Consider the following 115,343-nt stretch of genomic DNA (forward strand, 5'->3'; position numbering starts at 1 on the left):
GGGCAGGCGGGAAGACGTAGGTGCCGCACTGGGGGCACTTGCTGCCGATCAGATAGGGGTTGCCGGAGCTGTCGGTGGCGAACCATCCATCGATCGCCGGTTCTTGGCGGATGACCTCTGACACCGTGCCAGCGTACCCAGCGCCGGCAGGAAACTGAAACGTGTTGCAGTTCTGTGGCGGCGCGGGGCCGTGCCACGCGGGGTGCCTAGAGTGTGAGCCGTGAGTACCGCCGGCGAGGACAAAACCAGGCCGACGCTGATGTTGCTCGACGGCAATTCGCTGGCGTTCCGGGCGTTCTACGCGCTGCCGGCCGAGAACTTCAAGACCCGCGGCGGCCTGACCACCAACGCGGTCTACGGCTTCACCGCCATGCTGATCAACCTGCTGCGCGACGAGGCGCCGACGCACATCGCCGCGGCGTTCGACGTGTCCCGGGAGACGTTCCGCTCCGAGCGCTACCCCGAATACAAGGCCAACCGGTCGGCGACGCCCGACGAGTTCCGGGGCCAGATCGACATCACCAAGGAGGTGCTCGGCGCGCTGGGCATCACGGTGCTCGCCGAGCCCGGGTTCGAGGCCGACGACATCATCGCGACGCTGGCCACCCAGGCCGCCAACGAGGGCTACCGGGTGCTGGTGGTCACCGGGGACCGCGACTCGCTGCAGCTGGTCACCGACGACGTGACCGTGCTGTACCCGCGCAAGGGCGTCAGCGAGCTCACGCGCTTCACCCCGGAGGCCGTCGTCGAGAAGTACGGGCTGACCCCCACCCAGTACCCCGACTTCGCCGCGCTGCGCGGCGACCCCAGCGACAACCTGCCCGGCATCCCGGGCGTGGGGGAGAAGACCGCCACCAAGTGGATCGCCGAATACGGCTCGCTGCAGGGCCTGGTCGACAACGTCGACGCGGTGCGCGGCAAGGTGGGCGACGCGCTGCGGGCCAACCTGGCCGGCGTGGTGCGCAACCGCGAGCTCACCGAGCTGGTCCGCGACGTGTCGCTGGCCCACACCCCGGACACGCTGCGGCTGCAGCCGTGGGACCGCGACCACATCCACCGGCTCTTCGACGACCTCGAGTTCCGGGTGCTGCGCGACCGGCTGTTCGACACCCTGGCCGCGGTCGAGCCCGAGGTCGACGAGGGTTTCGACGTCAGCGGCGGCGCGCTGGAGCCCGGCACGGTCGGGCGCTGGCTGGCCGAGCACGCCGGCGACGGGCGCCGGGCCGGGCTGGCCGTCGCGGGCACCCACCTACCGCACGGCGGGGACGCCACGGCGCTGGCCGTCGCGGCCGCCGACGGGCAGGGCGGCTACATCGACACCGCGACGGTGACGCCTGAGGACGACGCCGCGCTGGCGGCCTGGCTGGCCGACCCGGCCAAGCCCAAGGCGCTGCACGAGGCGAAACTGGCCATCCACGACCTCGCGGGCCGCGGGTGGACGCTGGGTGGGGTCACCTCCGACACCGCGCTGGCGGCCTACCTGGTGCGCCCCGGGCAGCGCAGCTTCACCCTCGACGACCTCTCGCTGCGCTACCTGCGGCGCGAGCTGCGCGCGGAAACACAAGAACAGCAACAACTTTCGCTGCTCGATGACACCGAAGGCACCGACGACCAGGCCGTCCAGACGCTGATCCTGCGGGCCCGGGCGGTGGTGGACCTGGCCGACGCGCTGGACGCCGAGCTGGACCGCATCGACTCCACCGCGCTGCTGGCCGAGATGGAGCTGCCGGTGCAGCAGGTGCTGGCGGAGATGGAACGCGCCGGCATCGCCGTGGACCTGGACATGCTCGGCGCGTTGCAGAGCCAGTTCGCCGACCAGATCCGCGACGCCGCCGAGGCCGCCTACGCCGTGATCGGCAAGCAGATCAACCTGGGCTCGCCCAAGCAGCTACAGGTCGTGCTGTTCGACGAACTCGGCATGCCGAAGACCAAGCGGACCAAGACCGGCTACACCACGGATGCCGACGCCCTGCAGTCGCTGTTCGACAAGACCGGCCACCCGTTCCTGCAGCACCTGCTCGCCCACCGCGACGTCACCCGGCTGAAGGTCACCGTCGACGGGCTGCTCAACGCGGTCGCCGCGGACGGCCGGATTCACACCACGTTCAACCAGACCATCGCGGCCACCGGCCGGCTGTCGTCGACCGAACCCAACCTGCAGAACATCCCGATCCGCACCGACGCCGGGCGTCAGATCCGCGACGCGTTCGTCGTCGGCAGCGGCCCCGCGGGGCCGTTCGCCGAGCTGATGACGGCGGACTACAGCCAGATCGAGATGCGGATCATGGCCCATCTGTCGAAAGATGAAGGCGTACTCGAAGCTTTCAATACCGGCGAGGACCTGCACTCGTTCGTGGCCTCCCGCGCGTTCGGGGTGCCGATCGAGGAGGTCACCGCCGAGTTGCGCCGCCGGGTCAAGGCCATGTCCTACGGGCTGGCCTACGGGCTGAGCGCCTACGGGCTGTCCGCCCAGCTCAAGATCTCCACCGAGGAGGCGAAGGTGCAGATGGACCAGTACTTCGCCCGGTTCGGCGGAGTGCGCGACTACCTGCACGCCGTCGTCGAGCAGGCCCGCAAGGACGGCTACACCTCCACGGTGTTCGGCCGCCGCCGCTACCTGCCCGAGCTGGACAGCAGCAATCGCCAGGTCCGCGAGGCCGCCGAGCGGGCCGCGCTCAACGCGCCGATCCAGGGCAGCGCGGCCGACATCATCAAGGTGGCGATGGTCCGCGTCGACCACGCGATCAAGGAGGCCGGGCTGGCCTCGCGGATGCTGCTGCAGGTGCACGACGAGCTGCTGTTCGAGATCGCCCCCGGCGAGCACGAGCGGGTCGAGAAGCTGGCCCGCGAGCAGATGGGCGGGGCCTACCCGCTCGACGTCCCGCTGGAGGTGTCGGTGGGCTACGGCCGCAGCTGGGATGCCGCCGCGCATTAGGAGCGCCATGAACCCGATCTGGATGATTCCGTTCATAGTCCTGGGCGGTGCGCTGCAGACCTGCGGCGCGGCCATGAACGGTCAGCTCTTCAAGCACCTGATCAACCCGTGGCTGGCGTCGGCGGTGTCGTTCGCGGTGATCACGGTCTTCTTCGTCGCGGCATTCCTGGTCATGCACAAGCCGTTGCCCAGCGCGAAGGACGTCGCGTCGATGCCCTGGTGGGCCGTCATCGGCGGTCTCGTCGGGGCCGTCCAGGTCTATGCGGGCCTCACCCTGGTCAACAGGGTCGGGGCCGGGACGTTCATGGGCATCACGGTCACCTCGGCGCTCGTCATGTCCTTGGTCGTCGACCATTTCGGCTGGCTGCGCCTCGATCCCCACCCGATCACGGCGTGGCGCGCCGTCGGGGGTGCGCTGATGGTCTGCGGTGTCGTGTTGATCGCCAAGTTCTGACCCGCCGAAAGGGCCCGTGCTCGCCGCCCGGGTTTGTCCAGCGTGTGCAGTGTCGAGTAGCCTCGATGGGTAAATCCCACATTGTCCCTACGACCCAACCTGTCCGGAGCAACCCACCACATGCCGAGTCCCGCCGTCACCTCGCCGCAAGTAGCCGTCAACGACATTGGCTCCAGCGAGGATTTTCTTGCCGCAATAGACAAAACGATCAAGTACTTCAACGATGGCGACATCGTCGAGGGCACGATCGTCAAAGTGGACCGGGACGAGGTGCTCCTCGACATCGGCTACAAGACCGAGGGCGTCATTCCCGCCCGTGAGCTGTCCATCAAGCACGACGTCGACCCCAACGAGGTCGTTTCCGTCGGCGACGAGGTCGAGGCCCTGGTTCTCACCAAGGAGGACAAAGAGGGCCGGCTGATCCTGTCCAAGAAGCGCGCGCAGTACGAGCGCGCCTGGGGCACCATCGAGGCGCTCAAGGAGAAGGACGAGGCCGTCAAGGGCACCGTCATCGAGGTGGTCAAGGGTGGCCTGATCCTCGACATCGGGCTGCGCGGCTTCCTGCCCGCCTCGCTGGTCGAGATGCGCCGCGTCCGCGATCTGCAGCCCTACATCGGCAAGGAGATCGAGGCCAAGATCATCGAGCTGGACAAGAACCGCAACAACGTGGTGCTGAGCCGCCGCGCCTGGCTGGAGCAGACCCAGTCCGAGGTGCGCAGCGAGTTCCTCAACCAGCTGCAGAAGGGCACCATCCGCAAGGGTGTGGTCTCCTCCATCGTCAACTTCGGCGCGTTCGTCGACCTCGGCGGTGTCGACGGTCTGGTGCACGTCTCCGAGCTCTCCTGGAAGCACATCGACCACCCGTCCGAGGTGGTGCAGGTCGGTGACGAGGTCACCGTCGAGGTGCTCGACGTCGACATGGACCGCGAGCGGGTTTCGTTGTCGCTCAAGGCGACCCAGGAAGACCCCTGGCGGCACTTCGCCCGCACCCACGCCATCGGCCAGATCGTGCCGGGCAAGGTCACCAAGCTGGTGCCGTTCGGTGCGTTCGTGCGCGTAGAGGAGGGCATCGAAGGTCTGGTGCACATCTCCGAGCTGGCCGAACGCCACGTCGAGGTGCCCGACCAGGTGGTCGCCGTCGGCGACGACGCGATGGTCAAGGTCATCGACATCGACCTGGAGCGTCGCCGGATCTCGTTGTCGCTCAAGCAGGCCAACGAGGACTACACCGAGGAGTTCGACCCCGCCAAGTACGGCATGGCCGACAGCTACGACGAGCAGGGCAACTACATCTTCCCCGAGGGCTTCGACTCCGAGACCAACGAATGGCTCGAGGGATTCGACAAGCAGCGCGCCGAGTGGGAGGCCCGCTACGCCGAGGCCGAGCGCCAGCACAAGATGCACACCGCGCAGATCGAGAAGTTCGCCGCGGCCGAGGAGGCCGGGCATCACGCCGGTGGCGACCAGTCGCCGGGCAACGGCGCGTCCGCGGAGAAGTCCGCGGGCGGGTCGCTGGCCAGCGATGCCCAACTGGCGGCCCTGCGGGAAAAGCTCGCCGGCAACGCATAACACCGCTCACTGATGCTGCGCATCGGGTTGACCGGCGGCATCGGCGCCGGCAAGTCGGCGCTGTCCGCCACGTTCGCCGAGTGCGGCGCCGTCATCGTCGACGGGGACGTGATCGCGCGCGAGGTGGTCGAGCCGGGCACCGAGGGCCTGGCCGCCCTCGTCGACGCGTTCGGTGCGGACATCCTCCTGCCCGACGGGGCATTGGACCGTCCGGCCCTGGCCGCCAAGGCTTTTCGCGACGACGACGCCCGCAAGACGCTCAACGGGATCGTGCACCCGCTCGTCGGCCGGCGGCGCGCGGAGATCATCGCGGGGGTGGCCGAGGACGCCGTCGTCGTCGAGGACATCCCGTTGCTGGTGGAATCCGGGATGGCGCCGCTGTTTCCGCTCGTCGTCGTCGTGCACGCCGACGTCGAGGTGCGGGTGCGACGGCTGGTCGACCAGCGCGGCATGGCCGAAAAGGACGCCCGCGCCCGGATCGCCGCCCAGGCCGACGACGAGCAGCGCCGCGCGGTCGCCGACGTGTGGCTGGACAACTCCGGCAGCCCCGCGGAGCTGAAGCGTCGCGCCCGCGACGTGTGGAACGAGCGGATACTGCCGTTCGCCCACAACCTGACGGCGCGCCGGGCCGCGCGCGCGCCGGCGCGGCTGGTGCCGGCCGACCCGACGTGGCCGGAGCAGGCGCGCCGCATCCGGGCCCGGCTGCAGACCACCTGCGGCCACAAGGCGCTGCGGGTCGACCACGTCGGGTCGACCGTCGTATCGGGGCTCGACGCCGAGGACGTCATCGACATGCAGATCACCGTCGAGTCGCTGGCGGTGGCCGACGAACTGGCCGAACCGCTGTTGGCTGCCGGTTACCCGCGCATCGCGGACGTCACCGGCGACGTCCCCCGGGCCGAGGCCCGCAGCACCGTGGACGGCTTCGACCACAGCGACGACCCGGCGTTGTGGGACAAGCGGATTCACGCCTCGGCCGATCCCGGCCGGCCGACCAATGTGCACATCCGGGTGGACGGCTGGCCGGGACAGCAGTTCGCCCTGCTCTTCGTCGACTGGCTGCGGGCCGAACCCGGGGTGCGCGCGGAGTATCTGGCGATCAAGCGTGCGGCCGAAAGCGGCGCCCACGGCGACGCCGCGCGCTACGCCGACGCCAAGGAGCCCTGGCTGCACGACGCCTACCCGCGGGCCTGGCAATGGGCCGACGGCTGCGGCTGGCGCCCGCACGAATAGCACGAATAGCACGAATAGCACGAATAGCACGAATAGTGGGGGGCTGTCCCGGGTACGCGCCCCGCGATGAGTTCGGCAGGGCACCCCACCAACCGCCCGACGGTCGTCTTCCTGGCCTCCGACCACGCCCGGATGGTCAGCGGCACCTCGTTCGCGGTGACCGGTGGCGACAGCGCACATGTCACCGCGTGAGCCGGTCGCCGATCCGCCGGCCGGCTCGACCAGATGACGACGTCCGAGGAACGCGCACGATTCCTGCGCGACGCGGCCTACGTCGTTCTCGCGCTGACCGGCGGCGCCTCGGACGCCATCAGCTTCCTGGTGCTGGGTGGGGCGTTCACCAGCGTGATGACGGGCCGGCTTCGCGATCGGCGCGTGGGTCGTCGGCAGTGGGCTCGGGCCGAAACCCGGCTAGTGCCGGCTACCCGGGCAGCGGTGCGCCGCGACCCAGCAGACCGTTGCCCGGCCCGCTGTCGCCCTGCTTCGGCGAGACCACCTGGTCGAGCTGGGCCACCACGTTGTCGTCCACGTCGATCTCGCAGTGCACCTTGGCCGAGTAGGGCCAGTGCAGCGCCACCTGCATGCCGGCCTGCTTCGGGTCGGGCAGCACCTCGTTGGCCTCGAACACCTGGCCGGGCATCGCGCTGAGCGGGGCGCTGTTGGTCTGGCCGCTGTGGATCACGAACGTGGCCTGGCTGCCGGGGGCCACCCCGTCGATGCGGGCGCGGTAGGTGATGTTGTGCATGTCCGCCCGGGCGATCGCCGGCCCCCACTGCGAGCCGGCCGCGATCACCATCACGGCAATGATCGGAGTGCGCTTGCGTGGCTTCATAATTGCCGAGATTACGCCCGGGACCACCGGCTGACCAGCGCGTTCGTTCCGTGGCCGGCTTCAGGACTGGCAGCGCGGACACCACAGCGACGTCCGGCCGCCCACCCGTCCGCGCGCCAGTCCGGCGCCACACCGCGGGCAGTGCGGTTCCGGCTCGTCGCGCACGTCGCCGCCGGCCAGGCCGTCGACCGGCCGCTTGGGGAGAACCCTTGCGCGCCAACAGAGCTCGTCGACCAGCAGGTTGCCCAGCCCCGCGATCACCGACTGGTCCAGCAGCGTCGTCTTGAGCCGGCCGCGCCGCCCGGCCAGCGCACCGCGAAACGCCCGCAACCCGAGGCCCAGCGCGTCGGGGCCTTGCGGACCCGTCACGCGGGCCAGGTCGTCCCCGCCGGCGGCCAGCCACACGCCGCGCAGCTTGCGCAGGTCGGCGTAGCGCAACTCGCCTTCGTCCAGGACGATCGCCAGCCGTTCGTGGCGTTCGCGGCCGGCGCCGTCGGCGCCGTGGTAGGGGTGGCCGGTCATCCCGCTGTGGATCAACAACGTCGGGCCGTCCGTCGGCAGGATCAGCCATTTGCCGTGGCGGCGCGGATCACCGAAGCGGTGGCCGTCGACGCGGCGGCCCAGGGCCTGCGGGGTGGTGTTGCGCAGGACGCCGGGATCGTGCACCCGCACGCGCCGGATCCGCCGGCCGGGCAGGGTGCCGGCCAGTTCGCGCCGGTACCCCTCGACGTCGGGCAGTTCAGGGTCGAAGTTTCGCCAGGCGCTCGCACGGGCCGCTCAGCGAACGCGCATGCCGGGACATGCCCGACCACGGATTACGGTGCCCGGCAAGCCGTTTGGGAAGATCCCGGACGGTGAACCGATCCGCTCGCAGGCCGGGGGTGTTCAGCTCGTCCCACTCCAGCGGCGTGGCCACCGGTGCGCCCGCCAGCGGCCGCACCGAATACGGTGCCACCGCCGTCTGGGCGTACGCGTTGCGCATGACGTCGAGGTACACCCGTTCGCCGCGCTTGTCCTTGCGGACCTCCACGGTGCGGTGCGCGGGGTCGTCGGCGGCGACGACGTCGGCCACGTCGCGGGTGAACCGGCGAGCGGTGTCGAAATCGGTGTCGGCGCGCACGGGCACCACCACGTGCAGGCCGCGTGACCCCGTCGTCTGGACGTAGCTGACCAACCCGAGGTCTGCCAGCACCCCGGCCACCGCGCGGGCCGTCGCCCGCACCACCGCGAAGTCGCCGTCGGAGGGGTCGAGGTCGAAGACCAGCCGGTCGGGGTCGTTCAGCCGGCCCCGCCGCGACTGCCACGCGTGCAACGTGATGCAGCTCTGGTTGGCCAACCAGCGCAGCGCCTCCGGGCGTTCGGCCAGCGGATGCACCACGGTGCCGCCGCCCTCCTTGGCGACCTCGACCCGTCCCATCCAGTCCGGCAGCGAATCGGCGAAATCCTGTTGGACGAAGCCCGGTTCGCCGATGCCGCGGGGATACCGCTGCACGGTGAGCGCCCGGCCCCGCAGGTGCGGCAGCATCGCGTCGGCCACCTCGCCGTAGTAGTCGGCGAGGTCGCCCTTGGTGATCCCGTCCGCGGGGAACAACACCCGGTCCGGGTGGGTGATCTCGACCTGCGCGCGGGGCATCAGCGGGTCTCCCGGACGACCTCGGCGGGGTCCTTGTCGGTGCGCAGGCCGAGGTAGCGCGGATGGCGCAGCTTCCCGTCGCGCGTCCACTCGGTGAACCCGATCTGGGCCACCAGCTCCGGGTGCACCCAGTGGATGCCGGGCTCGCGCACCGCCGCACCGAACGGCGAGGACTCCCGCTCGATCGCCGACAGCCGCTCGTGCAGGCGGCGCAGCGTGGCCTCGTCGAAGCCGGTTCCCACCTTGCCGGCGTAGCGCAACTCCCGGCCCTCGTAGTAGCCGAGCAGCAGGGCCCCCAACTCGACCCTGGTGCCCTTGGGGCCGGTGTAACCCCCGACCACGAATTCCTGGTCGCGCACGCATTTGAACTTCAGCCAATGCGGTGAGCGCCGGCCGTCATACGTCGAATCGGCCAGCTTGGCGATCACCCCCTCGTCGCCGCGCTCGCACGCCGCCCGGTAGGCGGCGATCCCGTCCGCGACGCGGTGCGGGGTGTAGCGCAGCGGACCACCGAAGTCGATGGCGCCGCGCAGCAGCCGTTTGCGCCAGAGCAGCGGCACGTCGGTGGTGGATTCGCCGTCCAGGTGCAGCAGGTCGAACAGGTAGTAGAAGACCCGGACGCGCGACGCGCGCGCCGTGCCGGGGTCGGTGATCCCCAGGCGTCCCTGCAGCCGGGCGAAGCTGGTCCGCCGCCCCTCGAAGGCCACCACCTCGCCGTCCACGACGAAGCGGGTGGTGCGCTGGGCGCACAGCGCGTCGACCAGTTCGGGGTAGGTTCCGTTGAGCGGCTGGCGGTTTCGCGACAGCAGCCGGACGCGGTCCCCGTCCCGGAAGGCCAGAGCGCGCATCCCGTCGAACTTGCGCTCGAAGATCCAGTCGGGGTCGGAGAACCGCTTCTCGGTCAGGGTGGCCAGGGTGGGCGCGCGCCAGTCGGGCACCGCCTCATGGTGCAGCGTGCGGCGCACCGCTTCGGGGAGACCGGCGGGATCGGTCATGGCTGTTCGACATCGGTCATGAATTTTCATTGTGCGCGTCCGGGTGCTCGGCCGCCGGCCGCTCGGCCGGCACCGACTCGGGGTCCTTGCGCCGCAGCAGCAGCCACGTCTCGTGTTCGCCCTCCCGGACCCGGGTCAGGGCGTAGCAGCCGCGCACCCGCTCGCCGCGCAGGTGGAACGACACGTGGCCCCGTCTGAGGCATTCGCCCATCGCGTGCCTGGTCACGTTGGTGTAGGTGCCGCTGTCCACGACCATGACGCCGTCTTCGCCGTCCGGGCGTTGCAGCGGGTGGTCCCCGCCGCGGCGCACTATCCGCTTGAGCTCGGGGGTGGCGGAGGGCCCTTTGGGTATCGCCCATGACACCAGGACGCCGTCGATCTCCAGCCGAAGGTCGTAATGGTCGCCGCCCGCCGCGCGGTGCGCGATGACGAAACCGGGCTCACCGCGGCGTCGGCGGCGCCCCGCCCGCGGCCCGCCGGGCGGCTCGGGACTGCGGCCGGACCGGTGCACGCTCAGGGACATGCCCGGACAGGTACCCGCTCCGCGGATCGGGAAACCGTTTCGGCCCGGCCCGTGGCGGCCGAACCCCGGCTGCGTGCCCGGAAAGCCCTCCGCGGCAGAGTTTCTGGCATACACAGGGCCCGCGGGCGGGCACGGCTGCGCCCGCGGATGGCGCCGGCCCCGGCGCTTCGGGCCTTTCGGCCCTGCACGCGTCACCGCCGGCGGCGCAGAATGGGGGCATAACCGTGGTGGGTGTAGGAGCTGTCGTGCAGACGTTCACCGTGGATCCGCGCCGCTGGTGGATCGGCCGGTTGTTCGCCGGCAATCCGCTGCTGCGGCGCAGCGACCGCATCGAGGTGCTGGCCGTGCTGGCCGTGCTGGTGGTCGCCCTCGCGGGGATCGCCGTCGCCGGTGCCGTGGGCACCGAGATACACGACAGCGAGCGTCGCGCCGACGCCATGCTGGCCCGGACGCGCCAGACGGTGAGCGCGACGGTCCTCGAAGTCGGCACCGTCGCGAATTTCGACGGTTCCGAAATGCCCGTGGTGCGGGCGCAGTGGACCGCCGGCGGTGCGCCGCACACCGACACGTTCCAGTGGACCGGGACGGTGCGACCGGGTGACCGCATCCAGATCTGGGTCGACGACCACGGCGACCACGCCCGGTCGCCCGCGCCGTTGCGTCCCGTCCTGGACGCGCTCACGGTCGCCGTGTCGGTGGGTCTGCTGGTGGTGTTGCTGTCGGCCGCGGTCCTGGCGGTGCTCCGCTGGAGCTTCGGGCGCGCCCACGACGCGCAGTGGGACCGCGAAATCCGCGTCCTGGTCAACGACCGCGCCAGGTGAGGTGCATGCCTTTGCCGGCCACCCAGCGGGACAAGTCGTAGCCGTTGCGGGCCAGCCCGTCGACGGCGTCGACCGCGTGCCGCACCGCCCGCTCGGCAACCTCCGGGGTCAGCAGGCCGTGGCGGACCGCGTCCAGCAGCTCGTCGACGTCGAGCAGCGCCGCGCGCGCCCCGGTGCGGACCTCGATGTCGAGGTAGTGGTCCTCGGCATGCCACGCCTGCGGGCCCGGGACGTATTCGCCCACGTCCAGGTAGTAGTCCTGGTCGCGTTCGTGTCCGGGATTGAACTGGAACACCGTGGCGCGCAGCCCCAGCGACGGCAGCAGCCACGACTCGAGGTAGTGGAACTGGGCCCGGCCCGGGGTGGGCCGGGCGACATAGAGGCCCCACGGGTGCACCGCGTATTCGTCGACGGCCCGCACGATGCCCTTGGGGTCGGTGTTGGTGCGGGCGATCAGGTCGAACGTCTCGTGTTTGGGCGCGTGAATGGTGTCACCCTACCGGTCAGCGGCGTCCTCAGCGGCGCAGCCGGATCTTCCAGCGGACTAAGGCGCCGTAGCACACCGACAGGGCGGCCAGCATCCCCATGTCGAGGAGCCAGGTGCCCGCGGTGTGCCGCCAGAACCGGTCCTGGGCGAGCAGCGTCCCGGGCACCAGGTGCCGGACGTCGACCGTGGCCGCCGCCGCCGCGTATCCCCAGCGCGCGGGCATCGCGAAGGACAGCTGGTCGAGGGCGAGCCGGCCGGTGACCGGAACCATCCCGCCGCACAGCACCAGCTGGGCCATGATCGACACCACGAACAGCGGCATGATCTGCTCGTTCGACCGGGCCAGCGCCGAGATGGCCAGGCCGAGGATGGCCGAGGCGACGCAGGTGGCCGCGACCGTGGCGAACAGCTCCAGCGTGGCCCCGACCGTGCCGTGGCCCAGCAGCACCGGTCCCCGCGTCGGGGGCCCCTTGCCGGCCACCACCATCGTCGTGGTGATCGCCGACTGCAGGACGGCGAACGCGCAGAACACCGCGGTCTTGGCCAGCAGGTAGGCCGTGGTGGACAGGCCGACCGCCTGTTCGCGCTGGAAGATGGCGCGCTCGCCGACCAGGTCGCGGATCGTCAGCGCGGTGCCCATGAACGCGGCGGCCAGCAACAGCAGGTTCAGTATCTGGGCGGACTCGTCGGGTGTGCCGGAGTCGGGGCCGGCGGCGTGGAATCCGTGCGAGCCGGGGACGGTCAGCGACAGCGCGCCCAGGATGAACGGCAGCAGCGCCAGGAAGACGAAATACCCGCGGTCGGCGACGACGAGCCGCACCTGGCGGCGCGCGATCGTGGAGATCTGGCGCCGCAGGCTGGTGTGCGCGGGCCCGCCGAGCTCCGCCGGCTTGCCCGCCGCCTCGGGCTGTTCCTTCTGCGCGCGGCGCCGCGCAATGAAGCGGCGGTTGGCCTCGTCGGGGTCGGCGCCGACCCGGGTGAAGATCTTGGCCCAGTTGGTGGTGCCCATGGCGTCGCCGATCTGCTCGGGTGGGCCGCAGTAGGCGGTTTTGCCGCCGGGGGCCACCAGCAGCAGCTGGTCGCAGATGTCGAGGTAGGACAGCATGTGGGTGACCACGATGACCACGCGGCCGGCGTCGGCGAGCGCGCGCAGCATGGTCATGACCTGGTGGTCGAGGGCGGGGTCGAGCCCGGAGGTGGGTTCGTCGAGGATCAGCAGGGAGGGTCCGGTGAGCAGTTCGAGCGCGACCGAGGCGCGTTTGCGTTGGCCGCCGGAGAGTTTGTCGACGCGGGTGTCGGCGTGCTTGGTCAGGTCGAGCTCGTCGAGCACCCCGGCGATGACCTTGGCGCGGTCGGATCTGGTGGTGTCGGGGGGCAGGCGCAGTTCGGCGGCGTAGCCCAGGGCCTGGTTGACGGTGAGCTGGCGGTGCACGACGTCGTCTTGGGGCACCATGCCGATGCGGCTGCGCAGCGAGGCGTATTCGGCGTGGATGTCGTGACCCTCGAAAGTGACCGTGCCGTTGGTGGGGTGCGCGTAGCCGGCGATCAGCCGGGCCAGGGTGCTCTTGCCCGCGCCCGAGCCGCCGATGACGGCGGTCAGCGTTCCGGGACGGGCGGTCAGGGAGATGTCGTCGAGCAGTTGTTTGCCGCCCGCGACGACGTATCTGACCCCGCGCACCTCGAGACCGCCGGTGCGGGTGTCGGCGCCGCCGCGCTTGGCCAGGGTGCCGCCGCGGAACACCAGGTCGACGTTGCCGATGGTGACGACGTCGTCGTCGGCCAGGATCGCCGACCCGACCCGGGTGCCGTTGACGAAGGTCCCGTTGCTGCTGTGGTCGTGGATCTCGGTGCCCAGCGGCGTCCGGGCCAGCGTCGCGTGGTGGCGGGAGGCCAGCACGTCGGGAACCACGATGTCGTTGTCGTCGGCACGCCCGATGGTGATTGTGCCGCCGAGGTTTTCCGCGCCCCGGGCTTCGGGGACAGGCGGTGGCGGGACCTGCACCATCCGCGTCGCCAGGTTCGACATCTGGCTCGCGGGCCGGGCCTCCTCGGCGGGCGGCGTGTGGTCGGCGGATGCCCGCCCGGTGTCCGGCAGCGGGTTGACCAGATGATCGGGTATGCGCCGCGACCGTGGCGATGTGTCCCGCCGGTCGGAATCGGCACCGCGTTCGGCTTCCGGCGCGGGCGCGGCGCATTCCTGCGGCGCGGCGAGCTCGACCTGCCATACGGCCTGCGAACACGGTTGTGCGGTCTGCGGATTCGACGACCACCACATGGTGCGCGGTCCGTCGCCGCGCTCCGGGAGCGACCTCGGCCGTTCGCGCCGGCCGAGGTCGAACGTCAGCTGCGGCCCCTCCGGGTTACCGACGTTGATGCTCTGGCCGTCGTGGATGTCGATCACCGGCATCCGGTAGCCGTTGAGGTAGGTGCCGTTCACCGAGCCGTTGTCGATCGCGATCCAACGGCTCTCGTCGAAGCGCAGAATCAGATGCCTGCGGGAGATCCGCGGATCGACAATGCGCAAGTCGGCCAACAGGTCACGTCCGACTATCACATCGTGACCTGGGCTGAACGTGCGTTGCGACCCGTTGTGGCGGATGGTCAAAACGGGCCGGGTTGGGCGACCCACGGTTCCAGTATCGGCCTTGCGACGGCCCGGCCACAGGGTCGGCGCCTGTGAAGTTTCTTGTCGTTCGCAAAAAGCCGCGCAGTGGTTGCGGACTGCAAACTCACAGCTGTTCCGAATGTGGTTCCGAGCCAAAGCGATCGCCGCGGGTTAGCATCGGATTTGACGGATGTGCAATGTCGGGGCCGCCGGGCACGCCGACCAGATGGGCCACCGGTCATGCAGGGACGGATGACCGGCAGGGTCACATGGCCGAAAATCGTTCCGCCGAAGGCACATCGAGTCGACGTCCCTGGGTACTGCCGGGCACATGAGGAAGCAGCACCAGATGGACGACGCCACCAACGCCACCCAGGCCTGGGACACCCCGCGGCGAACCCCGCCCGGCCCGAGGGTGTTCCGCGGGATGATGCGGGCCCGCCTCGCGTCCTCGCCGCTCGTCGCCTCCCTGTTCCGGCTGCGCGCCCGGGCGACTGCGACGTGGCGGCCGATGTCGGTGGGCAGCCGCGGCGGCTTCGCGGGCGACGCGCCTCGGCCGTCGGTGGCCGCCGGCGCCGTTTTCGCGGGCTACACCGTGTTGCGGCCACTGGGTGCCGGCGCGACGGCAGAGGTCTATCTGGCCAAGCACCCGAGGCTGCCGCGGCGCGACGTGCTCAAGGTCCTCGCCGAGAACATGACGGCGGACGTGGAATTCCGCGAGAGATTCAACAGGGAAGCCGATCTCGCCGCGACGCTGTGGCACCCGCACATCGTGGGCGTGCACGACCGCGGCGAGTTCGCCGGCCAGTTGTGGATCTCGATGGACTACGTCGAGGGTGCCGACGCCGCCCGGCTGGTCGAGGAGCGTTACCCGGACGGGATGCCGCTGCCGGACGTTCTCGCGATCGTCGCCGCCGTGGCGGACGCCCTCGACTACGCCCACGAGCGGGGCCTGCTGCACCGCGATGTCAAGCCCGCCAACATCCTGCTCACCAACCCCGAGTGTGGTGAACGCCGAATCCTGTTGGCGGACTTCGGGGTTGCGCGACACCTTGGTGACGTGAGCGGGATCACCGCGACCAACGTCGCGGTGGGCACCGTGTCCTACGCCGCGCCCGAACAGCTGATGGGCTCGAACCTCGACGGGCGGGCCGACCAGTACGCGCTGGCCGCGACCGCGTTTCACCTGCTCACCGGTTCGCCACCCTACGAGCAGACCAACCCGGTGGCGGTGATCAGCCAGCATCTGCGCGCCGATCCCCCCAGGCTCAGCGACCACCGCCCGGAACTCGCGTATCTGGACGAGGTGTTCTGCAAGGCCCTGGCCAAGCAACCCGAGCAGAGATTCGAGCGGTGTCGTGCCTTTGCCGCCGCGCTGGGCGCACGGGGTGGCCGCGGCGGCGGGGCGGGGTCCGCGATGCGGCGCCTGTCGCGGAGAACCCGCGCGGCGGCGGCGGTCCTGGTAGCCGTCGTGTCCGCCGCCGGGACCGCATGGGTCGCCGCTCGGGGACTCGGTCCGCCCGAGCCCGTGGCCGTCGCCGCACCGCAGGTCGCACCGCGAGCCGGCCCGAACACGCCGCGTCCCGCCGCGCCGCACCCGCCCGCGCCGCGTCCGGCCACGGCGGCGGCCGTTGCGCCGGCACTGGACGGGGCCTACCGGCTGGACTTCGACATCGGCTTGGCGCGGCACGCCGCGGCCGGTGTCGTCGGCGCCGGTCGGGAGCACCAGACCGGCTGGTGGGCGTTCCGCTCGTCGTGCACGGCCACCGGATGTGTCGCCACCGGCACGCGGCTCGACGACCGCGACCATCAGGTGGCGAGCATTGCGGGCGGCGGCGAGACCGATGTGCTGCGTTTCGTCGACGGGTATTGGGACGGCACCCCCACGCAGGTGTGGGCGGGCTGCCGCCTGCCCGGCCGGGCGGGCACGGCGACGGAGCTGGAAATGGTCGTCTGGTCGCTGGCTCCGGAGGCGAACGGCAGGCTGCGCGGGATGCAGACCGCGACCGTGCGCACCGACGAATGCGGCCACCGGGGCGTGGTGCAGCGGACCACGCTGGTGGCCACCCGGATCGGTGACGTCCCCCCGGACGTCACCGTGGCCGACCCCGCCAACGTCGCGCCGCTCGACCGCACCGGCCCGCCGGCGCCGGCGCCCGTGCTCGGCCGGACCTGCGGCGACGCCGACAAGCTCGGCTACGACCTGACCACGAACGAGCAGGTCGTGTGCGAGGACAAGACGTGGGACACCAAGACGTGGGAGAAAGCGCCCGTCACGACCGGGGTGCACGCGGTGGGGGAGTCGTGCGCCCAGCCCGACATCCCGGTCTTCGCGATGTCCGCCTCCGACGACGGCTACCTGATCGAATGCAACCCGCGCACGCGGGTGTGGACGCGCAGCCCCCGTTAGCTCCGGGCCGCGTGTCGGTGCATCCCTCTACCCTGGACGCATGGCATTTGCTACCGAGCATCCGGTCGTCGCGCACTCGGAATACCGTGCGGTCGAGGACGTGGTGCGGACCGGGGCGCGCTTCGAGGTGGTCAGCCCCCACTCGCCGGCCGGCGACCAGCCGGCCGCCATCGACGAGCTGGAGCGCCGGGTCCGGGCCGGCGAGCGGGACGTGGTGCTGCTCGGCGCCACCGGCACGGGCAAATCGGCGACCACCGCCTGGCTGATCGAGCGACTGCAACGGCCCACACTGGTGATGGCGCCGAACAAGACACTGGCCGCCCAGCTTGCCAACGAGCTGCGAGAGATGTTGCCGCACAACGCCGTCGAGTACTTCGTGTCGTACTACGACTACTACCAGCCCGAGGCCTACATCGCGCAGACCGACACCTACATCGAGAAGGACAGCTCCATCAACGACGACGTGGAGCGGTTGCGGCACTCCGCGACGTCGTCGCTGTTGTCGCGCCGCGACGTGGTGGTGGTCGCGTCGGTGTCGTGCATCTACGGCCTGGGCACCCCCCAGTCCTACCTGGACCGCTCCGTCGAGTTGGAGGTCGGCACCGAGGTGGCCCGGGACGCCCTGCTGCGGCTGCTGGTCGACGTGCAGTACACCCGCAACGACCTGTCGTTCACCCGCGGCTCGTTCCGGGTGCGCGGCGACACGATGGAGATCATCCCCTCCTACGAGGAACTGGCGGTTCGGGTCGAGTTCTTCGGCGACGAGATCGAGGCGCTCTACTACCTGCACCCGCTGACCGGGGAGGTGATCCGCCAGGTCGATTCGCTGCGGATCTTCCCCGCCACCCACTACGTGGCCGGTCCCGAGCGAATGGCCCAGGCGATCTCCACCATCGAGGAGGAGCTCGCCGAGCGGCTCGCCGAGCTGGAAGGGCAGGGCAAGCTGCTGGAGGCCCAGCGCTTGCGGATGCGCACCAACTACGACATCGAGATGATGCGCCAGGTCGGTTTCTGCTCCGGCATCGAGAACTACTCCCGCCACATCGACGGCCGGCCGGCGGGTTCGGCGCCGGCGACGCTGCTGGACTACTTCCCGGAGGACTTCCTGCTCGTCATCGACGAGTCGCACGTGACCGTGCCGCAGATCGGGGGCATGTACGAGGGCGACATGTCGCGCAAGCGCAACCTGGTCGAATACGGGTTCCGGCTGCCCTCGGCGGTCGACAACCGGCCGCTGACCTGGGAGGAGTTCGCCGACCGGATCGGGCAGACGGTGTACCTGTCGGCCACGCCCGGGCCCTACGAGCTGAGCCAGTCCGGCGGCGAGTTCGTCGAGCAGGTGATCCGCCCCACCGGCCTGGTGGACCCCAAGGTGGTGGTCAAGCCCACCAAGGGCCAGATCGACGACCTGATCGGCGAGATCCGCAAACGCACCGACGCCGACCAGCGGGTGCTGGTGACGACCCTGACCAAGAAGATGGCCGAGGACCTCACCGACTACCTGCTCGAGATGGGAATCCGGGTGCGCTACCTGCACTCCGAGGTGGACACGCTGCGCCGCGTCGAACTGCTACGCCAGCTGCGGCTCGGCGAGTACGACGTGCTGGTCGGCATCAACCTGCTGAGGGAGGGTCTCGACCTGCCCGAGGTGTCGCTGGTGGCCATCCTCGACGCCGACAAGGAGGGGTTCCTGCGGTCGTCGCGCAGCCTGATCCAGACGATCGGCCGCGCCGCCCGCAACGTCTCCGGGGAGGTGCACATGTACGCCGACAGGATCACCGACTCGATGAAGGAGGCCATCGACGAGACCGAACGGCGGCGGGCCAAGCAGATCGCCTACAACGAGGCCCACGGCCTCGACCCGCAACCGCTGCGCAAGAAGATCGCCGACATCCTCGACCTGGTCTACCGCGAGGCGGACGACACCGATGTCGGGATCGGGGGGTCGGGCCGCAACTCCTCCCGCGGGCGGCGCGCCCAGGGCGAGCCCGGTCGCGCCGTCAGCGCCGGCGTCTTCGAGGGCCGCGACACCGCCAACATGCCGCGCGCCGAGCTGGCCGACCTGATCAAGGACCTCACCGCCCAGATGATGGCCGCCGCGCGTGATCTGCAGTTCGAGTTGGCCGCCCGGTTCCGCGACGAGATCGCCGACCTGAAAAAGGAACTGCGGGGGATGGACGCCGCCGGTCTCAAGTGACCGAGACGGCAGCCGTCGCGGGCCGGTGGCGGGACCTGCTGCGCGGCAGGTATCTGGGGACCTCGGTTGTGCTGGCCGGCGGCGTCGCGCTGTACGCCACCAACGAGTTCCTGACCAGCAGCCTGCTGCCCAACACCGTCGCCGAGATCGGCGGCGCCCGCCTCTACGCGTGGGTGACCACGCTGTACCTGGTCGGGTCGGTGGTCGCCGCCACCGTGGTCAACCCGATCCTGCTGCGGGTCGGTCCGCGGTCCTCCTACCTGTCCGGGCTGGGTGTCTTCGCCGTCGCCAGCCTGGTGTGCGCGGCGGCCCCCGACATGGCGGTGCTGATCGCCGGGCGCGCCCTGCAAGGGGTGGCCGGTGGCCTGCTGGCGGGGCTCGGCTATGCGGTCATCAACGCGGCGCTGCCACGCGCGTTGTGGAGCCGCGGTTCTGCGCTGGTGTCGGCGATGTGGGGCGTCGCCACCGTCGTCGGTCCCGCCACCGGCGGCCTCTTCGCACAGTTCGGCCTGTGGCGGTGGGCTTTCGTGGCGATGGCGGTGCTCAGCGCTCTCATGGCCGCGCTGGTTCCGGCCGCGCTGGCCGCGGCGCGCGCGGAGCGCGCCGCGGCAACGCAGGTGCTGAAGGTGCCGGTGTGGTCGCTGCTGATCCTGGGGGCGGCCGCGCTGGCGGTCAGCGTCGCGCAGATCCCCCGCGACGTCGGTGCGACCGCGGCCCTGCTCGTCGCGGGGGCGGGGCTGGCCGTCTGCTTCGTGGTCGTCGACCGGCGGGCGCGGGCGGCGGTGCTGCCTCCCAGCGTGTTCGGGCGCGGGCCGTTGAAGTGGGTGTACCTGGCGATGGCGGGGCTGATGGCCGCCGCGATGGTGAACACCTACGTGCCGCTGTTCGGTCAGCAACTGGCGCATTTGCGGCCGGTGGTGGCCGGGTTCCTGGGAGCGGCGCTGGCGTTCGGTTGGACGGTCAGCGAGATCGTCAGCGCCTCCTTGAACGATCCGCGGGCGGTCGGGCGGGTGATCGTGGCCGCACCCGTGGTGGTGGCCGCGGGTCTGGCGCTGGGTGCGCTCACCCAGCGCGCCGACGCCTCGGCCGGCATCGCCGCGTGGTGGGCGGTGGGGTTGCTCGTCGCCGGGATCGGGATCGGGATGGCTTGGCCACATCTGTCGGTGCGCGCGATGGAATCGGTCGACGACCCGGCCGAGGGCGGCGCGGCGGCGGCCGCGATCAACACCGTGCAGCTCGTCGCGGCGGCGTTCGGCGCCGGCCTGGCCGGCGTGGTCGTCAACACCGCCCACGGCGGCGGCGTGGTGGCCGCCCGGTGGCTGTTCACGGTCTTCACCGTGCTCAGCGCCGCCGGTGTCATCTCCGGGTATCGCGCCTCCCGGCGCGCGGCCTGACCGACGCCGCGGCCGAGCGTGCGCACAATGTCAGCCGCACCGGCGTGTCCCCGCACCGACGCGCACGCTCGCGGGGACGGAGGTCAGCGGGTCGACTTGACCACCTGCGAGTAGTGGAACTGCCAGCGCTCCACGATGTGGAACCCGAGGTAGCCCGGGAAGCGATACGCCGGGGCGTGCCCGAACGCGCCCGGCGGCAGCGAGGGCCCGGCCTGGTGATCCGGCAGTGAACCGTCCTTGTTGGTGATGGTCCAGATCGTGGAGCACTGGTTGATCTTGGCCGTCGTCAGCCACACCGCGACGTGCCCGTCCCACAGCCAGCCCATCTTGGGCCCGTACGCGCCACGCTCGACGTCGATCAGCGACCGGAATGCCCCCGGCCGGGTGGAGAGCAGGGCGCGGACCGGCCCGGGCCGCCACCCCACGGTGTTGTCCACCATCAGGCAGTCACCGGGTGCGGCATGGGAGCCGATCAGGTCGGCCACCTGGCTGTAGTCCCAGCCTTCTTTGGCGTAGGGCCAGCGCTGGACGAACAGGTAGTTCGGCACCGCGGCGACGGCGAACAGCAGCACCATCCCGGCGATCGGCCACGGTTTGCGGGCGATCGTGACGATGCAGACCGCGATGATGACGGCCACCGCCGGCGTGGTGAGGATCAGGTAGCGCGGGAAGTAGATCGGTTCGACGACGGCGGAGTACACGACGACGAGCCCGGTCGGAATGACGACCCACGCCGCGCACAGCAGCAGCAGTCCGCGCGTCTCGCCCGCCGGGGCCGGCATGCCGCGCAGCCGCGCCGCGATCGCCGCGACGATCAGCACGGCGGTGAGGACCGCGAAGGGCACGCTGTGGTCGAAGTACTGCCGCAGGACGATGTCGAAGGCGTAATGCCAGCTGACCGGGAAGATCCAGTTGACCTGGAAGACCTGGCCGTGGGCGAACGCGAGGAACGGTGTCGTCAGTCCCACCGCGGCGGCCGAGGCGACGGCCCAGCGGATGGCCGGCGACTTGCGGGCCCCTCCGGGAGCCAACAGCGGCAGCGCGATGGCGTGCACCGGCACCAACAGGACCAGGTTGAGGCTGAGCAGGATCGACACCGCCAGGCCCAGGGCGTATCCCACCCACAACCGCGCCCTGTTGCGGCGGACGGCGGCGACCAGCAGCACGGTCAGCCAGATGGCCGCGGCGACCGCGAACGCGTAGGAGCGTGCTTCCATGCCCGCCCAGGTGATGCGCGGCAGGATGGCGAACACGACACCCGCACACACCGCGGTCGCCCGCGGCGTGAACTGCCTGGTGAAGACCGTGACGCCGGCGGCGGCGGCGCCGACCGCCAGCGCGCTGGGCAGCCGCGACCAGAACTCGGTCGGCGGGAAGATCGCGAACCAGCCGTGCATCACCAGGTAGTACAGGCCGTGCACGGCGTCGATGTGGCCCAGTAGCCGCCACAGTTCGGGCAGCGTCCGGTTCGCCGCCGCCGAGATCGTCGCTCCCTCGTCGAACCACAGCGAAGGCCGGCACGCCCAGGCCGCGCTGACGACGGCGGCCAGCACGGCGATCGCCCACGGGTCGAGCAACCTGCCGCGCGGCGGGGCGCCCGCCGGGGCCCCCGCGGCCCCGGGGGATTCCGGAACGCGCTGCTCAAGGGTGTGCATGGACATGACGCTTCTCACTGTAGGGCGCGCCTGACGGGCTGGTCACCGAGCGCACCCGCCGCGGGGGGCGGAATTGGCGAAAAGGCCGGTAATCCAAGGCTTCCCGCATTCGGGATGAACATTTCACGATTGGTCATCACGGAAAATTGTCCGTCGGCCCGGCACGGGCCCGCAAACGCTGGTCACGCCACGCCACGCTGAGGCGGGAATCTTTTCCCTGTGGAATGGGCAAACGCGATACTGTCATTGGTTGGCTGACCAACCGGAAATGGGAGGGTAAATGGGCGCCTATCAGGTCGTGGTGGTAGGAACTGACGGCTCGGACTCGTCGATGCGCGCGGTGGACCGGGCGGCGCAACTCGCCGGGGCCGACGCCAAGTTGATCATCGCGTCGGCGTATTTACCCCAACATCAGGACGCCCGGGCCGCCGACGCCCTGGGGGCGGAGAGCTACAAGGTGTCCGGCACCGCGCCGATTTATGCGATCCTGCGCGATGCCAAGGAGCGGGCACACGCGGCCGGCGCCAAGAACGTCGACGAACGGCCGATCGTCGGCGCCCCGGTCGACGCCCTGGTGAACCTGGCCGAGGAGGAGAAGGCCGACCTGCTCGTCGTCGGCAACGTCGGCCTGAGCACCATCGCGGGGCGGTTGCTAGGTTCGGTGCCGGCCAACGTGTCCCGCCGGGCCAAGGTCGACGTCCTCATCGTGCACACCACGTCGTAACCGGTACGCCGCCACCCGGCGGCTCACCGCCCAATCGTGTCCCGGGCCCCAGGGCCAGGGAGCGCATCAGCACTTCGCGCTCCATCGCCATCTCGGCGCCCTGACCCCCCGGGCGAATCGCCCGGCCCGCCGGAGGCGCGTTCAGGTCCGTCTCGCGAGCACCCGGCGGCAACACAGTGGGCGGGGGGATGTAGCGGAAGCGCGGCGCATCGCCGGGTTGCGCGGTCCCGGCGCGGAGATTGTCCGGCCCCGCCGCCGCGGGTGGCCCCCCAGCCACCGCCCGCCGCGCCGCCGGCGCCCGCCGCCGCCACCGCCATGAGACCGCCCGGCAGCATCCCGCCGTACCCGGGTCGCAGGCCGTCCACCCGGGACTCCGTCAAACCGGCCAGGGCGGGTTGCGGCATCGCCGTCGCTGCCCGGCCGATTTCGGGCGCCGCCGTTGCCCACGCCGGTGGCACCGACATCCCGCCGATCGACGCCGCCCGGCCGGCGCCGGCCAACACCGCGGTGCCGGCCAGGCCCGGCGCCCCACCGCTCATCAGCGCCGCTGGCCGGGCCCAGTCCCGGGCCAATCGCGGCCGCGGCCGGCAACGCGGCTTTCACCGGTCCCGTCAGGGCCGGCCCCAGGATGAACAACACCCCGCTGGCCACGAAAGTCGCGCCACTGGAGAAATTCAGCAGATCGGTCGCCGAGGGTAGGGACAAGGTTCCGGAAGCGAGGTTTTGCAGCAAGGTGGGCACGGTCGAGACGAGCCGCGACAAGGCGCTCGCGCTCGGGGCCGCGGCCGACACGCCGGCCGCCTGACCGACGGCCGCGGCCTGGACGGCCGCCCCGGCTGGGTTCGTGGTCTGCGGGGGTGGGCTGAACGGCGTCAACGTCGACGCGACCGCCGACCCGCTCGCGTAGCCATACATTGCCGTCGCATCCTGCGCCCACATCCCGCCGTACTACGTTTCGGTTGCCGCGATGGCCGGGGTGTTCTGGCCGAGAATGTTCGTCGCCACGAGCGACATCAACAACGCCCGGTTCTCCGCGATCACGGGCGGCGGCACCGTTGCGGCGAACGCCGCCTCGTAGGCCGCCGCCGCCGATCTGGCCTGAGCGCCGGCCTGCTTGGCCTGCTCTGCCGTGGTGCTCAGCCATGTCGCATAAGGGGTCGCCGCGGCCACCATCGACACCGACGCCGGACCCAGCCACGGTCCACGAGTCAGCCCGGAGACCACCGACCTGAAGAGGCCGCCGCCGAATGCATCTCCGCGGCCAAACCGTCCCAGGCCGTCGCGGCCGACATCATCGGCCCCGACCCCGCTCCGGCGTACATGCGCCCGGAATTGATCTCAGGCGGTAACGCGGCAAAATTCAGCTTCTTCGCCCCCCATCACTCGGCCGCGACCGCTTTCCTTGGCTGCGTGGCCACGGGCAAACCGGTATTGGTCGGTAACGTACCGGCGACCGATCGCCGGATGTGGGAGGCACGTTCGGGGTGGGTGGATCGCCGCGGGGACACGACTTTCCGGTGAACGCCGCCCGGGCTCCGGGTTGCGTCAACCGCACCTTCGGGGCCGTGATGTCAATGGCCCTGTGCGGAAAGGCGGCGCTGCTGCACGGACTGCGGTCGTGGGGCGCACCCGGGACACGCCCGCGGCGTCACCAGCCGCGTTCGCGCCATTCAGCCAGGTGTGGGCGCTCCGCACCCAGGGTGGTGTCGTCGCCGTGGCCCGGGTAGATCACGGTGGAGTCGTCGTACACGTCGAACACGCGCGTCGTGACGTCCTCGAGCAGTTGCGTGAAGTCGCCCGGCTGCCACGTCTTGCCCACGCCGCCCGGGAAGAGGCAGTCGCCGGTGAACAGCTGCGTCACCCCGCCGGTCGCGGGCCCGTCGAGGGCCAGCGCGATCGATCCGGGGGTGTGGCCGCGCAGGTGGATGACGTCGAACGTGAGCTTGCCGATCTGCACGGTGTCGCCGCCTGCCAGCAAACGGTCCGGTTGGACCGGCAGCGGTCCGGCGTCGATCTCGTTGGCGGCCGTCGGCGCGCCGGTGGCGGCGGCCACGGCTTCCAGGGCCTGCCAGTGGTCGAAGTGTTGATGGCTGGTGACGATCAGCGACACCTTCGGGGCGTAGTTGTGGACCAGCGCGATCAGGTCGTCGGCGTCGTTGGCGGCGTCGATCAGCAGGGTCTCACCGGTCTCGGAACATGTCACCAGGTAGGCGTTGTTGTCCATGGGGCCGACCGATGCCTTGAGTATCGTGGCGCCCGGCAGCGTGCGGCGGGCGGCGGTACCGGGGTCGACGTGTCCGGTGTAGTTGTCGCTTGGCTGCTTTGGGACAGTCATGTGCGCCACGTTACTGGTGTGCGACACCAATACAGTTGCTGAGGGTTGACACTGGTCCCTCTGTGTCCGGTCGTGAATAGAATTACCAGTCACAGAGGCGGTCCTCGGGCTCCTGGCGATCCACTCGGGCCGCGATCGCGGGTCGGCACGACTCAACCACGCGCGGGGCCACTGCGCCCCTCTAGCTGAGTTCTGGCCAGGTCGACCGTTTTGATGCCCGCGGCCTTCAGCGCGTTCTCGACGTTTCCGCCGAACCACTTGGTGCGGGCCGCGATCCCGATCTGGGCGGGTTTGACGCCGCCGGCGATTCCTCATCGATCTGAGCGCCGCACCGGCCGTGTTCGGTGACGCTGGTACCATCACAAGGGTAGAAGGGTACCAATATGGCGTTGAACATTAAAGATCCGTCAGTCCACCGGGCGGTCAAGCAGATTGCGGAAATCACTGGTGAATCTCAAGCTCAGGCGGTGGCGATTGCGGTGAACGAGCGTCTGACCAGATTGCAGAGCGACGATCTGGCCACCCGACTGTTGGCCATCGGCCACAAGACCGCCAGCCGGATGAGCGCCGCGACCAAGCGGCTCGACCACGGCGCTCTGCTGTACGACGAGCGAGGACTGCCGGCGTGATCGTCGACACGTCGGCGATCATCGCGATTCTGCGGGAAGAGGACGACGCCGCGGTCTACGCCGAGGCCATAGCCACCGCCGGCGCACGCAGAATGTCTGCGGCCAGCTATCTCGAATGCGGGATAGTCCTGGACTCCCAGCGTGACCCGGTCATCAGCAGAGGTCTGGACGACCTCATCGGAGAAGCCGAATTCATCGTCGAGCCGGTGACCGAGCGCCAGGCCCGCCTGGCCCGCGGGGCATACGCGGACTTCGGGAAAGGCAGCGGCCACCCCGCAGGCTTGAACTTCGGCGATTGCCTTTCCTATGCCCTGGCGATCGACCGACGCGAGCCGCTGCTGTGGAAAGGCGACGACTTCGGGCACACCGGCGTCCGATCGGCACTGGACCGACGGTGATCCCCTGACGGGGCGCCAATCAAGATCAACGAACAGTCACCCCACAAGTTCGTCGCGCGCCCCGCGTTGCTGGCCCCCGGGTACTTGTCGGTACCGGCACCTAGCATGGAATGCGCCGTGCGCAAGAAGCGCTTCAAGGCAAGTACCGGTTCCACTGAGAGGGGCAGCGTGGCTGACCGCCTGATCGTCAAGGGCGCCCGTGAGCACAACCTGCGCGGCGTCGACCTCGACCTGCCCCGCGACGCGCTGATCGTGTTCACCGGGCTGTCCGGGTCGGGCAAGTCGTCGCTGGCGTTCGACACCATCTTCGCCGAGGGGCAGCGCCGCTACGTGGAGTCGCTGTCGGCCTACGCCCGCCAGTTCCTGGGCCAGATGGACAAGCCCGACGTCGATTTCATCGAGGGCCTCTCCCCGGCGGTGTCTATCGACCAGAAGTCGACCAACCGCAACCCGCGGTCCACGGTCGGGACGATCACCGAGGTGTACGACTACCTGCGGCTGCTGTACGCGCGCGCGGGCACGCCGCACTGCCCGGTCTGCGGCGAGCGGATCGCCCGCCAGACCCCGCAGCAAATCGTCGACCAGGTGCTCGCGATGCCCGAGGGCACCCGGTTCCTGGTGCTGGCCCCGGTCGTGCGGACCCGCAAGGGCGAGTTCGCCGACCTGTTCGAGAAGCTCAACGCGCAGGGCTACAGCCGGGTCCGGGTCGACGGCGTGGTGCACCCGCTGACCGATCCGCCGAAGCTGAAGAAGCAGGAGAAGCACGACATCGAGGTGGTGGTGGACCGCCTCACCGTCAAGGCCACCGCCAAGCAGCGGCTCACCGATTCGGTCGAAACCGCGCTGAACCTGGCCGACGGCATCGTGGTGCTCGAGTTTCCGGATCACGGAGCCCACGAGCCCGATCATCACCGCGAGCAGCGGTTCTCCGAGAAGCTGGCCTGCCCCAACGGCCACGCGCTGGCGGTCGACGACCTGGAGCCGCGGTCGTTCTCGTTCAACTCGCCCTACGGGGCGTGCCCCGAGTGCAGCGGCCTGGGGATCCGCAAGGAGGTCGACCCCGATCTGGTGATCCCCGACCCGGAGCGCACCCTGGCCGAGGGAGCGGTCGCGCCGTGGTCGGCGGGCCACACCGCCGAGTACTTCACCCGGATGATGGCCGGCCTCGGCGAGGAGCTGGGCTTCGACGTCGACACGCCGTGGCGCAAGCTGCCGGCCAAGGCGCGCAAGGCGATCTTGGAGGGCTCCGACCATCAGGTGCACGTGCGCTACCGCAACCGGTACGGCCGCACCCGCTCGTACTACGCCGACTTCGAAGGCGTGCTGGCGTTCCTGCAACGCAAGATGGCCCAGACCGAGTCCGAGCAGATGAAGGAGCGCTACGAGGGTTTCATGCGCGACGTGCCCTGCCCGGAGTGCGAGGGCACTAGGCTCAAGCCGGAGATCCTGGCCGTCTCGCTGGCCGCCGGGGACCGTGGCAAGAAGTCCATCGCCGAGGTGTGTGAGCTGTCGATCTCGGACTGCTCGGATTTCCTCAACGCGCTCACCCTGGGTCCGCGCGAGCAGGCGATCGCCGGGCAGGTGCTCAAGGAGATCCAGTCGCGGCTGGGCTTTCTGCTCGACGTCGGACTGGAGTATCTGTCGCTGTCACGCGCGGCGGCCACGCTGAGTGGCGGTGAGGCGCAACGCATCCGGCTGGCCACCCAGATCGGGTCCGGCCTGGTGGGGGTGCTCTACGTGCTCGACGAGCCGTCCATCGGGCTGCACCAGCGCGACAACCGCCGCCTCATCGAAACCCTCACCCGCCTCCGGGATCTGGGGAACACGCTGATCGTGGTCGAGCACGACGAGGACACCATCGCCCACGCCGACTGGGTCGTCGACATCGGCCCGCGGGCCGGTGAGCACGGCGGCCAGATCGTGCACAGCGGGACCTACGCCGAGCTGCTGGCCAACAAGGAGTCGCTGACCGGTGCCTACCTGTCGGGCAAGGAGAGCATCGAGATCCCCGCGCTGCGGCGTTCCGTCGACCGGAAGCGCCAGCTGACCGTCGTCGGCGCCCGCGAGCACAACCTGCGCGGCATCGACGTGGACTTTCCGCTCGGTGTGCTGACGGCCGTCACCGGTGTGTCCGGCTCGGGCAAGTCCACCCTGGTCAACGACATCCTGGCCGCGGTGCTGGCCAACCGGCTCAACGGCGCCCGGCAGGTCCCGGGCCGCCACACCCGGGTCACCGGGCTGGATCACCTCGACAAGCTGGTGCGGGTCGACCAGTCGCCGATCGGCCGCACCCCGCGCTCCAACCCGGCCACCTACACCGGGGTGTTCGACAAGATCCGCACCCTGTTCGCGGCCACCACCGAGGCGAAGGTCCGCGGCTACCAGCCCGGTCGGTTCTCGTTCAACGTCAAGGGCGGCCGCTGCGAGGCCTGCACCGGTGACGGCACGATCAAGATCGAGATGAACTTCCTGCCCGACGTGTACGTGCCCTGCGAGGTGTGCCACGGCGCCCGGTACAACCGGGAAACCCTCGAGGTGCATTACAAGGGCAAGACGATCTCCGAAGTGCTGGACATGTCGATCGAGGAAGCCGCGGAGTTCTTCGAACCGATCAGCGGCATTCACCGCTACCTGCGCACGCTGGTCGACGTCGGGCTGGGTTATGTGCGGCTCGGCCAGCCCGCGCCGACGCTGTCCGGCGGGGAGGCGCAGCGCGTCAAGCTGGCCGCGGAACTGCAGAAGCGCTCGACCGGGCGGACCATCTACATCCTCGACGAACCCACCACCGGTTTGCATTTCGACGACATCCGCAAGCTGCTGAACGTCATCAACGGCCTCGTCGACAAAGGCAACACCGTCATCGTCATCGAGCACAACCTGGACGTGATCAAGACGTCGGACTGGATCGTCGACATGGGCCCTGAGGGCGGCTCGGAGGGCGGAACCGTTGTCGCGCAAGGCACTCCGGAGGACGTCGCCGCGGTCCCGGAAAGCTACACCGGCAAGTTCCTCGCCGAGGTCGTCGCCCGCACCCCGCGGCGACCCGGCCGCCGGCGCAAAGTCACGGCCTGAGGTCTTCGTCGTCGCGCATCGACTCGCGGATCTGGGCCACCCGCTCGGCCGCCGCGCGGGCGCGCTGGGCGTACTGCTCCTCGACCGACCGCCCCTCGGGTGACTCGGCGTCGAGTTCGGCGGCGCCCAGCGATCTCGCGTAGCGGTCCTCGATCTTGTCCCGGACGGAGTCGAACGTGGGCACACCGGCGTCGTCGTATCCGGTGTCGGCCGTGGTTTCCGGTTCGTCGGGCATGCGATCGCGGCCGCTAATTGGTGGCGCCGCTGGAACGCTGGGCCGGGACCACCACCGGGGCGTTGGGCGCGGCGGCGCCGGAGGTGCCGGGAAAGGGTGTCCGCGGCACGCCGGGGGTGCCGATGTGGCCGGACAGCCAGGGCAGCGCCGCCGCGAAAGCGCGGTCGGCGAACGACCAGTCGTGCCTGCCCGGCTGGGGGACCACGGCGCAGTCGATCCCGTTGGCGCGGCCCAGCGCGCACAGCGAATAGGCGGCCGCGGTCTGGTTGGTGGGGTTGGCCGCGGCGTTGCGACCGGCGAGACGCATGGCGGCGGTGTCGGTGATCGCCACGCCACGGCGCGGTGTCGACGGGCCCTCCGACGAGATCGCGAACCACCCGGCCACGCGGCTGTAGGGACCGTGGCGGGTGATCACCGTGGTGGGGTCGAATGCCGCCCAGGCGTCGGCGTTGCCGCCGAACAGGCGGGCGATCGTCTGCGCCTTGCTGCCGGCGTTGGGGGCGAGGTCGCCGGCGACGTCGACGAACGTGCTGAACATCTCGGGGTGCATCACGGTGAGATCGACGGCGCAGGTGCCGCCCATGGACCAGCCCGCGACGCCCCAGTGCGAGCGGTCTGGGCTGACGCCGAACGTCGAGACCATAAAGGGGATTACGTCTTTGGTGAGATGGTCCGCCGCGTTGCCGCGCACGCCGTTGACGCACTCGGTGTCGTTGTTGAACGCGCCGCCGGAATCTACGAAAACCAGCACGGGGGCCTTGCCGCCATGGGCGTCCGCGAACTCGTCGATCGTCTTGACCGCGTTGCCCGCACGCGTCCAGTCCGCGGGCGTGTTGAACTGTCCGCCGATCATCATCACCGTCGGCAGTTTGGGTGGCGGGCTGGTGGCGAACCAGTCCGGCGGCAGGTAGACGAGCTCACCGCGGTGCTTGAAATGCGATGCGACCGCGGGGATCGTCACCGGCAGCACGCTGCCGTGCGGCGGCCGGGTGCCTTTGGCCGCCATCGCGGTGACCGTGGCCTGGTCGGTCTGGTCGGGCAGCGGGCCGGAAACGAGCTGGTTCCACGCGGATTCCACGGTGGGGAAGTAGCCGACCCACAGGTTGACCGCCAGCCCGGCGCTGAGCAGACACAAGGGCACGGCGGCCAGCGCCGCGCCGCGTCGCCAGCGGCGCGCGGTGCGCCAGCCCAGCAGGAGCACTGCCGCAGCCGTCCCCGTCAGCGCGATCCAGACCCATACCGACGACGGCGCCGGGTCGTTGGAAAGACCGCGGTCGGAGAGGTACCAGTGCGTCGCATAAGCCGCGGCGCCGCCGAGCAGCACCGCCCCCGGCAGCCACACCGTGCGCCAGCGCCGCGATCGCCGGCCGGCGGCCAGCGTCAGGACCGCGGCGGCGAGGACCTGGGCGGTGACGGGCACCCAACCATGCATCAAAGATGTGTGGCCACTTGCCATAAACTGCGCCGCGGCGTGGTTGGACGCTGTCACGTCGATCATTGTGAGCCATTGTTAACCCGGCTGGAACATATTCACCGAATGTTCGCTGTGGACTCGTTGGGATTCGCCGCCAGGCTAGTGCGGCTTTGCCAGCGGGAAGGGCAGGGTCTCGCGGATGCTGCGGCCCGTGATCAGCATGACGACGCGGTCGATGCCCATGCCCATGCCGCCGGTCGGCGGCATCGCATACTCCATGGCCTGCAGAAAGTCCTCGTCGAGCTGCATCGCCTCGGGGTCCCCGCCGGCGGCCAGCAGCGACTGCTCCTGCAGGCGGCGCCGCTGCTCGACCGGGTCGGTCAGCTCGCTGTAGGCGGTGCCCAGCTCGACCCCCCACGCCACCAGGTCCCAGCGCTCGGCGACGCCGGCGCGGCTGCGGTGCGGCCGGGTCAACGGCGACACGGACGTCGGGAAGTCGGTGTAGAAGGTCGGTTGCTCGGTGCGGTCCTCGACGAGGTGCTCGTAGAGTTCGAGCACCACCGCGCCGGCATCCCACTGCGGTCGGTAGGGGATGTGCGCGGCGTCGCACAGCTTGCGCAGCGCGGCCACGGACGTGTCGGGCCCGATGTGTTCCCCGAGCGCGTCGGACACCGCGTCGTGCACGGTCCGCACCGGCCACGCCCCGGAGATGTCGACCGGTTCGAGGGCGGCGCCGTGGGTGCCGCCGCGGGGCCGCATCACGATCTGTTCGCCGTGGGCGGCCTCGGCGGCGTTCTGGATGAGTTCGCGGCAGCCGTCGATCCACGCCGTATAGTCGGCGTGCGCCTGGTATGCCTCCAGCAACGTGAACTCGGGGTTGTGGCTGAAGTCGACGCCCTCGTTGCGGAACGCCCGGCCGAGCTCGAACACCCGCTCCACACCGCCGACGCACAGCCGCTTCAGGTAGAGCTCCGGCGCGATGCGCAAGAACAGGTCCATGTCGTAGGTGTTGCTGTGGGTGACGAACGGGCGGGCGGTGGCTCCGCCGTGGACCTGCTGCAGGATCGGGGTCTCGACTTCGATGAATCCCTTGGCGTACAACGTTTCCCGCACGGCACGTACGACGTTGCTGCGCGCCTTGATCAGCTCGCGTGACTCGGGGTTCACCGCCAGGTCGACATAGCGGGTCCGCACCCGGGCCTCCGGGTCGGTCAACCCCTTCCATTTGTTGGGCAGCGGTCGCAGGCACTTTCCGACCATCCGCCAGTCGTGCACGATCAACGAGCGGGTGCCCTTTTTGCTGTAGCCCATGTGCCCGGTCATTTCGACGAGGTCACCGAGGTCGACGGCGCCGGTGAAGTCGGCGGTCCGTCCGCGGCCCAGGCAGGAATTGTCCAGCAGCACTTGCATGTCGCCCGACCAGTCACGCAGCTGGCAGAAAAGCACCCCGCCGTAGTCGCGGATCCGCAGGATCCGTCCCGCCACCGAGATGGTCTCCTGGTCGTCCGCGTCGAGCGCCTGGGCGATCGTGTGACTGGGCGGAGACCCGACGGGGTAGGCGTCGATGCCGTTGCGCTGCAGGACCTTCAGCTTGGCGAGTCGCACCCGCACCTGCTCGGGCAGGCGGGCCCGCTCCGCGTCGGCGCCCGCGCGCCGCAGCCCGCTGACGTCGGGCGCCGATCCGTCGGGGTGCAGCAGCCCCGACTCCGCCAGCCGGGGCGGCACGGCGGGGTGGTGACCCGTATGCGTCTCGTTGCGCCGGCTGAACGGCAACACCAGGAAACCCTCGGCCATCGCCGAGGCGACCCCGACCCGCGGGATCAGCCGGGCGTCTTCGTAACAGGCGTAGCGGGGGACCCATTCGGGTTGGTATTTGACGTTCGAGCGGTACAGAGTCTCCAGCTGCCACCACCGAGAGAAGAACAACAGGAAGCCACGCCACAGCCGCGCAACCGGGCCGGCGCCGAGCTGGGCCCCTTGTTCGAACGCCGCGCGGAACATCGCGAAGTTCAGGGAGACGCGGGTGATGCCGAGCTGTCCGCCGTTGAGGGCCAGGTCGCTGACCATCAGCTCGATGGTTCCGTTGGGGGACTGCGGGGAGCGGCGCATCAGGTCCAGCGACACACCGGTGGTTCCCCACGGAACCAGCGACAGCATCGCGACGACGTCGCCCCCTCGGTCCAGCGCCTCCACCAGCAGGCAGTCCCCGTCGGAGGGGTCACCGAGCCGGCCCAGCGCCATCGAGAACCCGCGCTCGGAGGAGGTGTCGCGCCACGCGTTGGCGCGTTCGATGGTGTCGGCCATCTCGTCGGCGGAGATGTCGCGATGCCGCCGGATGCGCACCGTGAGCCCGGCCCTGCGCGCGCGGGTGACCGCCTGGCGCACCCCGCGCATGTCCGGCCCCGACAACCGGTAATCAGCGGTCCGCAAGATGGCCTCGTCGCCCAGCTCCAGCGCGTTGAGGCCGGCTTCACGAAAGGCCTGGGCCCCCTCCGAACTGGCGCCCATGACGCCGGGCGCCCAGCCGTATGTCTTGCACAGGCTCAACCAGGCGGCGATGGCCTGCGGCCAGGCTCTGGGGTCGCCGATCGGGTCGCCGCTGGCCAGGCAGACCCCGACCTCGACCCGGTAGGTGATGGCGGCGCGGCCGCTGCTCGCGAACACCACCGACTTGTCGCGGCGGGTCGCGAAATACCCCAGGGAGTCGTTCTTGCCGAAGAGCTCGAGCAGCCCGCGGATGGCGGACTCATCCTGCCCGGTCAGCGCGTTCTCGGCGCGCTGGGACTGGAACAGCACGATCGTCGCCGCGATCAGTGCGAGCGCGCCGAACAACCCGAAGATCGCGTTGAGGATCAGGTGCGGCCGGCCGGTGAACAGGTCCGGATCGGCCAGGGCGAAGCCGATCACCCGGTTGACGACGTAGGGCAGCCGGTCCTGGCGCGCCAGCGTTCCCGGCCAGAGCTCGACCAGGCCCCAGGAGACCAGGATCCCGACGGCGCCGGTGGCGACCAGCACGGCGGCGGCCTTGACCAGGGCGCCCCGGCGCACCTTCGCCCAGAATTCGCGATACGCCAACACCAGCACGCCGGCCGCCACGACGTGAACCGCGAACCCCAGGTTCTCGCCGAAGATCTCGGCGGCGGTGTTGTCGCCGGCAGCGATCTCGGCGGCGTTGAGCACTGCGGAAAGGACCATGTTGCCCAGCAGCAGCACCCACGCGATTCGCTTGCGGGCGGTCAGCGCGGCGGCCAGCAATGCCAACACGAACGACCAGGCGATGCTGGTGTCCGGGAAGTTGAACAGGTAGCTGTTGATGAATTCGCGCGGCACCCTGATCAGCACTCGGACCAGCGGCGACACGCTGGCCACCAGCGACACGGTGGCAATGAGGCCGACGGTCCAGCCGGCGGCTGCCGGTACCCAGTGATACCGGGACGTCGACCGGCTACCTGAACGAGGCGTAGCGACAGTCACAGACCGCGAGGATATTCGTTCAATCCTGGAAAAGCCCTGCGAAGCGCCAGGCACGGCGCGCGGACTTCGGCGGCTCGTGCGGCCGCACCCCGCGGGCCGCCGGCGGCCCGGTGCGTGCCGCCGACAGGCTGAAGTGCGGGAAAGGGCTCCAGTGCTGCTAAACTGACCTCTGCGACCATCCCGGCGAACGCCTGGAAAGTTAAGTGGAGTCCCACTCCCACCGCTGGCCGGCAGAATTGACGAGGCTCAGCGGTCCGGTCACAGGCATCCCGGTGTCTGTTCCGCGGTGACGCGGGCGGCTTGGCTGTTCTCGCCGCGATCGGTCGGCATGGGCCCTGCTGGAGCAGGGCTTTTTTGCTGGTGGTGTGGTTCTCCCCTGGCGAATCCGGACGGCCCCGGCGCTGGTCGTGACGACACGACAACGCCCACCCAGGGAGGCCCCATCAGCACTGAGACCCGCGTCAACGAGCGCATCCGCGTACCTGAAGTCCGATTGATCGGCCCAGCGGGGGAGCAGGTGGGCATCGTGCGCATCGAAGACGCACTGCGCGTCGCCGCGGACGCCGATCTCGACCTTGTCGAAGTTGCCCCGAACGCCAGACCACCGGTCTGCAAGATCATGGACTACGGCAAGTTCAAATACGAGACGGCGCAAAAGGCGCGCGAATCCCGCCGGAACCAGCAGCAGACCGTCGTCAAAGAGCAGAAGCTGCGACCCAAGATCGACGACCACGACTACGAGACCAAGAAGGGTCACGTGGTGCGCTTCCTGGAGGCGGGGTCGAAGGTGAAGGTCACCATCATGTTTCGCGGACGTGAGCAGTCGCGGCCCGAGTTGGGCTACCGGTTGCTCCAACGACTGGGCGCGGACGTCGCCGAATACGGATTCGTCGAAACCTCGGCCAAGCAGGACGGTCGCAACATGACGATGGTGCTGGCACCGCATCGGGGCGCGAAAACCCGCGCCAGGGCGCGGCATCCGGAAGGGCCGGAAGCCGAGCCGGCACCGGCTTCAGACGGAAGCGCTGACCCCGCGCCTTCATCCAACTGACCTGACATCTGGACAGCAGACCAGCAGAACGGGAGAGACATGCCCAAGGCCAAAACCCACAGCGGGGCGGCAAAACGGTTCCGGCGCACCGGGACCGGGAAGATCGTCCGCCAGCGCGCCAACCGCCGCCACCTTTTGGAGCACAAGCCGACCAAACGGACGCGGCGGCTGGACGGCCGCACCACCGTTTCAGCCAACGACACCAAGCGTGTCAACTCGATGCTGAACGGCTGACCATCGAGCCGGGCCGAGCGCGTGAGCGACCCGGCACCGGCACCTGACCAGTTACATCGGAACGAGAGTAGGAACATCTCATGGCACGCGTAAAGCGCGCGGTCAACGCCCAGAAGAAGAGGCGCAGCATCCTGAAGGCCTCGAAAGGCTATCGGGGCCAGCGCTCCCGGCTCTACCGCAAAGCCAAAGAGCAGCAGCTGCATTCACTGAACTACGCCTACCGCGACCGCCGCGCGCGCAAGGGTGAGTTCCGCAAGCTGTGGATCTCGCGGATCAACGCGGCCGCGCGCGCCAATGACATCACCTACAACCGGCTGATCCAGGGGCTCAAGGCCGCGGGCGTCGACGTGGACCGCAAGAACCTCTCCGACATCGCGATCACCGACCCGGCGGCGTTCACCGCGCTCGTCGAGGTGGCCCGCGCGGCACTGCCCGAGGACGTCAACCGCCCGTCGGGAGAGGCTGCCTGAGTCCGGGCATCTTCGGTGCTGACCGAGCGCTCAGCCCGCGTGGTCGCGGCGGTCAAACTGCATCGCCACGTCGGCCGCCGGCGCGCCGGGCGGTTCCTGGCCGAAGGCCCTAACCTGGTCGAGGCCGCCGCGGCGCGGGGGCTGGTCCGCGAGGTCTTCGTCACCGAACCGGCGGCGCAGCGGCACGCCGCGCTGGTGGACGCGCTGGAATGCCCGGTCCACCCGGTCACCGAGCGGGCGGCGAAGGCGCTCTCGGACACCGTCACGCCGGTGGGGTTGATCGCGGTATGCGACCTGCCGGAAACGCGGCTCGAGGACGTGCTGGCCGGCCGGCCGCGGCTGGTCGCGGCGGCGGTGGGGATCAGCGAACCGGGCAATGCGGGCACGCTGATCCGGATCGCCGACGCCATGGGCGCGGGCGCGGCGCTCCTGGTGGGCCACAGCGTCGATCCGTACAACGGCAAATGCCTGCGGGCATCGGCGGGCAGCATTTTCGCGCTCCCGGTGGTCGTCGTGCCCGACGGGCACGCCGCCATCGCGGCGCTGCGCGGCGCCGGCCTGCAGGTGCTGGCGACCGCGCCGGATGGTGACACGCGGCTGGACAAGGCAGACCGGCTGCTGGGCGCACCGACGGCGTGGCTGTTCGGGCCGGAATCTCACGGCCTGCCGGCCGAGTTCGCCGCGGCGGCGGACCGCCGGCTGCGCATCCCGATGGCGGGCGGTGCCGAGAGCCTCAACGTCGCCGCCGCCGCGGCGATCTGCCTTTACCAGAGCGCGCGGGCGCTGGATCTGCTGTAGCGGGATCCCGCTGCAATCACATCCGCCCCTCGCTTACCGGGCCGAGGCGGCACGCGTTGTGCCCGTCTATCAGCGACAACTGGGTGTGCGCGCGCTGCCCTAGGCGGCTTCGGTGCCCCGTCCCCGGGCGGGTCGCAGGCCGGCCAGAGACAGGGTCGTGTGCATCAGCGAGCCCGCGCGCGCCATCAGCGACTTGTGGGGCGGGAAATAGTGCATGGGCAGTCCGCGACGGTCACGCGGGGGTGCGACGAATCCCGGCGCCTCGACCAGGGGCGCGTCGGTCCGGTCTCGCCCTTCGGCCCGCCGGTAGGCGGCCAGCGCGCGGGGGTGCAGGCGGATCTCGTCGGGAACGGCCAGGAAAGCCAATTCGACCGCCTTCCCGAACAGCCGCAGCAACACCTCATCGCCCGGTGTCCAGTGCATTCCCGCTTTCTCGCGAACGGCCGGGTCGAATAATCCCACGGCGATCCACCGTTGCCCAGCTAACATGGGTTTGAACAATTGATCCCAAATCGGTGTGGGCAGCAAGACAAATTTCGGTTTCGGAATGCGCATTCGGAAGATGTCCAGAGTCGCCCGATTGATTTCCAGTTCGTCGCGGCACACCCGTTCCCAATACTGCTGGAATTCCTCCCATGAATTCGGTACTGGCCGCATGCTTATTCCGTACATCCGATACCATTGGACATGTTCGTCGAACAGTTGCCGCTTCTCGGCCTCGGTTAAGCCGCCGCAGAAGTACTCGGCGACATTGATGACCAGCATGAAAAAAGTGGCGTGCGCCCAGTAGAAAGTCTCGGGATTCAGCGCGTGATAACGCCGGCCGGCGGTGTCCACGCCCTTGATGCTGTTGTGGTAGCCGGTGATCTGCCGGCCGGTCTGCGCGGCCCGCTCACCGTCGTAGACGACGCCCATGATCGGGTACACCGAGCGGGCCACCCGCTGTAGCGGTTCGCGCAGCAGGATCGAATGTTCCTCGACGGCCGCACCGAGTTCGGGGTACATGTTCTGCAACGCCCCGATCCACACGCCCATCATTCCCGTGCGGAGATCGCCGAAGTACTTCCAGGTGAGGGAATCCGGTCCCAGTGGCCCGGCGGACGTCGTTGTGGGGGTCGCTGCGGGGATCGATGTCGGGGTCATCGCAACCTCCTCGTCGTTGCGGCCACGATAAGCTTTGACAACACGCGTTGTCTACGCATCGGCGGGCGGTGTTATCGACTTTCCACAGCTGCGTCGTAACCCTGTGATCAGGAGTTTGGCGGCGGCCGACGCGGACGGCCGCGTGCGGTGCCCCCGGTGAACGGACGGTGCACCGCGGGGCGCGGTCCGGCGCCCGGAGCGCCGTCGTTAGCCACCGCTGAAATTCGTCCGGCGCGAGCATCGCATGGTAATTGCGGCGCGTTTGCTCGGGCGCCGGGTTTCGGTGCCAGGGGCCGGCGCGGCGCGGTTAACGGGCGGCGCGCCGAAGTGGGAAGTGTTGGTGAAAGCGCCAGAAATATTTAACTAGACACGTTTTTGTATAGCGATAGACTCGGTTCCTCGCCAATTAGGTGACGATTTACATTGTGGAGTCCAAAGGGGACGGGCTATGTCGTTTCTGAACGTGACACCCGACGCCGTGACGTCAGCGGCCGGCAATTTGGAAACCCTCGGTTCTTCGCTGAACGCGGCGAATGCGGCAGCGGCCGGCGGCACCACCGGAATGGCGGCCATGGCGGGCGACGAGGTGTCGGCGGCCCTGCAATCGACGTTTGTCACCTACGCCCAGGGATATCAGGCGGTCAGCGCCAAAGCGGCGGCCTTCCACGCGCAATTGGTGAAGGCGCTGAACGGCAGTTCGCTGGCGTATCTGGGCGCCGAGATGGCCAACGCCAGGCAGACGCTGGGCGCCGACATCGCCGCCGCGCAGCAGGCGATGGGCGCCGATGCCACCGCCGCCGCCCGGATTATGAAAGCCGACGCTGCCGGCGCCCGCCGGGCCATGGGCGCCGACCTCGCCGGCGCGCGGGAGGCCGCGAAGGCCGACCTCGTCGCCGCGCAGCGGGTTGCGCGGGCCGACGCCGCCGTGCTCAGGCGAGATATCGCGAGCGTGGTGAACCCGCCGGCCGAGAGGCTGCTGGGGCATCCGCTGATCGGGACCGGCGCGCACGCCACGTCCGGCGGCGGCACCGGCAGCAGCAGCGGCGGCAGCCCGTCCAGCGGCGCCACCGCCCCCAGCGCTGCCACCGCCACCGCCACGCAGTCCACTGGTGACGCCACGAGCATCGCCACCGGCGCCAACGCCACCGCTACCAGCGCCGGTTCGGTCACCACCGGCAGCAGCACCGGGGTCACCGTTAGTTCGGGCGGCGGCAGCACCGCAACCGCCACCGGGTCCGTAACCGTCACCGCGACCGGCAGCGGCGCCGGGGTCACCGTTGGCACCGCCACCGCCACCGGCAGCAGCGCCACGGGCACCGCAACCGCCCCCGCGACGGGCACCGCAACCGGCACCGGCACGGCGCCCCTGCCCGTCGTGGACGTGAAGACCCCTTTCGGTCCCATCGACATCACGGTGAGCCAGACGCCCCTGGCGAACGGAACGGTCAGCTGGTCGGGGTCGGTGACCCTGCCGCAGCCACTCGTGGTGGCCGCCGACGCGGTGGGCGCCCAGATCAGTGCCATGGCCGCCTTCCAGGACAGCGTCACGACGTTCACCACCGCGGTGCAGACGGGGCACCCGCTCGTGGCCGCCGAGGCGCTCGTGCGCATGCCCTACGAGGTGGCAAACGGCTACCTCTACGGGCAGGCGACGGTGACGGCGCAGCTGCCGACGCCGACGGGGTACAGCTCGGCGTATGTGAACCTGCCCGTCGGGGGGCTGCTGTCGGCCGCCCGGCCGATCACGGTGACCCTGGATCCCACCGGCGGCGGCGCGCCTACGGTCGTGACGCTGTCGGGCAGCGAGCTGGGTGGCATCGCGACCGCACTGTAGGGCCGCCGCGGTGTGGCAGCGGCCTGAGCAGGCCCTTCGCTGCGACGTGTGACACATGCGGGGCGAGTGTCATTGCCTGCCTCTGCGAGAAGCACCTAACGTTGATCGAGTGGAAGTTGCGCCCCGCGATCCGGACACGGGCGAAGTCGAAGAACCGGCGGCAACCGCGGCGCCCTCCACTCTTCGGCGGCTCCCTCCGGTGTCGATACAGAACGCCACGCAGTGGTTGCACACGACCAACCACAATCCCGGGGTGGTCGGCCTGATACGGCGGGCCCGGCGGCTGCTGCCGGGCGATCCCGAGTTCGGTGATCCGTTGTCGACCGCGGGCGACGGCGGACCCCGCGCCGCGGCGCGCGCCGCGGACCGGCTGCTGGGCGATCGCGGTGCCGCGTCGCGCGAGGTCAGCCTGGGGGTGCTGCAGTTGTGGCAGGCGCTGACCGAGGCGGTTTCCCGACGTCCGGCCAATCCGGAGGTGACGCTGGTCTTCACCGACCTGGTCGGGTTCTCGGCTTGGTCGTTGCAGGCCGGCGACGACGCGGCCCTGGCGCTGTTGCGGCAGGTCGCGCAGGCCATCGAGCCGCCGCTGTTGGACGCGGGCGGGCACATCGTCAAACGGTTGGGCGACGGGCTGATGGCGGTGTTCGGCGAACCGACGGTCGCCGTGCGGGCTGCGGTGGCCGCCGACAAGGCGCTGCGGTCGGTCGAGGTGGCCGGCCACACTCCGCGGATGCGGGTGGGTATTCACACCGGACGCCCGACTCGGATGGCCTCGGACTGGCTCGGCGTCGACGTCAACATCGCGGCCCGCGTTATGGAACGGGCCACCAAAGGTGGAATCATGGTGTCCAGTTCGACGTTGGACCTCATATCCCAGACCGAACTCGACGCCTTGGGCGTCCTCGCAAAACGCGCACGTAAACCGATGTTTGCGCCCCAGCCCGCCGGGCTGCCCGCAGACTTGGCGATCTATCGCCTCAAAGCCAGTAGGGAGTTGGCAGTTCCAGATGACAGCGACGAAGCCGAATCACAGGCATAGTAGGTGTCGATGATCTACGGCATCTTGTCCCGGCTCGGCCGGATCCGGTTCACCGTCGGCTACGTGGCAGTACTGCTGGCCGTCAGCTCCGCGCTGATCGTCCTGGGTCCCCAGGCGCGCGACGTCATCATTCAGCATGCCAGCACCAACCTGCACAACCTGGCCCACGGGCACCTGGGCACCCTGCTCGGCAGCGCGTTGGTCGTCGACGCGGGTCCGCTGTATTTCTGGCTGCCCTTTCTGACGTGCATGCTCGTGCTCGCCGAGTTGCATCTGCGCACCATCCGGCTTTTCGTGGCGTTCGTCGTCGGGCACATCGGGGCGACGCTGCTGGTCGCTGCCGCGCTCGCCGCGGCCGTCGAGCTGCGCTGGCTGCCGTTGTCGGTCGCCCGGGCCAGTGACGTCGGCATGAGTTACGGTGCCCTGGCGGTCCTGGGGGCGATGACCGCGGTGATTCCCCGGCGCTGGCGGATGGCGTGGGTCGGCTGGTGGGTGGCCGCGGGCATCGCCTCGGCGATCGTCGGTGGCGACTTCACCGATGCCGGCCACACCGTCGCCGTCATCCTGGGAGTGCTGGTGTCGTCCCGGTTCCGCCAACCGATCTACTGGACCCCGCTGCGGACGATGATGCTGGTCGCGTCGACGGGCTTCGGGTTTCTGCTGCTGGCTCACCACTGGGCCACGATGGCCGCGGCGCCGGTCTTCGGTGCGCTGGGCGCGGTGCTGGCCTACAAGCTCGACCAGATGGTCACGGCGCGCAGGACGGTGCTGGTTCCGGCAGCCGACGTCCCGCAGCCGGTTGCGTCCGGATAGCCTGCCCGCCCCGGCCGCGCGCCGCGCAACTCCAAGGGTCCCCGACCCCATCGCATATGATCGGCTCTCGGCCGGTGCCGCGCGCGGGCCGGAATAATGGGGCGCGCCCGGCGACGATGCGGGCAACTGGACAGCCATGAGCAAGGAGTGTGTCGCCGCGTGGGTGAGCAACCCGTCGACCTGTCGCCGGAAGCGTTGGCCAAGGCCGTCACCGCCGCCCGGGAGGCCATCGCCGGCGCGGGCGACCTCGACGCGCTGGCCCGCGTCAAGACCGAACACCTCGGCGACCGTTCGCCGTTGGCGCTGGCCCGCCAGGCGCTGGCCGCCGTACCCAAGGAGGAGCGCGCCGACGCCGGCAAGCGCGTCAATGCCGCGCGGGGCGAGGTCCAGCGCAGCTACGACGACCGGCTGGCGGCGCTACGGGCCGAGCGTGATGCGGCCGTGCTGGTTGCCGAGGCCATCGACGTCACCCTGCCGTCGACGCGACAGCCGCCCGGCGCCCGGCATCCGATCACGATCCTGGCCGAGCACATCGCCGACACCTTCGTCGCCATGGGCTGGGAGGTGGCCGAGGGCCCGGAAGTCGAAACCGAGCAGTTCAACTTCGACGCTCTCAACTTCCCGGCCGATCACCCCGCCCGCAGCGAGCAGGACACCTTCTACATCGCGCCGGCAAACTCCCGGCAGCTGCTGCGCACCCACACCTCACCGGTGCAGGTGCGCACCCTGCTCGAACACGAACTGCCCGTCTACATCGTGTCGATCGGCCGCACCTTCCGCACCGACGAACTCGACGCCACCCACACTCCCGTCTTCCATCAGGTCGAGGGCCTGGCGGTGGACCGCGGCCTGACCATGGCCCACCTGCGCGGAACGCTCGACGCGTTCGCGCGCGCCGAGTTCGGTCCGTCGGCGCGCACCCGGATCCGTCCGCACTTCTTCCCGTTCACCGAGCCCTCCGCCGAGGTCGACGTGTGGTTCGCCAACAGGAAGGGCGGCGCCGACTGGGTGGAGTGGGGCGGCTGCGGCATGGTGCACCCGAACGTGTTGCGGGCCGCCGGGATCGATCCGGAGGTGTACTCGGGCTTCGCGTTCGGGATGGGCCTGGAACGCACCCTGCAGTTTCGCAACGGCATCCCGGACATGCGTGACATGGTCGAGGGCGACGTCCGGTTCTCGTTGCCGTTCGGGGTGGGGGCCTGATGCGGCTTCCCTACAGTTGGCTGCGCGAGGTGGTGCAGGCCGGCGCCCCGGGCTGGGACGTCGCCCCCCACGAGCTCGAGCAGACGCTGGTGCGCATCGGCCACGAGGTCGAGGAGGTGGTGGCCCTCGGCCCGGTCGACGGCCCGCTGACCGTGGGGCGGGTCGCCGCGATCGAGGAGCTCAGCGGCTTCAAAAAACCGATCCGGGCCTGCCTGGTCGACGTCGGCGAGGAACGGGCGCGTGAAATCGTCTGCGGAGCAACGAACTTCGTGGTCGGCGACCTCGTCGTGGTGGCGCTGCCCGGCGCCACGCTGCCCGGCGGATTCGCCATCGCGGCCCGCAAGACCTACGGCCGCAACTCCGAGGGCATGATCTGCTCGGCGACCGAACTCGGGCTGGGCACCGACCATTCCGGGATCCTGGTGCTGCCGCCGGGCACGGCCGAACCGGGGGCCGGCGGCGCGGGCGTGCTGGGTCTCGACGACGTGGTGTTCCACCTGGCCATCACGCCCGACCGGGGCTACTGCATGTCGGTGCGCGGCCTGGCCCGCGAGATCGCGTGCGCCTACGATCTGGCGTTCGTCGACCCCGCCGGCGATGAAGTGGTCCAGCCGTTGCCGGTGGCGGGGGAGGCGTGGCCGCTGACGGTGCAGGCCGACACCGGCGTGCGCCGGTTCGCGTTGCGCCCGGTCACCGGGATCGACCCGGCCGCCGTGTCGCCCTGGTGGCTGCAGCGCCGGCTGCTACTGTGCGGCATCCGCGCGACCTCCCCGGCCGTGGACGTCACCAACTACGTGATGCTGGAACTGGGCCACCCGATGCACGCCCACGACCGCAACCGCATCACCGGAGGACTCGGCGTGCGCTTCGCCCGGCCCGGCGAGACCGTCGTCACCCTCGACGACATCGAGCGGCGCCTGGACCCGGCCGACGTCCTGATCGTCGACGACGCGGCGACGGCGGCCATCGGCGGCGTGATGGGCGCGGCCAGCACCGAGGTGCGCGCCGAGTCCACCGACGTGCTGCTGGAGGCGGCGGTGTGGGACCCCGCCGCGATCTCGCGGACCCAGCGCCGGCTGCACCTGCCCAGTGAGGCCGCCCGCCGTTACGAGCGCGGGGTGGACCCGGCGATCTCGGTGGCCGCGCTGGACCGCTGCGCGACGCTGCTCACCGACATCGCCGGGGGAGCGGTGTCCGACGCTTTGACGGACTGGCGTGGTGATCCGCCCTGTGAGCGCTGGGCACCACCGCCGATCCGGATCGCCGCCGACCTGCCGGACCGTTTCGCCGGCGTCACGTACCCCCCGGGTACCACCGCCCGGCGGCTGACGCAGGTCGGCGCGCTGGTGACCGACGGGGACGGTGCGCTGACCGTGACGCCGCCGAGCTGGCGGCCGGACCTGGTGCTGCCCGCCGACCTCGTCGAGGAGGTGCTGCGGCTGGAGGGTCTCGAGGCCATTCCGTCGGTGCTGCCGTCGGCGCCCGCGGGCCGGGGGCTGACCGCGGCGCAGCGGCGCCGCCGTGCGATCGGGAGGTCGCTGGCCCAGTCCGGCTACGTCGAGATCCTGCCGACGCCGTTCCTGCCGGCCGGCGTCTTCGACCTGTGGGGGCTGCCCGACGACGACCCCCGGCGTGCGACCACGCACGTGCTCAACCCGCTCGAGGCCGACCGTCCGCACCTGGCCACCACCTTGCTGCCCGCGCTGCTGGAAGCGTTGGGGCGCAATGTATCCCGCGGTCTTGTCGACACCGCACTGTTCGCCATCGCCCAAGTGGTCCAGCCCACCGAACAGACGCGCGCCGTGGAGCTCATCCCCGTGCACCGGCGCCCGACCGATACTGAGATCGCCCTGCTGGACGCGTCGCTGCCGCGGCAACCCCAGCACGTCGCGGCGGTGCTGACCGGCCTGCGGGAACCGCGGGGCCCATGGGGGCCCGGCCGGCGGGTCGAGGCGGCCGACGCGTTCGAGGCGGTACGAATCGTGCTGCGCGCCAGCGGTATCGAGGTGACGCTGCGGGCGGCCCAGCGCCCGCCGTGGCATCCCGGCCGGTGCGCCGAGGTGCTCGTCAGGGGCACCGTCGTCGGCCACGCGGGCCAGTTGCATCCCGCCGTGGTCGAGCGGGCGGGACTGCCCAGGGGCACCTGTGCGATGGAGTTGAACATGGATGCGATTCCCATCGTCGACGCGTTCCCGGCGCCGCGGGTCTCGCCGTTCCCGGCGGTGTTCCAGGACGTCAGCCTGGTCGTGCCGGCGCACGTGCCGGCGGCGGCGGTCGCCGACGCGGTACGGGAGGGCGCTGGCGAATTGCTCGAGGACATCCAGCTTTTCGACGTCTTCACGGGTCCGCAGGTCGGCGAGGACTGCAAGTCGCTGACGTTCGCGCTGCGCTTCCGGGCACCGGACCGCACGCTGACCGAAGACGACGCCAGCGCCGCCCGCGACGCCGCGGTGCGGTGTGCCGCCGAACGCGTCGGCGCCGAACTGCGCGCCTGACGCGGCGCAGCAAAGACGCCGGCCGGGATTAGCCATCGGATCAGGTTGAGATTCAAGGGCATTCGGATGGTCTGTACAAGTGCGATTGCTTGTAGATAGCAAACGACAACCTCGGGCTTGCGTCGGTCACTGCGTCGCGGTGGTCATCCGGTGGAGAGACACCCCGGCTTTGCCGGGATCGCCGACACGAACACCTTCTGGCGTCCAAGGCGCTGCCCCGTGCTGAGATCGGCAACCTGCAGGCGATCGGCAGCACCGATGGCAAACCCGTTTCTGTTGCTGAACCTCTCCGTCAACAACCGGGTCGGCGATGGTCGGGTGATCGCCGCTGCGTCCGGAGCCGCCTCCGGAATCTGTTCACCGAGTTTGCCCATCTGTCGGCGACCATCCGGGCGGGCGTCCAGGGCCCGCGGCTCAGGTCGTTCCACCGCCGCTGTTTCGGAGGGCGGGGGCTAGACGGTATGGGCAGGCTGGGGCCTCACTGCATGTGAACGTGGGTTACCGACAGGAATCAGGTCCTGGCCGGTAGAGCCACAAGATGTAGGAGGCCCCAGTGAAACGTCATCGTACGAGTGTTGGTTTGGATGTGCACGCACGATCAGTGGTCGGGTGCGCTTTGGATGGGGACACCGGTTGTCCGTGGCCATGAGAAAGTCCCCACTGGTGGCCAAGTGGAGGTCCCCGCTGGTGGCCAGATAAAAGTCCCCGCCCCGTGTTCGTCGTGTCGATCAGGAACTGCGGGCCCCGGTGGTGACGGTGAAGGTGCCAACCACTCATCGTCACCACCGGGGAGTTCCATTGAAGTCTGCGAAGGAACGCATGGACATCATTTCTGCCTATCAGCAAGTTGGGTCGTATCGGGGCGCCGCCGACATCTGCGGCACCACTCCCAAGACCGTCAAACGCGTCGTGGACAAGTTCGAAGCCGACCAGGCCGGTGTACCGTCACCGCCGCGGGTTGAGCGGACCCACAACTTCGATGCGGTGACCGAACTGGTCGCCGAACGTGTTGAAAAGTCTCAAGGCCGGATGTCGGCTAAGCCTGAATCCGTGGATGGGCCGGTGATTTGATCGGCGTGTGAACAGCGAAAGCGCCTTCTGAACTGGGATAATACGAGTGCTTACGTCGTATTTGTCCAGAGTTCAAGAAGGCACTTTCGATGCACTCATCGTATACGTTCACCGCCGACTCGGCGGTCTTTGACGAGCAGAATCTGGTATCGGCGGCCGGGCTGGTGCCGGTGTTGGACCTAGCTGAGCAGGCCGGTCTTTCGGAGTTGATCGGCGAACACGTGCAGCTGCCGTCGACTCGGGTGGCGTCGGGGGCGGTGAATCCGGCCGGCAAGCTGACCTCGATCATCGCGGGCATGATGTGCGGCGCGGACAGCATCGACGATGCCGGCGTGCTGCGCGCGGGCGGCACCCCGCGGGTGTTCGACGAGGTGTATGCGCCCTCCACGTTGGGGATCTTTCTGCGCGAGTTCACTTTCGGGCACGCCAACCAACTCGCTGCGGTAGGTCGAGCCCATCTGGTGGCGCTCGCGGCGCGGGTACCGCTGTTACCCGGCATCGAGCAACGCGCTTTTGTCGACATCGACTCGCTGCTGCGCCCGGTCTACGGGAAAGCCAAGCAGGGCGCCAGCTTCGGGCACGCCAAGATCGCCAGCCGCGCGCTGCTGCGCAAAGGCCTCTCACCGCAGATCACTACCATCTCCACCGCGCAGGCCGCACCGGTGATCGCCGAGGCCAGGCTGCGCAGCGGCAAGGCCGCCTCCGGGCGCGCGGCCGCCTCCCAGATCACGGTGGCCATCGGCACCGCCCGCGCCTGCGGGGCCGCTGGGGCGATCATGGTGCGCGGCGACTCGGCGTTTGGCACCAAGAAGGTGATCACCACGTGCGTGGCCCAAGGTGCCGAATTCTCCTTGTCGATCAGCCGCAACAAACGCATCAACGCTGCGATCGCAGCCATCGACGAAGCCGCCTACACCCCGGTGCACTACCCCGGCGCGGTGACCGACCCCGACACGGGGACGCTGATCTCGGATGCCCAAGTCGCCGAAACGCCCTACACCGTGCGGTTGGGCTCTGGCCGCACGCTGACGGTGCGGCTGGTGGTGCGCCGGGTCAAAGACGCCCGCTACCCCGATGCGTTGTTTCCGGTGTGGCGCCATCACCCGTTTGTCACCAACTCCGAACTGCCGGTTACCGAGGCCGATATCACCCACCGGGGCCACGCCGTCATCGAAACCACCTTCGCCGATGTGATCGACGGCCCGCTGGCTCACATCCCTTCCGGGCTGTTCGCCGCCAACTGCGCCTGGCTGGCGGCCGCGGTGATCGCCCATAACCTGCTGCGCGCCGCAGGCACCCTCGCTGGTGGCCATCACGCCGTGGCCCGCGGCGCCACCCTGCGCCGCGACCTGGTCAACATCCCGGCCCGCTTCGCCGCCCCGGCCCGCAAACCGATGCTGCACCTGCCCGCGCACTGGCCGTGGCAAAACGGATGGAAAACGCTGTGGAACAACACCATCGGCTATAGGCCCGCGATCCCACGAGCAGGATAACTATCACATCCCCTGCCCATCTGCCCTCCCAGGCCCGACCCGAGGAACCCCGCAACAAGGAAAAGCTGGTGCAGGCCAGCGGATCACTCATACCCACAACACCCCGAACCGCCCCAACCGTGCAAAAATCAACCCCACGACACCACGAAATCACTGATCCACGGATTCAGGCTAAGCGGATGTTGCCGATCGCTCGGGCCGCAGGCTACGACGGTTCGGCACGTAACTTCCGCCGCTTGGTCGCAAAGGCGAAGGTGTTGTGGCGCAACGAACATCACCGTGGCCGCCGACCGGGGGTGTGGTCACCGGGTGAGTATCTGGTGATCGACTGGGCTGAGGCTGCGCCGGGGTTGTTCCTGTTCTGCGCGGTGCTGGCGTTCTCCCGGTGGCGCTTCGCGGCGTTCGCCACTGATCAACGAGCGTCCACGACGTTGGCGTTGATCGCCGAGGCGTTGGCTGGGATCGGCGGTGTCCCAGCCAAGGTGCTGGCCGACCGAATGGCCTGCTTGAAGGGCGGTGTGGTCGCCAACGTGGTCATTCCCACCTCCGAATACATCCGTGTGGCAACGCATTACGGATTCGCACCCGATTTCTGTCACGCCGAGGATCCGCAATCGAAGGGCGTCGTGGAGAACCTGTGCGGTTACTCCCAACGCGATCTCGCGGTCCCGTTGCTCACCGAGGCCGCGATCACTGGGGTGCCGGTGGATCTGCGGGCCGCCAACACCGCCGCCAAAGCCTGGTGTGTCGAGGTCAACACCTCGGTGCACTCGGAGATCTGCGCAGTCCCCGAGGAGCGGCTGCTGATCGAACGGGAACTGTTGGGGCCGTTGCCGTCGCTGCGCCTGCAGATCGGGGCGCCCTCGGTGCTGCGCAAGGTCGACCGGCTGTCGTGCATCCGATACGCATCGGCCCGCTACTCGGTGCCCACCCGGCTGATCGGCACCCAGGTGGCCGTGGTGCTCGATCACGGTGCGGTGTGCCTGGTGGAACCCGCAACGGGGGTGATCGTGGCCGAACACGAACTCGGCGCCCCCGGATCGGCGTCGATCCTCGACGATCACTACGACGGGCCGCGCCCGGCACCCAGTCGTGGTCCACGACCGAAAACAGCTGTCGAGAAACAGTTCTGCGCATTGGGCGCCGACGCCGAGGCATTCTTGGTCGGCGCCGCGGCGATCGGCAATACCCGCTTGGGCTCGGAGTTGGAGGTCCTGCTCGGGTTGGGTGCCGCACACGGTACCGACGCCTTGGTCGCGGCGTTGCGCCGCGCGGTGGCATTCCGGCGGTTCCGCGCCGCCGACGTGCGGTCCATCCTGGCCGCCGGTGCCGGAACACCACAACCCCGCCCGGCCGGGGATGCGTTGATCCTGGACCTACCAGTGGCCCCGACCCGTTCGCTGGAGGCCTACAAGGTCACCTCGGTGGTCGACGGGGGTGTGACCTCATGACTACCACACCAGCGAAGGCGGCCAAAGTGGTTGCACCATTGAGTGTTCCAGTACTGGCCGCCGATCTCGACGCCGGTCTACGGCGGCTCAAGCTCGCCGCGATCCGCCGCACCGCACCCGAGGTCCTGATCACGGCAAAGACGCAACGCTGGACCCCCGGGGAGGTACTGCGAACCCTGGTCGAGACCGAACTGGCGGCACGGGATGCCTCCAACGTCTTCAACCGGCTCAAGGCCGCCGGATTCCCCCTCATCAAGACCCTCGAATCCTTCGACGTCGCCGCATCCTCCATCCAGCCGAAGGTGTTCGACTACCTCTCCAGTCTGGAATGGGTTCGCGCACAAGCCAACCTGGCGATAATCGGGCCCGCAGGTACGGGCAAGAGCCACACCCTGATCGGGCTCGGGGTAGCCGCCGTGCACGCCGGGCACAAGGTCCGCTACTTCACCGCCGCGGACCTCGTCGAAACCCTCTACCGCGGTCTGGCCGACAACACCGTCGGCAAGATCATCGAATCCCTGCTGCGGGTTGATCTCATCGTCCTCGACGAACTGGGCTTCGCCCCGCTCGACGACACCGGCACACAACTGCTATTCCGCCTCGTCGCCGGCGCATACGAACGCCGATCCCTGGCCATCGGATCACACTGGCCGTTCGAGGAATGGGGCCGCTTCCTGCCCCAGCGGACCACCGCCGTCAGCATCCTCGATCGGCTTCCTGCACCACGCCACCGTCGTCATCACCGACGGCCAGTCCTACCGAATGAAAGACGCCCAACACCGGAAGGAGAACCCCCAGCCAACCTGAGAATTACCGCACGGGGCGGGGACTTCTATCTGGCCACCAGCGGGGACTTCTACTTGGCCATTGACACCGGTGAGGTGTTCGAACGGCGGTTGACCCCGGACTATCAGGATGTCCTGGAATGGCTGCGGTCGCTGCCAGGTCGGGTGGCAGTGACCTATGAGGCGGGCCCAACCGGGTTCGGGTTGGCCCGGTTTCTGCTGGCGGCCAGAGTGCTGTGCCTGGTCGCTGCGCCGTCGAAGCTGCAGCGCCCATCAGGGGATCGGGTCAAGACCGACGCCCGTGATGCCGCGCATCTGGCCCGGTTGCTGCATCTGGGACAAATCGTGGCGGTCACGATTCCCAGCGCGGATCAGGAAGCAGCCCGCGATCTGGTGCGCGCCCGTGAGGACTGCCGCGGCGATCTGATGAGTTCCCGGCACCGGGTATCGAAACTGCTGCTGCGCCAAGGGATCATCTACTCCGGCGGGCGGACTTGGACCGGTAAGCACGAGGCATGGCTACGGGCGCAACGCTTCGAAGCCACCCCATTGCAGCTGGCTTACGACACCGCCCTGGATACGATGCTGGCCACCGTTGATCGCCGCGACCGACTCGATGCCGCGATCGCCGAACTGGCCGCCGACAGTGCCTACACGCCGGTGGTCACGCGGTTGGGCTGCTTGCGTGGGGTCTCGACGTTGACCGCGTTCGGGCTGGCGGTCGAGATCGGTGACTGGGGCCGGTTGACCGGGCGCTCAATCGGGGCCTACCTCGGGCTGGTGCCATGCGAGTACACGTCGGGGAATTCACGCTCGCAGGGATCGATCACCAAGACCGGCAACGGCCATGCCCGCCGACTGTTGATCGAAGCGGCCTGGCACCACCGTCAACCGTATCGGCCCGGGGTAGATCTGCGGCGGCGCTGGGATGCCGCCAGCCCGACAGCACGGGCGCGGGGGCAACAGGCCAACCGGCGCCTGCACCACCGCTGGGCGTCCTTCGATGCCCGCAAGAAGCGCCCCGTGGTCGCCAACACCGCCATTGCCCGGGAACTGGCCGGCTGGTGCTGGTCGCTGGCTGTGCTCGACACCTGAGCACCGGCCCATAACTGTCCGAACAACCCGGTGGTGGCGGCAGCGCCTGGGAGTGACCCGCGAACGCCCTATGAGCAATCATGTTGCAGTGCAGTCTGATTACGCTCGATCTCTAGACCCGCGATCCACTCCAGCAGAACAGTCCGTCCTGCGGTAACCAACCCGCGCATATCAGACCCTGATTTTTCAGCCGGCTTGTGATGATCTTGTTTTCGGTGATCGGGTCGGTGACGGCTGCGCTGTTGGGACGCGCTGACGGGGTTGGAAGCTGTTGGGCGATGGCGTAACTGGGTGCGCACACGGCTGCGGCGGCGGGGTAACCGGTTTCGGGCGTGGCCGATCGCGGTGTGAGGTTCGGGATGTGTTGCGAGGGTGTGCTTTTAGGTGCGGGTGGCGGTCAACCGAAGGCTGGTAGTGCCCGGATGCGGTGCAGCGCCGCGATGAACGCCTGCAGGTGCGGGTAGGCGGCGCCGAAGCGCAGATGCAGGCGCCGGCCGTGGCGCACCAGCCGGGCGGCGACGTTGAAAAACGCCAGGCGTAGTCGTTTGCCGCGCGCTCGACGTACCGTGCGGGGTAGCGCCAGGGTGCGCAACCACAGCGCGATGTTGTGGGCGAGCGCGGCAGCGTGCCAGTACAGCCAGTTACCGAAGAACGATTGCACCGGGGCGTGGATCATCCCGAAGTCGTTCTTGAGCGCCCGGATGGTGTCCTCGGGGATACCACCGCGCAGCCGGTGATGCGCCTCGACCTCGGCTGCGCTGAGCCGCTCGGCAGAAACGTTGGTGATGATCGCGTGCAACCGCCAGCCATCCAGGTCATCGAAGGCCAACTGGTCACCGCACCCTTTGGGTTGACGGCGCACGATCAACCGCACGCTGCGCCCGAGCAACGTAGTGGTGGTCTGGGCGATCTGGCTGCCTTTGTCGGTCTCATGCCCCAACGCCGCAACCCATGCCGTGCCCGGATCGGTTGCCAGGGCGTGAATTACGGCCGCGACCGGCTTGTACTGTTTGACCGTGACCGAGTAGTCCGCGTCGTGGCGTTCGGCCGCCTCGATCACCTGCTGCTGATAGCCCGCCGAGTCGACCCGCAGCCACAACCGGTACTTACCGCGGCAACCGGCCGGGATCGCACTGACACACTCATCGATGAAGCTACCCATCGCCCGACCGTCGTTGGCCGCCCCGCCCCGGGCCCGCAGTGCGAGCACATCCCCGGTCTCCCCGCACACCCCCACCAGCGGGGACAGGGCGGTTTGTCCGGTACGCGAAAACGCGCTGCCTTCTTTGCCCGGCCCGTAGGTGGCCACCCGGGTGGCGTCGGGGTCGATGGTGAGCCGATCGCCCTCAGGGGCGGCGCCGGCCGCCCAGGCTCGACGCAGCATCACCCGGTTGACCGCGGCGGCCTTGACCACCCGACCCAAATCCGCACCCGCCAAAAACCGCCACAACGTAGGTACCGACGGCAACGCGTTGGTCCCGCGCAGCACCGTGGTTGCCGGGTCGGCCAGTAACGCCCGATCACTCAAGAAGTCCCCACCGGCCAGCAGTGTCTCGGTCAGCGCCCGGTAGCACTGCCCACCGGTGTAGCCACCCGGCCCGATCGGGCGCAGCCCACGCCGATCGGCCTCGGCGACCACGTTGAGCCGGTCCAGCAGCGGACCCCATAACGCGACCCCCGCCACCGGCGTCAGATCGTCCTCCGACGCGGCAACCACCGGGTGCGGCACGGCGCGCTGCGGACTCGCCAGCACCACATCATCGACATCGAACAACAAACCGGTAGCATTCACCTCGCGGGTGCCCTTCTGCTCGGGACAGCATGACTGTTGACACCATGATTTTCCCTTGCACGAAGGGCACTTTCGCATCACGACACGGCGATCACCCCACACCAGGCTGAAAAATCAGGGTCAGACTTGACGACGCGTCGACAAACGACACGCTCGCCACCACAGAGTCCCCGTTCGGTCAACGGAAGCGGCGTCCCCGGCGACGGTCGAGGACGCCGCTTCCCCCTGCCCCTTGACAAACTTCACTCCATATCAGGGCGTGTCCCATAACCGTTTGAGCCAGGCGACGATCGCGTTGAGGACAACGCCGCCGCGGTAGTTGAGGTTGTGCTTGTCGTATCGTGTGGCGATTCCGCGCCATTGCTTGCAGCGTTGAAATCCGCGTTCAACGACGTTGCGGCCCTTGTAGTCCTCGGCATCAAAGACTGGTGGGCGCCCGCCGTTTTTTCCTCGGCGCCGGCGGTTGGCGATCTGGTCATCGGGCTGCGGGATCACCGCTGTGATGCCCTTACTACGCAACAGTTCGCGGATGGCTTTCGACGAGTATGCCTTGTCGCCGCGAACTTTGTCCGGACGCGTACGCGGGCGACCCGGTTTGCTGCTGGCCACCTTCAGGTGGCCCATCAGGATCGGAAACATCGGGGCGTCGCCGGCCTGGCCGGGCGCAGTCAGGACTACCAGAGGCATCCCTGCCCCATCGACGAGGTGATGGATTTTGGTGCTCAGCCCGCCGCGGGAACGGCCAATGCCGTGGTCAGCCGGCTCTTCGGACAAATTCTTGTAATTCGACGGTGCCCCCTGTGTCGCGCGGGAGGTTCGTGGCGTGCTGATGCGCCCGGTTGACCGTGGAATCGACACTGACCGCCCAGTCGATCAGATCGGCGTCGGCGGCGACGCTGAGCACTGCAGCCAAGATCGCGTCCCACGTGCCGTCTTTGCTGTACTGGTCATGACGGCGCCACGCGGTTTTCCACGCGCCAAATTGCTCGGGCAGATCGCGCCACGGCGAGCCGGTCCTATACCGCCAGATAATCGCCTCGACCACCGTGCGGTGGTCACGAAACGGCCTGCCGCCCTTGGCCGAAGCCACTGGCATCAACGGCTCAACCAGAGCCCACATCTCATCGGACAACACCTGCAACCGCGACATCCAACGAACACTGCCACGCAACTCACCAAACGGTTACGGGACACGCCCTGATATGGAGTGAAGTTTGTCAAGGGGCAGGGGGAAGCGGCGTCCTCGACCGTCGCCGGGGACGCCGCTTCCGTTGACCGAACGGGGACTCTGTGGTGGCGAGCGTGTCGTTTGTCGACGCGTCGTCAAGTCTGACCCTGATTTTTCAGCCTGGTGTGGGGTGATCGCCGTGTCGTGATGCGAAAGTGCCCTTCGTGCAAGGGAAAATCATGGTGTCAACAGTCATGCTGTCCCGAGCAGAAGGGCACCCGCGAGGTGAATGCTACCGGTTTGTTGTTCGATGTCGATGATGTGGTGCTGGCGAGTCCGCAGCGCGCCGTGCCGCACCCGGTGGTTGCCGCGTCGGAGGACGATCTGACGCCGGTGGCGGGGGTCGCGTTATGGGGTCCGCTGCTGGACCGGCTCAACGTGGTCGCCGAGGCCGATCGGCGTGGGCTGCGCCCGATCGGGCCGGGTGGCTACACCGGTGGGCAGTGCTACCGGGCGCTGACCGAGACACTGCTGGCCGGTGGGGACTTCTTGAGTGATCGGGCGTTACTGGCCGACCCGGCAACCACGGTGCTGCGCGGGACCAACGCGTTGCCGTCGGTACCTACGTTGTGGCGGTTTTTGGCGGGTGCGGATTTGGGTCGGGTGGTCAAGGCCGCCGCGGTCAACCGGGTGATGCTGCGTCGAGCCTGGGCGGCCGGCGCCGCCCCTGAGGGCGATCGGCTCACCATCGACCCCGACGCCACCCGGGTGGCCACCTACGGGCCGGGCAAAGAAGGCAGCGCGTTTTCGCGTACCGGACAAACCGCCCTGTCCCCGCTGGTGGGGGTGTGCGGGGAGACCGGGGATGTGCTCGCACTGCGGGCCCGGGGCGGGGCGGCCAACGACGGTCGGGCGATGGGTAGCTTCATCGATGAGTGTGTCAGTGCGATCCCGGCCGGTTGCCGCGGTAAGTACCGGTTGTGGCTGCGGGTCGACTCGGCGGGCTATCAGCAGCAGGTGATCGAGGCGGCCGAACGCCACGACGCGGACTACTCGGTCACGGTCAAACAGTACAAGCCGGTCGCGGCCGTAATTCACGCCCTGGCAACCGATCCGGGCACGGCATGGGTTGCGGCGTTGGGGCATGAGACCGACAAAGGCAGCCAGATCGCCCAGACCACCACTACGTTGCTCGGGCGCAGCGTGCGGTTGATCGTGCGCCGTCAACCCAAAGGGTGCGGTGACCAGTTGGCCTTCGATGACCTGGATGGCTGGCGGTTGCACGCGATCATCACCAACGTTTCTGCCGAGCGGCTCAGCGCAGCCGAGGTCGAGGCGCATCACCGGCTGCGCGGTGGTATCCCCGAGGACACCATCCGGGCGCTCAAGAACGACTTCGGGATGATCCACGCCCCGGTGCAATCGTTCTTCGGTAACTGGCTGTACTGGCACGCTGCCGCGCTCGCCCACAACATCGCGCTGTGGTTGCGCACCCTGGCGCTACCCCGCACGGTACGTCGAGCGCGCGGCAAACGACTACGCCTGGCGTTTTTCAACGTCGCCGCCCGGCTGGTGCGCCACGGCCGGCGCCTGCATCTGCGCTTCGGCGCCGCCTACCCGCACCTGCAGGCGTTCATCGCGGCGCTGCACCGCATCCGGGCACTACCAGCCTTCGGTTGACCGCCACCCGCACCTAAAAGCACACCCTCGCAACACATCCCGAACCTCACACCGCGATCGGCCACGCCCGAAACCGGTTACCCCGCCGCCGCAGCCGTGTGCGCACCCAGTTACGCCATCGCCCAACAGCTTCCAACCCCGTCAGCGCGTCCCAACAGCGCAGCCGTCACCGACCCGATCACCGAAAACAAGATCATCACAAGCCGGCTGAAAAATCAGGGTCTGATATGCGCGGGTTGGTTACCGCAGGACGGACTGTTCTGCTGGAGTGGATCGCGGGTCTAGAGATCGAGCGTAATCAGACTGCACTGCAACATGATTGCTCATAGGGCGTTCGCGGGTCACTCCCAGGCGCTGCCGCCACCACCGGGTTGTTCGGACAGTTATGGGCCGGTGCTCAGGTGTCGAGCACAGCCAGCGACCAGCACCAGCCGGCCAGTTCCCGGGCAATGGCGGTGTTGGCGACCACGGGACGCTTCTTGCGGGCATCGAAGGACGCCCAGCGGTGGTGCAGGCGCCGGTTGGCCTGTTGCCCCCGCGCCCGTGCTGTCGGGCTGGCGGCATCCCAGCGCCGCCGCAGATCTACCCCGGGCCGATACGGTTGACGGTGGTGCCAGGCCGCTTCGATCAACAGTCGGCGGGCATGGCCGTTGCCGGTCTTGGTGATCGATCCCTGCGAGCGTGAATTCCCCGACGTGTACTCGCATGGCACCAGCCCGAGGTAGGCCCCGATTGAGCGCCCGGTCAACCGGCCCCAGTCACCGATCTCGACCGCCAGCCCGAACGCGGTCAACGTCGAGACCCCACGCAAGCAGCCCAACCGCGTGACCACCGGCGTGTAGGCACTGTCGGCGGCCAGTTCGGCGATCGCGGCATCGAGTCGGTCGCGGCGATCAACGGTGGCCAGCATCGTATCCAGGGCGGTGTCGTAAGCCAGCTGCAATGGGGTGGCTTCGAAGCGTTGCGCCCGTAGCCATGCCTCGTGCTTACCGGTCCAAGTCCGCCCGCCGGAGTAGATGATCCCTTGGCGCAGCAGCAGTTTCGATACCCGGTGCCGGGAACTCATCAGATCGCCGCGGCAGTCCTCACGGGCGCGCACCAGATCGCGGGCTGCTTCCTGATCCGCGCTGGGAATCGTGACCGCCACGATTTGTCCCAGATGCAGCAACCGGGCCAGATGCGCGGCATCACGGGCGTCGGTCTTGACCCGATCCCCTGATGGGCGCTGCAGCTTCGACGGCGCAGCCACCAGACACATCACCCCTGCGGCCAGCAGAAACCGGGCCAACCCGAACCCGGTTGGCCCCGCCTCATACGTCACCGCCACCCTGCCCGGCAGCGACCGCAGCCAGTCCAGGACATCCCGATAGTCCGGGGTCAATCGCCGTTCGAACACCTCCCCGGTGTCCCCGTCCAAGGCGCACGCGACCACTGATCGTGCGTGCACATCCAAACCAACACTCGTACGATGACGTTTCACTGGGGCCTCCTACATCTTGTGGCTCTACCGGCCAGGACCTGATTCCTGTCGGCAACCCACGTTCACATGCAGTGAGGCCCCAGCCTGCCCATACCGTCTAGGTGGCTGGTGTTTTTCGCGTGGCGTTGACCGGGTAATCGGGTGCGGTCGGCGAGAATGGTTGGGTGAGTTTGGGTTTGACGCCGAAACAGGCGGATTTGTGGCGGTCGACGGTGGATTTCTGCGAGGGCCGGGTGGCGCCGGACTCGATTTACAGCGTGCTGCACCGGGAGTGCTTCAACTTGTTCGGCGATGAAATGTTCGCCGACTTGTTCACCGATGTCGGCCGGCGCAGCGTGCCGCCGATGATTGTGGCGGTGGTGATGGTGTTGCAGCGCATCGAGGGGCTTTCGGATCGGGAGGCGGTGGATCGGTTCGCGTTCGACGCGCGGTGGAAGTATGCCGCGGGCGGGCTGGACTTCGATTATCCGGGGTTTGTGCACACCGTGTTGGTGGACATGCGCGCGAGGCTGGCCCGCTCGGATCGCCCGGACCGGATCTTTGAGGTCACCCTGCAAGCGGCCAAGGCGGCCGGGCTGGTGGGCCGTAAGCGGGTGCTGGACTCGACCCCGCTGTATGACGCGGTGGCCACCATGGACACGGTCACATTGATCCGCTCGGCGATCCGGGGACTGCTGGCGGTCGCCGGCGCGGAGCTGCAACCCGCGCTGCGGGCGCGGCTGTCCCGCGACGACGACTACGTCAGCGCCGGCAAACCGGTGTGTGACTACGACGACGTGGCGGCGCGCGAGGCGCTGGTGGACGCGCTGGCCCGCGACGCGTCTGCGCTGCTGGCCTGCCTGGATGAGCAGGCGCTGAAGCCCGAGGTGGACAAGGCGGCCAAACTGTTGGCCACCGTGGTCGGCCAGGACCTCGACCAAGACGCCGCCGACGGGATATTCCGCATCGCGCGCCGTGTGGCCGCCGATCGGGTGATCTCCACGGTGGACCCGCAGGCACGCCACGGCCACAAGACCTCCGCGCGGGGTTTCGACGGATACAAGGGTCACATCGCGATCGACCCCGACGCCGAGATCATCACCGCCACCGAAGTCACCGCCGGCAACGCCGGCGACGCCCAACCCGCCACCGACCTGCTGGCCGGCGACCTACCCACTCCGGTGACCAGCGACACCAACACCGCCGACGGAGATTGCGTTGATCCTCAGGACGACTCGAGCCTCGGTGCAAGTGCTGGCACGACGACCGCGGCCAGCGCGGTCGGTGATGGTGATGGCGACGGGAGCGCCCCCAGCGTGTGCGGAGCCCAAGACCAGCGATGCCCGGCGGTTTACGGCGACGCCGCCTACGGTGCGGGCAAACTGCTGGCCGTGTTGGAAACCGCGGGCGCGGAAATCTTCACCAAGGTGCAGCCACCGACCGCGCCGGGTGGCCGCTACGCCAAGGACCGCTTCGTCATCGACCTCGACGTCGGCACGGTCACCTGCCCGGGCGCGGTGACCGTGCCGATCCGCCCGGCCAAGGGCGGCGGCGGCAACGCGGTGTTCGGCCCGGCTTGCGCCTGCTGCCCACTGGCCGAGCAGTGCACCAGCTCAACCGCCGGGCGCACCATCGCGATCAGCCGCTACGAGGCCGAACTCACCCGTGCTCGCACCACCCAAGCAGATCCGGGCTGGGTCGCCGACTACAAGGCCACCCGGCCGAAAGTGGAACGCAAGATCGGCCACCTGATGCGCCGCCGCCACGGCGGCCGCCGTGCGCGCGTGCGCGGCACCACCAAGGTCGCCGCCGATTTCTCCCTGCTGGCCGCCGCGATCAACCTCGCACGCCTGGGTGTGCTCGGATTACACCGGGAAGGCGCAAACTGGGCCGCCGCCACGACCTGAGGCCGGTCGGCGATGCCAACCGGCCCACCAGGACCGCCTGTAGACCAGCCAAGCAACGGAATCGCCAATCCCGACAACCGAATTCACCTGAGCTAGGAACCGCTCACGACCACACGAGCATCGCCCAATAGCCCGACCGGTCAACCAGCGCCCCCACAATGGCCGTTCGACACCAGCCACCTAGGCCCGGGCGGCACGAAACCGCCGTGCGGCGTCGTGGTTAAGTGCCTCGGCGCCTTGGGGCCTCCTGTGGATGTGGGGCCGCTTACTTGCAAGTAATGTACTTGTGAGTAATATCAATGCTCGCCTGGAAGACCGTCGGTCATCTGCTTCCGGGCAGGCATGGGAAGTAACGCCCCCGCAACTGCGGCGGCGGCCGTTGGCATACCGTAAAATGCTCTCCGGCAATATTTTTCACGCCTTCACGAGAAAAGTAAGCAAATATTACCCGCAAGTAGTGTCTGGTGTATTATTCTCACGTCGAACAGCGGGTTGACCGCTGGTCATCGGGCACTGAGTCAAGGAGATTGATATGTCGTTTGTGATCGCGGCACCGGATCTGGTGGCGGGTGCCGCCACGGATTTGGCGGGTATTCGTTCGTCGCTGGCGGAGGCGGCGTCGACGGCGGCGTTTCCGACTACGGGGATTGCCAGCGCGGCGCAGGACGAGGTATCGCTGGCGGTCGCTTCGCTGTTCGGCAACGTCGGCCAGGAATTCCAGGCGCTGAGCGCCCGGGCGCAGGTGTTCCACGCACAGTTCGTCGAGATGATGAACGCCGGCGCGGGTGCCTACGCGGCGGCCGAGACCGTCAACGCCGGGCAGACGCTGCTCAACGGCGGCATCGTCGGCAACATCGGCGGAACCCTCGGGGGCTCGCTCGGCGGTGTCGAGGCGGCCGTCGGGCAATTCGGCGGATCGGTCAGTGCCGGCCTCAATGGCGCGGTGGCCGCGGTGCAGGCCGACGTCAGCGGCGTCTCGTCGGCGATTCTCGGTGCTCCCGCGTCGTTGTCGGGTGCGGTTCAGACCGGCGTGCAAGGTGTTTCGGGCGCCGTCAACGGGTTCGGGACTCAACTCGAGGCCCTCGCCACCGGCGGGGTGCCCGGGCTGATCACCAGCGCGAACGTCTTCGCCAACCAGATCGTCGGCCCCTACGACACGCTGGTCTCCAACACGTTGGGCAACCTGCAAACCATCGCCACCACGACGATCAATAACCCGTTCCCCTTCCTGCATCAGTTGGTCAACAACCAGGTCGGCTACGCGCAGTCGATCGCCACGGCGATCGGGACCGGTCTCGTCAACCTGCCCACCGAGTTGGCCAACCTGCCGGCGACCCTCCAGGCGGGCATCCAGGGCCTGTTGGCCTTCAATCCGGTGCCCTACGTGCAGGAGTTCATCAACCAGCAGATCGGCTATGTCCAGACGGTCGTCACCGGCCTGCAAAGCGCAGCCCAGGACTTCGTCACGGGGCTGGCGGGCCTGCCGTCTGCCTTCCAAACCGCCTTCCAGGATCTGCTCGCGGGCAACGTCACCGGGGCGCTCAACGCCGTCCAGCAGGGCCTCCAGAACCTGTTCGTGACCGGCCTCGGCGCCGATTTCGTCTCCCCATATGTCATCGTCAACCCGACGGGCACGTTGGGAGACATACTGCCGATCCTGAACATCCCGGGCGAGATGGCGCAGAACTTCGTCAACTTCCTGCCTCCCTCCATCCCCACTCAGATAGCGCAGAACTTCACCAACCTGCTCACGACGTTCACGAATACGGCGGTTGTGGCGAACCTGAACACCACCACCGCGGTCCACCTCACCGTTCCGCTGCTGGCAACGCTCGGGTTCGACCTGGTCGGTTCGCCGCTCACCACGTGGAACGCGATGCAATCGAGCGTCGGTGCATTCGTCGGCGCCGTGCAGACCGGGAACGTGTCGGGTGCCATCGCTGCGGTGCTCGATGCCCCGGCCGTCGTCGCCAACGGCTTCCTCAACGGCCAGATGACCGTGACCCTGCCCCCGTTCGACCTCTTCGGGTTGCAGTCGCAGACCATCATTCCGATCGGCGGGATCATCAGCCCGCTCGAAACCGCCACGATCTTGCTGGGCGGACCACCTGGACTCCCGACCGACACGACCAGCTTCGGCGGCATCGTTCCCGGCCTGCTGAACTACCTCCCGCAGGCACTGGCCGAGGCCATCGGCGCGCCCATCATCACCGTCCAGTAGGTCGGGTGGGGCCAGGGCACCGGGCAACTCACCGGTGTCCTGGCCCGCGCACTGGGTGGCGATAGCGCCGGCCCAGCGCGGCTCGATACGTGGTGAGGGGTGGCAACCGCCCCGGCGCGCCATCGCGGGCCCCGCAAAGGCGTCGGTTTTGCTGCGCAGACAGATCGCGTGTGCCTAAGATCCATTGTCTCGGACGGCCGTCGGGTGACCGTCGATCGAGGCGATGGGAGACGGACATGTCGTTTGTACTCGTGGCGCCGGAGTCGGTTCGGGGGGCGGCCCAAGACCTGGCGGGTCTGCACGATGCGCTGGTCCAGGCTACGGCCTCGGCCGCGGCACCGACCACCGGGGTGCTGGCCGCGGCCGAAGACGAGGTGTCCGCCGGGATCGCGGCGGCCTTCGGGGCTTTCGGGGAGCAATATCAGTCGATCAGCGTCCAGGCGCAGGCCTTTCACTCGCAGTTCGTCGGTTTGCTGAACGCCGGTGCCGGGGCCTACCTCGGCGCGGAGGCCGCGAACGCCGCGCAGAACCTGCTGGGGGCCGTGGATGGTTCGGGCGGGGCGGTGTCCGCCGCCTCGCTTCTCGGCGGCACTTCGGTGGGTCAGACCCTCGGTGGGGCCCTGACCGCTGTGCAGAACGGCAGTGCGGTGTCGATGCTCTCCGGTCAACTCGGCTCCGGGCTGCTGCAGACCGGCGCGGTCACCGGCCTGGCCACCGTCGCCACCCCCTACCAGGCGCTGTTCAACCACACGGTCGACAACCTGCAGATCCTCGGCAACACCTGGCAGGCGAACCCCGCGCCGTTCCTGCACCAGTTCCTGGTCAACCAGGCGGGCTACGCGCACGCGATTGCGGCGGACATCGAGTACGTCGTTCAGAACTTCCCGGCGGTGCTGGCCAACCTGCCGACGAACATCCAGGCGGCCGTCCAGGCGCTGCTGGCCTTCAATCCGGCGCCCTACGTCCAGCAGTTGGTCGCCAACCAGATCGCCTACGCCCAGATCTGGGCCACGTCCCTGCAGAACGCCGCCCACGACTTCGGCATCGGACTGCAGCAGTTGCCGACGGCCCTCCAGTCGGCTTTCCAGGCCCTGGCGGCGGGCGACGTCAACGGTGCGGTGGGCGACCTGAAGCAAGGATTCACCAATCTGTTCGTCACGGGTGTGGATGTCAGCACCACCGGAAGCCTCCCGGGGACGCTGACCGCCGATGTCCGCCTGACGGGCGCTCTGGCGGATCTGTCGCCGATCCTCGCCATCCCGGGCATGAGGGCGGAGTACCTCACCAGTCTGCTGCCGCACGGCTCCATCCCGGCCCAGATCTCGCAGAACGTCACCAACGTGCTCGACACGGTCACCGACACATCCCTCACCGCGCTGGTGGTAGCCCAGGTCGTTTACGGGCCCCCTCCCTTCTACCTTCCGACCGGCTTCGACTTCTCCCTGGCCAACATCGCCGGGCTGCCGACCGCGCTCGCCCTCGATGCGATCGGGGCGCCGATCAACGCGGCGAACGCCCTGGGGGCCAGCACCACCGCCTTCACCGACGCGGTGCGGGCCGGCAACTGGTCGGGGGCGGCCACCGCATTGATCGATGCACCGGCCGTGGTCACCGACGCCTTCCTCAACGGTCAGTCGACGCTGCCCATAGCCTTCGACGTTTCCGGCTATCCCGCGTCGATCAACCTCCCGCTGGACGGAATCCTCGTCCCACCGACGCCGTACACCGCCTCCGTAGCCACAGGTATCCCGTTGATCGGGACGGTCACCACGACTGTCGGCGGCACGCCGATCAGCGGACTCGCGACCGGTTTGCTGGTCTACGGGCCCGAACAACTCGCGCTGGCCATCGGCGCAGGTTAACGGCCCGTGGAACGCCAGCTGCGGGCCGGCTCAAAGTTCACGCGGGCACGCACATACGAAAATCATGATTTCGGCAGACATGTGAACGTAATCACAGTAGTCTCAAGCTCCCCAGGTTTCGCGCGGTAACGGTAAACGGTGGATGGGAGACGCAGATGTCGTTTGTGGTTGCGGCGCCAGACGCGGTGGCGGCGGCAGCACAAAACCTCGCGAGCATTCATTCGACGCTCAGCCAGGCGAGCGCGACGATTGTGGGTCCCACGACCGGGGTGGTGGCCGCGGCCCAGGACGAGGTTTCGGCATCGGTGGCGCAACTGTTCGGCGCCTTCGGCCAGGAGTACCAGGAGATCAGCGCCCAGACGCAGGCGTTTCACCAGCAGTTCGTCAATTTGCTGAGTTCCGGCGCCACCGCCTACGCCGCCACCGAGGCGGCCAACGTCCAGCAAACCCTGACCGCCGCGGTGAACGCCCCCGCGAATACGTTGCTGGCCGTCCAGTCCGGCGCCGCGGCCGCCGCGCAGAACGCGGGTCAGGGCGCCGTCGCGAACGCGGCCGCGTCCGCGAACTCGCTCGTCGCGCCGTACGAGAGCCTGCTCGCCAACACCAATGCCAACCTGCAGAGCATCGGCACCACCTGGACATCCGTGACCGAGCCCGCCTTGATGCAGACGTTCACCACCCAATTCGGCAGCCCGCAGCAGATCTTGACTGCAGTAGAGAGTGGAAATCTGCAGCCGCTCTTGGCCATCCCGGCGCGACTCGCGCTGGGCACCGCCAACGTGCTCGGCGACGTCGCCGACCCGATCTCGGTGACGGTCACGTCCTTGACGCAGACCAATGCGTCGCTGGCGATCGGGGTCGGCCTGCCAGAGCTGCTGGCATTCGACGCGCTGGGGGCGCCGGTCAACGCGGCGCTGGCGATGCAGTCAAGCACCACAGCGTTTTTCGGTGCTCTGCAAGCCGGAAACCCAGTGGGGGCGTTCACCACGCTCGTCGGTGCTCCGGCGAATATCGCCAACGCCTTCCTCAACGGCGAGGTGACGCTGCCGGTCGGGTTGCCGCTCGCCGGAGTGCCGGCGGTCGCCGATATTCCCTTCAGCGGTCTGCTCGCCCCGCTTCAGCCTTTTTCGACGACGGCCACGCTGCCCGGTTCGTCGCTGCTGCAGACCGTCACCATCAGCGGCCCACCCGTCGGGGGGCTCATTCCCGCGCTGGCGGAGTACACGCCCCAACTACTCGCGACGGCCTTCGAAAGCTAAGTCGCACAACGTATTACGGTCGTACTTATCCTGCGTCCGCGCCCCGGGAAACTTGGCGAAAACGAGATTTTTCGGCGGCAACGCGTTGACCCGCCATTAAGCTGGGGTTTGCCTTGACGGCCATCGGATGACAGCGGTGTTACATCGATGGGGGACGAATATGTCGTTTGTGGTGGCGGCTCCGGAAATGATCCAGACGGCGGCCCAGGATCTGGCGGGAATCCGGTCGGTGTTGGCCGAGGCCATGACGACCGTGGCGGCGCCGACGACGGGGGTGGTGCCGGCGGCCGGTGACGAGGTGTCCGCGGCCGTTGCCGCCACGTTCGGCAATTTCGGCAAGGAATTCCAATCCCTGAGCGCGCAGGCGCAGGCGTTTCATGCCGAGTTCGTCACCGTGATCAACGCCGGCGCCGGCGCCTATCTGAGCGCCGAGATCGCCAACGCCGAGCAGACGCTGGCGAACGCGGTCAACGCGCCCGCACAGATGGTCCTGGGGCTCGGTGGTGCGCCGGGTCTCGGCGGTGTGGCCGCGGCCGGCGGCACCCCGGCCGCCGGCGGCCTGCTGGGCGGGCTTCTCGGTGGCCTCACCGGTACGAGTACCGGAGGCACCGGCGGTCTGACAGGGGTGCTCGGTGGTGTTATCGGATCTAGCGGGCTTTTGGGGGGCCTTACCGATAGCACCGGGTTGCTCGGCGGTCTGACCGGCAGCACCGGGTTGCTCGGCGGCCTCGTCGGCGGCCTCACGGGAGGCACCGGCGGTCTCACCGGGATCCTCGGCGGCCTCACCGGCAGCACGGGGTTGCTCGGCGGCCTTCTTGGCGGCCTGACGGGTGGCACCGGCGGTCTCACCGGCATCCTTGGCTCGCTTGGCAACCTGGGCTCCCTTGGCAGCACCCTCGGTTCCCTTCTCCCAGGGCTGCCCAATCTCGTCGGGGGCCTTGGGAATACGTTGACAGGGCTGACGAACTCGCTACTGCCCGGCCTGCTGCACATCAACATCGGCGACGCGGGACCATACTTCGCAGGCATCGCCGGCCCCTACGAAGAGCTCTTCTACAACACCTGGACCAACCTGCAGAACCTCGGGGCGACCTGGCTGGCCGATCCCTTCCCGTTCCTGCGCCAATTCATCATCAACCAGATGGGCTACGCCCAGACCGTTGCGACGGCCTTCGGCAACGCGGCCCAATCGGTCGAGGCGCACGCGGCGGCCCTGCCCACGGCCTTCCAGGCGGCATCACAAGCCTTCTCGGCCGGCAATTACGCCGCCGGGTTGACGGACGCGGAGACCGGTTTGCAGAGCGTCTTTTCCGGCGTCGGCCCCAACCTGACGCCGATCTGGGCCATACCCGGTCACATCGCACAGAACATGGCCAACATCGTCCAGCTGGCGACGAGTACGAGCATCACCCCGTACCTGGATGTGTCGCTATTGCAAAGCGGTTTGGTCCCGCCCGTCAGCGCGACCTTGAACGACGTGGTCGGGCTACCGGTGGTGTTCGGGCTCGCCGTGCTGGGGCCGCCGGTCAGCATGCTGGAGGCGGCCGGTTCCAGTGCCGCGGCCTTCACCGCGGCGCTTCAAGCCGGCAACCCCGCGGGTGCGATCGCGGCTCTCATCGATGCGCCGGCGGTCATCGCCAACGGCTTCCTCAATGGCCAGGCGACATTCCCGTACGCGCTGAGCCTGTCGAACATCACGGGATCCGCGGTTGGTGACATCGCGAATGTGAGTGCCGCCGGCAACCTCCCGCTGGACGGACTGCTCGTTCCGCCCGGCTACTACAGCGCGACGGTGACAATCTCCACTCTGCTCAACGGCATCGGGGCCGGCCCGGTGGTGCTCGACATCGGCGTCGGCGGCACCCCGTTCTCCGGCCTCCTGCCGTTCCTGGTCAACTACGCGCCCGAGCAGCTGGCCCAGGCGATCGGTGCCGCAGCGGCACCGCCGCCGCTGATCTCACTGCCGCTCTGAATCGGGGGCGCTACGATCGCAGCTCTTTGCTACGTGTGAAATCCGTTGGCATGCCGGGCATTTGGGGAACGATTGCCACCGGGGGGCGATATTGTTCGACACACGTTTGATAGAAACGTGTTTCGAGAGTTTCGCCAATTGGCTGCCGCGTTCGTTTCGTGTATGACATAAATCTCACCTGGGCACCGCCTGGTCGGTGCTCCCAAGGTACGGCCCGGTTTTCGCTTGGGAGGCCGGCTTCAGAGGCTTCGCTGAACGGCACACGCGAGGCGGTCGAAAACGGGCGTTTTCGATTTAGCCAAATGGCCTGCTACTAGGCTTCGACTCACCTAGGGGTGATTCGGGCTCGTGGAGTCACATTTCGTTCATTGGCGTGGGGAGATGGACATGTCGTTCGTAATCGCGGTGCCGGACCTTGTAGAAGCTGCAGCCCAGGATCTTGCGGGCATCCGTTCGGCCCTCGACGAGGTCGCCTCGGCGATAGCCGCCCCCACGACTGCGTTGATGCCTGCCGCCCAGGACGAGGTGTCGCAAACGATTGCATCGCTGTTCGGCGAATTCGGCCAGCAGTATCAGACGCTGAACGCCGAAGTGGCGGCCTTCCACAACGAGTTCGTCAGCACGTTGAGTGGGGGCGCGGCCGCGTATGTGGGCGCTGAGGTCGCCAACAGCGCCGGGCTGCTGCAGGGCGGCGGCTCTCTGACCGCGGATCTGGGCGCCGCGCTGTCCGGGCTGGGCGCCAACATCAGCGGGACGCTGTCGACGAGCATCAGCGCCGGGCTTGCGGGCAGCCTCGGCGCTGCCCTGGGCACGGCCATCGGCGCCGGGGCCAGCGGGCTCTTCCTGCAGACCGGTGGCGCCTTGCTGCAAGGCGTCGGGGCCGGCCTGGTCCAGACCGGCAACGCCATCGTGAGCCTTGGCACCGCCCTGGAAAGCAGCGGCGCCGCCTTGTCGACCCTCGGTGCCGGGTTGAGCGCCCAGGCCGGGGCGGCCCTCAACACGCTGTTGAACGGCAGCCTGGCGGCCCAGTTGGGCGCGTCGCTGTCGGCCGGCCTCACCGGCAGCCTGAACGGCCTGGCGAACCTGGGTGCCGGGCTGAACGCCGCGCTGCAGACCGGGGGATCCCTCGTCGGAAACCTGGGCGCGGCGCTGAACGATCTGGGCGGGTCGCTGAGCGCGGCGATCAACGCCGGCCTCAACGGTTCGCTGTCCGGGCTGGCCAGCCTGTTCGGCCTGCCGGCGTCCTTGGCCGCCAGCCTGCAGACCGGCCTCAACGGGTTGCTGAACACCGGTGGCATCTTCGCGGCCAGCCTGGGTGCCGGCCTGAATGGGCTCCTACAGACCGGGGCATCGCTGGCCGGCGACATCGGCGCGGCCCTCAACGACCTGGGTGCCTCGCTCAACGTCGGATTGTCGGCCATGCTGAGCGGGTCGCTGGCGGGCCTCGGCCCGCTGGGCGTGCTCATCGAGGCGGGTCTGAGCGGAGGCCTCAACGGCCTGCTGAACACCGGCGGGATGCTCGTGTCCGAACTGGGGGCCGGGCTGAACGGCGTGCTGCAGGCCGGCGAATCTTTCGCGGCCAACCTGGGCGCGGCGCTGAGCGGGCTCGGCGGATCGCTGAACGCGGCGTTGCAGCTGATGCTCAGCGGCAACCTGAGCGGCCTCGGTGCGCTGCTCGGCCTGCCGGCTTCCTTGGCCGCCACCCTCGGTGCGGGCCTCAACGGGCTGATCAACACCGGCGCGAACCTGGTGGCCAGCTTCGGTGCGGGCCTCAACGGGTTGCTGCAGACCGGGGTGTCGCTGGCCGGTGACATCGGTGGGGCGCTCAACGGGCTGGGCGGCTCGCTCAGCGTGGCGCTCTCGGGTGCCCTGAGCGGGTCGCTGGCGGGTCTCGGCCCGCTGGGTGCGCTCATTCAGGCGGGCCTGACCGGTGGCCTCAACGGGCTGCTGACCACCGGGGCCGCGCTGGTCGGTGACCTCGGTGCCGGCCTGAACTCGCTGCTGCAGACCGGTGCGTCGTTCGCGGCCAACCTCGGTGTGGCGCTGTCCGGTCTGGGCGGGTCGTTCAGCGCGGCGCTCCAGCTGGCCCTGAGTGGCAACCTGGCCGGCCTCGGCGCGCTGCTGGGCCTGCCGGCCTCGCTCGCGGCCAGCCTGGGCACCGGCCTGAACGGGCTCTTCAACGTCGGTGAGGCCCTGGCCGGCAACCTGGGTGCCGGGCTGAACGTCTTGGTGCAGACCGGTGCGTCGCTGGCCGGCGACATCGGTGCGGCGCTCAACGGGGTGGGCGGCTCGCTGAACGCCGCGCTGTCGGCCGCGCTGAGTGGTTCGCTGGCCGGGCTCGGTCCGCTGGGGCTGGCCATCGAGTCCGGCCTCACAGGCGGGCTGTCGGTGTTGGCCAACACCGGGGCGGCGCTGGCCGGCGAGCTGGGTGCGGGACTGAACGCGCTGGTCCAGACCGGCGAGTCGTTCGTGGCCAACTTCGGTGCGGCCCTGTCCGGCCTGGGTGGCTCGCTGGGGGCGGCGCTACAGCTGGCCATCAGCGGCAACCTCTCGGGTCTGAGCGCACTGCTGGGCCTGCCGGCCTCGCTCGGGGCCAGCCTGCAGGCCGGCCTCAACGGCCTGCTCAACACCGGCGCGAACCTGGCGGCGAACCTCGGTGGAGGCCTCAACGTGCTGCTGGACACCGGGGTGTCGCTGGGCGCCGACATCGGCGGGGCCCTGAACGGCCTGGGCGGCTCCCTCAACCTGGCGCTCTCGGGCATGCTGAGTGGTTCGCTGGCCGGCCTGGGCCCGCTGGGGGCGCTGTTGGAAGCCGGCCTGACCGGCGGCCTGTCGGGTCTGCTGAACACCGGTGGGATGCTGGTGACCCAGCTGGGCGCCGGCCTGAACGGCCTGCTGCAGACGGGCGCGTCCTTGGCGGGCAACTTCGGCGCGGTGCTGGGCAACCTGGGTGGGTCGCTCGGCGCGACCCTGAACGCCAGCCTCAACGCCGGCATCACCGGGCTCAGTGGCCTGCTCGGCTTGCCGGCCTCGCTGGCCGCCAGCCTGCAGACCGGACTCAACGGCGTGCTCAACGCCGGCGGCGCCCTGCTCAATGGCCTCGGCGGCGGCCTGAACGCGTTGGTGCAGACCGGGGCGTCGCTGGCCGGCAACTTCGGTGCCGCGCTCAACAACCTGGGTGTGTCGCTGAACGCGGCCCTCTCGCTCGGCCTGAGCGGTTCGCTGGCGGGCCTGGGCCCGCTGGGTGCGCTGATCGAGGCGGGGCTCAGCGGCGGCCTGAACGGCCTGCTGAACACCGGCGGGATGCTGGCGAGCGAGCTGGGTGCCGGCCTGAACGGCCTGCTGCAGACGGGCGCGTCGCTGGTCGGCAACTTCGGCGCGGTGCTGGGCAACCTGGGTGGGTCGCTGAGCGCAGGCCTGAGCGCCAGCCTCAACGCGGGCATCACCGGGCTCAGTGGCCTGCTCGGCCTGCCGGCCTCGCTGGCGGCCAGCCTGCAGACCGGCCTGAACGGCGTGCTCAACGCCGGCGGCGCCCTGCTCAACGGCCTGGGCGCCGGGTTCACCGGCCTGCTGCAGACCGGGCTCACGCTGGGCGGTGAGTTCGGCGCCGCCCTGTCCGGCCTGGGCGGCTCGCTGAACGCGGCCCTGTCGCTCGCCCTCAGCGGCTCGTTGGCCGGGCTGGGCCCGCTGGGCGCGGCCCTGACCGGCGCCCTGAGCGGCGGCCTGTCGGGTCTGTTGAACACCGGCGCCACCCTGGCCACCACGCTGGGCGCCGGGCTCAACGGCTTGCTGCAGACCGGAGCGTCGTTCGCGGCCAACCTCGGTGGTGCCCTGTCCGGGCTGGGCGCGTCGCTCAGTGCGGCGCTGCAGCTGGCGATCAGCGGCAACCTCTCGGGTCTGGGCGCACTGCTGGGTCTGCCGGCCTCGCTGGCGGCCAGCCTGCAGACCGGCTTCAACGGCCTGTTGAACACCGGCGCGATGCTGGGCGCCGAGCTCGGCGGCGGATTGAACGCACTGTTGCAGACCGGCGCCAACCTCGGGGCCATCTGGGCGAACGCCACGGCGCAGATCGGCGCCGCGCTGACCAACGCGCTGGCCGCCAGCCTCGGCGTGACGTTCCCGAACCTCTTCCAGACCGGTGTGTCCCTGGCGACCACCCTCGGAGCCGGGCTGAACGGCCTGCTGCAGACCGGCGCCTCGCTGGCCGCCGACATCGGCGGCGCGCTGAACGGCCTCGGTGGTTCCCTGAGTCTGGCCCTGTCGGCCGGGCTGAGCGGATCGCTGGCGGGCCTGGGCCCGCTGGGCGTGGCCATCGAGACCGGCCTCAGCGGCGGGTTCTCCGGCCTGGCCAACCTGGGTGGCACGCTGGCCGCCGAGTTGGGGGGCGGCCTCAACGGCCTGATCCAGACGGGCGAGGCGTTTGCGGCCAACTTCGGTGCGGCGCTGGGCAATCTGGGTGGGTCGTTCGGTGCGGCGTTGCAGTTGGCGCTGAGCGGCAACCTGGCGGGTCTGGGTGGTCTGCTGGGTCTGCCGGCCTCGCTGGCGGCGAGCCTGCAGACGGGCCTGAACGGACTGGTCAACACCGGTGCGACGTTGGCGACCTCGCTGGGGGCCGGCCTCACCGCCGCCCTGCAGACCGGCGTCTCGCTGGCCGGCGACATCGGTGGGGCGCTCAACGGGCTGGGCGGTTCGCTCAGTGTGGCGCTGTCGGGCATGTTGAGCGGGTCGCTGGCGGGCCTGGGCCCGCTGGGCGCGGTCATCGAGGCCGGTCTGACCGGCGGCCTGTCGGGCCTGGTCAACACCGGGGCGACGCTGCTGAACTCGTTCGGGGCGGGCCTCAACGGGCTGATCCAGACGGGCGAGGCGTTCGTGGCCAACTTCGGTGCGGCGCTGGGCAATCTGGGTGGGTCGTTCGGTGCGGCGTTGCAGTTGGCGCTCAGCGGCAACCTGGCGGGCCTGGGCGGTCTGCTGGGTCTGCCGGCCTCGCTGGCGGCGAGCCTGCAGACGGGCCTGAACGGGCTGCTCAACACCGGCGCCACTCTGGCAACCTCGCTGGGGGCCGGCCTCACCGCCGTCCTGCAGACCGGTGCCTCGCTGGCCGGCGACATCGGCGGAGCGCTCAGCGGCTTCGGCGCGTCACTCGGCGGGGCCCTTTCGCTGGCCCTGAGCGGTTCGCTGGCGGCTCTCGGCCCGCTGGGCGCGCTGATCCAGGCGGGTCTGAGCGGCGGCCTCAACGGGCTGCTCAACACCGGCGCGACGCTGGCCACCTCGCTGGGCGCCGGGCTGAACGGGTTGATCCAGACGGGCGAGGCGTTCGCGGCGAACTTCGGTGCGGCGCTGGGCAACCTGGGTGGGTCGTTCGGTGCGGCGTTGCAGTTGGCGCTCAGCGGCAACCTGGCGGGTCTGAGTGGTCTGCTGGGGTTGCCGGCGTCGCTGGCGGCCAGTCTGCAGACGGGTCTGAACGGGTTGATCACCACGGGTGCGAACCTGGCGGCGACCCTTGGTGGTGGGCTGACCGGCGTGCTGCAGACCGGGGCGTCGCTGGCCGCCGACATCGGTGGGGCGCTCAACGGGCTGGGCGGTTCGCTCAGTGTGGCGCTGTCGGGCATGTTGAGCGGGTCGCTGGCGGGCCTGGGCCCGCTGGGCGCGCTGATCGAGGCGGGTCTGACCGGCGGTCTCAACGGGTTGGTCAACACCGGTGCGACGCTGCTGAATTCGTTCGGGGCGGGTCTCAACGGGCTGATCCAGACCGGGGAGTCGTTCGCGGCCAACTTCGGTGCGGCGCTGGGCAATCTGGGTGGGTCGTTCGGTGCGGCGCTGCAGCTGGCGCTCAGCGGCAACCTGGCGGGCCTGAGCGCGCTGCTGGGTCTGCCGGCCTCGCTGGCCGCCACCCTGCAGACCGGCTTCAACGGACTGGCCAACGTCGGCGGAGCCCTCGCGGGCAACCTCGGTGCCGGCCTCAACGTGCTGGTACACACCGCCGAGGGCCTGGCCACCGACATCGGTGTGGCACTCAACGGCCTCGGCGGTTCGTTCGGCGCGAACCTGTACGCCGCCCTGAACGCGTCGCTGGCGGGCCTGGGACCGCTGGGTCTGGCCATCGAAGGCGGCCTGACCGGCGGGCTGTCGGGCCTGGTCAACCTCGGTGGCACCCTGGCCAGCACGCTGGGCGGCGGGCTGAACGGGTTGATCCAGACGGGCGAGTCGTTCGCGGCGAACTTCGGTGCGGCGCTGGGCAACCTGGGTGGGTCGTTCGGTGCGGCGTTGCAGTTGGCGCTCAGCGGCAACCTGGCGGGTCTGAGTGGTCTGCTGGGTCTGCCGGCTTCGCTGGCGGCCAGCCTGCAGACGGGTCTGAACGGGTTGATCACCACGGGTGCGAACCTGGCGGCGACCCTTGGTGGTGGGCTGACCGGCGTGCTGCAGACCGGGGCGTCGCTGGCCGCCGACATCGGTGGGGCGCTCAACGGGCTGGGCGGTTCGCTCAGTGTGGCGCTGTCGGGCATGTTGAGCGGGTCGCTGGCGGGCCTGGGCCCGCTGGGCGCGCTGATCCAGGCGGGTCTGACCGGCGGTCTCAACGGTTTGGTCAACACCGGTGCGACGCTGCTGAATTCGTTCGGGGCGGGCCTCAACGGGCTGATCCAGACGGGCGAGGCGTTCGCGGCCAACTTCGGTGCGGCGCTGGGCAACCTGGGCGGGTCGTTCGGTGCGGCGTTGCAGCTGGCGCTCAGCGGCAACCTGGCGGGCCTGAGCGCGCTGCTGGGCCTGCCCGCCTCGCTGGCCGCCAGCCTGCAGACCGGCCTGAACTCGTTGATCAACACCGGGGCGAACCTGGCGGCCACCCTCGGCGGCAGCCTGAACGGGCTGCTGCAGACGGGGGTCGCGCTGACCGGCAGCCTCGGCGCCGCCCTCAACGGGTTCGGTGCCTCCCTGAACGCCGCCCTGTCGCTGGCCCTGAACGGTTCGCTGGCGGGCCTCGGTCCGCTGGAGGCGGCCATCCAGGCCGGCCTGAACGGCGGCCTCAACGGCCTGCTCAACCTCGGCGGCACCCTGGCCGCCGACTTCGGTGGTGGCCTCAACGCCCTCATCCAGACCGGCGAGAACCTGGCCGCCAGCCTGGGCGCGCTGCTCAACACCAACCTGGGGCTGACGATCAACGCCGCCCTGGCCGCCAGCCTGGGCGCCGCCCTGAGCGGACTGGCCAACGCCGGGGGAGCCCTGACGGCCGGCCTGCGCGGCGGCCTGACGGGCCTGCTCAGCACCACCGCGAACCTGGTCAGCGGGTTGGGTGGGGCGCTGTACGGCCTTGGGCAGACGGGTGGCGCCATCGCGAACATCTGGGTGGACACCACCACGGCGATCGTCACGGAGCTCGGCGACGCTCTCGGCGCGACCGTCGGTGTGGCCTTCCCGGGGTTGTTCCAGACGGCCGAGTCCCTGGCCGTCGACCTGGGCGGTGCCCTCAACGGGCTCGCCCAGACCGGCGGCACCGTCGCGGGTTCGCTCGAGGCGGCCCTGAACGACCTGGGCGCCTCCCTGGAGGCCAGCCTGCAGGCCAGCCTCGGCATCAGCGTCGCCGCGTAAGGGCCGCCAGAACCCGACAGCGGATGTGGTGCCGGGCTCCGAACGGAGTCCGGCACCACATCTGTGTGTCAGGGCCCCATTTCGGAGCGTCAGAATGGATTTGCAAAGTGCTGCATAACCATGCAGAATCGTCGAAATGGCCGACGTGATCAGGGTCGCCGTCGCAGGGGCGACCGGCTACGCGGGCGGAGAGATCCTCAGGCTGTTACTCGGGCACCCGGCCTACGGCGACGGCCGGCTTTCCGTCGACGCCGTGACCGCCGCGGGCAGCGCCGGCAGCACCCTCGGTGAGCACCACCCGCACCTGACGCCCTTGGCCCAGCGCGTGGTCGAACCCACCGAGCTTTCCGTCCTCGCCGGCCACGACGTGGTGTTTTTGGCGTTGCCGCACGGGCATTCGGCGGCGCTGGCCGAAGAGCTGGGCCCCGAAACCCTGATCGTCGACTGCGGCGCGGACTTCCGGCTCACCGACGCCGCCGCCTGGGAGCGCTTCTACGGATCCCCCCACGCCGGCAGCTGGCCATACGGCCTGCCGGAGCTGCCCGGTGGGCGCGAACGGCTGCGCGGTGCGCGCCGCATCGCCGTCCCGGGCTGTTACCCGACGGCGGCGCTGCTGGCGCTGTGGCCGGCGGTCGCCGAGGGCCTGATCGAGCCCGCCGTCACCGTCGTCGCCGTCAGCGGCACGTCGGGCGCCGGTCGTGCCGCCAAGACGGACCTGCTCGGCTCGGAGGTCATTGGGTCGGCGCGGGCCTACAACATCGCCGGAGCCCACCGGCACACCCCCGAGATCGCCCAGGGGTTGCGCGCGGTCGCCGACCGCGACGTCACGGTGTCGTTCACCCCGGTGCTGATCCCCACCTCCCGCGGGATTTTGGCGACCTGCACGGCGCGCACCCGATCCCCGCTGTCCCAGCTGCGGGCCGCCTACGAAAAGGCCTACCAGACGGAGCCTTTCATCTACGTGATGCCCGAGGGGCAGCTGCCGCGCACCGGTGCGGTCATCGGCAGCAACGCGGCCCACGTCGCCGTGGCCGTCGACGAGGCCGCCGAGACCTTCGTGGCGATCGCCGCGATCGACAACCTGGTCAAGGGCACCGGCGGTGCCGCGGTTCAGTCGATGAACCTGGCGCTGGGCTGGCCGGAGACGCAGGGTCTTTCGGTGGTCGGGGTGGCGCCGTGAGGCTGCTGCGCGAACAGGGCGTCACCGCCCCGGCCGGATTCCGGGCCGCCGGCATCGCCGCCGGGATCAAGGCGACGGGTGCGCGGGATCTCGCGCTGGTCTTCAACGAAGGACCCGACTATGCGGCCGCCGGTGTCTTCACCTCCAACAAGGTCAAGGCCGCCCCGGTGCTGTGGAGCCAGCAGGTGCTCACCACCGGCCGGCTGCGTGCGGTCATCCTCAACTCCGGCGGCGCCAACGCCTGCACCGGGCCGGGCGGCTTCCAGGACACCCACGCCACGGCGGAGGCCGTCGCGGCCGCGTTGTCGGAATGGGGGACCGAGACCGGGGCCGTCGAGGTCGCGGTCTGCTCCACCGGCCTGATCGGCGACCGGTTGCCGATGGACAGGGTGCTCGCCGGGGCCCGCGACATCGTGCGTGAGATGGCCGGCGGCCTGTCCGGAGGCGACGAGGCCGCCCAGGCCATCATGACCACCGACAAGGTCGCCAAACAGGTTGCGGTGCATCACCCCAACGCCTGGACGGTCGGCGGGATGGCCAAGGGGGCGGGCATGCTCGCCCCGTCGCTGGCCACCATGCTGTGCGTGCTCACCACCGACGCGGCCGCCGCACCGGCGGCCCTCGACACCGCGCTGCGCCGGGCCACCGCGCGCACTTTTGACCGGCTCGACGTCGACGGCAGCTGCTCCACCAACGACACCGTGCTGCTATTGGCCTCGGGGGCCAGCGGAATCGCCCCGCCCCAGGCCGATCTCGACGAGGCCGTGCTGCGGGCCTGCGACGACCTGTGCGCGCAGCTGCAGGCCGACGCCGAGGGCGTCACCAAACGCGTCGTCGTCACCGTCACCGGGGCCGCCTCCGACGACGACGCGCTGACCGTCGCGCGCACGGTCGCCCGCGACAGCCTGGTCAAGACCGCGCTGTTCGGGTCCGACCCCAACTGGGGCCGGGTGCTGGCGGCCGTCGGCATGGCGCCGGTCCACCTGGACCCCGACCGGATCGCCGTGTCGTTCAACGGTTCCGCGGTGTGCGTCGACAGCGTCGGGGTGCCCGGCGCGCGCGAGGTGGACCTGTCGGTCACCGACATCGACGTCACCGTCGACCTCGCGGTCGGCGACGGGCGGGCCGCCGTCCGGACCACCGACCTCTCGCACGCCTACGTCGAAGAGAACTCGGCCTACAGCTCGTGAACATCGACACCCTGCCCACACAGCTCAAGGCCGAGGTGCTGGCCGAGGCCCTGCCGTGGCTCAAGCAGCTGCACGGCAAGATCGTCGTGGTCAAATACGGCGGCAACGCCATGATCGACGACACGCTCAAACACGCCTTCGCCGCGGACATGGCGTTTCTGCGCAACTGCGGCATCCACCCGGTCGTCGTGCACGGCGGCGGCCCCCAGATCACGGCCATGCTGCGGCGCCTCGGCATCGCCGGCGACTTCAAGGGCGGATTCCGCGTCACCACACCGGAAGTGCTCGACGTGGCGCGGATGGTGTTGTTCGGGCAGGTCGGGCGCGAGCTGGTCAACCTCGTCAACGCGCACGGGCCCTATGCCGTCGGCGTGACCGGTGAGGACGCCCAGCTGTTCACCGCGATCCGGCGCAGCGTCAACGTCGATGGCGTGGCCACCGACATCGGCCTGGTCGGAGACGTCGCCCACGTCAACACCGCCGCATTGCTGGATCTCATTGCGGCGCGCCGCATCCCGGTGGTGTCGACGCTGGCGCCCGACGAGGACGGCGTCGTGCACAACATCAACTCCGACACCGCCGCCGCGGCGCTGGCCGAAGCCCTGGGGGCCGAAAAGCTGTTGGTGCTCACCGATGTCGAGGGCCTGTACACGCAGTGGCCCGACAAAGAGTCGCTGGTCAGCGAGATCGACACCGCTACGCTGGCGCAACTGCTACCCACGCTGGAGGAGGGCATGATCCCCAAGGTCGAGGCGTGTCTGCGGGCCGTCACCGGTGGGGTGCCCAGCGCCCACATCATCGACGGCCGCGTCGAACACTGTGTGCTCGTGGAGCTTTTCACCGACGCGGGCACCGGGACCAAGGTGGTGCGCGCCGGCGACGATGCGGCGCGCAGCGATGCGGAGGAGCGGCGCAGGTGGCAAGCATGACGGCGACCGACGACCTGCGGCACCGCTGGGAAGCCGTGATGATGAACAACTACGGCACCCCGACCGTCGCCCTGGCCGGCGGTGACGGCGCCACGGTCACCGACGTGGACGGCAAGACCTACCTGGATCTGCTCGCCGGCATCGCGGTCAACGTCCTCGGTCACCGGCACCCCGCGGTCGTCGAGGCCGTCACGCAGCAGATGCGGACGCTGGGCCACACCTCGAACCTCTACGCCACCGAACCCGGCATCGCGCTCGCCGAGGAACTGGTCGCCCTGCTCGACGCGCCCGCGCCGGCCCGGGTGTTCTTCTGCAACTCCGGCGCCGAGGCCAACGAGGCGGCCTTCAAGTTGTCCCGGCTCACCGGACGCACCAAAATCGTTGCCGCACAGGGGGGTTTTCACGGACGGACGATGGGGGCGCTGGCGCTGACGGGCCAGCCGAGCAAGCAGGCGCCGTTCGAGCCCCTGCCCGGCCACGTCACCCACGTGCCCTACGGGGCCGCCGACGCGCTGGCCGCCGCGGTCGACGACGCCACGGCCGCGGTGTTCCTCGAACCGATCATGGGGGAGGGCGGGGTCGTCGTACCGCCCGAGGGCTACCTTGCCGCCGCCCGCGAGATCACCGCGCGGCACGGCGCGCTGCTGGCCATCGACGAGGTGCAGACCGGGATGGGCCGCACCGGGGCGTTTTTCGCCCACCAGCACGACGGCATCACCCCCGACGTGGTGACGCTGGCCAAAGGGCTCGGCGGCGGCTTGCCCATCGGCGCGTGCCTGGCCGTCGGACCGGCCGCCGACCTGCTGACGCCCGGACTGCACGGCAGCACCTTCGGCGGTAATCCGGTGTGCACCGCGGCGGCGCTGGCGGTGGTGCGGGTGCTCCGGGACGAGGACCTGGTCCGGCACGCCGAGATGGTGGGAAAGTCGCTGCGCCACGGCATCGAGGCGCTCGGGCACCCGCTGATCGACCACGTGCGGGGCCGCGGACTTCTGCTGGGCGTCGCGCTGACCGCGCCGCTGGCCAAGGAGGCCGAGGCCGGCGCCCGCGCGGCCGGGTTCCTGATCAACGCCCCGGCGCCCGACGTGCTGCGGCTGGCGCCGCCGCTGATCATCACCGAAGCCCAGGCCGACAGCTTCGTCGCCGCGCTGCCGGGCATCCTCGACGCGGCCGGGACGCCGGCATGAGACACTTCCTGCGCGACGACGACGTGTCGCCCCAAGAACAGGCCGAAATCCTCACGCTGGCAGCCGAACTCAAGAAGGACCCGTTCAGCCGCCGTCCGCTGGAGGGCCCGCGCGGCGTCGCCGTGATCTTCGACAAGAACTCCACGCGCACCCGGTTTTCGTTCGAGCTCGGCATAGCCCAGCTCGGCGGACACGCGGTCGTCGTCGACAGCCACGCCACCCAGCTGGGCCGCGACGAGACCCTGCAGGACACCGCGAACGTGTTGTCGCGCTACGTCGAAGCGATCGTCTGGCGCACCTTCGGTCAGGAGCGGCTGGAGGCCATGGCCTCGACCGCGACGGTGCCGGTGGTCAACGCCCTCTCCGACGAGTTCCACCCCTGCCAGGTGCTGGCCGACCTGCAGACCATCGCCGAACGCAAGGGAACGCTGCGCGGGCTGCGGCTGTCCTACTTCGGCGACGGTGCCAACAACATGGCCCATTCGCTGATGCTGGGCGGGGTCACCGCGGGCGTCCACGTCACCATCGCCGCCCCGGACGGCTTCGTCCCGAACCGGGATGTGTTGTCGGCGGCCCGGAACCGCGCGCAGGCCACGGGCGCGTCGGTGACCGTCACCACCGACGCCGAGGCGGCCGCCTGCGGTGCCGACGTCCTGGTCACCGACACCTGGACGTCGATGGGACAGGAGGCCGACGGGCTGGACCGGGTCGGCCCGTTCCGGCCCTATCGGCTCAACCAGCGACTGCTGGGCCTGGCCGACGCCGAAGCCATTGTGCTGCACTGCCTTCCGGCCCACCGCGGTGAGGAGATCACCGACGAGGTGATGGACGGTCCGGCCAGCGCGGTCTGGGACGAGGCCGAGAACCGGCTGCACGCCCAGAAGGCGCTGCTGGTGTGGCTGCTGGGGCGGCGCTCATGACCGCGCCGGCGACGATGCAGAGCGAAGCGATGAGGAGGAGTGGCGCCGTTGACTAGGTCGAAGGCGACACCGGAGACGACGCGGGCCGGCCGGCAGGCCCGCATCGTGGCGATCCTGTCGTCGTCGCCGGTGCGTAGCCAGAGCGAGCTGGCGGCGCTGCTGGCCGGCGAGGGTATCGACGTCACGCAGGCCACGCTGTCGCGGGACCTCGAGGAACTGGGCGCGGTCAAGCTGCGCGGCGCCGACGGCGGCGTCGGGGTCTACATCGTGCCCGAGGACGGCAGCCCGGTGCGCGGGGTGTCCGGCGGCACGGCGCGGCTGTCGCGGCTGCTGAGCGACCTGCTGGTGTCCGCGGACGCCAGCGGGAATCTCGCGGTGCTGCGCACCCCGCCCGGCGCGGCGGACTATTTGGCCAGCGCGATCGATCGCGCGGCGTTACCGTACGTCGTCGGCACCATCGCCGGCGACGACACCGTCTTCGTGGCGGCCCGCGAGCCCATGACCGGCGCCGAGCTGGCCAGCGCACTGGAAAAGCTCACGTAAGCGTTTCAACTAAAAGGAGTTGGTTCATGTCAGAACGCGTCATCCTGGCGTATTCCGGTGGCCTGGACACGTCGGTGGCGATCAGCTGGATAGGCAAGGAGACCGGCCGCGAGGTCGTGGCCGTGGCGATCGACCTCGGCCAGGGCGGCGAGGACATGGAGGTCATCCGCCAGCGGGCGCTGGACTGCGGCGCCGTGGAGGCGGTCGTCGTCGATGCGCGCGACGAGTTCGCGCAGGGCTACTGCCTGCCCACCGTGCAGAACAACGCGCTCTACATGGACCGCTACCCGCTGGTGTCGGCGATCAGCCGGCCGCTGATCGCCAAGCACCTGGTGGCGGCCGCCCGCGAGCACGGCGGCAGCATCGTCGCGCACGGCTGCACCGGCAAGGGCAACGACCAGGTCCGCTTCGAGGTCGGATTCGCCTCGCTGGCACCGGATCTCGAGGTGCTGGCGCCGGTGCGCGACTACGCCTGGACGCGGGAGAAGGCCATCGCGTTCGCCGAGGAGAACGCCATCCCGATCAGCGTCACCAAGCGCTCGCCGTTCTCCATCGACCAGAACGTATGGGGCCGCGCGGTGGAGACGGGCTTCCTGGAACACCTGTGGAACGCGCCCACCAAGGACATCTACGCCTACACCGAAGACCCGACCCTGAACTGGAGCACACCCGACGAGGTGATCGTCGGGTTCGAGCGCGGGGTGCCGGTGTCCGTCGACGGCAAGCCGGTCACCATGCTGCAGGCGATCAAGGAGCTCAACGAGCGCGCCGGCGCGCAGGGCGTGGGGCGCCTCGACGTCGTCGAGGACCGCCTGGTGGGCATCAAGAGCCGCGAGATCTACGAGGCGCCCGGGGCGATGGTGCTGATCACGGCCCACACCGAACTCGAGCACGTCACCCTCGAGCGCGAGCTGGGGCGGTTCAAGCGCCACACCGACCAGCGCTGGGCCGAACTGGTCTATGACGGCCTGTGGTATTCGCCGCTGAAGACGGCGCTGGAGACGTTCGTCGCCAAGACCCAGGAGCACGTCTCCGGGGAGATCCGGATGGTGTTGCACGGCGGTCACATCGCCGTGAACGGCCGGCGCAGCGCCGAATCCCTCTACGACTTCAACCTGGCCACCTACGACGAGGGCGACAGCTTCGACCAGTCGGCCGCCAAGGGCTTCGTCTACGTGCACGGGTTGTCGTCCAAGCTGGCCGCCCGCCGGGACCTGGCGTGAGCGCCACCCTTCCGGCGCGAGCAGGCGCAGAATCGCGCGTCGACCGGCGTGTCGGTGCGATTCTGCGACTGCTCGCGGAGAGAAAGTGAGCACGCGGGAAGGGGCGCTGTGGGGCGGGCGGTTCGCCGACGGGCCGTCGGACGCACTGGCCGCGCTGAGCAAGTCCACCCACTTCGACTGGGTGCTGGCCCCCTACGACATCACCGCCTCCAAGGCCCACACCGTGATCCTGTTCCGGGCCGGGCTGCTCACCGAGCAGCAACGCGACGGGCTGCTGGCCGGCCTGGACAGCCTGGCCTCCGACGTCGCCGACGGCAGCTTCGCCCCGCTGGTCGGCGACGAGGACGTGCACGCCGCGCTCGAGCGCGGACTGATCGACCGGGTCGGGGCCGACCTGGGGGGGCGCCTGCGGGCCGGCCGCTCCCGCAACGACCAGGTGGCCACCCTGTTCCGGATGTGGCTGCGCGACGCGGCGCGCCGGGTCGCCGCCGGGGCGCTCGACGTCGTCGCCGCGCTGGCCACCCAGGCCGGGGCCCACCCGAGTGCGGTCATGCCCGGCAAGACCCACCTGCAGTCCGCGCAGCCCGTCCTGCTGGCCCACCACCTGCTCGCGCACGCGCATCCGCTGCTGCGCGACGTGGAACGCATCGTCGACTTCGACAAGCGCGCGGCGATATCGCCCTACGGATCGGGCGCGCTGGCCGGCTCGTCGCTGGGGCTGGACCCGGACGCCATCGCCGCGGATCTGGGATTCCGGGCGGCCGCCGAGAACTCGATCGACGCCACCGCGTCGCGGGATTTCGCCGCCGAGGCCGCGTTCGTGTTCGCCATGATCGCCGTCGACCTGTCCCGGCTGGCCGAGGACATCATCCTGTGGAGCTCGACGGAGTTCGGCTACGCCAGGCTGCACGACTCGTGGTCGACGGGGAGCTCGATCATGCCGCAGAAGAAGAACCCCGACATCGCCGAGCTGGCGCGCGGCAAGTCGGGCCGGCTGATCGGCAACCTGACCGGGTTGCTGGCGACGCTGAAGGCCCAGCCGCTGGCCTACAACCGCGACCTGCAGGAGGACAAGGAGCCGGTGTTCGACTCGGTGGCCCAGCTGGAGCTGCTGCTGCCGGCGATGGCCGGGCTGGTGGCCAGCCTGGCCTTCGACGTCGAGCGGATGGCGGCCCTGGCCCCGGCCGGCTACACGCTGGCCACCGACATCGCCGAGTGGCTGGTGCGCCAGGGCGTGCCGTTCCGGACCGCGCACGAGGCCGCGGGCGGGGCGGTGCGGGCCGCGGAGGCGCGCGGGGTCGGCCTGGACGAGCTGACCGACGACGAATTGGCCGCCGTCAGCCCCGAGTTGACGCCCCGGGTCCGGGAGGTGCTCACGATCGAGGGGTCGGTGGCCTCGCGGGACGCCCGCGGCGGCACCGCCCCGGCGCGCGTCGCCGAACAGCTGGAAGCGGTCAAATCACGGTGCGAAAGCCTCGGCGACCAACTGCGCCGCAGGTAGATGGCCGGACCCGGCGTTCCCGCTTTCGGAGAGACTAAACTTCGGAATCGTTGAGGAGTGGCCGAAAATCTCGGCCACGATCTTCGTCTCCGAAGGGGGCCGATGAGAAGCGTCGTCGCGGGAGTGTTCGGCGCGTTGCCGCCGTACCGCTACACCCAGCGAGAGCTGACCGACTTCTTCGTCAGCATTCCGGAGTTCGAGGGCTACGAGGACATCGTTCGCCAGCTGCACACCAGCGCCAAGGTCAACGGTCGTCACCTGGTCCTGCCCCTGGAGCGGTATCCCACGCTGACCGAGTTCGGGGTGGCCAACCGGATCTTCATCGACAGCGCCGTCGACCTCGGCTGCAAGGCCCTCGCCGGCGCCCTGGACGAGGCCGGGCTGCAGCCGCGGGACGTCGACGTGCTCATCACCACGACGGTGACCGGCCTGGCCGTGCCGTCCCTGGACGCCCGGATCGCCGGGCGGCTCGGCCTGCGCGACGACGTGCGGCGGGTGCCCCTGTTCGGCCTGGGCTGCGTGGCCGGGGCCGCGGGTGTGGGCCGGCTGCACGACTACCTGCGCGGTGCGCCGGACGGCGTCGCGGCCCTGGTCTCCGTCGAGCTCTGCTCGCTGACCTACCCCGGCTACAAGCCGTCGCTGCCCGGCCTGGTCGGCAGCGCGCTGTTCGCCGACGGGGCCGGCGCGGTGGTGGCCGTCGGCGAGCGCCGCGCCGAACAGACGGGCGCCGGCGGGCCCGACGTCCTCGACTCGCGCAGCCATCTGTACCCGGACTCGCTGCGCACCATGGGCTACGACGTCGGCGCCGCCGGGTTCGAACTCGTGCTGTCCCGGGACCTGGCGGACACGGTCCGCCAGTATCTGGCCGACGACGTCACGTCGTTCCTGGGCGACCACGGCCTGACGACCACCGATATCGGCGCGTGGGTCACCCACCCCGGCGGTCCCAAGATCATCGAAGCGATCACCGAAAGCCTGAACCTGCCGCCGCAGGCCCTCGAACTGACCTGGCGCTCGCTCGGGGAGATCGGCAACCTCTCGTCGGCTTCGGTGCTGCACGTGCTGCGCGACACCATCGCCAAACCGCCGCCCAGCGACAGCCCCGGGCTGATGATCGCGATGGGGCCGGGATTCTGTTCCGAACTCGTGTTGCTGCACTGGCACTGATGCGCGATCGGGGACTGCGCTGCGCGTTATGAGAGGCCGGGCCGCCCGGTGACCAGCAGCCACGATGAGCTCGTCGAGGCCCTGCGGAAGACCCTGAAGGAAAACGAGCGGCTCAAGCGCGAGAACCGTCAGTACCTCGCGCTGGCCACCGAGCCGGTGGCGGTGGTCGGGATGGGCTGCCGCTACCCGGGCGGGGTGGATTCACCGGAAGGCTTGTGGCAGCTGGTCGCGGAGGGCCGCGACGTGGTCTCCGAGTTTCCCGCGGACCGGGGCTGGGACGCGGCGGAACTGTTCGATCCCGACCCCGACGCGACGGGCAAGTCCTACACCCGCTCGGGCGGGTTCCTGGCGGACGTGGCCGACTTCGACGCCGCGTTCTTCGGGATCGCGCCCAGCGAGGCGCTGGCGATGGACCCCCAGCAGCGCCTCCTGCTGGAGGTGTCGTGGGAGGCGTTGGAGCGCGCCGGGATCGACCCGTCGACGTTGCGGGGCTCGCCGACGGGCGTGTTCGCCGGGGTGTTCCACGGCTCCTACGGCGGCCAGGGCCGGGTACCCGGCGAGTTGGAGCGCTACGGGCTGCGCGGGTCGACGCTGAGTGTGGCCTCGGGGCGGGTGGCGTACACCCTGGGGCTGGAAGGCCCCGCGGTGTCGGTGGACACGGCGTGCTCGTCGTCGCTGGTGGCGATGCATCTGGCGGCGCACTCGCTGCGGTCGGGCGAGTGCGATCTAGCGCTGGCCGGTGGTGTGACGGTCATGGCGACCCCGGCGATGTTCGTCGACTTCAGCCGCCAGCGGGCCCTGTCCGCCGACGGCCGGTGCAAGGCGTACGCGGCCGCCGCCGACGGCACCGGGTTCTCCGAGGGCGCCGGCGTGCTGGTGCTGGAGCGGTTGACCGACGCGCGCCGGCGGGGCCATCCGGTGCTGGCGGTGCTGCGGGGTACGGCGGTGAACCAGGACGGCGCCTCCAACGGGCTGGCCACGCCCAACGGGCCCGCGCAGCAGCGGGTGATCCGCGCGGCGCTGGCCAGCGCCCGCCTGGGCACGGCCGACGTGGATGTGGTCGAGGGGCATGGCACCGGCACCACGCTCGGGGATCCCATTGAGGCACAAGCGCTTCTGGCCACCTACGGGCAGGACCGGCCCGCGGACCGGCCGCTGTGGTTGGGGTCGATCAAATCGAACATGGGGCACACGTCCGCCGCCGCCGGGACGGCAGGGGTGATCAAGATGGTGCAGGCGATCCGGCACGGCGTGCTGCCCAAGACGCTGCACGTCGACGCGCCCACGCCGCACGTGGACTGGTCGGCCGGCGCGGTGTCGCTGCTGACCGAGCCGCGCCCGTGGCCCGCCGAGGGCCGGCCGCGGCGCGCGGGCGTGTCGTCGTTCGGGATCAGCGGGACCAACGCGCACGTGATCGTCGAAGAGGTCCCCACCGCGCCGGACAGCCCGCCGACGCAACGCGCCGATGTGCCGGTGCCCTGGGTGTTGTCGGCGCGGTCGGCCGAGGCGCTGACCAACCAGGCCGCGCGACTGCTGGCGCACCTGTCGGCCGACGCGGATCTGCATGCGGTGGACGTGGGTTGGTCCCTGGTGTCGACGCGGTCGCTGTTCGAGCACCGGGCGGTGCTGGCGGGGCCGGATCGCGGGCGGCTGATGAGCGGGCTGGCCGGTCTGGCCGCCGGCGCCCCGGGCGCGGGCCTGGTGGTGGGCCGGGCGGGGCCTACGGGCAAGACCGTGTTCGTGTTCCCCGGCCAGGGATCCCAGTGGACCGGCATGGGCGCCCAGTTGCTCGAGGGCTCAACGGTGTTCGCCGAACACATCATCCGCTGTGACAAGGCGCTCGGCGAGCACGTGCCGTGGTCGCTGATCGACGTCCTGCGCGGCGCGCCCGGCGCGCCCGGGCTGGACCGGGTGGACGTGGTGCAGCCCGCGCTGTGGGCGGTCATGGTGTCGCTGGCCCAGTTGTGGCGCTCGATGGGCGTGGTGCCCGACGCGGTGATCGGCCATTCCCAGGGCGAGATCGCGGCGGCCTACGTCGCCGGGGCGCTGTCGCTCGAGGACGCCGCGCGGGTGGTGGCGTTGCGCAGCCGGCTGCTGGTGCGGCTGGCGGGCGCGGGCGGCATGGTGTCGCTGGCGTGCGGCCCGGAACGGGCGGCCGAGTTGATCGCGCCGTGGGCGGATCACCTCAACATCGCTGCGGTCAACGGTGTTTCGGCGGTCGCGGTCTCCGGCGAACCGGACGCGCTGGCCGGGCTGATGCGCCGTTGTGCGGCCGAGGACGTGCGGGCCCGCACCATCGACGTGGACTACGCGTCGCATTCGGAACAGGTCGACGCGATCCGCGAGCCCCTCGCCGAGGCGCTGTGCGGCATCGCTCCCCGTTCCTCCTCGGTCGCCTTCTTCTCGACCGTCACCGGCGCCCCCGTCGACACCGCGGGGCTGGACGCCGAGTACTGGTACCAAAGCGTCCGCCAGACGGTGCAATTCGAACGGGCGGTCCGCGCCGCGCACGCCGACGGGTACCGGGTCTTCGTCGAATCCAGCCCGCACCCGGTGCTGATCGCCGGCATCGAGGACACCGTGACCGAACGCGGCGACGCCGTCGTCGTTCCCACCCTGGGGCGCGACGACGGCGGCCTGGAGCGGTTCCATCTGTCGCTGGGCCAGGCGAGCGTCGCCGGGGTGCGGGTGGATTGGCCCGCGGCGTTCGCCGGTCTGGACGCCCGGCGGGTACCGCTGCCGACGTATGGCTTCGTGCGGCGCAGGTTCTGGCTGCCGCCCGGTGCGGCGGGATCCGATGTGGCCGCGGTGGGGTTGGCGGGCATCGAACACGGCGTGCTGGGCGCGGCGGTGGAGCGGCCCGACTCGGGCCAGACGGTCTTCACGGGCCGGCTGTCGCTGAGCGCGCAGCCGTGGCTGGCCGATCACGCGGTGGCCGGCACGGTGCTGTTCCCGGGGGCCGCCTTCGTGGAGTTGATGTTGCGGGCCGGTGACGAGGTCGGCTTCCCGGTGCTCGAGGAGCTCACCGTGTCGGCGCCGCTGGCGCTGCCGGCGGTCGGCGGGGTGCGGCTGCAGGTCGTGGTGGCCGCTCCCGCCGATTCGGGATCGCGGGCGGTGTCGGTGTATTCCGCTGCGGCGCGGCCCGGTTCGGGGTGGACGCTGCACGCCGCCGGAGTGTTGGGGTCGGGTTCGGTAGAGCCGGCCGCGGACCTGTCGGTGTGGCCGCCGGTGGGCGCGGAGGCGGTGGACGTCAGCGGCGCCTACGACGAGCTGGCCGGGCGCGGTTATCAGTACGGCCCGGCCTTCCGCGGACTGCGGGCGGTGTGGCGGCGGGGCGACGAGATCTTCGCCGAGGTCGAGCTGCCGCAGGACGCCGGGGTGACCTCCGGGTTCGGGATTCATCCGGTGGTGCTCGACGCCGCCCTGCACGCGCTGGGAGTCGCCGGCCCGCAGGCGCAGCTGGTGCTGCCGTTCTCGTGGCAGGGCGTGTACTTGCATGCGGAGGGCGCCTCCCGGGCGCGGGTGCGGGTGGCCGCGGCCGGCCCGGATGCGGTGTCGGTGGAATTGGCCGACCCGGCCGGATCGCCGGTGCTGTCGGTGCGGGAGTTGGTGATGCGCCCGCTGTCGGGCGGGCGGCTGACGCCCGGCCCGGTCGGCGCCGACGGGTTGCTGGAGGTGGTGTGGTCGCCGGTGGCGCCGCGTGGCAGCGATTCCGGCGACGGGACCGTGGTGTGGGAGTGGGTATCCGGCGACGGGCCGATGACGGGTTCGGTGCACGCGGCCACCACCGAGGCGCTGTCGGTGCTGCAGTCGTGGCTGGCCGGTGACGGCCCGGGGCTGCTGGTGGTGTTGACCCGGGGCGCGGTGGCCCTGCCGGGGGAGGGGGTCCGCGATCTTGCCGCCGCGGCGGTGTGGGGGTTGGTGCGTTCGGCGCAGGCCGAGCACCCGGGCCGGGTGATGCTCCTCGATTCCGACGGCTCGGTCGAGGCGGGTGATGTAACCGGTTGTGGCGAAACGCAGCTCGTGATCCGTGCGGGGGTCGTGTACGGCGCCCGGTTGACATCGCCGGCGGCGCCGGCGGGTTTGCGGCTGCCCGCGGACGGCTGGTGGCGGTTGGCGCCCGGCGGTGGAGGCACCATCGAGGACGTGGAGGTGCGGCCCTGCGCGGCTGCGGAACCGGGCGCCGGGCAGGTGCGGGTCGCCGTGGGCGCGGTCGGCGTGAACTTCCGGGACGTGTTGGTGGCGTTGGGGATGTATCCCGGTGGCGGGGACCTGGGCGTCGAGGGTGCCGGTGTGGTCGCCGCAGTCGGGCCCGGCGTGACCGGACTGGCCGTCGGCGACGTCGTGACGGGCCTCCTCGGGGTGGTGGGCCCGCAGGCCGTGGTCGACCAGCGCGCGGTGGTGCGCGTGCCGCGGGGCTGGTCGCCGGCCCGGGCCGCGGGCGTGCCGGTGGTGTTCCTGACGGCGTGGTACGGGTTGGCGGATCTGGCCGGGCTGCGCGCCGGCGAGCGGGTGCTGGTGCACGCCGCGACGGGTGGGGTCGGTATGGCCGCGGTGCAGCTGGCCAGGCATTGGGGCGCCGAGGTTTTCGTCACGGCCAGCCGCGGCAAGTGGGACACGTTGCGGGACATGGGCTTCGACGACGAGCACATCGGTGACTCGCGGACGTTGGAGTTCGAGCAGAAGTTCCTGGCCACCACCGGCGGTGCCGGTGTGGACGTGGTGCTCAACTCGCTGGCCGGCGAGTTCACCGACGCCTCGTTGCGTTTACTGGCCCCGGGCGGGCGCTTCATCGACATGGGCAAGACCGACATGCGCGATGCGCAGGCCGTCGCCCGGCAACATCGGGGGGTGCGGTACCGCGCGTTCGACCTCTTGGAGGCGGGCCCCGACCGTTGTGCGCGGCTGCTGGCCGAGGTGGTCGGGCTGCTGGACGACGGTGTGTTGACGCCGTTGCCGGTGCGGACGTTCGATGTGCGCCGCGCCGCGGACGCCTACCGGTTCGTCAGCCAGGCGCGGCATGTCGGCAAGGTGGTGCTCACGCTGCCCGGCGGCCCCGGCGTCGGGCTGGCCGCGGGCACGGTGTTGATCACCGGCGGAACGGGCATGGCCGGGTCTGCGCTGGCCCGGCACCTGGTGGACCGCCACGGGGTGCGGCACCTCCTGCTGGCCAGCCGCGCGGGCGCCGCCGCGGCCGGGGCCGCGGAACTGCTGGACGGGCTGCGCGAGGCCGGGGCCGAGGTCTCGGTCGTGGCCTGCGACGTGGCCGACCGCGACGCGCTGGCGGCGATGCTCGCACGGATCCCCGCAGACCGTCCGCTCAGCGGGGTGGTGCATGCCGCCGGGGTGCTCGACGACGGGCTGATCTCCTCGTTGACCCCGGACCGGGTCGATGCGGTGCTGCGGGCCAAGGCCGATGCCGCCTGGCATCTGCATTCGCTGACCCGGGATCTCGACCTCGCGGCGTTCGTGATGTTCTCCTCGATGGCCGGCATCGTCGGCACGCCGGGGCAGGGCAACTACGCCGCGGCCAACAGCTTCCTGGACGCGCTGGCCGGCTACCGGCGCGCCCGCGGCCTGCCGGGGCTGTCGCTGGCCTGGGGGCTCTGGGAGCAGGCCTCGACGATGACGGCGCACCTCGGGGCCCGCGACAAGGCCCGGATGAGCCGGGTCGGGCTGGCGCCGCTGTCCACGGAACAGGCGCTGGCGTCGTTCGACGCCGCACTGCTCGCGGACAGCCCCGTGGTGGTGGCCTCGCGCCTGGATCGGGCCGCGCTGTCCGGCCACACCGCGGCCCTGCCGCCGCTGCTGCAGGGCCTGGCTGCCCGCCCCACCCGCCGCGTCGTCGCCGACACCGGGACCGCCGCGTCGGTGGCCGGCCTCGGCGCGCGACTGCACGGTCTGAGCCCCGAGGCGCGGCGGCGCGACCTGGTGAGCCTGGTGTGCAGCAACGCCGCCACCGTGCTGGGCCTGGCGCAGGCCGCAGACCTCGACCGCGGCCGCACCTTCCAGGAGCTCGGCTTCGACTCGCTGACGGCCGTCGAGTTGCGCAACCGGCTCAAAACCGCCACCGGGCTTTCGCTTTCGCCCACCCTGATCTTCGACTACCCGACCCCGACCGCCCTGGCGGAGTACCTCGACACCCAGCTCGGCGCCGCCACCGCTACCGCGGAACCCGACCTGATGACCCGTTTCCACGCCGTGGCCCGCGAACTGCAAACCCTGCTCGACCGCCCGGACGCCGGGCCCGACGACAAGGCGCAGATGTCCACCCGGCTGCGCCACCTTCTCGCCGCACTGACCACCGCCGGTCGCCCCGGCGACGACGTCGACGACGACATCCGGGCCGCCAGCGAAAGCGAACTCTTCGCCATCCTCGACGAGGAACTCGGCCACTGATGCCCCAGACCTCGAGGAGTGACGATGCCGGGCACCGATAAGCAGCTCGACTACCTGAAGCGGCTCACCGCGGACCTGAGGCGCACCCGGCGCCAACTGTCCGAGCTGGAGGGCAGGCTCTCCGAGCCGGTGGCGGTGGTGGGGATGGGTTGCCGGTACCCGGGCGGGATCGACTCCCCGGAACGCCTGTGGGAGTTGGTCGTCGAGGGCCGCGACGCGGTCGGCGACTTCCCGACCGACCGCGGCTGGGACGTGGACGCCCTGTTCGACCCCGATCCCGACGCCCGTGGGAAGATGTACACGCGCCGGGGCAGCTTCCTCTACGACGCCGCCGACTTCGACGCCGGGTTCTTCGGCATCGGACCCAGCGAGGCGCTGGCGATGGATCCGCAGCAACGCATGCTGCTGGAGATCTCGTGGGAAGCCCTGGAGCGGGCCGGGATCGACCCGCTCGGGTTGCGCGGTTCGGCGACCGGCGTGTTCGCCGGGGTCATCCACGCCGGATACGGCGGCGAGGTCAAGGGGGAGCTGGAGGGTTACGGCCTCACCGGATCGACCCTGAGCGTGGTCTCGGGCCGGGTGTCTTACGTGTTGGGCCTGGAAGGCCCGGCGGTGTCGGTGGATACGGCGTGTTCCTCCGCGTTGGTGGCGATGCATCTGGCGGCGCAGTCGCTGCGGTCGGGCGAGTGCGATCTGGCGCTGGCCGGCGGCGTGACGGTGATGGCGACCCCCGCGGCGTTCGTCGAGTTCAGCCGTCAGCGGGCGATGGCCGCCGACGGCCGGTGCAAGGTGTATGCCGGTGCCGCGGACGGGACTTCGTGGTCGGAGGGTGCGGGCGTGCTGGTGCTGGAGCGGTTGGTCGACGCGCGGCGGCTGGGTCACCCGGTCCTGGCGCTGCTGCGGGGTTCGGCGGTGAACCAGGACGGCGCCTCCAACGGTTTGACCGCCCCCAACGGGCCGTCGCAGCAACGGGTGATCCGGGCGGCGCTGGCCGCCGCGGGGCTCAGCGCCGCCGATGTGGCCGTGGTGGAGGGCCACGGAACCGGAACCGTGCTGGGCGATCCGATCGAGATCCAGGCGCTCCTGGCGACGTACGGGCAGGACCGCCCGGCGGATCGCCCGCTGTGGTTGGGGTCGATCAAATCCAATATCGGCCACACCTCGGCCGGCGCCGGGGTGGCCGGGGTGATCAAGATGGTGCAGGCGATTCGCCATGGCGTCATCCCGCAGACCCTGCACGTGGATGTGCCGACGCCGCATGTGGACTGGACGGCGGGCGCGGTGTCGCTGCTGACCGGGCCGCAGCCGTGGCCGGAGGGCCCGAGACGGGCCGGGGTGTCGTCGTTCGGGATCAGCGGGACCAATGCGCACGTGATCGTGGAAGAGCCGCCCTCGGAACCGGATGGCCCGGAAGGCGTGGAAAGCGTTGCCGCCGAAGTCGATGATTCCCGGCCCGTGGTGCCCGTGCTGGTGTCCGGGCACTCGGATGCGGCGTTGGCCGCCCAGGCCGGGCGGCTGCTGGAGCACCTGAGCGCGCACGAGGACCTGCGCGTGGTGGACGTGGCCTGGTCGTCGGCGACCACGCGCGCGGTTCTCGAACACCGCGCCGTCCTGGTGGGCGCCGACCGGGGCGAGTTGGTGCGCGGGCTGGCGGCATTGGCCTCGGGTGAGTCCGGTGCGGCCGTCGTGGGGCGCGCACGGCCGAGCGGCAAGACGGTGTTCGCGTTTCCCGGCCAGGGCTCGCAGCGGCTCGGGATGGGCGCCCAGCTATATGGGCGGTTCGGCGAGTTCGCCCGCGCCTTCGACGAGGCCGCGGCGGCACTGGACCCCCATCTGCGCCGCCCGCTGCGCCAGGTGATCTGGGGCGACGACCCGGAACTGTTGCAGCACACCGAATTCGCCCAGCCCGCCCTGTTCGCCGTCGAGGTCGCGCTGGCGGCCCTGTGGCGATCCTGGGGGGTGGTTCCCGACATCGTGATGGGCCATTCGGTCGGGGAGATCGCCGCCGCCCACGTCGCAGGGGTGTTGTCCCTGGCCGACGCCGCCCGGCTGGTGGCCGCGCGCGGCCGGCTGATGGCGGACCTGCCCGCGGGCGGGGTGATGGTGGCCGTCGCCGCCGGCGAGGACGAGGTGGCGCCGTTGCTCACCGAGGGGGTGAGCGTCGCGGCGGTCAACGGGCCCACGTCGCTGGTGCTTTCAGGCGAGCGGGCCGCGGTCGAGGCCATTGCCGACCAGTTGGCCGCGCGCGGCAGGCGGGTGCATCGGCTGGCCGTCTCACATGCGTTCCATTCGGCGCTGATGGAGCCGATGCTCGAGGCGTTCTCCGCGGCATTGGACGGCCTGACGGCCGGTGCGCCCCGAATGGCGTTGGTGTCCAACCTGACCGGCGAGTTGTCCGATTCCGGTTACGGCTCGGCGGACTACTGGGTGGAGCACGTGCGCCGGCCGGTGCGCTTCCTCGACGGAGTGCGCCTGGCCGAGTCGCTGGGTGCCGGGGCCTTCCTCGAAGTGGGCCCCGGTGCGGCGTTGACGGCCTCGGTGCAGCAGAGCCTGCGCGACGACCGGGCCATGCCGGTCGTGACGATGCCCAAGGAGGGGCCCGAGATCGACGCGCTGCTCACCGCGGCGGGCCGGCTGTTCACCGCCGGCGCCGGTGTGGACTGGCGCGCGGCGTTCGCCGGCCTGGACGCGCGAACGGTGCCGCTGCCGACGTATGCGTTCCAGCGGCGCCGGTTCTGGCTGCCGGCCTCGTCGGTGGGGTCGCGGGACGCGGCCGGTCTGGGACTGGCCGGCACCGGGCACCCGCTGTTGGGTGCGGTGGTGCGGCGGCCGGATTCGGGTGGGGTGGTGTTGACGGGCCGCCTGTCGGTGGGCGCCCAGCCGTGGCTGGCCGACCACGCCGTCGGCGGGGTGGTGCTGTTTCCCGGAGCAGGGTTCGTGGAGTTGGTGCTGCGGGCCGGTGACGAGGCCGGCTGCCCGGCGCTCGAGGAGCTGACGTTGTCGGCGCCGTTGCTGCTGCCCGCCTCCGGCGGTGTGCAGGTACAGGTGGTGGTCGACGCCGCCGGCGAAGCCGGTGCGCGTACGTTCGCCGTGTATTCATCGGTGCCCGAACAGGATTCGGAATGGACCCGGCACGCCGAAGGCACCCTGGGTGCGGCCGCGGTCGCGCCCGGCGCGGATCTGGCGGTGTGGCCGCCCGTCGGCGCGACGGCGGTGGACGCCGCCGGGGCCTATGATCGGCTGGCCGAGCGCGGCTACGGGTACGGTCCGGCCTTTCACGGCCTGCGGGCGGTGTGGCGGCGCGGGAGCGAACTGTTCGCCGAGGTCGAGGTTCCGCAGGCCGCCAATGTGGCGTTGGGCGGCTTCGGGATTCACCCCGTGGTGCTCGATGCGGCGTTGCATGCGCTGGGGGTCGCCGACGAGCAGGCGGCGGCCGTGCTGCCGTTCTCCTGGCAAGGGGTGTGCCTGCACGCGGCCGGCGCGTCACGGGTCCGGGTGCGGCTGGCGCCGGCGGGTAGCGGCGCGGTGTCGGTCGAGCTGGCCGACGCGTCGGGCCTGCCGGTGTTGTCGGTGCGGGCGTTGGCGCTTCGCCCCGTCTCCGCCGACCAGTTGGCCGCGGCCGGCGGCCGCTTCAACCGTGACGGGCTGCTCGAGGTGGTGTGGTCGCCGGTGTCCCCGGCCGACGACGCGGTCGGTGGCGAGCACTCGGTCTGGGAGTGGTCGGCCGCGGATGGGGGAGTGGTCAAATCGGTGGATGCGGCCACCATCGAGGCGCTGACGATGTTGCAATCCTGGCTGACTCGCGACGGGTCGGGGCCGTTGGTGGTGTCCACCCGCGGGGCGGTGGCCCTGGCCGACGGGGGGGTCGAGGATCTGGCCGGCGCGGCGGTGTGGGGCCTGGTCCGGTCGGCGCAGGCCGAGCATCCGGGCCGGTTCGTGCTGGTCGATTCGGACGGATCCGTCGACCTGGAGGCCGTACTCGCTTGTGATGAGCCGCAATTGGTGGTGCGCGACGGCGTCGTTCACGGCGCCCGGCTGAGGCCGGCCACCTCCCGGTTCCTGCGGTTGCCCACCGATGGCTGGCGGTTGGCCGCCGGTAGCGGGGGGACGCTGGACGACGTGACGGTGCAGCAATGCCCACCCGCCGAGTTGTCGGCCGGGCAGGTGCGCGTGGCGCTGGCCGCGGCCGGGGTGAATTTCCGGGATGTGCTGGTGGCGTTGGGTATGTATCCCGGAGCGGCGCAGCTGGGCGCCGAGGGGGCCGGTGTCGTCGTCGAGGTCGCCCCGGACGTGACGGGACTGGCCGTGGGTGACCCGGTGCTGGGCATCGTGGGGCTGACGGGCTCCGAGGCGGTGGTGGATCAGCGGTTAGTCGTCCGGGTGCCGCAGGGGTGGGCGCTGTCCCGGGCGGCCGGTGTGCCGGTGGCATTCTTGACGGCGTGGTACGGGTTGGCGGATCTGGCCGGGCTGCGCGCCGGCGAGCGGGTGCTGGTGCATACCGCGACGGGTGGGGTCGGGATGGCCGCGGTGCAGCTGGCCAGGCATTGGGGCGCCGAGGTTTTCGTCACGGCCAGCCGCGGCAAGTGGGACACGTTGCGGGACATGGGCTTCGACGACGAGCACATCGGTGACTCGCGGACGTTGGAGTTCGAGCAGAAGTTCCTGGCCACCACCGGCGGTGCCGGTGTGGACGTGGTGCTCAACTCGCTGGCCGGCGAGTTCACCGACGCCTCGTTGCGGTTGCTGGCCCCGGGCGGGCGCTTCGTCGAGATGGGCAAGACGGACCTGCGCGACCCCCGGGCCGTCGCCCACCAGTATCGCGAAGTCCGCTACCGCGCTTTCGATCTCATGGAGGCCGGGGAAGACCGCATCGCGGCGATGCTGGCCGAACTGATGGAGTTGTTCGCCGACGGAGTGATCGAGCCGTTGCCGGTCAAGGTTTTCGACGTGCGGCGCGCCGCGGACGCCTACCGGTTCGTCAGCCAGGCGCGGCATGTCGGCAAGGTGGTGCTCACGCTGCCCGGCGCGCCCGGTGTCGGGCTGGCCGCGGGCACGGTGTTGATCACCGGCGGAACGGGCATGGCCGGGTCTGCGGTGGCCCGGCACCTGGTGAGCCGCTACGGCGTGCGGCACGTCCTGCTGGCCAGCCGCGCGGGCGCCGGCGCGGCCGGGGCCGCGGAACTGGTGGATGGGCTGCGCGAGGCCGGGGCGCAGGTGTCGGTGGTGGCCTGCGACGTGGCCGACCGCGACGCGCTGGCGGCACTGCTGGCCGGCGTGCCCGAGCGATATCCGTTGACGGGCGTGATTCACGCCGCCGGCGTCCTCGACGACGGCATGGTTGCATCGCTGACCCCGGATCGGGTGGACACGGTGCTGCGCGCCAAAGTCGATGGGGCCTGGCATCTGCATGAACTGACCCGGGATCTGGAGCTGTCGGCGTTTGTGCTGTTTTCGTCGCTGGCCGGGATCGTGGGTGCGCCCGGCCAGGGTAACTATGCCGCGGCGAACAGTTTCCTCGATGCGCTGGCCGCCCACCGGCGTGCGCACGGGCTGCCGGGTCTGTCGCTGGCCTGGGGGCTGTGGGAGCAGGCCTCGGGCATGACCGCTCACCTGGGCGATCGCGACAGATCCCGCATCGGCCGGGCCGGCCTGGCGGCCCTGTCGAGCGAGCAGGCGCTCGAACTGTTCGACATGGCCTTGCTGGGGGAGCGCCCCGTCGTGGTGGCCACCGGGCTGGACCGGGTTGCCTTGTCCGGCAACGTCGACGACCTGCCCCCGTTGTTGCGGGAGTTGGCTGCCCGCCCGGCGCGGCGTGTCGTCGTCGACGCCGACGCCGCCGTCGCGGCGACCGGATTGCGGGCGCGGCTGGAGGATATGACCGCCGAGCAGCGCCACCGCGAACTCGTGGGTCTGGTCTGCGGCAATGCCGCCACCGTGTTGGGCCAAAGTGTCGCCGACATCGACGGCGACAAGGCTTTCCAGGACCTGGGGTTCGATTCGCTGACCGCGGTCGAGTTGCGCAACCGGCTCAAGACGGCGACGGGGCTGACCCTGTCGCCCACGGTGATCTTCGATCACCCGACGCCATCGGCTCTGGCCGAGTATGTCGACGCCGAGATCGCCACCGGCACAGTGGCTTCGGTTGACAAGCAGCCGGATCCGATGGCCCGCTTCAACGACGTCGCCCGGGAACTGCAGGCTCTGCTCGACCGACCCGGCTGGAACACCGACGACAGGGCGCGGTTGAGCGGTCGTCTGCAGGTCATGCTCGCGGGCCTGACCGCCCCGCCCGAACCGGAGTACGCCGACGTCCCGTTCGACGACGACATCAACACCGCGACCGAGAGTCAGCTCTTCGCGATCCTCGACGACGACGCCGGTTTTTAGCGGTACGTTCGCCTCCATGCAGCGGTTTCGCAATGCGGGTGCGCGCGCGCCGAGGCGCCCCAGGCCTCGTCCGTGCCGGCGGTCCCAGTGATGCGCCGCGGATCGACGGGCGCCACGGGTCGTGCTAGACCTCATCCCGTGAAGCAACCCGCGCGGCCGACGGACGTGGCGATCATCGGCCTCGCGTGCAGGTTCCCCTCCGCGGCCGGCCCCCGGGACCTCTGGCGTCTGATCGGCGACGGGGCGGAAGCGGCAAAAGCGTTCGACGACGTCGCCGGCTTCGACGCCGACTTCTTCAACGTGTCGCCGCGCGAGGCCCGCGCGATGGACCCCCGGCAGCGCCTGGCCCTCGAGTTGGCCTGGGAGCTGTTCGAAGACGCGTTCGTCCTGCCGGCGACGCTGGGCGGCGAGCAGGTCGGCGTCTACCTCGGGGCGATGACCGACGACTACGCCCTGTTGACGCTGAGCGGCGCGCCGGAGCATCTCGATCATCAGTCGTTCGCCGGTATCGCCCGGGGAATGATCGCCAACCGGGTCTCGTATGCATTCGGGTTGCGCGGCCCCAGCCTGACCGTCGATACCGGCCAGTCGTCGTCGCTGGTCGCCGTGCACCTGGCCTGTGAGAGCCTGCGTCGCGGTGAGTCCGCGCTGGCGATTGCCGGCGGCGTCCACCTGAACCTGGCGGACGAGACCGAAATGCTGGAAACCGCGTTCGGCGCGGTCTCACCGTCGGGACACACCTACGCATTCGACGCACGCGCGGACGGTTACGTGCGAAGCGAAGGCGCCGGCCTCGTGCTGCTCAAACCGCTGCGCGCCGCCCTCGACGACGGGAACCGCATCCGCGCCGTCATCCGCGGCAGTGCGGTGGGCAACGCGGGGCATACCGGCGCCGGTCAGACCGTGCCCTCGGTTCCCGGCGAGGCCGACGTCATGCGCACGGCGCTGGCCCGGGCGGGACTGGAAGCCGGCGACCTCCACTACGTCGAGGCGCACGGCACGGGCACCCGGGTCGGCGATCCGGTGGAGGCGAACGCGCTGGGGGAGGTTTTCGCGGGGCGTCGCGAGGAGCCGTTGCGGGTGGGATCGGTGAAAACCAACGTCGGCCACACCGGAGCCGCCGCGGGGGTCGCCGGCCTGCTGAAGACCGTGCTGGCGATCGAAAACGCCTTGATCCCAGCAAGTCTCAACTATTCCGCGCCCGGTCCTGCCCTCGACCTGCCGGCGCTTGGCCTGCGGGTCAACACGACGCCGCTGCCATGGCCGCACGGTGTGCGGCGGGCCGGGGTGTCGTCGTTCGGCATGGGCGGGACGAACGCGCACGTGATCGTCGAACAGGCGCCGCGGCTTTCGGAAAGCCCCGGGGCCCAACGGGTTGACGTGGCTGCGCCGTGGGTGTTGTCGGCTCGATCGGCCGCAGCGCTGAGCAACCAGGCGCGACGGTTGCTGACGCACGTCTCCGGCGACGCGGAGCTACGCCCCTGCGATGTGGCGTGGTCGTTGGTCGCGACGCGTTCGACGTTCGAGCACCGGGCGGTGCTGGTGGGCTCGAATCGCGAGCAGGTTACCGCCGGCCTGGCGGAATTGGCCGCCGGTGAGCCGGGTACCGGCGTCATCGCGGGGCGAGTGCGGCCGGTGGGCAAGACGGCGTTCGTCTTTCCCGGTCAGGGCGCGCAGTGGTTGGCGATGGGGCGCCGGCTCCACGAGCGGTTCTCGTTGTTCGCCAAGGCGTTTGACGAGGCGGCGCGGCTGCTGGATGCCCGGATGCGGCTGCCCCTGACGCAGGTGCTGTGGGGAAGTGACCCAGACGTGCTGCGTGACACCGAGTTTGCTCAGCCGGCGCTGTTCGCCGTCGAGGTGGCGCTGGCGGCGTTGTGGCAGTCGTGGGGTGTGGTGCCAGATCTGGTGATGGGGCATTCGGTGGGCGAGATCGCCGCGGCCTATGTTGCCGGCGCCGTGTCGTTGCAGGATGCATGCGAGATCGTGGCGGCCCGGGGCCGGTTGATGAGCGCGCTTCCCGACGGCGGGGTGATGGTCGCGGTGGCGGCGGGGGAGGCCGAGGTGGCCCCCCTGCTCGTCGACGGTGTCGGCATCGCCGCGGTCAACGGTCCGGCCTCGGTGGTGCTTTCGGGTGCCGGTGAACCCGTCGACGCCGTGGTGGACCGGTTGGCCCGGGATGGCCGGCGGGTGCGCCGCCTGGCGGTCTCGCATGCGTTTCATTCGGCGTTGATGGAGCCGATGCTCGGGGACTTCGGGACGGTGGTCTCCGGCGTGACGGCCGCAGACCCGCGAATTCCGCTGATATCGAACGTGACTGGGCGGCTGGCCGGCCGTGGGTACGGCTCGCCGGATTACTGGGTGGAACATGTGCGTCGCCCGGTGCGCTTTGCCGACGGGGTCAGGCTGGCCGAGTCGCTGGGGGCCGCCGTGTTCGTGGAGATCGGCCCCGCCGGCGGTCTGAGCGCCGCGATAGAGCAGACCCTGACCGACGAGCGGGCCTTCGCGGTGGTGACGATGCCCAGGGACCGGCCCGAAATCGATTCGGTGCTCGGCGCGGCCGCGCGGTTGTTCGCTACGGGCGTAACCGTGGACTGGGCCGGGGCGTTTGCCGACGTCGATGCCCACCCGGTCGAGTTGCCCACGTACGGCTTTGCCAGGCAGCGATTTTGGCTGGGTGAGCGGGGGGAGACCGCACCGCGGCCGGCCACCTTGGCCGACGGACTGCACGCGCTGTCCGCCGACGATCAGCGTCGCCGGCTCGTGGAATTGGTGTGCTCGAATGCGGCGATCGTCTTGGGCCACCCGTCCGGCAGTGACATCGATGCCGAACAGGCCTTCCAGGATCTGGGGTTCGATTCGATGACCGGCGTCGAGTTGCGCAATCGCCTCGGAAGCGACGTCGGGTTGGCTTTGTCGCGCACCCTGATATTCGACTATCCCACGCCGGCCGCATTGGCCGAGCACTTGTACCAACGACTGCTTCACCGCGAGGCCGGGGAATCCGAAGAAGAACGGATCTGGTCGTCGCTGCGCAAGATTCCGCTACGCGAACTGCGGCGCACCGGATTGCTTGACGAACTTCTGCTGCTGGCCGGTCAGCTTCCGGCTCGTGACGCAACGGTCGGGGCTGATGAGATCGACGCGCTGAGCCCCGACGCATTGGTGGCGATGGCGCTCAATTCGGACGAACCCGAGGACTCGCCCTGACGAAATTCCCGCTGGCAGCGGCGATTACACGATGAAAATCCGCCGCTAATACGACATGTGTTTAATAGTCCGGCTTTGCGGCGGTAAAAATTACGTCCTAAGATTCCGAGCGCGGGGGGCCTTTTTCGGGTGGGGGCACCGGAGGTAGAGAAATTGAGCGTCATCGCGGGTGTGTTCGGGGCATTGCCGCCGAATAGGTACAGCCAAAGCGAGGTCACCGACCAGTTCGTCGAGTTCCCCGGGCTCAAGGAGCACGAGGAAATAGTTCGGCGCCTGCACGCCGCCGCGAAGGTCAACGCGCGTCACCTCGTCCTCCCGCTGGAACGGTACGCAACGCTCACCGACTTCGGCGAGGCGAACGAGATCTTCATCGAAAACGCGGTCGAACTCGGCTGCGAGGCGTTGCTGGGGGCGCTGGACGAGGCGGGTCTGCAGCCCCAGGACATCGACATGATCATCACCACGACGGTCACCGGCGTCGCCGTGCCGTCGCTGGACGCCCGGATCGCCGGACGGCTCGGCCTGCGGCCCGACGTGCGCCGGATGCCGCTGTTCGGCCTCGGCTGCGTCGCCGGCGCGGCGGGGGTGGCCCGGGTGCACGACTACCTGCGCGGGGCGCCCGACGGCGTCGCGGTGCTGCTTTCGGTCGAGCTGTGCTCGCTGACGTATCCGGCGTGCAAACCCACGGTGTCGGGTCTGGTCGGGAGCGCCCTGTTCGGCGACGGCGCGGCCGCGGTGGTGGCCGTGGGGGAGCGCCGCGCCGCCCGCGACGAACAACTGCGCGTCAGCGGCCCGGACATCGTCGACACGCGCAGCCGCCTGTATCCCGATTCGCTGAACATCATGGGCTGGAACGTCAGTTCCGCCGGCCTCCAACTGGTGCTGTCCCCGGAGTTGCCGGCGCTCATCCACCGTTATCTCGCCGACGACGTCAACGGGTTCCTCGCCACGCACGGGTTGACCACGGACGACATCGGCGCCTGGGTCACCCATCCCGGCGGACCCAAGGTCCTCAACGCGATCACCGAAAGCCTCGATCTGCCGCCCGAGGCGCTCGAGTTGACGTGGCGCTCGCTGGGGGAGATCGCCAACCTCTCGTCGGCCTCGGTGCTGCACATCCTGCGCGATACCATCGCCAAGCCGCCGCCCAGCGAAAGCCCCGGGCTGATGCTTGCGATGGGTCCCGGATTCTGTGCCGAGATGGTGCTGTTGCGCTGGCACTGACCCGCGGACGCCCGGGGCCCGCTGGACCCGGGGTCACGGCGACGACTGTTCGAGGGTCTCGGACAACTCCAGCCAGCGGCTCTCCGTCGCGGCCACCTCGTCTTCCAGCCCGCGCAGCTCCCGGGTCAACCGGGTGATGCCGACGTGGTCGGCCTGGTCGTGCTCGGCGAGCTCGACGTGCTTGGCGGCGATCCGTTCGGCCAGGCGCGCCAGCTGCCGGTCGACGCCGGCCAGTTCCTTTTCGGCGGCACGCCGCTGCGCGCCGGACATCGCCTGCGGCTCCGATGCCGCCGCGTCGGCGCCCGCCGGCCCGGCGGCGTTCTCCGCGGTGCGCTGCGCCGCCAGCCGCAGGTACTCGTCGATGCCACCGGGCAGATGCCGCAGCCGGCCGTCGAGGATCGCGTACTGCTGATCGGTGACGCGTTCCAGCAGATAGCGGTCGTGCGAGACGACGATCAGCGTGCCGGCCCAGGAGTCGAGCAGGTCCTCGGTTGCGGTGAGCATGTCGGTGTCGACGTCGTTGGTGGGCTCGTCGAGCAGCAGCACGTTCGGTTCGGACAACAATGTGAGCATCAGCTGCAGTCGCCGCCGCTGACCCCCGGACAGGTCGGCGACCCGCGCGGACAGCTGGCCTTGCGAACCGCTCCCGCCGAACCCGAGCCGCTCCAGCAGCTGCGTCGGGGTGACCTCGCGGTCCTCGACCTGGTAACCGCCGCGCAGCCGGGCCAGCACGTCGGCGATCCGGTCCCCGGCCAGCGGGGCGAGCATCTCGCCCTGCTGGTCGAGCACCGCCAGCTGCACGGTCTTGCCGCGCTTGACGCGCCCGCTGTCGGGCTGGATGGTGCCCGCGATCAATCCCAGCAGCGTCGACTTGCCGGCCCCGTTGGCGCCGACGATGCCGGTGCGCTCGCCCGGGCCGATCCGCCATTCGATGTCGCGCAGCACCGGGCGGCCACCGAAGGAGACCGACACGTCGAGCAGGTCGATGACGTCCTTGCCCAGCCGGGCACTCGCCAGCTTGGCCAGTTCGACGGTGTTGCGCAGCGGCGGCACGTCGGCGATCAGTTGGTTGGCGGCCTCGATGCGGAACTTGGGTTTGGAGGTCCGCGCCTGCGGGCCCCGGCGCAGCCAGGCCAGTTCCTTGCGCATCAGGTTCTGCCGCTTGGCCTCGGCCGTGGCGGCCAGCCGGTCGCGTTCGACGCGCTGCAGCACGTAGGCCGCATATCCGCCGTCGAAGGGTTCGACGATGCCGTCGTGCACTTCCCATGTCGTCGTTGCGACTTCGTCGAGGAACCAGCGATCGTGGGTGACCAGCAACAGGCCGCCGGTGTTGCGGGCCCAGCGCTGCCGCAGATGCTCGGCCAGCCAGGTGATGCCTTCGATGTCGAGGTGGTTGGTGGGTTCGTCGAGGGCGATCACGTCCCATTCGCCAACCAGCAGCCTGGCCAGCTGCACGCGGCGTCGCTGACCCCCGCTGAGGGTGGCCACGGTCGCGTCCCAGTCGATGTCGGACACCAGGCCGGCGACGACGTCGCGCACCCGCGCGTCGCCCGCCCACTGGTGTTCGGCCTGATCGCCGACGAGGGTCCAGCCCACGGCGTGGTCGGGGTCGAGGGTGTCGGCCTGGCCCACCGCGCCCACTCGTAGCCCGCTGCGCCGGGTGACCCGCCCCGAGTGCGGCTGCACCTGGCCGGTCAGCAGGGCGAGCAGGCTGGACTTGCCGTCCCCGTTTCGTCCGACGATGCCGATGCGCGCGCCGTCGTTGACCCCGAGCGTGACCGACTCGAAGACCACTTGAGTCGGATATTCCAGGTGTACGGCCTCGGCCCCCAACAGGTGCGCCACCGGGACGACCTTAGTCGGACCCGGACAGCGGGCGCCGGGGGCGAGGCCGGCGGAACTCCTACCCGGTACGGCTGGGCACCGGCGCTACTCGAGTGCCAGCAGGGCATGGTCGACGTGACTCTGGGTGTCCGCCGGCGCCTTGCCGTCTGTGACGACGTCGAGGAACCGTGACGCCAGGTCACGCAGTTTGATGTTGGCTTCCTGGGATCGCCACGCCAGGATGTGGAACGCGCGTTCCGCGGAGATGCCATAGGCGGCCATGAGCACGCCCTTGGCCTGTTCGATCCGCGCCCGGGAGGCGGCCACCGACGACATGACGTCGCTGATGTCGGACTGCAACGAGTCGGTGACGTCGACGTAGAACCCGGACATGCCGATGAGCCGCCCGTTGTCGTCGACCATGCGGTCTCCGGCGACGACGACCCAGCGGGTACGCCCGGCGGTGTCGATGATGCGGTGCCGGCTGCTGAACGGCTCCCCCTTGTGCACGTGCTCCAGCACGGCCGCGACGCGCTCGCGGTCTTCGGGGTGCTTGTGCTCCAGCAGCAGTTGGGTGGTGGGCTCGACGCTCCCGGGCTCGTAGCCGTGCATGCGGGCGATCACGTCCGACCACTCCCAACGCTCACCGTCGAGGAAGAACCGGAACCTGCCCACCTGCTGCGGCTCACCCAGCCCCAGCACCAGGTCGACCGGGCTGTGACCCTCTCCCGCTACCACCTCCGACGTCATCGACTCGGTCGCCGGTGAATGCCCGTCGGTGCCTGCACGCCCGTCCGGTCTGAGGACGAAGTCGTCTTCGAAATTCACAGTCATCGCGCGCGTCCCTCGCTATACCGCTGCTCGTTTCTGTGAGCTACACATGCCCATTTTGTGAAAAGTTCATGCACGGTGCGCGGACCCGGTGACCGACCGGCGAAGGCGACCCCGGTCCCCGCGGGGAAACGTCCTGATCAGGACCGCAAAGGGCGCTCATGTGCCATGATGTCCAGGCTGTCGAGAATCAGGGAGCTTTGGTGGATCTGAACTTGTCGGTGATCACACGACCGGTCGGGCGCCTGGTCGCCACGGCGCAGAACGGCCTGGAGGTCCTGCGACTGGGGGGCCTGGAGACCGGCAGCATCCCCTCGCCGTCACAGACCGTCGCGAGCGTGGCGATGTACAAGCTGCGGCGGTACTTCCCCCCGGACAGCCGGCCCGGCCAGGCGCGGGTGGGCCCGCCGGTGCTGATGGTGCACCCGATGATGATGTCGGCCGACATGTGGGACGTCACCCGCGCGGAAGGCGCGGTCGGGATCCTGCACGCCAACGGGCTCGATCCGTGGGTCATCGACTTCGGCTCGCCCGACAAGGTCGAAGGCGGCATGCGGCGCAACCTGGCCGACCACATCGTCGCGCTCAGCCAGGCCATCGACACGGTCCGCGACGCCACCGGCAGCGACGTCCACCTGGTCGGCTATTCGCAGGGCGGCATGTTCTGCTACCAGGCCGCGGCCTATCGGCGTTCGAAGAACATCGCCAGCATCGTGGCGTTCGGCTCGCCGGTGGACACCCTGGCCGCCCTGCCCATGGGCATCCCCGCGAACTTCGCGGCGCCCGCCGCGAGTTTCATGGCCAACCACGTTTTCAGCTGGATGGACATCCCGAGCTGGTTGGCGCGCATGGGTTTCCAGATGCTGGATCCACTCAAGACCGCCAAGGCCCGGATCGACTTCGTGCGTCAGCTGCACGACCGGGAGGCCCTGCTGCCGCGCGAACAGCAGCGCAGGTTCCTCGAACGCGAAGGCTGGATCGCCTGGTCCGGCCCGGCCGTTTCCGAGCTGCTCACCCAGTTCATCGCGCACAACCGGATGATGACGGGCGGTTTCGCCATCAACGGGCAGATGGTCACGCTCACCGACATCACCTGCCCGGTCCTGGCTTTCGTCGGCGAGGTCGACGACATCGGGCAGCCGGCCTCGGTGCGCGGCATCCGCCGGGCGGCCCCGAACGCCGAGGTGTACGAATCCGTCATCAGGACAGGACATTTCGGTCTCGTGGTCGGTTCCAAGGCGGCGCAGCAGAGCTGGCCCACCGTCGCGGCCTGGGTGCAATGGCTCTCCAGTGGCGGTGACAAGCCCGCTGGCATCGACTTGATGGCCGACCAGCCCGAAGAGCACACCGACAGCGGTGTCGCGCTCAGCACGCGGCTCGTGCACGGCATCGGGGAGGTCTCCGGTGCGGCGCTGTCGGCGGCCCGCGGCGCCGCCGACGCCGTCGTCTCGGCCAACAAGTCCATGCGCACGCTGGCCGTGGAGACGGTCCGGACGCTGCCGCGGCTGGTCCGCCTGGGCCAGATCAACGACCACACCCGGATCTCGCTGGGCCGCATCATCGAGGAGCAGGCCCACGACGCCCCCAAGGGCGAGTTCCTGTTGTTCGACGGGCGCGTGCACACCTACGAGGCGGTGAACCGGCGCATCGACAACGTCGTGCGCGGCCTCATCGCGGTCGGGGTGCGCCAGGGCGACCGCGTGGGTGTGCTGATGGAGACCCGTCCCAGCGCGCTGGTCGCGATCGCCGCGCTGTCGCGCCTGGGCGCGATCGCCGTGGTGATGAAGCCCGATACCGACCTGGCCGCGGCCGTCCGGCTCGGGGGAGCCTCGGAGATCCTCACCGACCCCACCAATCTGGACGCGGCGCGCGACCTCCCGGGGCACATCCTGGTGCTCGGCGGCGGCGAGTCCCGGGACCTGCACCTGCCCGGCGACAGCGACATCATCGACATGGAGCAGATCGACCCGGACGCCGTCGAGCTGCCTGCCTGGTACCGGCCCAACCCCGGGCTGGCGCGCGACCTGGCGTTCATCGCGTTCACCGCGGTCGGCGGCGAACTGGTGCCCCGGCACATCACCAACTACCGCTGGGCGGTGTCGGCCTTCGGCACCGCATCCACGGCCGCGCTCGACCGCAAAGACACCGTGTACTGCCTGACGCCGCTGCACCACGAGTCCGCGCTGCTGGTCAGCCTGGGCGGCGCCGTGGTCGGCGGCACCCGCATCGCGCTGTCGCGCGGCCTGGAGCCCGACCGTTTCATCCGGGAGGTCCGGCAGTACGGCGTCACCGTGGTGTCCTACACCTGGTCCCTGCTGCGCGACGTCGTCGACGACCCCGCCTTCGTGCTGCACGGCAACCATCCGGTGCGCCTGTTCATCGGCTCGGGTATGCCGACCGGGTTGTGGGCGCGGGTCGTCGACGCGTTCGCCCCCGCCCACGTCGTCGAGTTCTTCGCCACCACCGACGGGCAGGCCGTGCTGGCCAACGTCTCGGGCGCCAAGATCGGCAGCAAGGGCCGCCCGTTGCCCGGCGCCGGGCGTATCGAGTTGGGCGCCTACGACGCCGAGCGCGACCTGATCCTGGAGAACGACCGCGGCTTCGTGCAGGTCGCCGAGCCCAATCAGGTCGGGGTGCTGCTCGCCGCGTCCAATGGGCCGATCGATCCCAGCGCGTCGGTCAAGCGCGGGGTGTTCGCCGCCGGCGACACCTGGATCTCCACCGAGTACCTGTTTCGCCGCGACGAGGACGGCGACTTCTGGCTGATGGGCCGGCGCGGCACGGTGGTGCGCACCGCCCGCGGCCTGGTCTACGCCGACCCGGTCACCGACGCGCTGGGCTGCATCAACGGCGTCGACCTGGCGGTGACCTACAACGTGCCGGTCGGGGACACCCAGGTCGCGGTGTCGGCGCTGACGCTGCTGCCGGGGGCCACCATCACCGCGGCCGACCTGACCGAGGCGGTCGCCAAGATCCCCGTCGGGCTCGGGCCCGACGTCGTGCACGTGGTCCCGGAGCTGGCGCTGAGTGCCAGTTACCGTCCCACCGTCAGCCCCCTGCGCGCGGCCGGCATCCCCAAGCCGGGACGCCAGGTTTGGTATTTCGACACCGACAGCACGCAGTTCCGCAAACTGACTCCGGGGGTCCGATCCGAGATGAGCGGCGCCTCATGATGATCGACGATGCACTGCTGAGCATTCTGGTGTGCCCGGCCGACCGGGGGCCGCTGCTGCTGGTCTCCGAGGACGGCGGGACCGATCTGCTCTACAACCCGCGGCTGCGGCGCGCCTACCGCATCGAGGACGGCATCCCGGTGCTGCTGATCGACGAGGCCCGCGACGTCGACGACGACGAGCACGCCGAGCTCATGGCACGAGCCCGTCCGGCAGCTCCCCGGTGAGGTAGCGCTGCAGGTTCGGCGCGATGGTCCGCGCGACCTGTTCGGCCGGCAGTGACGCGAACGGTTCCAGGTCCAGGATGTAGCGGGCCATGACGACACCGACCAGTTGCGACGCGACGAACTGGATGCGGATGAGCCCGCTGCCGGGGGGATCGTCCACGCGCGGGCCAACTTCCACCGCGATCACGTCCTGGATGAAGGTGCGGAACAGGTTGACCTCGGACCCGGCGAGGATCGAGCGCAGCGTGGCAATGAACCCGGTGCCGAGGTCGGAATCCCACAGCGGCAACAACATCGACGGCAGCCGGTGGCCGATCTCCTCGATCGGCACCTCGCGCAACGGGCCGATGATGTCCATCGGATCGACCGGTATGTGCACCGCGGCGGCGAACAGTTTCTCCTTGGTGCCGAAGTAGTGGTGCACCAACGCCGAGTCCACGCCCGCCGCCGCCGCCACCGCACGGATCGAGGTGTTCCCGAAACCGTTGGCGGCGAAGAGTTCCCGTGCGACGTCCAGGATGCGGTTCCGGGTGTCGGAGCTGCCGGCCGGACGTCCGGGCCGCCGCTTCGTGTTGGGCGCCGCCACTAGGTGGCTGGTGTCGAACGGCCATTGTGGGGGCGCTGGTTGACCGGTCGGGCTATTGGGCGATGCTCGTGTGGTCGTGAGCGGTTCCTAGCTCGGGTGAATTCGGTTGTCGGGATTGGCGATTCCGTTGCTTGGCTGGTCTACAGGCGGTCCTGGTGGGCCGGTTGGCATCGCCGACCGGCCTCAGGTCGTGGCGGCGGCCCAGTTTGCGCCTTCCCGGTGTAATCCGAGCACACCCAGGCGTGCGAGGTTGATCGCGGCGGCCAGCAGGGAGAAATCGGCGGCGACCTTGGTGGTGCCGCGCACGCGCGCACGGCGGCCGCCGTGGCGGCGGCGCATCAGGTGGCCGATCTTGCGTTCCACTTTCGGCCGGGTGGCCTTGTAGTCGGCGACCCAGCCCGGATCTGCTTGGGTGGTGCGAGCACGGGTGAGTTCGGCCTCGTAGCGGCTGATCGCGATGGTGCGCCCGGCGGTTGAGCTGGTGCACTGCTCGGCCAGTGGGCAGCAGGCGCAAGCCGGGCCGAACACCGCGTTGCCGCCGCCGCCCTTGGCCGGGCGGATCGGCACGGTCACCGCGCCCGGGCAGGTGACCGTGCCGACGTCGAGGTCGATGACGAAGCGGTCCTTGGCGTAGCGGCCACCCGGCGCGGTCGGTGGCTGCACCTTGGTGAAGATTTCCGCGCCCGCGGTTTCCAACACGGCCAGCAGTTTGCCCGCACCGTAGGCGGCGTCGCCGTAAACCGCCGGGCATCGCTGGTCTTGGGCTCCGCACACGCTGGGGGCGCTCCCGTCGCCATCACCATCACCGACCGCGCCGGCCGCGGTCGTCGTGCCAGCACTTGCACCGAGGCTCGAGTCGTCCTGAGGATCAACGCAATCTCCGTCGGCGGTGTTGGTGTCGCTGGTCACCGGAGTGGGTAGGTCGCCGGCCAGCAGGTCGGTGGCGGGTTGGGCGTCGCCGGCGTTGCCGGCGGTGACTTCGGTGGCGGTGATGATCTCGGCGTCGGGGTCGATCGCGATGTGACCCTTGTATCCGTCGAAACCCCGCGCGGAGGTCTTGTGGCCGTGGCGTGCCTGCGGGTCCACCGTGGAGATCACCCGATCGGCGGCCACACGGCGCGCGATGCGGAATATCCCGTCGGCGGCGTCTTGGTCGAGGTCCTGGCCGACCACGGTGGCCAACAGTTTGGCCGCCTTGTCCACCTCGGGCTTCAGCGCCTGCTCATCCAGGCAGGCCAGCAGCGCAGACGCGTCGCGGGCCAGCGCGTCCACCAGCGCCTCGCGCGCCGCCACGTCGTCGTAGTCACACACCGGTTTGCCGGCGCTGACGTAGTCGTCGTCGCGGGACAGCCGCGCCCGCAGCGCGGGTTGCAGCTCCGCGCCGGCGACCGCCAGCAGTCCCCGGATCGCCGAGCGGATCAATGTGACCGTGTCCATGGTGGCCACCGCGTCATACAGCGGGGTCGAGTCCAGCACCCGCTTACGGCCCACCAGCCCGGCCGCCTTGGCCGCTTGCAGGGTGACCTCAAAGATCCGGTCCGGGCGATCCGAGCGGGCCAGCCTCGCGCGCATGTCCACCAACACGGTGTGCACAAACCCCGGATAATCGAAGTCCAGCCCGCCCGCGGCATACTTCCACCGCGCGTCGAACGCGAACCGATCCACCGCCTCCCGATCCGAAAGCCCCTCGATGCGCTGCAACACCATCACCACCGCCACAATCATCGGCGGCACGCTGCGCCGGCCGACATCGGTGAACAAGTCGGCGAACATTTCATCGCCGAACAAGTTGAAGCACTCCCGGTGCAGCACGCTGTAAATCGAGTCCGGCGCCACCCGGCCCTCGCAGAAATCCACCGTCGACCGCCACAAATCCGCCTGTTTCGGCGTCAAACCCAAACTCACCCAACCATTCTCGCCGACCGCACCCGATTACCCGGTCAACGCCACGCGAAAAACACCAGCCACCTAGGCCCCTCCGTGGCGACCCGCGGCGCGCCGGCACGCTACGACGTCCGCCGCCGCAGCGTCGCCGCCGCCAGACCCAGCGCCGCCACCGCGTAGCCCAGCACGACGACGATGTCGCGCAGCGCGACACCGGTCAGCCCGGGATGCGCATCCACCTGCTGAAGGGCCTCCAGGGCGTAGCTGGCCGGCAGCACGTCGGCCACCCACTGCAACCAGTGCGCCATCAACGCCCGGGGGACGATGATGCCGGCCAGCAGCAGCTGCGGCACGATCACCAGCGGGATGAACTGCACGGCCTGGAATTCGGTGCGCGCGAACGCACTACACAGCAGGCCCAGCCCGACTCCCAGCACGGCGTTGACGATCGAGATCGCGAACACCCACACGGGGCTGCCCGCGGTCTGGAAGCCGAGCAGCCAGAACGCCACGACGCAGGCGAGGGTGGCCTGCGCTGCCGCTGCGATCGAGAAGGCGGTCCCGTAGGCGGCGAGCAGATCGAGCCGGCGCAGCGGGGTGGTCAGGATGCGTTCGAGGGTCCCGGAACCACGCTCTCGCTGCATGGTGATCGCGGTGATGATGAACATCACGAAGAACGGGAACAGCCCGAGCAGGATCAGGCAGGCGGTGTTGAACGGCGAAGGCGTGCCAGGCCGGTGCGGCACGTTTTCGAACATGTAGTACATCAGCGTGATGACCAGGATCGGCACCACCAGAATCAGCGCGACGCTGCGGCGGTCGGCGGCCAGCTGGCGCAGGATCCGGGCGGTCGTGGCCGCGTAGTTCCGCAGCGTCAGCCGGCTGCGGGCATGGTGGTGTGCCGGATGATGGACAGGAACGCTTCCTCCAGCGACGTACATCCGGTCTCCTTTCGCAGGCGGTCCGGCGTGGTGTGGGCCAGCAGCCGGCCCTCGCGCATCAGCAGCAGGTCGCCGCAGCGGTCGGCCTCGTCCATCACGTGGCTGGACACCAGCAGCGTGGTGCCGCGCCGCGCCAGCGCGTCGAACTGGCCCCACAGCTCCACGCGCAGCACCGGGTCCAGCCCGATCGTCGGCTCGTCGAGCACCAGCAGGTCGGGCCGGCCGACCAGCGCGCAGGCCAGCGACACCCGGGTGCGCTGCCCGCCGGAGAGGTTGGCGCAGCGGGTGGCGCGGTGGGTGCGCAGGTCCACCGCCTCGACGATCTCGTCGGCGGCCTGCCGGTCGGCCCCGCAGAGGCCGGCGAAGTAACGGACGTTGTCGATCACCCGCAGGTCGCCGTAGATCGTCGGATCCTGCGGCATGTAGCCGACCCGGTGCCGCAGCCACCGGGTGCCGGCGGGGTGGCCGAGGACCGTCACCGAGCCCCCGGTGACGATCTGCGTGCCGACGATGCAGCGCATCAGCGTGGTCTTGCCGGATCCGGACGGGCCGAGCAGCCCGGTGATCGTGCCGCGCGCTATGCGCACCGAAAGATCTTGCACGGCAGGCATCTTGCCGCGGACCACGTGCAGGTGCTCGATAGTGACGGCCGGTTCCGCGCCGTCGCGCAATAATTCATCACGCGATGAACTCATCACCCGATGAATATCCGCCGAGGGTGCGGGGATGTCAAGGGTGGCGAAGCGGGCTCAGCTTCCCGGCAACCCGGGGCGGCGCAACGGCAGGTGCCCGTGCACGCCCTCGGCGTAGGCGGTTTCGGCGTGCTGGGTGAGATCGACACCGGTGGTCTCGTCCTCCGCGCTGAGCCGGAAGCCCAGCACGCGATCGATCAACTTGGCCAGCACGAACGACACGACGAACGCATAGACCGCGACCACCACGATCGCCAGCGACTGCTTGCCCAGCTGGGCGAAGCCGCCCCCGTAGAACAGGCCCCGCGGGCCCGACGTCATGACCGCCGTGGCGAGCAACCCGATCAGCGACACGCCGACGACACCGCCGACGAAGTGCACCCCGACCACGTCGAGCGAATCGTCGTAGGAGAAGCGGAATTTGGCGCCCACCGCGAAGGAGCACACGAAACCGGCCAGGAGCCCGACGACCGCCGCGCCGAGCGTGTCGACGGTCCCGCACGACGGCGTGATGGCCACCAGGCCCGCGACCACCCCGGACGCCGCACCGAACGTCGTGGGCCTGCCGTCCCGGAACTGTTCGACCGAGAGCCAGCCGAGCATGCCCAGGCAGCCGGCGACGAGCGTGTTGAGGAAGATGGCCGCGGCGGTCCCGTTGGCGGCCAGCGCCGACCCGGCGTTGAAGCCGAACCAGCCGAACCAGAGCAGCCCGACGCCGAGCATGACCAGGGGCAGGTTGTGCGGCCGCATGGCGTCCTTCTTGAAGCCGATGCGGGGCCCCAGCGCCAGCGCCAGGGCCAGGGCGGAGGAACCCGAGACGATCTCGACGACGAGACCGCCCGCGTAGTCGAGCACCCCCAGCTTGGCCAGCCAGCCGCCGGGTCCCCACACCCAGTGGGCGACAACCGAATACACCACGACCGTCCACACCGGGACGAACACCATCCACGCGGCGAACTTGGCGCGGTCGGCGATCGCGCCGCTGACCAGGGCCGCGGTGATGATCGCGAACGTCAACTGGAACGTGGCGAACAGCAACTCGGGCACCGCGCCGTGGGCGGTGCCGGGGGTGATGCCGAGCAGGCCGACGTGTCTGAGGTTGCCGACGAGCCCGCCCGCCGCGTCGTCGGAGAACGCGATCGTATAGCCGACCAGCAGCCATGCCACCGTGACCAGCGGTATGGCGATGAAGCTCATCATGATCATGTTGAGCACCCCGGTCGTGCGGACCATGCCGCCGTAGAAGATGGCCAGCCCCGGGGTCATCAGCAGGACCAGGGCGGTGCTGGCCAGGAGCCACGCCGTGGCGGCAGGGTCGATCGCTTGCATTGCTCTGGGCTCCTTCTTCCGCCCCTGACGTCCTCGCGACACCGGGATCCTGCCATGTTCGCGGTCCCGGTAGGTTCGACGGGTGGCTGCACGCCGGCTGTTGGTCGACCCGGTCGAGGCCGCGCACCGGCTGCTCGGCGCCACCCTCGTCTGCCGTGGCGTGCGCGCCACCGTCGTCGAGGTCGAGGCCTACGGGGGAGTTCCCGACGGCCCCTGGCCGGACGCCGCCGCCCACTCCTACCGCGGGCTCAGCGCCCGCAACGCCGTGATGTTCGGTCACCCCGGGCGGCTCTACACCTACCGCAGCCACGGGATCCACGTCTGCGCCAACGTCTCGTGCGGGCCCGACGGCACCGCGGCGGCGGTCCTGCTGCGGGCCGCCGCGATCGAGGACGGCCTGCCCGTCGCCCGGTCCCGGCGGGGCGAGTCGGTGCGCGAGGCCGCGCTGGCGCGCGGCCCGGGCAATCTGTGTTCGGCGCTGGGAATCACCATGGCCGACAACGGGATCGACGTGTTCGACCCGGACGCCCCGGTGCACCTCACGCTCAACGGGCAGCCGGACGCCGCGGTCGCGGGACCGCGCGTGGGGATCAGCCAGGCCGCCGACCGGCCGTGGCGCCTGTGGCTCGCCGACCGGCCGGAGGTGTCGGCCTACCGCCGCAGCCCCCGGGCGCCGGCGCCGGGCGCCAGCGACTAGCCCGAGGCGCACTGGAAAAATCGACGCCATGATCCTCGACGAGCTGGGTTGGCGCGGGCTGATCGCGCAGTCCACCGACCTCGATGCGCTGGCCGCCGAAGCGGAGCGCGGCCCGATGACGGTGTACGCGGGCTTCGACCCGACCGCGCCCAGCCTGCACGCCGGGCACCTGGTGCCGCTGCTGGCGCTGCGCCGGTTCCAGCGGGCGGGTCACCGGCCGATCGTGCTGGCCGGCGGCGCCACCGGCATGATCGGCGACCCGCGCGAGATCGGCGAGCGCACCCTCAACGAGGCCGACACCGTCGCGCAGTGGACCGAGCGCATCGGTGGCCAGCTGGAGCGCTTCGTCGACTTCGACACGTCGCCCACCGGCGCGATCGTCGTCAACAACCTGGACTGGACGAGCCGACTGTCGGCGATCGAGTTCCTGCGCGACCTCGGCAAGCACTTCTCGGTCAACGTGATGCTGGATCGCGACACCGTCCGGCGGCGCCTGGAGGGCGAGGGCATCTCCTACACCGAGTTCAGCTACATGCTGTTGCAGGCCAACGACTACGTCGAGTTGCATTGCCGGTACGGCTGCGCGCTGCAGATCGGCGGCTCCGACCAGTGGGGCAACATCATCGCCGGGGTGAGACTGGTCCGCCAGAAGCTGGGCGCGTCCGTGCACGCGCTGACGGTCCCCCTGGTGACCGCGGCCGACGGCACCAAGTTCGGCAAGTCCACCGGCGGCGGCAGCCTGTGGCTGGACCCGGAGATGACCTCTCCCTACGCGTGGTACCAGTACTTCTTCAACACCGCCGACGCCGACGTGATCCGCTACCTGCGCTGGTTCACCTTCCTGACCGCCGACGAGCTGGCCGAGCTGGAACAGGCCACCGCCGAACGCCCCCAGCAACGCGCCGCCCAACGGCGGCTGGCCCGCGAGCTGACCGTGCTGGTGCACGGCGAGGCGGCCACCGAGGCCGTCGAACACGCCAGCCGCGCGCTGTTCGGGCAGGGTGAACTCGAGCGCCTGGACGAGGCGACGCTGGCGGCGGCCTTGCGTGAGACGTCGGTGGCCGAGCTCGAGCCCGGCGGCCCCGACGGCATCGTCGACCTGTTGGTGGCCAGCGGCCTGTCCGAGAGCCGGAAGGCCGCCCGCCGCACGATCGGCGAGGGCGGCGTCTCGGTCAACAACACGCGGATCGAGACCGAGGAGTGGGCGCCGCAGAGCTCCGATTTCCTGCACGGCCGCTGGCTGGTGCTGCGCCGCGGCAAACGCAACGTCGCCGGGGTGCAGAAGATCTAGAACGCGGCCGGAACGATCCGCGACCGCAAAACGCGTCAGTGCGCAAACCTTTACCTCACCGTGCCACGGCTGTGATCCCCGTTGGCCAGTGTTGTCACGATGACTTGGGCGACGCATGCGCAACTGACCCTGGTGCGGTTCCTGGGGTTGACCACGGCGCTGGTCGCCCTGGCCGGAGCGGTGGCGGCGCCCATCCGCGCGGACATGCTCGGTAACGCCTTCCTGTCGGCCCTGACCAACGCCGGCATCACCTACTCCCAGCCCGCCACCACGCTGGCGCTGGGGCAGTCGGTGTGCCCGTCGCTGTTCTCCCCGGGCGGGTCGTTCGACTCCGTCGTGGACAGGATGGCCGCCAACACCGGCATGCCCTACGTCGTCGCGGGCAAGTTCGCGATCGTCGCGGTCGCGACGTACTGCCCGGCGATGATGGCGCCGCTGCTACCCAACCGCCTGCAGTCCTAGCCGGGTCCGGGCGGCCCCGTATCCTCAGCAGCGTGGTCGACGACAGGCAGAAACCCGGCAGGGAGCGCCGTGCGCGCCCGGCGTCGGGGGGCTGGTCGGGGCCCGGCCGGGCCCGCACCGCCCCGCCGAAGAACGGCGACGGCCGCAGCTCCCACGGCGAGCGCGCGCCGCACGACGCGCCCGCCATCCCGTCCGACGTGGACGCCCGGCAGCTGGACCCCGCGATCCGCCGCGAGCTGAGCACCCTGGACCGCGCCACCGCCGACGCGGTGGCGCGCCACCTGGTCGCCGCCGGCGCGCTGCTCGACGAGGACCCCGAAGCGGCGCTCGGTCACGCGCGCGCGGCCCGGGCCCGCTCCAGCAGGATCGCCGCGGTCCGCGAGGCCGTCGGCATCGCCGCCTATCACTGCGGTGACTGGGCCCGGGCGCTGTCGGAGCTGCGCGCCGCG

General features: G+C 70.0%; 74 protein-coding genes and 5 pseudogenes (2 of these 79 only partly in view). 53 read left to right on the plus strand and 26 right to left on the minus strand.

Features of this window, described 5'->3' with window-relative positions:
* A protein-coding gene (locus ACJ512_RS12840; protein WP_407688602.1) for a Zn-ribbon domain-containing OB-fold protein crosses the window boundary here: on the minus strand, nucleotides 1-124 show its 5' portion. It extends 338 nt beyond the left edge of the window; the window shows 124 of its 462 coding nt (coding positions 1-124); its start codon is at nucleotides 122-124; its stop codon lies off the left edge, out of view.
* Nucleotides 125-259: 135 nt separating this feature from the next.
* Between ACJ512_RS12840 and polA the strand changes: the two genes are divergently transcribed.
* From polA to ACJ512_RS12865, 5 genes are all read left to right on the plus strand, one after another.
* On the plus strand, nucleotides 260-2,935 hold the full coding sequence (polA, locus tag ACJ512_RS12845) for a DNA polymerase I (RefSeq protein ID WP_407688608.1): 2,676 nt from the start codon (nucleotides 260-262) through the stop codon (nucleotides 2,933-2,935).
* Between the two features lie 7 nt (nucleotides 2,936-2,942).
* Nucleotides 2,943-3,389 (plus strand): DMT family transporter, encoded by a 447-nt coding sequence (locus tag ACJ512_RS12850; protein WP_407688601.1) that lies wholly within the window; start codon nucleotides 2,943-2,945, stop codon nucleotides 3,387-3,389.
* Between the two features lie 120 nt (nucleotides 3,390-3,509).
* Nucleotides 3,510-4,958 carry a 30S ribosomal protein S1 gene (gene rpsA / locus ACJ512_RS12855; RefSeq protein WP_407688600.1) on the plus strand — a complete coding sequence of 483 codons (1,449 nt, stop codon included), beginning with the start codon at nucleotides 3,510-3,512 and terminating at the stop codon, nucleotides 4,956-4,958.
* Nucleotides 4,959-4,970: 12 nt separating this feature from the next.
* Nucleotides 4,971-6,191: a dephospho-CoA kinase gene (gene coaE / locus ACJ512_RS12860; RefSeq protein WP_407688599.1), complete on the plus strand. Its 1,221-nt coding sequence runs from the start codon at nucleotides 4,971-4,973 to the stop codon at nucleotides 6,189-6,191.
* A 66-nt stretch (nucleotides 6,192-6,257) separates the two neighbouring features.
* Nucleotides 6,258-6,383 (plus strand): hypothetical protein, encoded by a 126-nt coding sequence (locus ACJ512_RS12865; RefSeq protein WP_407688598.1) that lies wholly within the window; start codon nucleotides 6,258-6,260, stop codon nucleotides 6,381-6,383.
* 229 nt (nucleotides 6,384-6,612) lie between these two features.
* Here the strand turns inward: ACJ512_RS12865 and ACJ512_RS12870 are convergent, their stop codons facing one another.
* The 5 genes from ACJ512_RS12870 to ACJ512_RS12890 are packed head-to-tail and all read right to left on the minus strand — an operon-like array spanning nucleotide 6,613 to nucleotide 10,174.
* On the minus strand, nucleotides 6,613-7,023 hold the full coding sequence (locus ACJ512_RS12870; protein ID WP_407688597.1) for a hypothetical protein: 411 nt from the start codon (nucleotides 7,021-7,023) through the stop codon (nucleotides 6,613-6,615).
* A 60-nt stretch (nucleotides 7,024-7,083) separates the two neighbouring features.
* Nucleotides 7,084-7,761, minus strand: a complete 678-nt coding sequence (locus ACJ512_RS12875; RefSeq protein ID WP_407688607.1) for a DNA-formamidopyrimidine glycosylase family protein — start codon at nucleotides 7,759-7,761, stop codon at nucleotides 7,084-7,086.
* A gap of 1 nt (nucleotide 7,762) precedes the next feature.
* On the minus strand, nucleotides 7,763-8,656 hold the full coding sequence (gene ligD, locus ACJ512_RS12880) for a non-homologous end-joining DNA ligase (RefSeq protein WP_407688596.1): 894 nt from the start codon (nucleotides 8,654-8,656) through the stop codon (nucleotides 7,763-7,765).
* Nucleotides 8,656-9,651: a non-homologous end-joining DNA ligase gene (gene ligD / locus ACJ512_RS12885; protein ID WP_407688595.1), complete on the minus strand. Its 996-nt coding sequence runs from the start codon at nucleotides 9,649-9,651 to the stop codon at nucleotides 8,656-8,658. Before ligD (ACJ512_RS12885) ends, ligD (ACJ512_RS12880) begins: the two co-directional genes overlap by 1 nt.
* A 16-nt stretch (nucleotides 9,652-9,667) precedes the next feature.
* Nucleotides 9,668-10,174: a DNA polymerase ligase N-terminal domain-containing protein gene (locus tag ACJ512_RS12890; RefSeq protein ID WP_407688594.1), complete on the minus strand. Its 507-nt coding sequence runs from the start codon at nucleotides 10,172-10,174 to the stop codon at nucleotides 9,668-9,670.
* Between the two features lie 245 nt (nucleotides 10,175-10,419).
* Here ACJ512_RS12890 and ACJ512_RS12895 point away from each other — a divergent pair, with 245 nt between their 5' ends.
* Nucleotides 10,420-10,995: an Rv1733c family protein gene (locus ACJ512_RS12895; RefSeq protein WP_407688593.1), complete on the plus strand. Its 576-nt coding sequence runs from the start codon at nucleotides 10,420-10,422 to the stop codon at nucleotides 10,993-10,995.
* Here the strand turns inward: ACJ512_RS12895 and ACJ512_RS12900 are convergent.
* Nucleotides 10,976-11,416 (minus strand): ribonuclease FAU-1 family protein, encoded by a 441-nt coding sequence (locus tag ACJ512_RS12900; protein ID WP_407688592.1) that lies wholly within the window; start codon nucleotides 11,414-11,416, stop codon nucleotides 10,976-10,978. The two genes, ACJ512_RS12895 and ACJ512_RS12900, sit on opposite strands and share 20 nt — an antisense overlap.
* Before the next feature lie 94 nt (nucleotides 11,417-11,510).
* Complete coding sequence (locus ACJ512_RS12905) at nucleotides 11,511-14,111, minus strand: ATP-binding cassette domain-containing protein (protein ID WP_407688591.1); 2,601 nt, start codon at nucleotides 14,109-14,111, stop codon at nucleotides 11,511-11,513.
* Nucleotides 14,112-14,436: 325 nt separating this feature from the next.
* On the opposite strand from ACJ512_RS12905, the gene ACJ512_RS12910 reads away from it, so the two are divergent.
* Genes ACJ512_RS12910 through ACJ512_RS12920 form a run of 3 tightly spaced genes read left to right on the plus strand, consistent with a single transcriptional unit; the run spans nucleotide 14,437 to nucleotide 20,088 of the window.
* Complete coding sequence (locus tag ACJ512_RS12910) at nucleotides 14,437-16,497, plus strand: serine/threonine-protein kinase (protein ID WP_461480121.1); 2,061 nt, start codon at nucleotides 14,437-14,439, stop codon at nucleotides 16,495-16,497.
* A gap of 40 nt (nucleotides 16,498-16,537) precedes the next feature.
* Nucleotides 16,538-18,694, plus strand: coding sequence for an excinuclease ABC subunit UvrB (gene uvrB / locus ACJ512_RS12915; protein WP_407687891.1), 2,157 nt, complete (start codon nucleotides 16,538-16,540; stop codon nucleotides 18,692-18,694).
* Nucleotides 18,691-20,088 (plus strand): MFS transporter, encoded by a 1,398-nt coding sequence (locus ACJ512_RS12920; RefSeq protein ID WP_407687892.1) that lies wholly within the window; start codon nucleotides 18,691-18,693, stop codon nucleotides 20,086-20,088. The genes uvrB and ACJ512_RS12920 overlap by 4 nt, the downstream gene beginning before the upstream one ends.
* Before the next feature lie 83 nt (nucleotides 20,089-20,171).
* Here the strand turns inward: ACJ512_RS12920 and ACJ512_RS12925 are convergent, their stop codons facing one another.
* Nucleotides 20,172-21,749 (minus strand): mannosyltransferase, encoded by a 1,578-nt coding sequence (locus ACJ512_RS12925; protein WP_407687893.1) that lies wholly within the window; start codon nucleotides 21,747-21,749, stop codon nucleotides 20,172-20,174.
* 274 nt (nucleotides 21,750-22,023) lie between these two features.
* Between ACJ512_RS12925 and ACJ512_RS12930 the strand changes: the two genes are divergently transcribed.
* Complete coding sequence (locus tag ACJ512_RS12930) at nucleotides 22,024-22,467, plus strand: universal stress protein (RefSeq protein ID WP_407687894.1); 444 nt, start codon at nucleotides 22,024-22,026, stop codon at nucleotides 22,465-22,467.
* Nucleotides 22,468-22,490: 23 nt separating this feature from the next.
* Here the strand turns inward: ACJ512_RS12930 and ACJ512_RS12935 are convergent.
* Together ACJ512_RS12935 and ACJ512_RS12940 are read right to left on the minus strand one after the other, a co-directional pair.
* A pseudogene (locus tag ACJ512_RS12935) lies at nucleotides 22,491-23,831 on the minus strand (PPE family protein).
* A 284-nt stretch (nucleotides 23,832-24,115) separates the two neighbouring features.
* Nucleotides 24,116-24,802 (minus strand): MBL fold metallo-hydrolase, encoded by a 687-nt coding sequence (locus ACJ512_RS12940; RefSeq protein ID WP_407687895.1) that lies wholly within the window; start codon nucleotides 24,800-24,802, stop codon nucleotides 24,116-24,118.
* 383 nt (nucleotides 24,803-25,185) lie between these two features.
* Here ACJ512_RS12940 and ACJ512_RS12945 point away from each other — a divergent pair, with 383 nt between their 5' ends.
* The 3 genes from ACJ512_RS12945 to uvrA all read left to right on the plus strand — a co-directional run bounded on the left by ACJ512_RS12945 (nucleotide 25,186) and on the right by uvrA (nucleotide 28,901).
* Nucleotides 25,186-25,431: a type II toxin-antitoxin system VapB family antitoxin gene (locus ACJ512_RS12945; protein ID WP_407687896.1), complete on the plus strand. Its 246-nt coding sequence runs from the start codon at nucleotides 25,186-25,188 to the stop codon at nucleotides 25,429-25,431.
* Nucleotides 25,428-25,829, plus strand: coding sequence for a type II toxin-antitoxin system VapC family toxin (locus ACJ512_RS12950; protein WP_407687897.1), 402 nt, complete (start codon nucleotides 25,428-25,430; stop codon nucleotides 25,827-25,829). Before ACJ512_RS12945 ends, ACJ512_RS12950 begins: the two co-directional genes overlap by 4 nt.
* A 168-nt stretch (nucleotides 25,830-25,997) precedes the next feature.
* Entirely contained in the window at nucleotides 25,998-28,901 is a 2,904-nt protein-coding gene (uvrA, locus tag ACJ512_RS12955; protein WP_407687898.1) for an excinuclease ABC subunit UvrA, read from the plus strand.
* On the opposite strand, the gene ACJ512_RS12960 is transcribed toward uvrA, so the two are convergent.
* The 3 genes from ACJ512_RS12960 to lysX all read right to left on the minus strand — a co-directional run bounded on the left by ACJ512_RS12960 (nucleotide 28,891) and on the right by lysX (nucleotide 34,024).
* Nucleotides 28,891-29,136, minus strand: coding sequence for a hypothetical protein (locus ACJ512_RS12960; protein WP_407687899.1), 246 nt, complete (start codon nucleotides 29,134-29,136; stop codon nucleotides 28,891-28,893). The two genes, uvrA and ACJ512_RS12960, sit on opposite strands and share 11 nt — an antisense overlap.
* Nucleotides 29,137-29,149: 13 nt before the next feature.
* Entirely contained in the window at nucleotides 29,150-30,634 is a 1,485-nt protein-coding gene (locus tag ACJ512_RS12965; RefSeq protein ID WP_407687900.1) for an alpha/beta hydrolase, read from the minus strand.
* A gap of 75 nt (nucleotides 30,635-30,709) precedes the next feature.
* The gene (lysX, locus tag ACJ512_RS12970; protein WP_407687901.1) at nucleotides 30,710-34,024 is read right to left on the minus strand and encodes a bifunctional lysylphosphatidylglycerol synthetase/lysine--tRNA ligase LysX; all 3,315 of its coding nucleotides are present in this window, start codon (nucleotides 34,022-34,024) and stop codon (nucleotides 30,710-30,712) included.
* A 442-nt stretch (nucleotides 34,025-34,466) separates the two neighbouring features.
* On the opposite strand from lysX, the gene infC reads away from it, so the two are divergent.
* From infC to ACJ512_RS12990, 4 genes are all read left to right on the plus strand, one after another.
* The gene (gene infC / locus ACJ512_RS12975) at nucleotides 34,467-35,075 is read left to right on the plus strand and encodes a translation initiation factor IF-3 (RefSeq protein WP_407687913.1); all 609 of its coding nucleotides are present in this window, start codon (nucleotides 34,467-34,469) and stop codon (nucleotides 35,073-35,075) included.
* A gap of 39 nt (nucleotides 35,076-35,114) precedes the next feature.
* Nucleotides 35,115-35,309: a 50S ribosomal protein L35 gene (gene rpmI / locus ACJ512_RS12980; protein WP_407687902.1), complete on the plus strand. Its 195-nt coding sequence runs from the start codon at nucleotides 35,115-35,117 to the stop codon at nucleotides 35,307-35,309.
* Nucleotides 35,310-35,389: 80 nt separating this feature from the next.
* Nucleotides 35,390-35,779 (plus strand): 50S ribosomal protein L20, encoded by a 390-nt coding sequence (gene rplT / locus ACJ512_RS12985; RefSeq protein ID WP_407687903.1) that lies wholly within the window; start codon nucleotides 35,390-35,392, stop codon nucleotides 35,777-35,779.
* 15 nt (nucleotides 35,780-35,794) lie between these two features.
* The gene (locus tag ACJ512_RS12990) at nucleotides 35,795-36,577 is read left to right on the plus strand and encodes a TrmH family RNA methyltransferase (protein ID WP_407687904.1); all 783 of its coding nucleotides are present in this window, start codon (nucleotides 35,795-35,797) and stop codon (nucleotides 36,575-36,577) included.
* A gap of 99 nt (nucleotides 36,578-36,676) precedes the next feature.
* On the opposite strand, the gene ACJ512_RS12995 is transcribed toward ACJ512_RS12990, so the two are convergent.
* Nucleotides 36,677-37,720 (minus strand): oxygenase MpaB family protein, encoded by a 1,044-nt coding sequence (locus ACJ512_RS12995; protein ID WP_407687905.1) that lies wholly within the window; start codon nucleotides 37,718-37,720, stop codon nucleotides 36,677-36,679.
* Nucleotides 37,721-38,168: 448 nt separating this feature from the next.
* On the opposite strand from ACJ512_RS12995, the gene ACJ512_RS13000 reads away from it, so the two are divergent.
* The 5 genes from ACJ512_RS13000 to pheT all read left to right on the plus strand — a co-directional run bounded on the left by ACJ512_RS13000 (nucleotide 38,169) and on the right by pheT (nucleotide 45,104).
* On the plus strand, nucleotides 38,169-39,554 hold the full coding sequence (locus ACJ512_RS13000; RefSeq protein WP_407687906.1) for a PE family protein: 1,386 nt from the start codon (nucleotides 38,169-38,171) through the stop codon (nucleotides 39,552-39,554).
* 109 nt (nucleotides 39,555-39,663) lie between these two features.
* Nucleotides 39,664-40,593 carry an adenylate/guanylate cyclase domain-containing protein gene (locus ACJ512_RS13005; protein ID WP_407687907.1) on the plus strand — a complete coding sequence of 310 codons (930 nt, stop codon included), beginning with the start codon at nucleotides 39,664-39,666 and terminating at the stop codon, nucleotides 40,591-40,593.
* Nucleotides 40,594-40,602: 9 nt separating this feature from the next.
* A complete protein-coding gene (locus ACJ512_RS13010; protein WP_407687908.1) occupies nucleotides 40,603-41,406 on the plus strand; it encodes a rhomboid-like protein in 804 nt (267 codons plus the stop codon).
* 159 nt (nucleotides 41,407-41,565) lie between these two features.
* Complete coding sequence (gene pheS / locus ACJ512_RS13015) at nucleotides 41,566-42,609, plus strand: phenylalanine--tRNA ligase subunit alpha (protein WP_407687909.1); 1,044 nt, start codon at nucleotides 41,566-41,568, stop codon at nucleotides 42,607-42,609.
* On the plus strand, nucleotides 42,609-45,104 hold the full coding sequence (gene pheT, locus ACJ512_RS13020) for a phenylalanine--tRNA ligase subunit beta (protein WP_407687910.1): 2,496 nt from the start codon (nucleotides 42,609-42,611) through the stop codon (nucleotides 45,102-45,104). Before pheS ends, pheT begins: the two co-directional genes overlap by 1 nt.
* A 143-nt stretch (nucleotides 45,105-45,247) precedes the next feature.
* Here the strand turns inward: pheT and ACJ512_RS13025 are convergent, their stop codons facing one another.
* Nucleotides 45,248-45,478, minus strand: coding sequence for a hypothetical protein (locus tag ACJ512_RS13025; protein ID WP_407687911.1), 231 nt, complete (start codon nucleotides 45,476-45,478; stop codon nucleotides 45,248-45,250).
* A gap of 424 nt (nucleotides 45,479-45,902) precedes the next feature.
* On the opposite strand from ACJ512_RS13025, the pseudogene ACJ512_RS13030 reads away from it, so the two are divergent.
* From ACJ512_RS13030 to ACJ512_RS13050, 5 genes and pseudogenes are all read left to right on the plus strand, one after another.
* Nucleotides 45,903-46,145, plus strand: a pseudogene (locus tag ACJ512_RS13030) (helix-turn-helix domain-containing protein); the annotation flags it as partial.
* Between the two features lie 119 nt (nucleotides 46,146-46,264).
* Nucleotides 46,265-47,668 (plus strand): IS1380 family transposase, encoded by a 1,404-nt coding sequence (locus ACJ512_RS13035; protein WP_461479860.1) that lies wholly within the window; start codon nucleotides 46,265-46,267, stop codon nucleotides 47,666-47,668.
* Nucleotides 47,669-47,736: 68 nt separating this feature from the next.
* Nucleotides 47,737-49,119, plus strand: a pseudogene (locus ACJ512_RS13040) (Mu transposase domain-containing protein).
* A pseudogene (istB, locus tag ACJ512_RS13045) lies at nucleotides 49,116-49,926 on the plus strand (IS21-like element helper ATPase IstB). The pseudogenes ACJ512_RS13040 and istB overlap by 4 nt, the downstream one beginning before the upstream one ends.
* Before the next feature lie 29 nt (nucleotides 49,927-49,955).
* The gene (locus ACJ512_RS13050; protein WP_461480122.1) at nucleotides 49,956-50,999 is read left to right on the plus strand and encodes an IS110 family RNA-guided transposase; all 1,044 of its coding nucleotides are present in this window, start codon (nucleotides 49,956-49,958) and stop codon (nucleotides 50,997-50,999) included.
* 397 nt (nucleotides 51,000-51,396) lie between these two features.
* Here ACJ512_RS13050 and ACJ512_RS13055 read toward each other — a convergent pair whose 3' ends face one another.
* The gene (locus ACJ512_RS13055) at nucleotides 51,397-52,791 is read right to left on the minus strand and encodes an IS1380 family transposase (protein WP_461479798.1); all 1,395 of its coding nucleotides are present in this window, start codon (nucleotides 52,789-52,791) and stop codon (nucleotides 51,397-51,399) included.
* A gap of 252 nt (nucleotides 52,792-53,043) precedes the next feature.
* Nucleotides 53,044-53,941, minus strand: a protein-coding gene (locus tag ACJ512_RS13060; protein WP_461480074.1) for an IS5 family transposase whose coding sequence is annotated in 2 segments (ribosomal slippage) — nucleotides 53,044-53,608 and nucleotides 53,607-53,941 — 900 coding nt in all. Because the reading frame shifts where the segments join, the coding sequence is not laid out codon by codon here.
* A gap of 303 nt (nucleotides 53,942-54,244) precedes the next feature.
* Here ACJ512_RS13060 and ACJ512_RS13065 point away from each other — a divergent pair.
* Complete coding sequence (locus ACJ512_RS13065) at nucleotides 54,245-55,639, plus strand: IS1380 family transposase (RefSeq protein WP_461479798.1); 1,395 nt, start codon at nucleotides 54,245-54,247, stop codon at nucleotides 55,637-55,639.
* Between the two features lie 397 nt (nucleotides 55,640-56,036).
* On the opposite strand, the gene ACJ512_RS13070 is transcribed toward ACJ512_RS13065, so the two are convergent.
* Complete coding sequence (locus tag ACJ512_RS13070) at nucleotides 56,037-57,119, minus strand: IS110 family RNA-guided transposase (protein WP_461480075.1); 1,083 nt, start codon at nucleotides 57,117-57,119, stop codon at nucleotides 56,037-56,039.
* A gap of 164 nt (nucleotides 57,120-57,283) precedes the next feature.
* On the opposite strand from ACJ512_RS13070, the gene ACJ512_RS13075 reads away from it, so the two are divergent.
* From ACJ512_RS13075 to ACJ512_RS13165, 19 genes and pseudogenes are all read left to right on the plus strand, one after another.
* Entirely contained in the window at nucleotides 57,284-59,005 is a 1,722-nt protein-coding gene (locus ACJ512_RS13075) for a transposase (RefSeq protein WP_407689781.1), read from the plus strand.
* 532 nt (nucleotides 59,006-59,537) lie between these two features.
* A complete protein-coding gene (locus ACJ512_RS13080; protein WP_407686509.1) occupies nucleotides 59,538-61,226 on the plus strand; it encodes a PE family protein in 1,689 nt (562 codons plus the stop codon).
* Between the two features lie 236 nt (nucleotides 61,227-61,462).
* Nucleotides 61,463-63,088, plus strand: coding sequence for a PE family protein (locus ACJ512_RS13085; protein ID WP_407686508.1), 1,626 nt, complete (start codon nucleotides 61,463-61,465; stop codon nucleotides 63,086-63,088).
* 185 nt (nucleotides 63,089-63,273) lie between these two features.
* Nucleotides 63,274-64,347, plus strand: coding sequence for a PE family protein (locus tag ACJ512_RS13090; protein ID WP_461480076.1), 1,074 nt, complete (start codon nucleotides 63,274-63,276; stop codon nucleotides 64,345-64,347).
* 172 nt (nucleotides 64,348-64,519) lie between these two features.
* Complete coding sequence (locus tag ACJ512_RS13095) at nucleotides 64,520-66,319, plus strand: PE family protein (RefSeq protein WP_407686506.1); 1,800 nt, start codon at nucleotides 64,520-64,522, stop codon at nucleotides 66,317-66,319.
* 387 nt (nucleotides 66,320-66,706) lie between these two features.
* Nucleotides 66,707-73,900, plus strand: coding sequence for a PE domain-containing protein (locus ACJ512_RS13100; RefSeq protein WP_407686505.1), 7,194 nt, complete (start codon nucleotides 66,707-66,709; stop codon nucleotides 73,898-73,900).
* Between the two features lie 120 nt (nucleotides 73,901-74,020).
* Nucleotides 74,021-75,080, plus strand: a pseudogene (gene argC / locus ACJ512_RS13105) (N-acetyl-gamma-glutamyl-phosphate reductase).
* Nucleotides 75,035-76,270 carry a bifunctional glutamate N-acetyltransferase/amino-acid acetyltransferase ArgJ gene (gene argJ / locus ACJ512_RS13110; protein ID WP_407686512.1) on the plus strand — a complete coding sequence of 412 codons (1,236 nt, stop codon included), beginning with the start codon at nucleotides 75,035-75,037 and terminating at the stop codon, nucleotides 76,268-76,270. Before argC ends, argJ begins: the two are co-directional and overlap by 46 nt.
* Entirely contained in the window at nucleotides 76,267-77,199 is a 933-nt protein-coding gene (gene argB / locus ACJ512_RS13115) for an acetylglutamate kinase (RefSeq protein WP_407686504.1), read from the plus strand. Before argJ ends, argB begins: the two co-directional genes overlap by 4 nt.
* Nucleotides 77,196-78,386 carry an acetylornithine transaminase gene (locus ACJ512_RS13120; protein ID WP_407686503.1) on the plus strand — a complete coding sequence of 397 codons (1,191 nt, stop codon included), beginning with the start codon at nucleotides 77,196-77,198 and terminating at the stop codon, nucleotides 78,384-78,386. Before argB ends, ACJ512_RS13120 begins: the two co-directional genes overlap by 4 nt.
* Complete coding sequence (argF, locus tag ACJ512_RS13125; RefSeq protein ID WP_407686502.1) at nucleotides 78,383-79,306, plus strand: ornithine carbamoyltransferase; 924 nt, start codon at nucleotides 78,383-78,385, stop codon at nucleotides 79,304-79,306. The genes ACJ512_RS13120 and argF overlap by 4 nt, the downstream gene beginning before the upstream one ends.
* Nucleotides 79,307-79,354: 48 nt before the next feature.
* Complete coding sequence (locus ACJ512_RS13130) at nucleotides 79,355-79,849, plus strand: arginine repressor (RefSeq protein ID WP_407686501.1); 495 nt, start codon at nucleotides 79,355-79,357, stop codon at nucleotides 79,847-79,849.
* 26 nt (nucleotides 79,850-79,875) lie between these two features.
* Nucleotides 79,876-81,072 carry an argininosuccinate synthase gene (locus tag ACJ512_RS13135; protein ID WP_407686500.1) on the plus strand — a complete coding sequence of 399 codons (1,197 nt, stop codon included), beginning with the start codon at nucleotides 79,876-79,878 and terminating at the stop codon, nucleotides 81,070-81,072.
* Between the two features lie 85 nt (nucleotides 81,073-81,157).
* Nucleotides 81,158-82,573 (plus strand): argininosuccinate lyase, encoded by a 1,416-nt coding sequence (argH, locus tag ACJ512_RS13140; protein ID WP_407686499.1) that lies wholly within the window; start codon nucleotides 81,158-81,160, stop codon nucleotides 82,571-82,573.
* A gap of 102 nt (nucleotides 82,574-82,675) precedes the next feature.
* Nucleotides 82,676-83,740, plus strand: a complete 1,065-nt coding sequence (locus ACJ512_RS13145; RefSeq protein WP_407686498.1) for a type III polyketide synthase — start codon at nucleotides 82,676-82,678, stop codon at nucleotides 83,738-83,740.
* A 48-nt stretch (nucleotides 83,741-83,788) separates the two neighbouring features.
* Nucleotides 83,789-90,139 (plus strand): SDR family NAD(P)-dependent oxidoreductase, encoded by a 6,351-nt coding sequence (locus tag ACJ512_RS13150; RefSeq protein ID WP_407686497.1) that lies wholly within the window; start codon nucleotides 83,789-83,791, stop codon nucleotides 90,137-90,139.
* Between the two features lie 24 nt (nucleotides 90,140-90,163).
* Nucleotides 90,164-96,526 (plus strand): SDR family NAD(P)-dependent oxidoreductase, encoded by a 6,363-nt coding sequence (locus ACJ512_RS13155; RefSeq protein ID WP_407686496.1) that lies wholly within the window; start codon nucleotides 90,164-90,166, stop codon nucleotides 96,524-96,526.
* 90 nt (nucleotides 96,527-96,616) lie between these two features.
* Nucleotides 96,617-99,733 carry a type I polyketide synthase gene (locus tag ACJ512_RS13160; RefSeq protein ID WP_407686511.1) on the plus strand — a complete coding sequence of 1,039 codons (3,117 nt, stop codon included), beginning with the start codon at nucleotides 96,617-96,619 and terminating at the stop codon, nucleotides 99,731-99,733.
* Nucleotides 99,734-99,886: 153 nt separating this feature from the next.
* Entirely contained in the window at nucleotides 99,887-100,957 is a 1,071-nt protein-coding gene (locus tag ACJ512_RS13165) for a type III polyketide synthase (RefSeq protein WP_407686495.1), read from the plus strand.
* Between the two features lie 33 nt (nucleotides 100,958-100,990).
* Here the strand turns inward: ACJ512_RS13165 and ACJ512_RS13170 are convergent, their stop codons facing one another.
* A complete protein-coding gene (locus tag ACJ512_RS13170; RefSeq protein ID WP_407686494.1) occupies nucleotides 100,991-102,802 on the minus strand; it encodes an ABC-F family ATP-binding cassette domain-containing protein in 1,812 nt (603 codons plus the stop codon).
* Between the two features lie 84 nt (nucleotides 102,803-102,886).
* Nucleotides 102,887-103,615 carry a PAS and ANTAR domain-containing protein gene (locus ACJ512_RS13175; protein WP_407686493.1) on the minus strand — a complete coding sequence of 243 codons (729 nt, stop codon included), beginning with the start codon at nucleotides 103,613-103,615 and terminating at the stop codon, nucleotides 102,887-102,889.
* Nucleotides 103,616-103,812: 197 nt separating this feature from the next.
* Here ACJ512_RS13175 and ACJ512_RS13180 point away from each other — a divergent pair, with 197 nt between their 5' ends.
* Both ACJ512_RS13180 and ACJ512_RS13185 read left to right on the plus strand, forming a co-directional pair.
* The gene (locus ACJ512_RS13180; protein ID WP_407686492.1) at nucleotides 103,813-106,785 is read left to right on the plus strand and encodes an acyl-CoA synthetase; all 2,973 of its coding nucleotides are present in this window, start codon (nucleotides 103,813-103,815) and stop codon (nucleotides 106,783-106,785) included.
* Nucleotides 106,785-107,012 (plus strand): Trm112 family protein, encoded by a 228-nt coding sequence (locus tag ACJ512_RS13185; RefSeq protein WP_407686510.1) that lies wholly within the window; start codon nucleotides 106,785-106,787, stop codon nucleotides 107,010-107,012. Before ACJ512_RS13180 ends, ACJ512_RS13185 begins: the two co-directional genes overlap by 1 nt.
* Here the strand turns inward: ACJ512_RS13185 and ACJ512_RS13190 are convergent.
* From ACJ512_RS13190 to ACJ512_RS13210, 5 genes are all read right to left on the minus strand, one after another.
* The gene (locus ACJ512_RS13190) at nucleotides 106,978-107,598 is read right to left on the minus strand and encodes a TetR/AcrR family transcriptional regulator (RefSeq protein WP_461480077.1); all 621 of its coding nucleotides are present in this window, start codon (nucleotides 107,596-107,598) and stop codon (nucleotides 106,978-106,980) included. The genes ACJ512_RS13185 and ACJ512_RS13190 overlap by 35 nt on opposite strands.
* Nucleotides 107,599-107,781: 183 nt before the next feature.
* Complete coding sequence (locus ACJ512_RS13195; protein ID WP_461479751.1) at nucleotides 107,782-109,503, minus strand: transposase; 1,722 nt, start codon at nucleotides 109,501-109,503, stop codon at nucleotides 107,782-107,784.
* Nucleotides 109,504-109,604: 101 nt separating this feature from the next.
* On the minus strand, nucleotides 109,605-110,354 hold the full coding sequence (locus ACJ512_RS13200; protein ID WP_407686490.1) for an ABC transporter permease: 750 nt from the start codon (nucleotides 110,352-110,354) through the stop codon (nucleotides 109,605-109,607).
* 2 nt (nucleotides 110,355-110,356) lie between these two features.
* Nucleotides 110,357-111,121: an ABC transporter ATP-binding protein gene (locus tag ACJ512_RS13205; protein WP_407686486.1), complete on the minus strand. Its 765-nt coding sequence runs from the start codon at nucleotides 111,119-111,121 to the stop codon at nucleotides 110,357-110,359.
* Nucleotides 111,122-111,172: 51 nt separating this feature from the next.
* Nucleotides 111,173-112,444 (minus strand): ammonium transporter, encoded by a 1,272-nt coding sequence (locus ACJ512_RS13210; protein WP_407686485.1) that lies wholly within the window; start codon nucleotides 112,442-112,444, stop codon nucleotides 111,173-111,175.
* An 82-nt stretch (nucleotides 112,445-112,526) separates the two neighbouring features.
* Between ACJ512_RS13210 and ACJ512_RS13215 the strand changes: the two genes are divergently transcribed.
* The 4 genes from ACJ512_RS13215 to ACJ512_RS13230 form a co-directional block, all read left to right on the plus strand.
* Nucleotides 112,527-113,141 carry a DNA-3-methyladenine glycosylase gene (locus ACJ512_RS13215; RefSeq protein WP_407686484.1) on the plus strand — a complete coding sequence of 205 codons (615 nt, stop codon included), beginning with the start codon at nucleotides 112,527-112,529 and terminating at the stop codon, nucleotides 113,139-113,141.
* A gap of 19 nt (nucleotides 113,142-113,160) precedes the next feature.
* Nucleotides 113,161-114,432: a tyrosine--tRNA ligase gene (gene tyrS, locus ACJ512_RS13220; protein ID WP_407686489.1), complete on the plus strand. Its 1,272-nt coding sequence runs from the start codon at nucleotides 113,161-113,163 to the stop codon at nucleotides 114,430-114,432.
* Nucleotides 114,433-114,531: 99 nt separating this feature from the next.
* Complete coding sequence (locus tag ACJ512_RS13225) at nucleotides 114,532-114,894, plus strand: DUF732 domain-containing protein (protein WP_407686483.1); 363 nt, start codon at nucleotides 114,532-114,534, stop codon at nucleotides 114,892-114,894.
* A gap of 32 nt (nucleotides 114,895-114,926) precedes the next feature.
* Nucleotides 114,927-115,343, plus strand: the 5' portion of a protein-coding gene (locus ACJ512_RS13230) for a tetratricopeptide repeat protein (protein ID WP_407686482.1). It continues 384 nt past the right edge of the window; 417 of the gene's 801 nt are visible here — the first part of the coding sequence; it begins with the start codon at nucleotides 114,927-114,929; its stop codon lies beyond the right edge, outside the window.

This window comes from Mycobacterium cajalii (assembly GCF_045809005.2).
In the GTDB taxonomy this organism is placed as follows: Bacteria; Actinomycetota; Actinomycetes; order Mycobacteriales; family Mycobacteriaceae; genus Mycobacterium.

What these genes read in the sequence shown, in the direction of transcription:
- polA (WP_407688608.1), top strand. Translation starts at nt 260, where the DNA reads ATGTTGCTCGACGGCAATTCGCTGGCGTTCCGGGCGTTCTACGCGCTG.
- ACJ512_RS12850 (WP_407688601.1), top strand. Translation starts at nt 2,943, where the DNA reads ATGAACCCGATCTGGATGATTCCGTTCATAGTCCTGGGCGGTGCGCTG.
- rpsA (WP_407688600.1), top strand. Translation starts at nt 3,510, where the DNA reads ATGCCGAGTCCCGCCGTCACCTCGCCGCAAGTAGCCGTCAACGACATT.
- coaE (WP_407688599.1), top strand. Translation starts at nt 4,971, where the DNA reads ATGCTGCGCATCGGGTTGACCGGCGGCATCGGCGCCGGCAAGTCGGCG.
- ACJ512_RS12865 (WP_407688598.1), top strand. Translation starts at nt 6,258, where the DNA reads ATGAGTTCGGCAGGGCACCCCACCAACCGCCCGACGGTCGTCTTCCTG.
- ACJ512_RS12870 (WP_407688597.1), bottom strand. Translation starts at nt 7,023, where the DNA reads ATGAAGCCACGCAAGCGCACTCCGATCATTGCCGTGATGGTGATCGCG.
- ligD (WP_407688596.1), bottom strand. Translation starts at nt 8,656, where the DNA reads ATGCCCCGCGCGCAGGTCGAGATCACCCACCCGGACCGGGTGTTGTTC.
- ligD (WP_407688595.1), bottom strand. Translation starts at nt 9,651, where the DNA reads ATGACCGATCCCGCCGGTCTCCCCGAAGCGGTGCGCCGCACGCTGCAC.
- ACJ512_RS12890 (WP_407688594.1), bottom strand. Translation starts at nt 10,174, where the DNA reads ATGTCCCTGAGCGTGCACCGGTCCGGCCGCAGTCCCGAGCCGCCCGGC.
- ACJ512_RS12910 (WP_461480121.1), top strand. Translation starts at nt 14,437, where the DNA reads ATGGACGACGCCACCAACGCCACCCAGGCCTGGGACACCCCGCGGCGA.
- uvrB (WP_407687891.1), top strand. Translation starts at nt 16,538, where the DNA reads ATGGCATTTGCTACCGAGCATCCGGTCGTCGCGCACTCGGAATACCGT.
- ACJ512_RS12925 (WP_407687893.1), bottom strand. Translation starts at nt 21,749, where the DNA reads ATGTCCATGCACACCCTTGAGCAGCGCGTTCCGGAATCCCCCGGGGCC.
- ACJ512_RS12930 (WP_407687894.1), top strand. Translation starts at nt 22,024, where the DNA reads ATGGGCGCCTATCAGGTCGTGGTGGTAGGAACTGACGGCTCGGACTCG.
- ACJ512_RS12940 (WP_407687895.1), bottom strand. Translation starts at nt 24,802, where the DNA reads ATGACTGTCCCAAAGCAGCCAAGCGACAACTACACCGGACACGTCGAC.
- ACJ512_RS12945 (WP_407687896.1), top strand. Translation starts at nt 25,186, where the DNA reads ATGGCGTTGAACATTAAAGATCCGTCAGTCCACCGGGCGGTCAAGCAG.
- ACJ512_RS12960 (WP_407687899.1), bottom strand. Translation starts at nt 29,136, where the DNA reads ATGCCCGACGAACCGGAAACCACGGCCGACACCGGATACGACGACGCC.
- ACJ512_RS12965 (WP_407687900.1), bottom strand. Translation starts at nt 30,634, where the DNA reads ATGATCGACGTGACAGCGTCCAACCACGCCGCGGCGCAGTTTATGGCA.
- rpmI (WP_407687902.1), top strand. Translation starts at nt 35,115, where the DNA reads ATGCCCAAGGCCAAAACCCACAGCGGGGCGGCAAAACGGTTCCGGCGC.
- rplT (WP_407687903.1), top strand. Translation starts at nt 35,390, where the DNA reads ATGGCACGCGTAAAGCGCGCGGTCAACGCCCAGAAGAAGAGGCGCAGC.
- ACJ512_RS12995 (WP_407687905.1), bottom strand. Translation starts at nt 37,720, where the DNA reads ATGACCCCGACATCGATCCCCGCAGCGACCCCCACAACGACGTCCGCC.
- ACJ512_RS13000 (WP_407687906.1), top strand. Translation starts at nt 38,169, where the DNA reads ATGTCGTTTCTGAACGTGACACCCGACGCCGTGACGTCAGCGGCCGGC.
- ACJ512_RS13010 (WP_407687908.1), top strand. Translation starts at nt 40,603, where the DNA reads ATGATCTACGGCATCTTGTCCCGGCTCGGCCGGATCCGGTTCACCGTC.
- pheT (WP_407687910.1), top strand. Translation starts at nt 42,609, where the DNA reads ATGCGGCTTCCCTACAGTTGGCTGCGCGAGGTGGTGCAGGCCGGCGCC.
- ACJ512_RS13025 (WP_407687911.1), bottom strand. Translation starts at nt 45,478, where the DNA reads ATGGGCAAACTCGGTGAACAGATTCCGGAGGCGGCTCCGGACGCAGCG.
- ACJ512_RS13035 (WP_461479860.1), top strand. Translation starts at nt 46,265, where the DNA reads ATGCACTCATCGTATACGTTCACCGCCGACTCGGCGGTCTTTGACGAG.
- ACJ512_RS13080 (WP_407686509.1), top strand. Translation starts at nt 59,538, where the DNA reads ATGTCGTTTGTGATCGCGGCACCGGATCTGGTGGCGGGTGCCGCCACG.
- ACJ512_RS13085 (WP_407686508.1), top strand. Translation starts at nt 61,463, where the DNA reads ATGTCGTTTGTACTCGTGGCGCCGGAGTCGGTTCGGGGGGCGGCCCAA.
- ACJ512_RS13100 (WP_407686505.1), top strand. Translation starts at nt 66,707, where the DNA reads ATGTCGTTCGTAATCGCGGTGCCGGACCTTGTAGAAGCTGCAGCCCAG.
- ACJ512_RS13120 (WP_407686503.1), top strand. Translation starts at nt 77,196, where the DNA reads ATGACGGCGACCGACGACCTGCGGCACCGCTGGGAAGCCGTGATGATG.
- argF (WP_407686502.1), top strand. Translation starts at nt 78,383, where the DNA reads ATGAGACACTTCCTGCGCGACGACGACGTGTCGCCCCAAGAACAGGCC.
- ACJ512_RS13135 (WP_407686500.1), top strand. Translation starts at nt 79,876, where the DNA reads ATGTCAGAACGCGTCATCCTGGCGTATTCCGGTGGCCTGGACACGTCG.
- ACJ512_RS13145 (WP_407686498.1), top strand. Translation starts at nt 82,676, where the DNA reads ATGAGAAGCGTCGTCGCGGGAGTGTTCGGCGCGTTGCCGCCGTACCGC.
- ACJ512_RS13155 (WP_407686496.1), top strand. Translation starts at nt 90,164, where the DNA reads ATGCCGGGCACCGATAAGCAGCTCGACTACCTGAAGCGGCTCACCGCG.
- ACJ512_RS13160 (WP_407686511.1), top strand. Translation starts at nt 96,617, where the DNA reads ATGCGCCGCGGATCGACGGGCGCCACGGGTCGTGCTAGACCTCATCCC.
- ACJ512_RS13175 (WP_407686493.1), bottom strand. Translation starts at nt 103,615, where the DNA reads ATGACTGTGAATTTCGAAGACGACTTCGTCCTCAGACCGGACGGGCGT.
- ACJ512_RS13185 (WP_407686510.1), top strand. Translation starts at nt 106,785, where the DNA reads ATGATCGACGATGCACTGCTGAGCATTCTGGTGTGCCCGGCCGACCGG.
- ACJ512_RS13210 (WP_407686485.1), bottom strand. Translation starts at nt 112,444, where the DNA reads ATGCAAGCGATCGACCCTGCCGCCACGGCGTGGCTCCTGGCCAGCACC.
- ACJ512_RS13225 (WP_407686483.1), top strand. Translation starts at nt 114,532, where the DNA reads ATGACTTGGGCGACGCATGCGCAACTGACCCTGGTGCGGTTCCTGGGG.